This window comes from Bradyrhizobium yuanmingense (assembly GCF_025200905.1).
Lineage (GTDB): Bacteria > Pseudomonadota > Alphaproteobacteria > Rhizobiales > Xanthobacteraceae > Bradyrhizobium > Bradyrhizobium yuanmingense.
Genome location: NZ_CP104173.1, coordinates 57672 through 172030, shown reverse-complemented (window position 1 = coordinate 172030; position 114359 = coordinate 57672). Strand labels below are relative to the sequence as shown.

The window sequence follows — 114359 nt, the reverse complement described above, 5'->3', positions numbered from 1 at the left end:
ACCGAGAAGGAGCACGAGCGCATCCTGGCGAGCTATGGCGGGACCTATGACGATCCCAAGCTCGAGGCGCTCGTCAGCAAGACCGTCGACCGGCTGGTCGCGGCCTCCGAGCGGCCCGACCAGGGCTACAAGGTCACCATCCTCAATTCCGGGGCGGTGAACGCCTTCGCGCTGCCCAACGGCCAGCTCTATGTCACGCGCGGCCTGCTCGCGCTCGCCAGCGACACCTCCGAATTGTCCTCCGTGCTCAGCCACGAGATGGCGCATGTGCTGTCCAAGCACGCGGCGATGCGCGAGGACCAGGCCCGCCAGGCCGCGATCGTCACCCGCGTTGTCACCGACATGAGCAACGATCCCGACCTCACCGCGCTGGCGCTGGCCAAGACCAAGCTCACCATGGCGAGCTTCTCGCGCAAGCAGGAGTTCGAGGCCGACGGCATCGGCGTCGGCATCTCCGCCAAGGCGCATTTCGACCCGTACGGCGCGGCGCGCTTCCTGTCCGCGATGGAGCGAAATGCCGAGCTGAAGGCCGGCAAGAGCTCGCTCGATCCGCGCGCGCAGGATTTCACCTCGTCGCATCCGGCAACTCCGGAACGCGTCCAGAACGCGCAGAACATTGCCCGCCAATACACCGCGCCTGAAGGCGCCGAGCGCGATCGCGAAAGCTATCTCGCCGCGATCGACAACCTCGTCTATGGCGAAGACCCGAGCGAAGGTTTTGTCCGCGGCCGGCGCTTCCTGCATCCGAAGCTCGGCTTCACCTTCCAGGCGCCGGACAATTTCACGCTCGACAACACCGCGCAGGCCGTGATCGGCGTCCGCGAGGGCGGCGCGCAGGCGATGCGCTTCGACGTCGTGCGCGTGCCGGCCGAACAGTCGCTCGGCGACTACCTCAATTCGGGCTGGATGGAAGGCGTCGAGAAGGCTTCGACCGAGGATCTCACCGTCAACGGTTTTCCAGCGGCGTCCGCCACCGCCAAGGGCGACCAATGGCAGTTCAAGGTCTATGCGCTGCGCTTCGGCAGCGACGTCTATCGCTTCATCTTCGCGGCACGGCAGAAATCGACCGAGAGCGAGCGGAATGCGCGCGAGACCGTCAACTCGTTCCGGCGGCTGACGCTGGAGGAAATCCAGGCCGCGCGCCCGCTGCGCATCAAGGTCATCACTGTGCAGCCCGGCGATACCGTGGAGTCGCTCTCCCACCGCATGGCCGGCGTCGACCATCCCGCCGAGCGCTTCCGCGTACTGAACGGCCTCGATCGCACCGCGCAGGTGAAGGTGCGCGACCGCGTCAAGATCGTCGCGGACTAATTTGTTTGAGCATGATCGTATCGGAAAACCGCTACACACTTTTCCGGATCATGCTCTAACGCCGCTCCAAGCGCGTCTCATCCCACTGAAGAGAACTTTGCCCGCGGCTTCCCCCGCACCATGATCAGCGCCGCCGCCATCACCTCCAGCGCGATGCAGAGATAGAAGGGCAGCGTATAGCCGCCGGAGAGATCGCGCAGGAAACCGACCACGCCGGGACCGAACGCGTAGGTCACCTGGTTGATCGCCGTGTTGAGGCTGATCAGCACGCCGAAGGCGGCGGAGTCGAACTCCTGCTGCACGATGAGCGAGGGCAGCGTGATGAGGTTGCCGACCGAAAAGCCGAACACGGCGCAGGCCGCGATCAGCACGTAATCGTTGTGCAGGTTGACGACGACGAGAAGCGCGGCGGCCTGGCTGAGGAACGACAGCGCGGACGCGAGGCGCTGATTGATGCGGTCGATCACCAGCGAGAACAGCACGCGGCCGACCACCGCCATCGCGGTGAGCACCGCGACGGCCACGGCGGCGCGCTCGCGTCCGATCACGGGATCGAGGAACGAGATCAGATGCACGATGAAGCCGACCTGGGCGAACAGCACCAGGGCGAAGGCGATCGTCACCGTGAGGAAGCCGGCGTCCCGCAGCGCCCAGGCGCGGATCTCAGTCGATGATTGCGGCTTCGCCTTCGCCGCCGCCTGCCACCCGTGGCGATCGGGCGGGCGGCCGACGAGAAGGAGGATAACCGGCACGAGCAGGATCAGCATGGCTCCGGCGGCGGCGTACATCGCACCGGCGAAGCCGATATGGCCGATCAATGCTACCAGCAGCGGCACGCCGGCGATGCCGCCGAAGCTGGCGCCGTTGAGCGCGAGACTGATCGCCATGCCGCGCTTCTGGTCGAACCACAGGCTGATCGTGTTGGTGATCATGCCGAGACTGGTGCCGGCCCAGCCGAAGGCGAGCACGGCATTGGCGAGATAGAGCTGCCAGGGCTCGCGCACCGCGCCGATCGCGACCGCGGCGGACGCCATCGCCAGCGTCCCGGCGATCAGGCTGAGCCGTGGACCGTATTTCCGCACGGCCTCGCCGACGAAGACGACCAGCAGCGCGCCGAACAAATAGAAGAACGTGGTGCCGGAGGAGATCAGCGAGGCCGGCCAGCCCCGTGCGCGCTGCAGCTCGGCGACATAGACGCTCTGGCCGTAGAAGCCGAGCCCCCAGCCGAAGGTGGCGAGCAGGAAGCAGACCGCGACGATGCGCCAGCCTTCATAGCGGAGCGAGGATTCGTGGGCCGCTGGGGTCTGAGGATTGTCGAGCATTTCATCTGCCGTTTGTTTTGCTCCGTCATGCCCGGACTTGTTCCGGGGATCCACGTTCTTCTTCCGACCTCGCAAAGACGTGGATGGCCGGGACAAGCCCGGCCATGACGACATCTAAATAACCTTCCTCAGAAAATCACTTCGACCTGGATCGAAGTGTCAACGCTGCTGACAACCTCCCGCCACTCACACGGCGTCGGGGAATTCGCCCATGGCCGCCTCCAGCCGCGCCTTGCGGCGCTTCGCCCAGGAGACCAGCGAGAGCACCGCAAGGCCCAGCACCACCGGCGGGAACACCACGAGGTTCACCGCGGACCAGCCGTAATTGGCGAGCAGCTGGCCCGATGAGAACGAGCCGATCGCCATCATGCCGAACACCAGGAAATCGTTGAAGGCCTGCACCTTGTTGCGCTCCTGCGGGCGATGCGTCTCCAGCACCAGCGCGGAGGCGCCGATGAAGGAGAAATTCCAGCCTACGCCGAGCACGATCAGCGTCGCCCAGAAATGCATCGCCGTGAGGCCGGAGAGACCGATGATGGCGGCGCCCGCTTCCAGCAGCAGGCCGGCGGCGACGATCTTCGGAGCGCCGAAGCGCGCGATCAGCGTGCCCGTGAAGAAGCTCGGCCCGTACATCGCAACGATGTGCCATTGCAGGCCGAAATTGGAATCGGACACGGACAGGCCGCACAGCTTCATCGCAAGCGGCGCCGAGGTCATGACCAGGTTCATCATGGGATAGGAGATGACGCCGCACAGCGCTGCCGCGATGAAGCGCGGCTGGGACACGATCGTGAACAGCGGCCGGCCGCCGTGCAGATCGGCCGGCGCGGGCTTCGGCATATCGACGCCGACGACGATGCCCATCGCGATCAGCGCGACGGCGGCCTGCACCAGGAAGCTGAAGGCGAACAGATAAGGCTGCCAGACATCCATGGTCCATTGCACGAGCTGCGGACCGAGCACGCCGGCGAACACGCCGCCCGCCATCACCCAGGACACGGCCTTCGGCCGGTAGGCCGCACTGGCGCCATCCGCGGCGGCGAAGCGATAGGATTGCGCCACCGCGCCGTAGAGACCGCCGAGGAAGGTAGCAAAGCAGAACAGCGCGAACGAGCCGCGCAGAATTGCGAGCGAGCCGAGCAGGCCGGTGAGCGTGCCGAGACCCGTGCCGATGACGAAGGCGGCGCGGCGGCCGAAGCGGCGCGAGATCGCGCCGGTCGGCAGCGTCCCGGCGGCGAGCCCGACCACATACATCGAGATCGGCACGGTCGCGAACGACATGTCGGGCGCGAGCGTGGCGCCGACGATCGCGCCGGTGGCGAAGATCACCGCCGAATTCGCGCCGGTCAACGCCTGCGCGGCGGCAAGGCGCACGACGTTGGCACGCACGCGGGCATCGTCGGCGATCTCATGGGCTGCAGTCACGTCCAGCATCGGCATTTCCGCCCAAAGGGCTCTGTTGATTCGCGGCACTATGGAGGGGTGAGAGAGGGCCGGCAACCGGCGCAAACGGGCGCGGGCCATGCCCCTGACGCAATCGCTGGAATGATAACGCTGCGCACCCTTGACGGCTTGCGCTCGATCAAATCCTATCCGCCGCGATCTTCCGGGAGTTACCTTCATGTCCGTCGACGACAGGCCCACGCTTCAAGCGCCCGACGACGATCCCTGGCTGTGGCTGGAGGAGATCGAGGGCCGGCAGGCGCTCGATTTTGTCGAGCGGCAGAACAGCCTGACGCTCGCCGCGTTCGGCGGCAAGGCCTTCGAGCACGATCGAGACATCCTCGCGGCGATCTATGACCGACCTGACAACATTCCCTATGTCAGCCGGCGCGGCAACGACCTGCACAATCTCTGGAAAGACGCCGCCAACCCGCGCGGCCTGTGGCGGCGGACTTCGCTTGCGGAATTTCGCAAAGCCGATCCGGCATGGGAGACCATGCTGGACATCGACCAGCTCGCGAGAAGCGAAGACGAGGACTGGTTGCTTAGCGGTATCGCCACGATGCCGGGAAGCTCGCGGGCGATCTTGAGCCTGTCGCGCGGCGGCAGCGATGCCGTCACCTTGCGGGAATTCGACCTCGCCACGAAAAGTTTCGTGGCGAACGGCTTTGCGCTGCCGGAAGCGAAAGGCGGCGTCGACTGGCTCGATGCCGACACGCTGCTGCTGTCAAGCGCGCATGGCGAGGACATGGCGACGAGCTCGGGCTATGCGCGCACCGTCCGCCTGTGGCGGCGCGGCCAACCGGTCGATCAGGCACAGATGGTCATCGAGACCACCGCCGATCACATGGTGATCTATGGCATGGCCGACGACACCGGAGCGGCGCCCCGGGTCTGGATCGTCGACCAGATCGACTTCTTCAACCACGCCATCTGGCTGCGCGATGCGGCCGGCACGACGACGAAGCTCGATCTGCCGACCGGGATTTGGATGCAGGCGCATGGCGACTGGTTCGCGATGAAGCTACGCAAGGACTGGCAGGTCGATGGCCGCACCTATGCCACCGACACCGTGCTCGGCATCTCGCTCTCGGCCTTCCTCGCCGGCAGCCGCGATTTTGTCGTCCTGTTCGAGCCCGCACCGCGGCGCGCGCTGCAAGGGTTGTTCTGGGCGGAAGGAAAGCTGGTGATGTCGATTCTCGACGAGCTCAAACCTCGCTTCGAGATCTGCACACCGTCTGCCACTAGCTGGAGCCGCGAGACACTTGGCGGCCTGCCGCAGATCGGCGTCGTCGATGTCTGGCCGCTCGACCGCCATGCATCGGAGAGCAATGGCGATCTGCTCGCCAATGTGCAGGACCCGCTGACGCCGCCGGCGCTGCTGCTGATCGAGCGCGGCGTCGCAAGCCCGATCGTGCTGAAGCAGGCGCCGAAGACGTTCACCGCCGATGGCCTCGTGGTGACGCAGCACGAGGCGATCTCCGTTGACGGCGAGCGTATCCCCTATGTGCAGACGGGCCCTGCCGGCGAGACCGGCGATGCGCCGGTCTATCTGAGCGCCTATGGCGGCTTTGGTCACTCGGTGAAGCCGTACTACAATTCCTCGCTCGGCAAGTTGTGGCTGGAGCGCGGCGGCACGATTGTGCAGGCGAATCTGCGCGGCGGCGGCGAGTTCGGCACGCGCTGGCACGATGCCGGACGGCTTGCCGGCAAGAAGCTTTCACACGACGATTTCGCCGCGGTCGCGGCCGATCTCGTCCGCCGCGGTGTGACGAGCGCAAAACGCATCGCCGCGCAGGGCGGATCGAACGGCGGCATCCTCATCACCAACATGCTGGTGCGCTATCCCGAGCGTTTCGGCGCATTGTTCTGTACCATCCCGCTGATCGACATGCGCCGCTACACCAAGCTGCTCGCCGGCGCGAGCTGGATCGCGGAATATGGCGATCCCGACAAGCCGGAGGAATGGGAATGGCTGCAGACATACTCGGCCTATCACAATGTGAAAGCCGGCCGGTCCTATCCGCCGATCCTGATTGCAACGACGCGGCGCGACGACCGCGTCCATCCCGGCCATGCCCGCAAGATGGCGGCAAAGCTGCAGGCCATGGGCTATGAGGCCTGGTTCTACGAGCCGCCCGCAGGCGGCCACGGCTACGGCAAGGACAACAAGGAGCGCGCCGGTTTCGAGGTGCTGGGCTATCGGTTCTTGAAGGAGAAGATCGGGTGGCGGGATGAAGGCTAGAGTTGGGTGCGCTGACGTCTCCACATCGTCATGGCCGGGCTTGGCCCCGCCATCCACGCCTTGCCTTACCGCTCGAAGAACGTGGATGCCCGGGACAAGCCCGGGCATGACGACCTCCTAGCCTCTTGCAAACACCAGCGTCAGATTGTTCGCGGGCATCTCGATCGTGTCGACGAGGCCGAGGCCTGCCGCCTTCGCCAGCTTCTCGACGTCGACGACGTCGCGCACGCCCCATTCGGGATTGCCCTCGCGCAAGGAGGTGTCGAACACCGCATTGCTGAGCGCGGTATGCTTGCCGTCGCGCTTGAAGGGGCCGTAGAGGAACAGCTTGCCGTCGCGGCGCAGATAACGGCCCGCGCCGGCGAACAGGCCTTCGGCCACGGCCCAGGGCGCGATGTGAATGACATTGGCGCAGAACACGGCCGCGAGGCTGGTCGGCCCCTGCCCGCTTTTCATTTCCGGGCACCAGTCGGGATCGGTGAGGTCGATGCGCAGGGGTGAACGGATGTTCGGCAGGCCGGCATGCACGCGCCAGGCTTCGATGCTCTTGAGGTGGCGCTGGTTGAGATCGCTCGGCCACCAGATCAGGCCCGGCGTGTGGCGGGCGAAATGCACCACGTGCTGCCCGGTTCCACTGCCGAGTTCCACGACGTTGCCGGTCGCATCCGCGAGATGCTTTTCCAGCGCTGCCCAGATCGGTTCGTGATTGCGATGGAAGGCAGGCGCATCGAGCCGGCCATCCGGCTCGACCCGTCCGCCATCCCTGCCAAATTCGACCACATATTCAGCCAAGTGACGTCCCCAAAAAATGCGAACCAGAAAAGGCGGCCAAACGTCCGAGAATAATCTGCTAGTTCACGCCCATCCGAATGAACGAACTATCTCGTCAGTTGCAATGCGCAGGATATTAACTCCATTTCACCGCGTGCATAGTCTTGATTGTCAGGCGATGGCCTTTGTGCTTTTGAACAATTCCGCAAACGAGATCATCGAGATAACGCCGGGACGATGCCTTGACCGCCTTTCCTCGCAAGCCCGCTCTGCTTGCTGCGCTGGCCCTCCTCGCCGGCGCGGCAATGGCCCCGGCGGGGGCGCAATCCACCGTGACGGAAGGCCAGAAGCTCGCCTTCGACCGCGGCAAGGGCAATTGCCTCACCTGCCACGTCATCAAAGGCGGCGACCTGCCGGGGACGATCGGACCGGAGCTGAAGGACATCAAGGCCAAATACCCCGATCGCAACGAGCTCACCGCGATCATCTTCGACGAGACCAAGCGCAATCCGCAAACCATGATGCCGCCGTTCGGCCGGAACCGGATTTTGACCGAGCAGGAGATCAACGCGATTGTTGATTTCCTGCAGACCCTGTAACCGCCGGCGGCCCCTAGGAGACTTGAGATGACCACGACCCCCAAGCCTCATTGGAGGCCTCATCCGACGCGGCGCCTGATCCTTCAGGGCGCTGCCTCCGTGGCGCTGCTCGGCCTCGGCAATCTGCCGTTCGCGCCCGCGCGCGCCGCGGCGAACGACAAATATCCGGAAGAGGCCTTCAGGCAGAAGAGCGAGGCGGATGCGATCAAGGCGCTCTACGGCAAGGCCGCCGAGCCGTCGGACAAGGTCAAGCTGGATGCGCCGGAGATCGCCGAGAACGGCGGCGTCGTGCCGATCTCGGTGACGACGACGCTGGACAAGGTCACCTCGATCTCGTTCTTCGTGGCGGAGAACCCGAGCGCGCTGGCGGCCAGCTACAGGATTCCCGATGGTACGATCCCTGCCGTCGCCAACCGGCTCAAGATGGCCAGGACCACCAAATTGACCGCGATCGTAGAGGCCGACGGCAAGCTCTACAGCGCGATCAAGGAGGTCAAGGTCACCGTCGGCGGTTGCGGCGGCTAAGCGAGGCAGTTCGACATGGCATCCAGCATTCGCGTGCGCGCAACATCGACCGGCGACATCACCGAGGTGCAGACGCTGATCCAGCACCCCATGGACACCGGCCTCGTCAAGGACTCCAAGGGCGAGTTGATCCCGGCGCATTTCATCCAGCAGCTGAAGTTCGAATGTAACGGCAAGGACGTGTTCGTCGCCGATTGGGGCACAGCGGTCTCCAAGGACCCCTACGTCAAGTTCAGCTTCAAGGGCGCCAAGAAGGGCGACGAGCTCAAGATCTCCTGGACCGACAACAAGGGCGGCTCGGATACGACCACCGCGAAGATCGCGTGATGAAGGCCCGCATCCACCTCCTGCTGGGCTCGCTCAGCGCTGCGCTCGTCGCGTTCGCGCTCGCCGCGCCGCGCGTGATCGCTGCCGACAAGGTCGATCCCGTCGCCGACGCCAAGGCGTTCCAGAACTTCTTCTTCCAGAAATTTCCGAACGTGAAGCACGAGGATTTCGTCAACGGTCCGTATTCCATGAACGAGGACATGAAGCGGCAGTGGCAGGAGAAGGAGGAATTCCCTCCTTACGAGTTCGCGCTCGAGGCCGGCAAGGAGATGTTCTCGACCCCGTTCAAGAACGGCAAGACCTATGCCGACTGCTTTCCGAACGGCGGCATCGGCATCCGCCAGAACTATCCGTACTTCGACAGCGGCGAAGGCAAGGTCATCACGCTGGAGCTCGCGCTCAACCGCTGCCGCGAGGCCAATGGCGAGGCGCCCTATTCCTACGTCAAGGACGAGATGGCCTCGCTCACCGCCTACATGGCCTACACCTCGCGCGGCAAGCTGATGGACATCAAGATCCCCGACGATCCCCGCGCGCTGGCGGCGTACGAGAACGGCAAGCGCTATTTCTACACGCGGCGCGGCCAGATGAATTTCTCCTGCGCGAGCTGCCACGTGCAGAGCCCGGGCGAGCGCATCCGCGCCGAGACCCTCGCCCCAGCGCTCGGCATCCTCAACGCGATGCCGATCTACCGCTCCGAATGGAGCGGCATGGGCACGACCAGCCGCCGCTTCGTTACCTGCAACAGCCAGACCCGCGCGGTTCCACTGGAGCCGCAGTCGGATGAATATCGCGACGTCGAATATTTCCTGTCCTACGTCGCCAACGGCCTGCCGATCTCGGGACCGGGAGCACGGCCATGAAGCTGTCACTTGGCTTGGCCATGCTGCTCGCCTTGAGCCTTGCGCCATCCGCGCGCGCGGCGAGTGAGGCGGACTACAAGGCGGCCTATGCGGCCGCCGAAGCCGCCTCCAAGGAGGCGGCGGGCATGCGCAACCAGTGGACGGTGACCGTATCTGCGCTGGCGGCCGCGAAAAGGGCTGCCGATGGCGGCGATTTCGGCCGTGCGGTGGCCGCGGCCAGGGAAGCCGAAGCGCTGGCGAGGGCGTCGATCTTCCAGGCTGTTTCCGAAAAAGAAGCCTGGAAGGCGATGGAAATCCGCTAGACTGCCCCGCGGTGAACGCAGTCCCTACGAGAGGCGCGGAGAATTCTTGAATGGCGATCCGCCGCCGCGATTTCCTGAAAGGTGCAGGCCTTGCGGCGGCAACGATTGGCCTGCCGCGGCTCGCCCGCGGCGCTGACGCCGCCAGCATCTACGACCTCGAACGGTTCGGCAATGCGCGGATTCTGCACATCACCGACACGCATGCGCAGCTCAATCCGGTCTATTACCGCGAGCCCAGCGTCAATATCGGCATCGGCGAGATGGCGGGACGGCCGCCGCATCTGGTCGGCCGGGCCTTTCTCGAGCGCTTCGGCATCCGCTCCGACAGCGCCGATGCCTATGCCTTCACCTGCTTAGAGTTCGAGAAGTCCGCAGGCCGCTTCGGCAAACTCGGAGGCTTTGCCTATCTGAAGACGCTGGTCGATCACCTGCGCGCCGATGTCGGCGAGAGGCGCTCGCTGCTCGTCGACGGCGGCGATCTCTGGCAGGGCACGGGGCTGGCCAACCTGATGCAGGGCCGCGACATGGTCGAAATCGCCAATCTGCTCGGCATCGAGGCGATGACGGGGCATTGGGAATTCACCTATGGCGAGCAGGTGCTGCGCGACAATCTCGAACGCTTCAAGGGCGAGTTCCTGGCGCAGAACGTGTTCCTGACCGAGGAGGCCGCGTTCAACGACGCGCCCGCCTTCGACAAGACCATTGGACGCGTGTTCAAGCCTTCTGTCATCAAGGAGCTCGGCGGGCATCGCATCGCGATCGTCGGCCAGGCCTTTCCCTACACTCCGATCGCGCATCCCAAGAGGTTCACACCGGACTGGAGCTTCGGCATCCGCGAGGAGGAGTTGCAGAAGCATGTCGACGCCTTGCGCGGCACCGACAAGGTCGACGCCGTCGTGCTGCTGTCGCACAATGGCATGGACGTGGACCTGAAGCTCGCCAGCCGCGTCACCGGAATCGACGTCATTCTCGGCGGCCACACCCATGACGCCGTGCCGCAGCCGCTTGCAGTGAAGAACGCAGGCGGCACGACGCTGGTCACCAATGCCGGCTCGAACGGGAAATTTCTGGGTGTGCTCGATCTCGCGCTCGACAGCGGCAAGGTCAGCGATGCCAGATATCGTCTGCTGCCGGTCTATTCGGAGCTGCTGAAGCCCGATCCGGCGATGGCCGAGCTGATCGGCCGGGTCCGTGCACCGCACGTGGCCGACTGGTCGGAAAAGATCGCGACGCCCGACCGGCTGCTTTATCGCCGCGGCAATTTCTCCGGCCCCATGGACGAGCTGATCTGCACCGCGCTGCGCACCGAGCTCGACGCCGAAATCGCGCTGTCGCCGGGCTTCCGCTGGGGCGTCACCGCGCTGTCCGGCCAGGCCATGACCATGGAGGATCTGCTGGCGGAAACCGCGATCACCTATCCCGAGACCTATGTGCAGGAGATAACGGGGGCCCAGATCAAGGACCTGCTCGAGGACGTCTGCGACAACCTCTTCAACGCCGATCCCTACTACCAGCAGGGCGGCGACATGGTCCGTGCCGGCGGGCTCAGCTACACCTGCACGCCGGACGCTGCGATCGGCAGCCGCATCTCGGAGCTGAAGCTCGGCAGCGGCAAGGCGCTCAACGCCAGCCACCGCTACAAGGTCGCGGGCTGGGCCTCAGTCAACGGCCAGCAGGGCGCGCCGGTGTGGGACGTGGTCGGCAAATATCTGCGCTCGGGCCGGATGATGCCCGAACGGCTCGGCTCCGGCGTGACGCTGAAAGGCGTCGAAGGCAATCCAGGCATTGCAGGACTGGGATGATGTGTTTTGTCCGCGATCATGCGGCCATAATAATAATCTTCTAAATTTTTCTGCTCATGCAGTGAATTACTTCTCTTTCCGACCCGTATTGTAGTAGAATCTTGGAAGTCAGTTCCAAGCCGGGTTCTGCCATGATCTTCCGACAGCTCTTCGACAGCGTTTCGGGCACCTACAGCTACGTCCTCGCCAGCCGCCCCGGCGGCGAGGCGCTGATTCTCGACCCCGTGCTGGAGAAGGTCGACCGCTACTGCCAATTGCTGCGCGAGCTCGACCTCAAGCTGGTCAAGGCGGTGGACACGCATCTGCATGCCGACCACGTCACCGGCCTCGGCGAGCTGCGCGATCGCACCCATTGCATGACCGTGATGGGCGACCAGACCAAGGCCGACGTCGTCGCCATGCGGGTGGCCGACGGCGACAAGGTGACGATCGAGGGCCTGTCGCTCGACGTGATGTACACGCCGGGCCACACCGACGATTCCTATTCTTATTTGATGGGCGACCGCGTCTTCACCGGTGACACGCTGCTGATCCGCGGCACGGGCCGCACCGATTTCCAGAACGGCTCGGCGCGCGCGCAATACGATTCGATCTTCAACCGCCTCTTGAAGCTGCCGGACGAGACGATGGTGTTTCCGGCCCACGACTACAAGGGCGACACCGTCTCCACCATCGGCGAGGAAAAACGCTACAATCCACGGCTCCAGGTGCGCTCGGTCGACGAATATGTCGAGCTGATGGCCAATCTGAAGCTGCCCAATCCGAAGATGATGGACGTGGCGATTCCCGCCAACATGCATGTCGGCCTGCACCAGGAAGAGCTGGAGAAGGAAGGCCGCGCGCTCAGCGCGATCGAGGCGATCCGCAGCCTCGGCCGGCCCGACATCCTGCTGGTGGACTTGCGCGAGACCAATGAGCGGATGAAGCACGGCATGCTCGAAGGCGCGCTGCACACGCCGTATCCCTCCGTCGAGGAGAGCCTCAAGCCCGGCGGCATGCTGCGCGAGGTCGCGGCCGCAACCGGGCGGCGCGTGGTGTTCTTCTGCGCCTTCGGCGAACGCTCGGCGATGGCCGTTGCTGCCGCAAAGGAGGCGGGGCTTCCGAACACCGCGCATATCGCCGGCGGCCTCGATGCCTGGAAGAAGGCAGGCGGGCCGGTGGTGCACTGACGATCTCGTCGCCCCTTGAGATAAATCAGGCGCCGCACATATTTGGCAGGTAGATTCGGATGCAGCATCACCCATCCGGGACCAGCCATGGCCAAGACCGGCAAGTCGAGCGAGCCGCCCAAGATCACCGAGAAGAAGCCCGCGGACGACAAGGCGAAGAGGGCCCCGCGCCGGCGCGAGACCGATGACGACGACTACGAAGACGGCGACATCGCAACGCCGAAGCGCGATCGCTATGGCCCGGACGACGAGCCGTTCTGAGGATGCAGCTCCGCTGTCGTTCCTGCGCTCGCCGGGGACAACGGCGTGAAGCACACCTGACCCCGCACGGCCCCGCCCGCACTACCTGCCATGCGCCTGCGTTCATGGACAAATAACCGCCAGCCCCGATAGTTTGCCGGTCCATCGGGAGTGAAACGGAACTGCAATGGTCGACGTTCTCGCCGCACCGCAACAAGGCAAGACGGACAGTGCGCTGCGCACGCTGACGGGGATCTCGATCGCGCATTGGGTCAGCCATTTCCATCTGCTGGTCCTGCCGATGCTGTTTCCGTTCCTGAAGGAGAAGCTCGGCGTCGGCTATGTCGAGCTCGGCTTCGCCCTCACCGTGTTCGCGGTGGTATCGGGGTTAACCCAGGCGCCGACCGGCTACCTCGTCGACCATTTTGGCGCGCGGCGCATTCTCTTGGCCGGGCTCGCGCTCGGCGGCGCCGCGCTGATCCTGCTCGGTCTGCATCTCAGCTACGCCTCGCTGATCGCCTGCGCAGTGCTGCTGGGTCTTGCCAACAGCGTCTATCATCCCGCCGATTACGCGATTCTTGCGGAGCACATGGACGAGGGGCGGATGGGCCGCGCCTTCTCGATCCATACCTTTGCCGGCTTTCTCGGCGGCGCCGTCGCACCGGCGATCGTGGCCGCGCTCGTAACGCTGTCCGGCGGCACCGGCGCGCTGATCGCCTCGGGCGCGATCGGCATTGCGGTGGCGCTGCTGCTGATCATCATGAACATACCCGATGCCGGTGCGCACAAGAAGAAGCCCGGCAGCGAGAGCGCGCCAAAGCAGGCCATCATCACGCCGGCGCTGATCACGCTGACTGCGCTGTTCATGCTGCTGAGCCTGTCGGTTGCCGGCATCAACAATTTCGGCGTGGTGGCGCTGATGAGCGGCTACGGCACGTCCTATTCGATCGCCAATGTCGCGCTGACTGCGTTTCTCGCCGCAAGCGCCGCGGGCGTACTCGCCGGCGGCTTCCTCGCCGACCGCACCGAGCGCCACGGCTATGTCGCGGCGGCCTGCTTCGCCGCGAATGCGGCCATCGTGCTGCTGATCGCGCTGGTGACGCTGCCGGGCTGGGCCTTGACGGCGACGATGGCGACCGCAGGTTTCCTCTCCGGCGTGATCGCGCCTTCGCGCGACATGCTGGTGCGCAATGCCGCGCCTCCGGGTGCCGCGGGGCGCGCTTTCGGCATCGCCTCTACCGGCTTCAACCTCGGTGGCATCGTCTCACCGCTGCTGTTCGGCTGGATCATGGATCAAAGCGCGCCGCACTGGGTGTTCGGCGCGTCCGTGATCTTCATGGTGGCGACGGTGGTGCTGTCGCCGTTCACGGAGCGCCGGCCGGCGAAAGCAAATTGAGCCGTCGGCATCGACACAAATCCAACTGTCGTTCCTGCGAAGGCTAACGAGGCAGCCGCTTACCCTCCCCTGGAGGGGTCCGGGACGAGCGAAGCTCGCCCGTGGTCGATCGCGCGCAGCGCGAGCGGGGTGGGGTGATCTCTCCTCTCGGGCACTGCCGGATGGGAAACACCGTCACCCCACCCCGCTACGCATTCCGCTTCGCTACATGCGCAGCGAGCCTCCCCCTCCAGGGGAGGGTAAGAGAGAGCCGCGACTTACGTCGGCGACACTGCGCCCTTCAGCGCCGTGCCCTGCGCCGCCGCACCACGTGTCAGCCTGGCTTTCTCCGTGTTCGGCCACAACAGCAGCAGGCCAATGACGCCGGAGCCGATCATGACCACCGCGTTGATAGTGAAGCCCGTCAGGTAGCCGTCGAGCATGCTGCTGGCGCGCTGGATCACGGTGCCCATCACGCTCGGCGCGATGATGCCTGAAAGCGTGTAGAGCGCGCCGTAGATCGCGAGCACTGCACCGCGCTGCGAGGCCGGCGTGAACTCGCCGAGCATCGGCGGGCAGACCACGTAGATCGCGCCGCAGAGTCCGGAGCCGAGGACGAGCAGCGCGATCTGCAGGCCGGCGCCCTCGACATGCGCCATCGCGGTGAGGATCAGGCCGCCGACGATGAGCGGCACCGAGCCGAGCACGCCGCGCGAGACGCGCGTGGTGTAGCCGCGGGCCATCATCACCTGCGAGATCCAGCCGGTGAGGAGAACGATGGTGGCGCCGAACACCCAGGGCAGGATCGAGATGAAGCCGGCCTGGCTCTGCGAGAAGCCGAGCCCCTTGACGATGAACGGCGTGAACCAGGTGAGGCCGAGCGACAGCGCCCAATAAGCGCCGAAGGTCGCGATCACGCAGCCGAGGAAGGTGCGCGAGGTCAGCAGCTGCACGTACGGAATCTTCGGCTCGGTGACGGCCAGGACCTCGGTATCCTCCAGCGGGCCTTCCTTGCCGAGCGCGAGCCAGGCTGCGACCCAGATCAGGCCGACGACCCCGAGCGCGCCGAAGGCGTAGTGCCAGGAATGGTTGACGATGATCCAGTTCAGCGCCGGCACCGCCAAGATGACGCCGAAGGCCGAGCCCTGTGACAGGATCGCGGTCGGCAGCGTGCGCTTCTCGTCGGGAAACCATTTGTAGATGGCGTGCGCGGCGACCGAGAAGGCCGGCCCTTCGCCCGCCCCCAAGACGATTCGGCAGATCAAGAGCGTGGTGAAGGAGACTGTGCCGACCATCGGGAACTGCGACACCGCCCAGATCACCGCCAGCGTCAACAACACCCAGCGCGTCGGCACCTTGTTGACGATGAAGCCGACCACGATGGCCGAGATCGAGAACAGGAAGAAGAACGAGGACCCGAGCAGGCCGAACTGCTCGGCGCTGAGCTTCATGTCGGTCATGATCGGCACGCCGGCGAGACCGACCACGATCTTGTCCGCGAAGTTCACTACCATGAAGAGAAAGAGGAGAAATGTAACAGTCCAGGCGCCCTTTGGCGTTTTGGTCGTCCTAGCCGCCACATTCGGCATTTCCTGAGCGCTCATCATTCTCCCCGTATGTCTTTTCGGTACCTTTTTGATTTGGCCATCCTGGAAGCTAACAGCGGCTTCAGGGCCAACGCAACCCCGGCATTTCCGCATCAGGTGTGCTAGGCAGCAATTCCGTTAATTCCGTCCGGCGCCATCATCGTGCTGAGCATCCGAAACCTCTCAAAGACCTTCTCTTCGGCCGGCGAGCCCGTCCATGTTCTGCGCGGCGTCGACCTCGACCTCGGGGCTGGCGAGCGCGTCGCGCTGACCGGTGAATCCGGCAGCGGCAAGAGCACCCTGCTGCACCTGATCGCCGGCCTCGACGCCGCCGATGGCGGCTCGATCCGGCTGGGTGACGCCGAGGTCACCACCCTATCGGATGCCGGACGCGCCAGCTTGCGGCGGAATCGCGTTGGCCTGGTCTTTCAGCAGTTCAACCTGATCCCGAGCCTCTCCGTCGCGGACAATCTCGCCTTCCAGGCGCGGATCGCCGGCCGGCATGATGCGGCCTGGACGAAAGAGCTTGTCGAGCGCCTCGGACTCGGCAGCCTGCTCAAACGGTATCCAGAGCAAATATCAGGCGGCCAGCAGCAGCGGGTCGCGATCGGCCGGGCGCTGGCGACAAAGCCCGCGCTGCTGCTGGCGGACGAGCCGACCGGCAATCTCGACGAAGCTACCGCCGAGGAGGTGCTGGCGCTGGCGCGCGACCTCGTCGCGCGCACCGGCTGCGGCTTCCTGATGGTGACGCACAGCCTGCATCTCGCCGCCACGCTCGACCGTCATCTCACGTTGCATGCGGGGCGCATTTCATGAAGCGCGCGCTCTGGGTTCTCGCCGTGCTGCTCAGCCATTGGCGGCGCCACAAGATGCAGTTCGCGACGCTCCTGATTGGCCTGATTGCGGCGACCGCGCTGTGGAGCGGGGTGCAGGCCATCAATCAGCAGGCCCGCAATGCCTATGACCGCGCTGCAGCGACGTTCGGCGGCGTGCGCACCGCGATGCTAGTCGCTCCCAACGCGGCGACTTTCCCGCAGGAGCTGTTCATAAAGCTCCGCCGCGCCGGCTGGCCGGTGTCGCCGGTGCTGGAGGGACGCGTCAAGATCAACGGGCATTCGGTGCGGCTGCTCGGCATCGAGCCGGTCACGCTGCCGGTCGATGTCGGCAACGCGCCACGCCTGGGTGCCACGGATCTCAGCAGCTTCGTTGCTCCGCCCGGCCAGACGTTGGTGGCCCGGGAGACGCTGAGGGGCTTGCAGCAAGCAGAGGGCACGGCCCCGGCGATCAGCAGCGGCGCAAGGCTGCCGCCGCTGCGGGTCCAGCCGCAGCTCGCACCCGATGTGCTCGTGGTCGATATCGGCGTGGCACAGCGGCTGCTGAGCAAGCCCGACCAGGTCTCGCGGCTGCTGATCGGCAAGCCGAGGGGCAAGCCCGCACCGCTCGCGAGCGTGGTCGGCGAGCAGTTAGAGCGAGTCGAGCCCAATGCGGAGACGGAGCTCGAGCGTCTCACCGACAGTTTTCATCTCAACCTCACCGCCTTCGGCCTGCTGTCGTTCTTCGTCGGCCTGTTCATCGTCAATTCGGCCGTCGGCCTTGCGTTCGAGCAGCGGCTGCCAATGCTGCGCACTTTGCGGGCCTGTGGCGCCTCGGCGCGGCTAGTCAATACGGTGCTGGTGGTCGAGCTGGTGGCGCTGGCGCTGGTCGCAGGCCTGATCGGGCTCGCGTGCGGCTATTTCATCGCAGCCGCCCTGCTGCCCGATGTCGCGGCCTCGCTGCGCGGACTCTATGGCGCGCAGATCCCTGGGCAGCTCAGCCTGCGGCCCGAATGGTGGCTCGCCGGCATCGGGATCAGCGTGGCGGGTGCGCTTGTGGCGGCGGCGACCAGCCTGATCAAGGCGATCAGGATGCCGGTGCTGGCGACGGCGCAGCCGGGCGCCTGGCAGCAGCGCCAACGCCGCTGGCTGATCCTGCAGAGCTGTGCGGCCTGCGGCGCGTTCGCCGTCGCGCTGCTGCTGCTCCACTACGGGCAATCACTCATCGCAGGGTTCGGCGTGCTGGCCGCGCTGATGTTCGGTGCGGCACTGATCCTGCCGGCCTTCCTCGACATCATCCTGCTCGTAGGCCAGCGCTTCGCGCGAGGCCCGCTCGTGCTGTGGTTCTGGGCGGACAGCCGGCAGCAGCTCTCCGGATTGTCGCTGGCGCTGATGGCGCTTTTGCTCGCGCTTGCCGTCAACGTCGGGGTCTCCACCATGGTGGAGACCTTCAGCCGCACCTTCATCGGCTGGCTCGACGGGCGCCTTGCGGCCGACGTCTACATCAGCGCCTCCGACAATGCGCAAGGTACGGCGATCCGCAACTGGCTGAAGGATCGCAGCGATGTTCAGGCGATCCTCCCCGGCGGGCGCGCGGAGGCGCAGGTTCAGGGCCAGCCGGTCGAGTTGCTCGGTCTGCCCGATCACGCGCTCTATCGCGAACGCTGGCCGCTGCTGGACACGGCGCCGCGGGCCTGGACGCGGCTGGTGCCGGGCAATGCCGCCTTTATCAGCGAGCAGTTGAGCCGGCGGCTGAACGTGCAGATCGGCGACGTCGTCGAGGTGCCGGCGCCGGGCGGGACCTGGGAGCTCGACATCGTCGGCATCTATGCCGATTACGGCAACCCCAAGGGGCAGCTCACTGTGAACGTCGCCGCATTGATCCGGCAGTTTCCGCAGACGCCGCAGACGCGGATCGGCCTGATCGTCGCGAGAGAGAATATCCCCGGCCTGATTGCGGCTTTGCAGAAGCAGTTCGGCCTCGACGACCGCAGAATCGCCGACCAGGCGACGGTGAAGGCGGAATCGATCCGCATCTTCAACCGCACCTTCGCGGTGACGTCGGCGCTGAACGCCTTCACGCTCGGCGTCGCCGGAATCGCATTGCTCACGAGCCTGCTGACCCTGGCGAACTCCCGACTGCCGCAGCTTGCGCCGCTGTGGGCGATCGGCCTGACCCGGCCACGCCTTGCCACAATCGAGCTGACCAAGACGCTCTCGGTCGCGCTGTTCACGGCACTGCTGGCCGTGCCGCTCGGACTGCTGGTCGCGTGGTGCCTGATTGCAATCGTGAACGTGAAAGCTTTCGGCTGGCGGCTGCCGTTCCACGTCTTTCCGTTGCATCTGGTGGAGCTGGTCGCGGTGGCGCTCTTCGCCTCGCTGCTTGCGGCGCTGCTCCCGATGGTGCGGCTGGCGCGGATGCAGCCGGCGAATCTCGTCAAGGTGTTTGCCAATGAGCGCTGAAGCCATCACGCGGCGCGCCTTCGCGGGTGGCATCGTCGCCCTCGCCCTCCCGCGCCGCGCCGGCGCGCAGGGCTATGCCGGACTCGCCGAGACCGCCGATGGGTTTACAAAGGTAACGCCGGGAAAGACATTCACCTTCCCCGAAGATCACGGACCGCATCCGCAGTTTCGTATCGAGTGGTGGTATCTCACGGCAAACCTCGTCGACGCGCGCGGCGCGGCGTGCGGCCTGCAATGGACGCTGTTCCGCCAGGCGGCGCAGCCAGGTCCGCAAGGCGAGGGCTGGGCCAATCAACAGGTGTGGATGGCGCATGCTGCGGTGACGCGCGCCGACACTCACCGCTTCTCTGAAACGTTTTCACGGGGTGGCGTCGGGCAAGCCGGCGTGACGGCAAAACCGTTCGATGCCTGGATTGACGATTGGGAGATGAAGAGTTTTGACCGCACCGATGACCGCGCTTTGGCGCCGCTGTCGCTGAAGGCAGCTGGCGCCGATTTCAGCTACGCACTGACGCTCGAGGCCGACCGGCCGGTCGTGCTGCAGGGCGATCGCGGCTTCAGCCGCAAGTCGGAGCGTGGGCAGGCCTCGTACTACTACAGTCAGCCGTTCTACCGCGCGCGCGGTACGCTCAGCATCGACGACAAGCCGGTCGATGTCTCGGGCCAGGCCTGGATGGACCGGGAATGGAGCAGCCAGCCGCTCGACGCCGACCAGACCGGCTGGGACTGGCTGTCGCTGCATCTGTCATCCGGAGACAAGCTGATGCTGTACCGGCTGCGGCAGAAGGACGGCAGAAATTATCCGTTCGGCAATTGGATCAGCGCGGCCGGCGAGACGCAGATGATTGCAGGCAGCGACATCCAGATGATGCCGAAGGCGACGGCTGAGATTGCGGGACGCAAGTTGCCGGTGCAATGGCAGATCGCGATCCCCGCGCGATCATTCTCGATCCTCTGCAAGCCGCTCAATCCGAACGCCTGGATGGGGACCGGCTTCTCGTACTGGGAAGGGCCGATCAGCTTTGCCGGCACACATGACGGCATTGGCTATCTCGAGCTGACCGGCTATTGAGGCGCGATTTCTATGAAGGAACCGACGATGTATCATCTCACCGCCCTCGTCACGCTGCTGGCGATCGCGTTTTATTTCTTCACCTCCATCAACGTCTCCCGCTCGCGCACCAAGACCGGCGTCAAGGTACCTGCGATGTCGGGGCATCCGGATTTCGAACGGGCCTTCCGCATCCAGATGAACACGTTGGAATGGATGCCGATCGTCCTGCCAGCCCTTTGGCTGTTCGCGATCTATATCAGCGACGCCATCGCGGCGGCGATTGGCGTGATCTGGATCATCGGCCGGATCGTCTATTTCATCGGCTATTCGCAAGCCGTGGCCAAGCGCGGCACCGGCTTTGCGATCCAGGCGCTCGCGGCAATGGCGCTGTGGGTCGGGGCGCTCGGGGCGGTGGTGCTGCGGTTGGTGTGAGGCAATCCGTCGCCACACATTCCGCTGTCGTCCCGGACAAGCGTAAGCGCCGATCCGAGACCCATAACCACAGGAATATGTCGTGATGCGAGCTGATCACTCCGAGTCCCCGTAACCACGCGTGCCTGTGGTTATGGGTCCATGATCGGCGCGCGCTTGAGGCGCGCTTGTCCGGGACGACAGCGAGGGTGTGGCGCTCGCTGTACCACTTCCCTACTTCGTCAGCGGACAGCCGCTCTCCTTGGCGGTGAAGAAGGCCTTGTCGCCGGGGACGGTGGCGAGCAGCTTGTAATAATCCCAGGGCTTCTTCGATTCCGAGGGCTTCTTGACCTCGAACAGATACATGTCGTGGATCATGCGGCCATTCTCGAGCACCTTGCCGCCTTGCGCGAAGTCGTCGTCGACCGGCAGCTCCTTCAGCTTCTTGGCGACGGCATCCGGATCCTTGGTGCCGGCAGCCTTGACGGCCTTGAGATAGCTCAGCGTCGCCGAATAGGTACCGGCGTGGATCATGCTCGGCATCCGCCCGGTGCGCTTGAGGAAGCGCTCGCCGAGATTGCGCGTCCTGTCGTTGAGATCCCAGTAATAACCTTCGGTCAGCACCAGGCCTTGCGCGGCCTGCAAGCCGAGGCCGTTCACCTCGGCAAGCGTCATCAGGAGGCCCGCGAGCTTCTGGCCACTCGCGACGATGCCGAACTCGGACGCCTGCTTGATCGAATTGGTGGTGTCGAGGCCGGCGTTGGCGAGGCCGACGATCTTCGCCTTCGAGCTCTGCGCCTGCAGCAGGAAGGAGGAGAAGTCCGACGAATTGAGCGGAACGCGCACCGAGCCGAGCACCTTGCCGCCATTGGCGGTGACGATCTCGCTGGTGTCCTTCTCCAGCGCGTAGCCGAAGGCGTAGTCCGCGGTGAGGAAGAACCAGGTGTCGCCGCCGGCTTTGGTCAGCGCGCCGCCGGTGCCGACGCCGAGCGCGCGGGTGTCGTAGGCCCAGTGGAAGCCGTAGGGCTGGCAGGCATCGCCGGTGAGGCGCGATGTCGCGGCGCCGACGACGATGTCGATCTTCTTCTTTTCCTTGGAGAGTTCGTGGATCGCGAGCGCGACCGAGGAGGTCGTCAGCTCCGTGATCATGTCGACGTTCTCGACGTCATACCAGCGCCGCGCGATCGAGCTTGCGAGGTCAGGCTTGTTCTGGTGGTCTGCAGTGACGAGCTCGATCTTCTGGCCGAGTACTTCGCCGCCGAAATCCTCGATCGCCATCTTGGCCGCTTCGACCGACCATTTGCCGCCGTAATCGGCATAGACGCCGGACTGGTCGTTGAGGATGCCGATCTTGACGCCTTGCGCGGAGGCGGGAACCGCAATCAAGAGGGCCGAGGCCGCTGCGGCCCAAAGTGCTGATTTCATATGTTAACTCCCGGCATTCTTCTGTGAAATCGCGCGGATAGTAGTGAAGAACCCCGCGCGCGCCCATCCATTTCATGTTGGTCGTTAGTATGGGATTCTGCGTGCCACATTCTCCACCGTCGTCCCGGGGCGTGCGCAGCGCGAGCCCGGGACCCATAACCACAGGATGGTGTTTGGCGAAGACTCGCCGCTGTCGCGCTAAACTCCTCCCTGTGGTTATGGATCCCCGCGTTCGCGAGGATGACAGCGGAGGATGTGGCGGAGTCTTTGGCCATCGAGAGAGACGTCAGGCCATCGCCTCCGGCTTCTTGTCGCGCCGCCCTTCCGCCAGGTTCCGCACCACGACGTAGAAGATCGGTGTGAACAGAAGGCCGAACAGGGTGACGCCGATCATGCCGAAGAACACGGCGACGCCGACGGCCTGGCGCATCTCCGAGCCAGAGCCGGTCGAGATCACCAGCGGCAAGACGCCGAGGATGAACGCGAACGAGGTCATCAGGATCGGCCGCAAGCGCAGGCGGCAGGCATCGATGACGGCCTCCAGCCGCGGCTTGCCTTCGTTCTCGATATCGCGCGCGAATTCGACGATTAGGATCGCGTTCTTCGCCGCCAGTCCCACCAGCACGACGAAGCCAATCTGGGTCAGAATGTTGACGTCCTGGCCCATGACGCGAACGCCGATGGTGGCGGCGAGCAGGCACATCGGCACGATCAGAATCACCGCGAACGGCAGCGTCCAGCTGCCATATTGCGCGGCGAGGACGAGATAGACGAACAGCACGCAGATCGGAAATACGTAGAGACCGGCATTGCCGCCGGTGACCTGCTGATAGGACAGGTCGGTCCATTCGAAGGTGAAGCCGCTCGGTAAAGTATCGTTCGCGAGCTGCTTGATGGCGTTGAGCGCGGTGGTCGAGCTCGTGCCCGGCGCCGGCTCGCCCTGGAGTTCGGACGCCGCATAGAGATTGTAGCGCGCGACGCGGTCGGGTCCCGAGACGTCCTTGAACTCGACCACGCTGCCGAGCATCACCATGTCGCCGGAAGCGTTGCGCGTGCGCAGGCGCGCAAGGTCGCTCGGTTCTTTCCGGAACGGGAAGTCGGCCTGCGCGGTGACGTGGTAGGTGCGGCCGAACAGGTTGAAGTCGTTGACATAGGTCGACCCGAAATAGGTCTGGATCGTCTCGTTGATGTTGGAGATGGGCACGCCCAGCTTCTGCGCCTTGGTGCGGTCGATGTCGACGAAGAGCTGCGGCGTGTTGGCCGTGAACGGCGAGAACACCGAGGGGGCGAGCAGCGACGTCGATTTGCGCGCGGCGGCGACAAGCTCGTCGGTGGCGGCTGCGAGCATTTCAGGCCCGCGGCCCTGGCGGTCCTGGATGCGGATGGCAAAGCCGCCGCCGGTGCCGATGCCGGGCACGGCCGGCGGCGGAATCACGATGATGAAAGCGCCCTGGATCGCGGACAGGCGCTTGCGCAGCTCGGCCGTGATGGCATTCGCGGACAGGCCCTTCTTCAGCCGCGCCTCGGGCTCGTCGAACACCGGGAACAGCGCCGCCGCATTGCCGGCCTGCGTGCGGGTGGCGCCGGAGAAACCGGCAAAGGCGGCGACTCGAACGATGCCCGGCGTATCCAGCGAGATCCGCTCGATCTCGCGCACGACCTCGGTGGTGCGCGCCAGCGACGCCGCGCCCGGCAATTGCACGGATATGATGACGTAGCCGCGATCCTGCGCCGGGATGAAGCCCTGCGGCGTGGTCACGATCAACCAGCCGGCGCCGCCGATCAGCACGACGTAGATCAGCAGCATCACCACCGAATGGCGAATCGCGAAATTGGCGAGGCCGGCATAGCCATGCGCCAGCCGGTCGAACACGCGATTGAACACGCCGGTGAACGCATTCCAGCCGCGCGCGATGATGTTCCAGGCGGCCGGCGGCCGCTTTTCTTCGTGTGGCGTGAGGATCTGCGAGGCCAGCGCGGGCGAGAGCGTCAGCGAGCAGAAGCAGGAGATCGCCGTCGCAACGGCGATGGTGACGGCGAATTGCTGGAAGAACTGCCCGGAGATGCCGCCGAGGAACGCGGTCGGGACGAATACCGCGCATAGCACCAGGGCGATCGAGACCAGTGCGCCGCCGACCTCCTCCATCGTCTTCAGCGCGGCATCGCGACGACTGAGGCCGTGTTCGAGATGGCGCTCGACATTCTCGACCACGACGATGGCGTCGTCGACCACGATGCCGACCGCGAGGACGAGCCCGAACAGGGTGAGATTGTTGATGGAGAAGCCGAGCGCCGCCATCACCGCGAACGTGCCGACCAGCGAGACCGGAATCGCGATGATCGGAATGATCGCGGGCCGCCATCCCTGCAGGAACACCAGCACGACGACGACCACGAGCAGCATGGCCTCGTAGATGGTCTTGATCAGCTCGTGGACCGACTGGGCGATGAACTCGGTCGGGTTGTAGCCGATATTGAAGTCGAGCCCCCTGGGAAAGCTCTCCTTGAGCCTCGTCATGGTGTCGGAGATGTTCTTTGCGGTCGCGAGCGCGTTCGAGCCCGGCCGCTGCGTCACCAGCATCGCGACCGCCGACTTGCGCAGCAGAAAGCTGTTGGTGCTGTAAGCCAGCGCCCCGAGCTCGATGCGGGCGACGTCGCGCAGCCGCACCGTGCGGCCGTCAGGGCCGGCCTTGATCAGGATATCCTCGAACTGCTTCTGGTCCTTCAAACGTCCGGTGAAGGTGAGGTTGGGCTGGAAGGCGCGATCGGCGATCGGCGGCTCGGCGATCTGGCCGCCCGCGATCTGCACGTTCTGGGCGCGGATGGCCGCGAGCACCTCGGCCGAGGTCAGGCCGAGATTGGCGATTCTGTCGGGATCGAGCCACAGCCGCATCGAATAGTCGCGGGCGCCGAAGATCTGGATGTCGCCGACGCCGTCGATGCGCAAGAGCTGGTCGCGGACCTGGAGCAGCGCATAATTGGAGATGTAAAGCTGGTCGAACGTGTCGTCCGGCGACAGCATGAACACGACCATCAGGATGTCGGGCGAGTTCTTGCGGGTGGTGACGCCGTTGCGCTGCACTTCCTCTGGAAGGCGCGGCTGCGCGATGGCGACGCGATTCTGCACCAGCACCTGGGCCTTGTCGAGATCGGTGCCGAGCTTGAAGGTGACGGTGATGGTGAGCTGGCCGTTCGAGGTCGCCTGGCTGTAGAGATACAGCATGTCCTCGACACCGTTGATCTCCTGCTCGATGGGAGCTGCGACCGTGTCGGACACGGTCTGGGCGGAGGCGCCGGGATATTGCGTCGTGACGACGACGGTCGGCGGCACCACTTGCGGATATTCGGAGACCGGCAGCGTGGTGTAGGCGAGTGCACCGACGATCAGGAGCACGATCGACAGCACCATCGCCAAAATGGGCTGGTTGATGGAGAGGCGGCCAAGATTCATGACTTGCCACCGGCCGGCGCTTGCGCGGTCTGGGGAGCGACCTTGGCGCCGACGCGGGCGCGCTGGATGCCGTTGACGATGACGCGATCGTCCGGCTTCAGCCCTTCACGGATCACACGCAGGCCGTCGTCGAGCGGACCGAGCACCACGGGACGTGCCTCGACCGTGTCATCCGCCTTGACCACGAACACGATCTTGCGGGACTGGTCGGTCGCAACAGCAACGTCTGGAATCAGCAGCGCCTCGTAAGGCGCGCTGCCGATCAGGCGGACGCGGCCGAACTGGCCTGGCAGGATCGAGAGATCCGTGTTCTTCACCACCGCGCGGCTGCGCAGCGTGCCGGTCGAGACGTCCAGCCGATTGTCGAGGAAATTGACGGTGCCCTCGCGCGACGGCTTGGTCTCGCCGGCCAGCGTCACTTGCACCGGGTTCGCGGTATCGCGCGAACTTGGCCGCCGTCCTTCGAACCACAATTTGCTGTATTTGATGAACGTCGCCTCATCCATGTCGAAATAGATGTAGATCGGATCGAGCGCGACGATCGAAGTCAGCAGCGTCGAGGTGCCGGTGTCGCTGCCCTGCACGAGATTGCCGGGGCTGACGAGATGGCGGCTGACGCGGCCGGTCAAGGGCGCTGCCACATGCGTGAACTCGATGTTGAGCTTGGCGGCCTTCAGCGCGCCCTCGGCCTGCATCTCGGCGGCGTGCGCAGCCTGCAAGGCCTGGCGGCGCTGATCGACGACCTGTTCGGAGACCGCGCTGGTCTGCACGAGGCTGAGACCACGGTCGAGCTCGCGCTTGGCGAGCTCCACTCGCGCCCGTGCGTCTGACAGCTGGCCCTCCGCCTGAGTGGCCACCGCCTCGAACGGGCGCGGATCGATCACGTAGAGCAGATCACCCTGACGCACGATGGCGCCGTCCTGGAATTCGACCGAGTTGACGAAGCCGCCGACCCGCGGCCGCACCTGGACCTCCTCCACCGCCTCGAAGCGGCCGGTGAACTCGTCCCAATCGGTGACCGTGCGCTTGACCGGCTGGGCGACCGTCACTGCCGGCGCCGGCGGAGCCGCAGCCTGCGATGCCGGCTTGTCGCAGCCGGACAGGGCGAACGCGGCGGCGAGAAGCCCGGCGATTGCGCTGACCTGAACGAAATCGTGCTTTTTGATCAACTGCCTGCTTCCGTCCGGTCCGCTCATCCCCAGGTCCTCGCATCAAAGCCGCAGAAGATGCAGGGTACGCCTCTACCTGCGGGCGCCACAAGATGTGTTGCAAAGATGAACTCTTCAAGACCAATGCGCGCGCAATGCTCCGAACGGCGCCCTGACCGGATGACGGGTTGACAGAGAGAGAGACGGTGCCGGGCAAGGCAGTTGCGGCAAGCCGAACCCTGCCGTGAACGACGGGCACTCGGAATTGCGAGCTTTTCCCGGCGGCTGTCCTTCGAGACGCCCGCTTCAGGCGGGCCCATCCTGACAAAGAGAGCTACTTACGCAGCCTGGCCTTGGCGCCGGCGACGATCTGCATGGCGACGCCGGCCATCCAGCCGACCAAGACGAGCCAGGTCCAGGCCATGTGCGGATCGAGCCGGAGCACGATCACGGCGACCGAGGCAAAGGCGGTGAGCGTGGCGGAGAGCGTGCCGGCGGCGCTCATGAGCTCGGCGGCGTCAATTTGGCTGTGCGCATCGTCGAAAGGCATCTGCGGCGTGTCGATGCCGAGATAGAAGCCGATGCCGCCGAGCAGCATCATCAGCAGCAGGAAGCCCTGCGTGGTGAGGGTGGGGATCGCCGAGCCGACATAGGCGCCGACGAACAATCCGCACGCGGCCCCCGCCATGGCAAGGCCAACGCGCTCGAACACATGGGCAGTTTTACGAAAACGAAAGCGCATGGCCAGCCTCCGCGAGGCGTTGAGTATGGAGAGGTTAGGCCAGTTTTGGGGGGCATGGAAGGTGAGGAGGTTTACGGATGCGTGAGGGGTGGCAGCGCGCGCACCCCACTCGCTCTCACCTCGCCCCGAACGTGGTCTTGCCGAACAGCGCCTTTTGCGTGGACGGCTGCGAGCGCCAGTATTGCGGCGGCGCCTCGACCACGCCGCCGAGCTCGGCGGCGGCGTGCCAACCCCAGCGCGGATCGTAGAGCAGGCCGCGGGCGAGCGCGACCATGTCGGCCTTGCCCGACGCGACGATCTCCTCCGCGTGCTTCGACTCGGTGATCAGGCCGACGGCGATGGTGGGCAGGCCGGTCTCGCGCTTGATCGCCTCTGCAAACTGCACCTGATAGCCGGGGCCGAGCGGGATTTTCTGCAGCGGCGAGACGCCGCCGGAGGATGCATCGATCCAGTCGACGCCACGCGCCTTGAGTGCGTTCGCGAATTCGATGGTCTGTGCCAGATCCCAGCCGCCCTCGACCCAATCGGTCGACGACACCCGCATGCCGACCGGCTTGTCGGCGGGGAACGCGGCGCGCACCGCGTCGAACACCTCCAGCGGAAAGCGCATGCGGTTCGCGAGGCTGCCGCCATATTCGTCGGTGCGCTTGTTGGAGATCGGCGACAGGAATTGATGCAAGAGATAACCATGCGCGCCATGGACCTCGATGGCGTCGATACCGAGCCGCGCGGCGCGCTCGGTCGAATGGACGAAGGCCTCGCGGATGCGCTTCAGGCCTGCCGCATCCAGCGCCAGCGGGGCGGCCTCGCCCTCCTTGTGCGGCACCGCCGACGGCCCGACCGTCTGCCAGCCGCCCTGCCCTTCCGGAATCAATTGGCCGCCGTCCCAGGGGCGCGCGCTCGAGGCCTTGCGGCCGGCATGGGCGAGTTGCATCGCGATCGCGGTGGAGGAATGCTTGCGCACCGAATGCAGGATCGGCTTCAGCGCGGCCTCGCAGGCGTCGCTGTAGAGCCCGAGGCAGCCCGGCGTGATACGGCCGATCGCCTCGACATGCGTCGCCTCGATGCAGAACATCGCCGCGCCCGACAGGCTGAGATTGTTGATGTGGGTGAAGTGCCAGTCGGTGGCGACGCCGTCATCGGCCGAATATTGGCACATCGGCGACACCACGAGGCGGTTCTTCAACGTCAGTCCGCGCAGCTTGATCGGAGAAAACAGGGCGCTCATGCGAGGGTCCGGGGCTGGAGAAATGGAAGCGATTGCATGAAGTTTAGTGGGTGGGAGGCGAATTGCCAGCCGCACGGGCAGCATGGCGACCAGCAGCGGCATGCATTGCGCTGGAGATGCCGCGGCGAACATGTCTCCCTATTGTTGTCCCGGATCCGCGCTTCGCTTGTCCGGGACGATGGAGGAATGCGGGCGTAACCCGCCCCTACGGCTTGATGCCGGCGGCCTTGATCAGCTCCTGATTGGCCGCCAGCTCGCGCTTGACGAGGTCGTCCATCTCGGCGGGCTTCATCGGCCTCGGTTCGAGCCCGAGCTTTGTCAGGCTCACCTGCGTCGCCGGCGTGGCCAGGACTTTCTCGGCGGCCGCGTGCAGCTTGTCGACGACCTCGCGCGGGGTCTTCGCCGGCACGAACACGCCGAACCAGATCTCGCTGTCGGCGTCCTTCAAGCCGATCTCGGCCGGCGTCGGCACATCGGGCAGCTCGGCAACGCGCTTCGGTGTCGAGACCACCAGCGCGCGCACTTGGCCCTCGCGGATCAGCGGCAACGCGGTCGCCAGCGGGCAGAAATACAGATCGATGCGCCCACCGAGAATGTCGGCGATCACTTCCGGGCCGGCGCGATACGGCACATGAATAGCCTCGATGCCGGCGGCGTAGCGGAACTTCTCGCTCGAGATGTGCACGGCGCTGCCGATGCCGACCGAGCCGAACGAGATCGAACCGGGCTTTGCCTTGGCAGCGGCGATGAAGTCCTGGATGGTTCTCCAAGGGCGCTCCTTCGGCACGATCATCACATTGGCACCGGATCCGATCATGAACACCGAGGCGAGATCGCGGCTGGGGTCGAAGCTCGCATTCGGGAACATCAGGGGCGCAATGGTCAGCGCCGACGACTGGGCGAGCAGGCTGTAACCATCGGGATCGGACTTCGCGACCGCCGCCGAACCGACCACACCGCCGCCGCCGGCGCGGTTTTCGATCACGATCGGCTGACCGAGTTCGGCGGAGAGATGCTCGAACACCAGCCGCGGCACCACGTCCGCCGCGCTGCCCGGACCGAACGGAATGGTCGCCTTGATCAGTCGCGCCGGCCAGTCTTGTGCCTGGACTTGTGTTGCAGCGGCGATCCAGAAGGACGCATATAGACAAAACACGCGAAGGAACCTGGTCATCGAAATCTCCGGTCGACTCTCGCGATCGCTGCAAGAACCGTTCCGGCGCGATCTCTACTCCGCCAGCGTGAATTGCAGCAGCAAAGTCCGCTGCAGCATCGAGAAATTGTCGTCGGAGATCAGCGTCAGCACGGTCTCGCCCTCGCTCGTGACGTGAGCGTCGATGGCTTCCATGTTGTCGATCTCGTGGCCGAGATCGGCGGCGAACAAAGCGGGGCCGTCGACCAGCGCCCCAGGGACGATCGATTTCAAGGGGATCGCGCGGATGCGGATGTTGACGCCGGTGAACCAGGAAAATTTACGTTCGAGGATGAGCAGATCGCCCGAGGGCAGCAGCACCGCGTCGCTGATGTCGAAATTCTCCGAGCGCCGCACGCTGAATTGGCCGGGCGTCGAGCCGCCGATCAGGAAAGCGAGGAGGTTGCCGTCGGCATCGAGCCCGCGCTCGGAAAAGGCGATCAGCGTGCCCGCGAGCGGCTGGGCCTGGCTCTTGCCCGGTCCCTGCGCTTTGGGCACGACGACCATCGCCTCCAGCCCCTTGTTGTAGGGCAGCTTGCGCAAGGCCGGCGGGACGGCGATCACTTCGCCGCGGGCGCCGGTAGCACCCTTGGCGAAATCATAGCGCAGGATCTGGTTGACGCGTTCGAGCCCGACATAGACGAGGTTGCCGTCGCGCGCGAGCGACTCGGTATCGTACCAGAGCCGCTTCTCGGTGATCGGCCGCCCGTCGGCGCCCAGCACCGGCGCGGCCTCGACGTCGGCGAGCCCAATCATCTCGCGGCCGGAATAGCGGATGCTGCCGGTGAACCAGCCGCCCTGATCGGAGATCGCGAGAAAGCGCTCGCCCTTGCCGTCGAGGAAGCGGAGGCCCGACAGCCCGCCGAAGCCGCGATAGGGCGAGGTCAGCACCAGGCCGCTGCGAAAATCCAGCGAGCCGAAGCGCGTGCGCGAGCGGTCGCGCGGCTCGAAATTGGCAATGCTACGCGCGTTGACCTCGACGCTGACCGGCGCGGTGACGGCATGCTCGAGCTGGAGGGCGCGCGGCGGCGGCTCGGTCTTGGGCTGCAGCTGCGCCTGCGCCTGCGCCAAGCGCGGCAACGCGAGAGTGGAAAATCCCGCCGCCGCGAGGCTGACGAAGCTGCGGCGGGATGGATGCGTGCTCACGAATGCAATTTGCGTCGCGGGCGACCGGCCGCTTGCGTTGGCGCCGTGTTGGTCTCGCTGAAGAGCTCGGCAAGCTTTTCGGTGATCGCGCCGCCGAGTTCTTCCGCGTCCACGATCGTTACCGCGCGGCGATAATAGCGCGTCACGTCATGGCCGATGCCGATCGCGATCAGCTCGACCGGCGAGCGGGTCTCGATCTCCTCGATGATGTGGCGCAGATGCCGCTCGAGATAATTGCCCGGATTGACCGACAACGTGGAATCGTCGACCGGCGCGCCGTCCGAGATCATCATCAAGATCTTGCGCTGCTCGGGCCGGCCGAGCAGGCGCTTGTGCGCCCAGTCCAGCGCCTCGCCGTCGATGTTCTCCTTCAAGAGGCCCTCGCGCATCATCAGGCCCAGGTTTTTCCGCGCACGACGCCACGGGGCGTCCGCGGACTTGTAGATGATGTGGCGGAGATCGTTGAGGCGGCCAGGATTGGCCGGCTTGCCGGCGGCAAGCCATGCCTCGCGCGATTGCCCGCCCTTCCAGGCCCGCGTGGTGAAGCCGAGAATCTCGACCTTGACGCCGCAACGCTCCAGCGTGCGCGCGAGGATGTCGGCACAGGTCGCGGCGACCGTGATCGGGCGGCCGCGCATGGAGCCGGAATTGTCGAGCAGCAGCGTCACTACGGTGTCGCGGAACGTCGCCTCCTTCTCGTGCATGAAGGACAGCGGGTGATAGGGATCGGTGACGACGCGCGACAGCCGCGCAGGGTCGAGGATGCCCTCCTCGAGATCGAACTCCCAGGCGCGATTCTGCTGCGCCATCAGGCGGCGCTGCAGCCGGTTGGCGAGACGGGCGACGATGCCCTGCAGATGTGCGAGCTGCTTGTCGAGATAGGCGCGCAGCCGCTCCAGCTCGTCATGGTCGCAGAGATCCTCGGCGGCGATGACCTCATCGAACTTGGGCGCGAAGGCGTGATATTCCGGCCCACGCGGCTCGTTCCTGCCGTGCTGGTTCGGGCGCGTCGCCTCGCCCGGCGTCTCGTCATCACCGAGCTCGCCATCGTCGAAGGTGTCGGAGGTGGAGGCCTGCGCGCTTTCCATCGCGCTCTCGCTCATCTCCTCGCTGGTTGCCTGCGCCTGGTCGGCGCTCATTTCCTGCGCGGCGTCGGAATCGGGCGAGCCTTCGGCGCCGGACTGGTCGTTGTCGCCGTCCTGGTTCTCCTCGTTCTCGTCATTGTCTTCGCTGTCGGCGTTGCGCTCGTCGCCGAGCTCGAGTGCCGACAGCAGGTCATGCACGGCATCGCCGAACTTGGTCTGATCCTCGAGCACGCCGTCGAGCCGATCGAGCCGCTTGCCGATCTTGTCTTCGAGGATCGGTCGCCAGAGATCGACCATCTTCTTGGCCGCCGTCGGCGGCGCCATGCCGGTGAGGCGCTCGCGCACCAGCATCGCCAGCGCGTCCGCCAGCGGCGCGTCGGCGCGGTCGGTGATCTCGTCGAACTTGCCGCGGTGGAAATGGTCGTCGAGCATCGCGGTGAGGTTCTTGGCAACGCCCGCCATGCGGCGCGCGCCGATCGCCTCGACGCGGGCCTGCTCCACCGCCTCGAACACGCCGCGCGCCTGCGGATTGCCGGGCATCAGCTTGCGGTGAACCTTGGGATCGTGACAGGCGAGCTTGAGCGCGATGGAATCGGCATGGCCGCGCACGATCGCGGCGTCACGCTTCGTCATCTTGCGCGCGGGCTCAGGCAGCCGCGCCTTGCCGGGCGCAAGGCCCGGGCGCTCGGCTGCGAAGGAGACGTCGAGCTCGGGCGCCTTTGCGATCGCCTTCAGACAGGAGGCGACCGAGCGCTTGAACGGCTCAGTCGGTGCTTCCTTGTTGCTGCGGAATTTGGAGTTGGAGGCGGTCATCTGACCCTATCTGTCGTCCCGGCGAAGGCCGGGACCATAACCACCGGCCGCTCTTGTGTCAGGAAACTATCAGCGTCGCTTCAATCGAGACATCACGCGGTATGGGTCCCGGCCTTCGCCGGGACGACACACCGTGAGAGATCAGCTCAGCGCGACGTTGATTGCCGATTCCGGCAGCTCCGCATTGAAGCAGCGCTGGTAGAACTCGGCGACCAGGGGCCGTTCGAGCTCGTCGCATTTGTTGAGGAAGGTGACGCGGAAGGCGAAGCCGATATCGCCGAAGATGTCGGAGTTTTCCGCCCAGGTGATCACCGTGCGCGGGCTCATCACCGTCGACAGATCGCCATTGGCGAAGGCGTTGCGGGTGAGGTCGGCGAGGCGCACCATTTTGTTGACGATGTCGCGGCCCTCCTGGGTGCGATAGTGCTTGGCCTTGGCCAGCACGATCTCGACTTCCTCGTCGTGGCTGAGATAGTTCAGCGTGGTGACGATCGACCAGCGGTCCATCTGGCCCTGATTGATCTGCTGGGTGCCGTGATAGAGGCCCGAGGTGTCGCCGAGGCCGACGGTGTTGGCGGTGGCGAACAGCCGGAACGCCGGATGCGGCTTGATCACCTTGTTCTGGTCCAAGAGCGTCAGGCGGCCCGAAACCTCCAGCACGCGCTGGATCACGAACATGACGTCCGGGCGGCCGGCGTCGTATTCGTCGAACACCAGCGCGACGTTGTTCTGCAGCGCCCAGGGCAGGATGCCGTCGCGGAATTCGGTGACCTGCTTGCCGTCGCGGACCACGATCGAGTCCTTGCCGACGAGGTCGATACGGCTGATGTGGCTGTCGAGGTTGACGCGCACGCAGGGCCAGTTCAGACGTGCCGCGACCTGCTCGATATGGGTGGATTTGCCGGTGCCGTGATAGCCGGTCACCATCACGCGGCGGTTCCTGGCAAAGCCCGCGAGAATGGCCAGCGTGGTGGCGCGGTCGAAGCGGTAATCGGAATCCACTTCGGGCACATGAGGATCGACTTCGGAATAGGCCGGGACTTCGAGATCACTGTCGATCCCGAACACCTGGCGCACCGACACCTTCATGTCGGGCAGGCCGGAAACTTCCTCAACTTTGGACAGGGCGGCGGTCGTCATCAATCCTCCGAGGTCCCGGGCGGTCCCGAAACCGGTTATTCGCACGTTGGCTGCGGCTGGGTGCTGAAAATCAACCTATCAGAGACAACGAGCCGGCAGAAGCCCGCCCACCAATCAAAGTTCCGTTGTCTTTTCATTTAGATAGGCAAGGAACGCAGTTTTTGGAGGGCTGCCTTGCGAATCACGCCGAAATTCGGGCGGGTCGGCCCCAATCCGTGCGAATGGTACTTTGGCCGTATGCAGTTACTTATGTAGGGTCCGAAGCCCTCATGCTCCAGCCCTTCAAGAGACGACGTGACGTCCTTCCTCGATCCCCTCATCGCCTTCGTTTCCGCCCATGCGTGGCTGGCCTATCTGACCCTGTTCCTGGCGGCGCTGCTCGAAGCCGTTCCGGTGGTGGGATCGGTGATCCCCGGCTCGACCATCATCCTGGCGCTGAGCGCCCTGATCCCCGGCGGCGAATTGCAGCTGCCATGGGTGCTCTTGGCGGCCGCAACTGGTGCCGTACTCGGCGACGGGGCGGCCTATTGGATCGGGCACAGGCGGCAGCGCGAGATCCTCAACACCTGGCCGCTGACCAATTATCCACGCGTGGTCGCGGAGAGCGAAAACTTCTTCAACCGCTTCGGCACCTGGGCCGTGTTCTTCGCCCGCTTCGTGCCGCCGATCCGCGCCTTCGTGCCCGTGACCGCCGGCGCGCTGGGCATGGCGCCCACGAAATTCTATGCCGTGAACATCCCGGCGATCCTGGCCTGGGCGCCCGCCCATGTGCTGCCGGGCGTCTTGGCCGTGTCGGCCCTGCATGAATATGCCGGGCTGCATCATCATGCGCATGTCGGCAAGCACATCTGGATGCTGACCGTTGCAGGGGTTGCGATCGTGCTGGGCGTGGGGATGTGGATCTATCGCCGACGGTATGGCGGCGCGACGGCCAAGCCGCAGGTTTAGGCAGACGCCACATCACAACCGTCGTCCCTGCGTTCGCGGGCACCGAGTTTGTGCGAGAGCATCGCACCCATGACATCCGTGTGATTGACCTGCTCCACCGCTAGCGGCACGTTGGCCCGGATCCTCGCGCCCGCCACCCCATGTTCACCATCGCCAGCCTCTGGATTCCCTTCACCATCATTGCCGCGCTCGGGCAGGTCGCGCGCAATGCGATGCAGCGGTCGTTGACGAAGCCGCTGGGGACCTGGGGCGCGACCAATATCCGCTTCCTGTTCGGCTTTCCGTTCTCGCTGCTGTTCCTGGGGCTGGTGCTGCTCGCGACCGGCGATCATCTCAGCGCGCCGCCAGCCGTGTTCTGGCCATGGCTGCTGCTGGGCGCGCTCAGCCAGATCGTCGCCACCGGCCTGATGCTGCTCGCGATGAACGACCGCTCGTTTGTCGTGACGACGGCCTACCTGAAGACCGAGGCGATCCAGACCGCGATCTTCGGCTTCGTCTTCCTCGGCGATCACCTGACCTGGCTGAAGGTGCTCGCGATCATGATCGCCACCGTCGGCGTCGTCATCACCGCGCTCCGCCCCGGCAGCGACAAGAGCTTTGCCGAGCTGAAGCCGACCATCACCGGCCTCGTTGCCGCGGCGGCCTTCGCGCTGTCAGCGGTCGGCTTTCGCGGCGCCATCATCAATGTGCCCGGCGTGTCCTTCGTGACCGCGGCGTCAATCACGCTGGTGCTCGGCCTGTTCGTGCAGACGTTGATCCTGACGATCTACCTGCTCTGGCGCACGCCGGACGTGCTGCGAGGAATCCTCAGGTTATGGCGACCGTCGATGCTCGCGGGCTTCATCGGCGCCTTCGCCTCGCAATTCTGGTTCCTCGCCTTTGCGCTGACGGCGGCCGCCAACGTCCGCACGCTCGCGCTGATCGAGGTGCTGTTCGCGCAAGCCGTGGCGTATTACTCGTTCAAGCAGCCAATCGCACCGCGCGAGCTTGCGGGCATTGCGCTGATCGTCGTCGGAGTCGCTGTGCTGGTGGGAGCTTAATTCCGGTCTTCCGGCAGGGTCGGCAGCGGTGAGACCTCGATGCCTTCGTCAATCAGCGACTTCGCCTCTTCGGGCGAGGCTTCGCCATAGATCGGACGATGCTCCTTGTCGCCGTAATGCATGGCGCGGGCTTCGTTGGCGAAGCGCTCGCCGACATTGTCGGCATTCTTAACGATGTGGTCGCGCAGCTCTTTCAGCTTGGCGCGCAGCTCGCGCTCCTGCGCCATCAGCAGCGAGGTCGGCCCTGACGGCGCAGCCTCGGGTGTGGTCGCGGCCACGGGCTCCGGCGGCGGCGTGGCGCGGCCGCGCTCCTTCTTGCCGACGATGCGCGGCGCCATGATCGCCTTGTCGACCTTGGCTGAGCCGCAGATCGGGCAGGTCACGAGCTTGCGCTTCACCTGCGAATCATAGGCCGACGAGCTCTGGAACCAACTTTCGAAGGCGTGATTGCCGTCGCAGTGGAGCGCGTAGCGGATCATGCCGAGCCCCGCACGAGGTGCAAATGGTCCGGCCCGGCCTTGGGATCGGAGACGCCGAAGCGGCGGCCGTGCTGGAGCGAGGGAATCGCCCGGCGCGCGGTCTCGACCTTGGCCGGGTCGATCCTGGCCATGATGATGCCCGGCTCGACATCGCCTTCGGCGAGGATCTCTCCCCAAGGATCGACGATCAGCGAATGCCCGTAGGTCTCGCGCTTGTTCTCGTGGGTGCCGGCCTGCGCCGCGGCGAAGACGAAGCAGCCGGTCTCGATCGCACGGGCTCGCAGCAGCACGTGCCAATGCGCTTCACCGGTCTTGCGGGTGAAGGCGGACGGCACGGTGATGAAATAGGCGCCGCTTTCTGCGAGCGCACGGTACAGCGCCGGGAAGCGCACATCGTAGCAGATCGTCAAGCCGATGCGGCCCCAGGGCAGATCCGAGATCACGGCGGTCTCGCCCGGCTGGTAATTGGCGGATTCGCGATAGCTCTCGCCGTCCGGCAGCTCGATGTCGAACATGTGGATCTTGTCGTAGCTCGCGAGCACATTGCCCTCGGGCCCGATCAGGAAGGAGCGGTTGACCGCCTTCTCCGGCGAGAAGCGCAGCGCCAGCGAGCCGACATGGAGGTGAATCTTCAGCTCCGCCGCGAGCGCCCGGTAGGCCTTCAGCGAGACGTCGTCCTCTTCGCTCTGGAGATGCTCGAACAGCGCCTTGCGGTTCAGCTGCATCATGTTGCTGACTTCGGGTGTCTGCACGTAATCGGCGCCATCGGCCGCAGCCTGCCGGATCAGCTTCGTAGCCTGCTCGAGGCTCGGCCCGGGCATCAGGCCGGTGCGCATCTGCACCATGGCGGCCGTGAACGTGCGGTTCTCGCTCATGATACCGCCTTCACGCTTTCGAGCATGCCATCGAGCTTGCCTTCGCGATCGAGCGCATAGAGGTCGTCACAGCCGCCGACATGGGTGCCGCCGATCCAGATCTGCGGGAAGGTCGAGCCCTGGCCGGCGCGGCCGTACATTTCCTGGCGCCAGGACGGGTTCTTGGCGACGTCGAATTCGGTGAAGGTCGCCTTCTTGCGGGTCAGCAGTGACTTGGCGGCGGAACAATAGCCGCAGCCCGGCCGGGTGTAGATCTCGACAGCAGCAGTCATTCGTCTGGCGCTCTCATGTCATGAATTCATTGAATTATATGGGACGGGGCCCGCTCTCGACAACCCGGGCAAAGACCAGCACGTCGACCTGGGCCGCCTTGGCGCGGAGCAGGGCCCGCGCGCAGGTGTCGAGCGTAGCCCCTGACGTCAGGACATCGTCGATCAGGACAACGCGGCGGCCCTGGACCTCGGCCTGACGGTCGGGAGATACCTGAAATGCGCCCTGCACATTGGTGGCGCGCTGGGCCCGCGACAGGCCGATCTGCTGCTCGGTGGCGCGCACCCGCCGCAGCACGTCGCCCCGCACCTTGATCCCGCTCTGCCGCTCGATGACACGCGCGAGCGCGCCCGATTGGTTGTAACGGCGCCGCCAGGCCCGCCGCCAATGCAGGGGCACGGGCACCAGCATGTCGGCGCCGGTCAGCAACTCGCCGCCCGCGCGCGCCATCCAGCGGCCCATGGCCGGCGCCAGATCGGTACGGTCCTGATACTTCAGCGCATGCACCAGCGTGCGCGCGACGTCGTCGTAGCGCACCGCCGCGCGAGCGCGCTGGTAAGCCGGCGGGCTCGCGATCGCCTCCATCGACAGCATCTCGGGGCCGGGGTCATAGACGAAGGGAATGCCGAGCCGCGGGCAATAGGGCCGCTCGATGAACGACAGCCGCGCCCAGCAGGAAGCGCAAACGCCCTCGCCATCAACCGGCTCCCGGCACGATACGCACTGTGTCGGCAGGGCGATGTCGAGCGCGAGCCGCGCCGCCCGCGCCAGCACGTGGCGGCCGGCCGTCCACGCGCTCCGCAGCGGTGCGGCGATGGAACGGATGGGGGGAGCGTCGGCTTCCATGTGGGGAGGCTAACGCTGCACGCAGCGGATTGCCAGAACTGTGGAGATCGGCGTAACCAGCGGCATGGTCCGGACCGCTCAAATCCCGCCCGCCTTGTTTGATCGTGCCTTGCTGCAGAGGCGGCAGCAGCGCGCCCAGGCCCAAGGCGCGGTCACATTCCTGCTCGAGCGGGTCGCCGAGGACATGTCCGACCGCTTGGCAGCGGTGATGCGGGAGTTTCACGCTCCCGCCGACCTCTGGACGCCCGGCGCGGGACACTCGGCGTTGCGCACGCGGCTTCCCTCCATCGTACACATCGCGCTCGACGCGGCCGGCGCGGAGAAGTTGCCCCTCGCGCCTGAGAGCCTCGATCTCGTCGTCTCGGCGCTGGCGCTGCAATACGTCAACGACCTGCCGGGCGTGCTCGCGCAAATCCGCCGGGCACTCAAGCCGGACGGGCTGCTGCTTGCTGCCATGATCGGCGGCGACAGCCTCACCGAGCTGCGGCAGGCCTTTGCCGCGGCGGAAGCCGAATGCGAGGGCGGTGTGTCGCCGCGCGTGGCGCCGTTCGCTGACCTTCGCGACATCGGTGCGCTATTGCAGCGGGCGGGCTTTGCGCTGCCGGTGACCGACGTCGACCGTGTCGTGGTGCGCTATGCCAATGCGTTCGCGTTGATGCAGGATCTCCGCCGCATGGGTGCGGCCAACGTGCTGATCGAGCGGCGGCGGACACCGACGCGCCGCGCGACGCTGCTGCGCATGGCCGAGATCTACGCCGAGCGTTTTGCCGATGCCGACGGCCGCATCCGCGCGACCTTCGACATCGTCTGGCTCTCGGGCTGGGCTCCGCATGCGAGCCAGCAGCAGCCGCTGAAGCCGGGGTCGGCGAAAGCGAGCCTGGCGGAGGCGGTGAAGAAGGCGGGGAAGGAGTGATCTTTCTCTTCCGTCATGGCCGGGCTTGTCCCGGCCATCCACGTCTTTCAGGCTGGCACGAAGGCCGTGGATGCCCGGGACAAGCCCGGGCATGACGCCAGAGAGCGGTACCCTTCGACCTCACATCAACAAATCGATCAGATGCGGGATCAGCGGAATGTCCGCGGGCGGCATCGGGTAATCGCGCAGCTTGTTGGCGCGGACCCAGGCAAGGTTCTGGCCCTCGCGTGCGGTGACCAACCCCTCCCAGCGCCGGCAGATATAGAGCGGCATCAGCAGATGGAAGGTCTCGTAACCGTAGCTGGCGAAGGTCAGCGGCGCGAGGCACGGCTCGGCGACGTTGATGCCGAGCTCCTCATGAAGCTCCCGGATCAGGCTCTGCTCCGGCCGCTCGCCCGGCTCGAGCTTGCCGCCGGGGAATTCCCACAGGCCGGCCAGGGCCTTTCCTTCCGGGCGCTGCGCGATCAGGACGCGTTTGTCGGCGTCGACGAGCGCGCAGGCCACCACCAGTGTCAGTTTGAGATCGGCCATGCGCGTCTGTCGCTCGCTGAGATCGTTTGCAACGGTTTGTTAACCTCGTTGCAGTCTACGTTTCCAAGGTCACCATAAGTCATATTTAATCCGCAGTTCCTAGAGTGGGAACTCTTTAAACCACTCCAGGCCACCTCATGCGCGCTGCGCTTTCGGCTCTCCTCCGCCGGTTCGTTGACGACCGGCGCGGCAATATCGCAGTGATTTTCGCACTCGCCTGCGTTCCCCTGATCAGTGCGGTCGGCTGCGCCATCGACTATTCGCGCGCGACGCTGATCCGGTCCAAGCTTCAGGCCGCGGCGGATGCCGCCAGTGTCGGCTCGATCGCCAAGGCTTCGCCCGCCTTCAAGGCCGCCGGCAACATGACTGCGGACGGCTCGATTTCGGTCGGCGTCACGGACGCCACGAACATCTTCAATGCCAATCGCGCCAGTCAGTCCGGCTACACGCTGACCGGCCTCACACCGACCGTGGTCAAATCCGGCTCGACCGTCACCGCGACGGTTTCGTTCACCGCAACTTTGAACACCATGTTCCTCGGCGTGATCGGCAAGTCGGTGCTGACGTTGAGCGGCACGTCGAAGGCGACGGCCAGCATGCCGCTCTATATCGATTTCTACCTGCTGCTGGACAATTCGCCGTCGATGGGCGTCGGTGCGACCCCGGCCGACGTGCAGAAGATGGTCAACAACACGTCAGACAAGTGCGCTTTCGCCTGCCACGATCTCAAGGACAAGAACAACTATTACGACCTTGCCAAGAAGCTTGGCGTGACCACCCGGATCGACGTGCTTCGGAGCGCCACCGAGTCCTTGATGGATACGGCAAACGCCACCGAGACCTATTCAAACCAGTTCAGAATGGCGATCTATGATTTCGGCGGCTCTGCAAGTTCGCTCGGCCTGCGCAGTCTGTTTTCGTTGTCGGCCTCTCTCTCCAGCGCCAAGGCGGCGGCCGGCAAGATCGACTTGATGTCGGTGAACGGCCAGAACGAGAATCACGATCAAGATACCCCATTCACTGCGGTCTTTCCTGCGATCAACGGCGAGATCAGCTCCCCCGGAAGCGGCACGTCGGCCAGTCCGCTCAAATACCTGTTCTTCGTGTCCGATGGCGTGGCCGATGAGAGCAACACCGGATGCCTGAAACCGCTCTCGGGCAGCACGCGGTGCCAGTCGCCGCTCAACCCTGCGCTTTGCAAGACGATGAAGGATCGCGGCGTCAAGGTCGCGGTGTTGTACACGACGTATCTCGCGCTGCCGACCAACCCCTGGTACATGAAGTGGATCGATCCGTTCAATGCCGGCCCCTATGGCCCGTCGCCGAACAGCCAGATCGCACAGAACATGCAGAGCTGCGCTTCGCCGGGCCTGTATTTCGAGGTCAGCCCGACGCAAGGCATCGCGGACGCCATGAACGCGCTGTTCAAGAAGGCGGTCGCGGACGCGCGGATCTCCGGATGATGGCGCTCACCTCTCCCCGTAAGAACGGGGAGAGGGAGAAGACCTACGACCTGTAGTCCCCGTTGATCGCCACATATTCCTTGGTGAGGTCGCAGGTCATGACGCGGTCGCGGCCTTTGCCGAGGCCGAGCGACACCAGAATCGCAATCTCCGGCGCCTTCATCGCTTCCGACACCTGCGCTTCGTCATAATCGGGATCGCGCGCCCCGCGCTTGGCGACGCGGATGCCGTTGAACGAGATCGACAGCTTGTCGCGATCGGCCGGCTCGCCGGCCTTGCCGACGGCCATCACCACGCGGCCCCAATTGGCATCCTCGCCGGCGATCGCGGTCTTCACCAGCGGCGAGTTCGCGATCGACATCGCGATCTTGCGGGCCGAGGCCTTGGTCTTGGCGCCCTCCACGGTGATCTCGACCAGCTTGCGCGCGCCTTCGCCGTCGCGGGCGACCTGCTCGGCGAGATTGGCGAGCACCTGGTTGAACGCCTTGACGAAGGCCTTCAGGCGCGGGTCGCTGGCGCGGCTGATCTTTGGCGCGCCGTGCTCAGCGGCGGCGCCGGTGGCGAAAGCCAGCAGCGTATCCGATGTCGAGGTATCGCCGTCGATGGTCACGGCGTTGAACGTGTCCTCGACGCCGCTCTTGAGCAGCGCCTGCAGCGCGGCGGGCGCGATCGGCGCGTCAGTGAAGATGAAGGACAGCATCGTCGCCATGTCGGGCGCGATCATGCCGGCGCCCTTGGCCATGCCGTTGATGGTGACCTTGGCCTTGCCGAGCTTGACGGTCGCGGTCGCCACTTTCGGGAAGGTGTCGGTGGTCATGATCGCCTTGGCCGCGGCCAGGTAATCGCCGGGCTCGGCGGCTTCGGCGAGGCGACCGAGCACGCCGTCGAACTTGGTGGCATCCAGCGGCTCGCCGATCACGCCGGTCGAGGCCAGGAAGATTTCGCTCTCGCTGCAGCCGACCGCCTTGGCTGCGATCTTCGCCGTCAGCGCGGTGGAGGCGCGGCCGGTCTTGCCGGTGAAGGCGTTGGCATTGCCGGAATTGACCACGAGCGCGCGCGCCTTGCCGCCCTTCAGCTTGGCGCGGCACCATTCCACCGGGGCCGAGGGACACTTTGACCTAGTGAAGACGCCGGCGACGGCAGTGCCCTTGTCCATCACCGCGAGCAGCACGTCGGTACGGTTCTTGTAGCGGATGCCGGCTTCAGCCGTCGCCAGACGGATGCCCGCGATCACGGGCATATCAGGGACGGTTTTGGGGGCGAGCGGAGAGACGGAGGAGGACATCGCGGGCGCCTTGGTAGGGTCTGGACATGCAGATGGCCGGGGGAGCCCCGGCCATTGCGACGTTAGATATACTTGGCGTCCGCGAAGTGACAGCGAATTCTTACTTCTTCGCCGGCGGCGCCATCTTGCTGTCGGACGGCTTCGCATCCGGCTTGGCGTCCTTCGACGCATCCGCCGCCGGCTGGTCCAGCCGCTCGACCTTGGCTTCGGTACGCAGCTTGGCGACATACTCGGCCTGGGCCTTGCGGGTCACGTACTGCTCGATCTGGGCCTTGACCTGCTCGAAATCGGGCGCCTTGCGGTTGCGCTTTTCCTCGACCTTGATGATGTGCCAGCCGAACTGCGACTTCACGGGGTCGGAGATCTTGCCGGGCTCCAGCGAGAAGGCCACGGCCGAGAATTCCGGCACCATCTGCTCCTTGGTGAAGAAGCCGAGGTCGCCGCCATCGGCGGAGCCGGGGTCCTTGGACTTCTTCTTGGCGAGCTCGGCGAAATCGGCCCCCTTCCCGAGCTCGGCCTTCACCGCCTTGGCCTCGTCCTCGGTTTCGACCAGGATGTGGCGGGCGCGCACCTCCTGCTCGCCGGTGATCTGCTTGGCGGCCTCCTCATAGACCTTCTTCATGGCGTCCGGCGTGGTCGCGGCCTTGCCCTCGTTGGCGAGCAGGCTGTCCATCAGAAGCCGGTTGCGGGCGAATGCCAGGCGCTTCTTGAACTCCTCGCCGTCGGCGATCTTCTTGTCTTCGGCAGCCTTGCTGACGATCTTCATGTCGATCAGGAACGACAGGACGTTCTCGTCCTTGGTCGCCGGGTCCATCTGGGCAAGGCTCGGCCCGAGTTCCTCCTCGGCCATGGTGACGTCGCTCTTCTTGATTTCCGCGCCATTGACCTTCGCCAGCACCGGATCATCGGCGGCCCGGAGCGGGCCCGCAAACGCCAGGGACAGCGCCAGAGCGAGGCTGCCAGCCAGGGCGGACGCGGAGCGGAAGCGCTGGGTTGCCGGGAACGAGGTGGTCATGGAAAATCCTTATGTTGAAGCAGGGGGCTGCTCGAGCGGGGCGGACACTCGCCCAATCAGGGGGGCTTGGCAACGCGAAAAGTCTGTCAAAATGATGAATTAGCCGCACTGCGCCCGCCGTTGACAAGGCCCCGACCGGGCCATATCTCTGCGCGGTCGCGACCATGGCGATGGCGTTTATTTTGCTGCGTTTTTGGCCGTTGAACCCAGACTTGCCCAATTCCCACCCATATGGCGGATGTCCCCCGCAGTCCGGGCTCTGACGCCGCGAAGCGTCACGGTGAGTTGATAGGCGGGCGGGTGACAACTTCTTAGGCCCAACGCGGTTGAATCGCGAACACAGGAACCTGGCATGATCGGCGCGCTCGCCCGCAAGTTTTTCGGCTCCGCCAACGACCGGCGGGTGAAGGGATATCAGTCCCGCGTCAACGCGATCAATGCGCTGGAGCCCGAGGTCTCGAAGCTCTCCGACGAGGCGCTCAAGGCCCGCACCGCGGAATTCAAGCAGCAGCTCGCGAACGGCAAGACGCTGGACGATCTCCTCGTCCCGGCCTTCGCCACCGTGCGCGAGGCCGCCAAGCGCACGCTCGGCCAGCGCCATTTCGACGTCCAGCTGATCGGCGGCATGGTGCTGCACGAGGGCGACATCGCCGAGATGAAGACCGGCGAAGGCAAGACGCTGGTCGCGACGCTTGCGGTGTATCTGAACGCGCTCGCCGGCAAAGGCGTCCACGTCGTCACGGTCAACGACTACCTCGCCCGCCGCGACTCCGGCTGGATGGGCCAGATCTACGGCTTCCTCGGCATGACCACCGGCGTGATCGTGCACGGTCTCGACGATGCCGAGCGCAAGGCGGCCTATGCCTGCGACATCACCTACGGCACCAACAACGAATACGGCTTCGACTATCTCCGCGACAACATGAAGTACCGGCTCGAGGACATGGTCCAGCGGCCGCACTTCTTCGCCATCGTCGACGAGGTCGACTCCATTCTGATCGACGAAGCGCGCACGCCGCTGATCATCTCCGGCCCGCTCGACGACCGCTCCGACTTCTACAACACCATCGACGGCTTCCTGCCGAGGCTCGACAAGACCGACTACGAGGTCGACGAGAAGCAGCGCACGGTGACGCTGACCGAAGGCGGCATGGAGAAGATCGAGACGCTGCTGCGCGATGCCGGCCAGCTCAAGGGCGAGTCGCTCTACGACGTCGAGAACGTCTCCGTCGTGCACCACATCAACCAGGCCCTGCGCGCTCACACGCTGTTCACGCGCGACAAGGACTACATCGTCCGCGACGGCGAAGTCGTCATCATCGACGAGTTCACCGGCCGCATGATGCCGGGCCGCCGCTATTCGGAAGGCCTGCATCAGGCGCTGGAGGCCAAGGAGCACGTCCAGGTCCAGCCCGAGAACCAGACGCTGGCCTCGATCACCTTCCAGAACTACTTCCGCATGTACGAGAAGCTGGCGGGCATGACCGGCACCGCCGCGACCGAAGCGGACGAATTGTTCGACATCTACAAGCTCGAGGTCGTGGAGATCCCGACCAATCTGTCGATCGCGCGCCTCGACGAGGACGACGAGGTCTATCGGACCCAAAAGGAAAAATATCAGGCCATCCTCGCCGAGATCGAGCGCGCCAATGCGCGCCTGCAGCCGGTGCTGGTCGGTACCGCCTCGATCGAGAAGTCGGAGGTGCTCGCCGAATTCCTCAAGAAGAACGGCTACAAGCAGATCGATTTCGGCAAGGAGGGCGCGCTCGACAAGCTCTATGCCGCCGCCCGCGCCGGCAAGCCGGCGAAACTGTTCGCGGTGCTGAACGCGCGCTTCCACGAGCAGGAAGCCTACATCGTCGCCGAAGCCGGCGTGCCGGGCGCGATCACGATCGCCACTAACATGGCCGGCCGCGGCACCGACATCAAGCTCGGCGGCTCGCTGGAGATGCGCATCCAGCAGGAGACTGCTGATATCACCGACGAGGCCGAGAAGGCCAAGAAGATCGAGCAGATCAAGGCCGATATCGAGCACTTCCGCGACATCGTGCTGAAGGCCGAGGAGACCGTCGAGGTCGAGCCGGCCAAGGGAAGCAAGCCTGCCAAGACCGTGAAGAAGCCCGGCGGCCTCTACATCATCGGCTCCGAGCGCCACGAGTCCCGCCGCATCGACAACCAGCTGCGCGGCCGTTCCGGCCGTCAGGGCGATCCCGGCCGCTCGAAGTTCTTCCTGTCGCTGGAAGACGACCTGATGCGCATCTTCGGCTCGGACCGTCTCGACAGCATGCTGCAGCGTCTCGGCCTGCAAGAGGGCGAGGCCATCATCCATCCCTGGATCAACAAGGCGCTGGAGAAGGCGCAGCAGAAGGTCGAGGCGCGCAACTTCGACATCCGCAAGAACCTGCTCAAGTTCGACAACGTCCAGAACGACCAGCGCAAGGTGATCTTCGACCAGCGCGTCGAGCTGATGAAGGACGAGAGCGTCGCCGAGACCGTCGCCGACATGCGCCACGCCTTCATCGACGACCTCGTCGCCAAGCACGTGCCCGAGCATGCCTATGCCGAGCAGTGGGACGTCGCCGGGCTCAAGGACGAATTGAAGCGCGTGCTCGATCTCGACCTGCCGGTCGACGAATGGGCCAAGGAAGAGGGCATCGCCGACGAGGAGCTGCTGACTCGCATCGAGACCAAGGCCGACGAACACATGGCGGCCAAGGTCGCGCAATGGGGTCCCGACGTGATGCGTTACGTCGAGAAGACCATCCTCTTGCAGACGCTCGACCATCTCTGGCGCGAGCACCTGATCATGCTCGACCATCTGCGCCAGGTCATCGGTCTGCGCGGCTACGGCCAGCGCGATCCGTTGCAGGAGTACAAGACCGAAGCCTTCAATCTCTTCCAGGAGATGAGCGCTCACTTGCGCGAGGCCGTCACGGCGCAGCTGATGCGCGTCGAGATCGTCCCGCCGGAGCAGGAGGCCCCCGTCCTGCCGCCGATGGAGGCGCACAAGTTCGATCCGAACACCGGCGAGGACGAGATGGCTCTCGCCAGCGTCACCCTCGGCGCCCAATCCACCGACGCGGCGTTGCGCGACCCGAAGAACCCGACGAGCTGGGGCAAGGTCGGCCGCAACGAGGACTGCCCGTGCGGTAGTGGCAAGAAGTACAAGCACTGCCACGGGCGGTATGCTTGATCGATGACCTCAAAACCCAGCGAACTCGCGGTGTTGTCTTGGCCCACGAGTTCGCCAGGCGTCGAATGCTTTCGATCCATATGATGCCTGCTGGTCTTCCGTTGCATAACGAATGGTAGGCGCACGCCATTGAGGATGGCTGGCGCACAATTGTCAGACGGTCCTTTATCCGTCACGCGCGGCTGAGCACGCTTCAGTCATCTGGCAACCCGCCTCAGCGCCTGTTCCTGTGATCACTCCGGAGTGCTGCTGCTTCTGCAGATGGCCGGCGGCCACTCGCTCGCGCGGCTGCGTCGCTGAAGAACTCTTCACCCGGAGAGCCAATGGTCAAAGCGCGGCATCGAGTCTCGGCGAACGCCCTCGGGTAGACCATCCAATTTTTTACCACTGCTCATTGTGATCTGGATCACCGCTACAGAGCTCAATCCGTGGTTTGATTGAATCACGAGACGTGGCCTGAAAATTGGGAGCCAGACAATGTCCAAACGCGCGCTGCCAACCGCCTTTTGTGTCCTTGCCCTGAGTTTTTACGCCTGCGGTTCCGCCCCTGCGAGCCAAGTGGGCGGATGGTGGGGCGGAACATGGTCGTGCAACATCGACGGCCGCCCGGCCCGGATGAAATGGGCCGCCGTCGATGACAGTCAGACAACCTGCAACGGCAACACTTGCACCAGCACTTCGGGAGCACGCTGGTCAGGCCGCTTCTCAGATAATGGCTCGCGATGGGTGAAGTTGACAAATCCACGCACCGGAACCCAGGGCGGCGTGTACTTCAACCATGCCGACGGCAACAAATGGTATCTAGCCAAGCCGGTCAGCAACAAGGCCGTGGGCTGGACGACATGGAATGGCCAACGCTATCGCCTCTCGTGCTGGCGATGATGCGCGAGTGCTTTCCTCTGGCTATGCATTGAAACGGCAGATGTGTGTGTGCGCTTCGCAAGGCGCCACGCTCCACTTCACGAGGTCTAATTCGAGCTGTCGATCAAGCTCTCCAGCAGCCGCTTGAGCTCGCTCGTCGACTTGTCGCCGTAGCTCTCCAGGATGTGCTCCTCCTGGTCGACCGCGAGCGAGTTGAGCTTCTTGCACAGCACCTTGCCGCGGTCGGAGATGAACATCAGCACCTTGCGGCGGTCGTTCGGGTCCTGCACGCGGTAGACCAGCGTGTCGGAGACCATGCGGTCGATCATCTTCGTGAGCGTCGGATGGTTGAGCAGCACGGCGTCCGCGAGCTCGCCCATCGAATGGCCCTCGCCGTCCGACAGCACTTTCAGGATGCGCCATTGCTCGACCGGCACGCCCTCCTTGCTCAACCTCAGTTCGAGCTGCCGGTTGATTTCCCGGTTGGCTTGCGCGAGCAGGTAAGCGAGGTGTTCGGTGATTGGGGAATTTTGTTTCGGCGGTTTTGCCACGGCTGAGACTTCGCCTTGACCCAAATGAGTGAATGTCTTGCAATCGATGCTGCATCTATATGCACTTCAATTCTTGAATATTCAATATTTTCAAAATAAGATCATTGCCCAACAAAAGGGCGGAAGCCGCGGCCGCCTGCTCAATGTGCTTTCAGGTCTGGCCTCAGACAGGAGTTGGCGTGCGCGCGACGGTGAACTTCCCGGCTCACGGCGGCTCGGCGTTACCGCCGTCCTTGCTGTTCAGGAATCTGTCGTCTTCGGCAGCTGGCGGTGCCTTGTCGCCGCACGGTGACGCCTTGTTCAAGCGCCGCGGCGTCAACAAGCTGCGCGTCGGCGGCTTCATCTGCTGCACCGGCTCGCCTGGCGTGTGGGGCCCGTGTGCCACGAACAGCGCGCAGCTTGCCGTCGCCGAGATCAACAAGCGCGGCGGCATTCTCGGCCGCGAGCTCGAGCTGTCGATCTACGATGCCGGCGGGCCGCTGGATGAGGTTCTGGACCGCGCCGAGCAGGCAATCGCATTCGACGAGGTCGATCTGATCGTCGGATTGCACACCAGCGCGGTTCGCGTGGGCCTCCGCGACGTCACCACACGCCACCGCATTCCCTATATCTACACGCCGGTCTACGAGGGCGGCGAGCGCACGCCCGGCGTGATGGCGATCGGCGAGACGCCGCGCTGGCAGAGCCGCCCCGCCATCCATTGGCTCGCGGACGTCAAGAAGGCCAAACGCTGGTACCTGATCGGCAGCGACTACGTTTGGCCCTGGCAATCGCATCGCGCGGTGAAGAACTACATCAAGGAAACCGGCGGCCGCGTCGTCGGCGAAGAGTTCGTCCCGCTCGGCGAAGACAATCACGGGCCGCATCTGGCGCGGATCCGCGCCGCCAAGCCCGATGTCGTGTTGATCTCGCTGATCGGTACCGACAGCATCACCTTCAACCGGGCCTTCGGCGAATGTGGGCTAGGCGCCACGACGCTGCGGCTCGCGGGCGCGATGGACGATACCGTGCTACTCGGCATCGGCGCCGACAACAGCGAGAACATGTTCTGCGCGTCCGGCTACTTCACCGGCACCGGCGCGCGCGCCAATGACGACTTCCAGAGCCGTTATCACGCGATGTTCGGGCCGAATGCGCCGCCGATCGGCTCGGTGGGGCAATCGAGTTACGAAGGCCTGCGCTTCCTCGAAGCCGTTGCGAACAAGGCTGGTTCGCTGGCGATGCGGCCGCTGCTCGCGGCCGGCCGCAACATCGTCTACAGCGGCGCCCGCGGTCGGGTTACCGTCTGCAACGGGCACGTGCGGATGCCGATGCATCTCGCCGAGGCCGACGGTCTCGATTTCAAGCTGATCAAGCCGCTCTGACCGCCTCGCGGCTAGACCGGCCGGCGCATTTGCAAAATAATACTTGAAAAGGAAAATATTTCCGTTTTGAATGTTTCGGCGAGGCCGCGGGTGCGTGCGTCGCGCCGGGGCGGCCACGCCCAACGTTGCAAAGAACTTCAAGGAGAGCGCCGTGACAGTTGCCCTTCCCACGCCAGCCCAACTTCGCAGTGTCGCCGAGCAATGCGGTCTTTCGCTCACCGATGACGACGTCGCCTCGTTCCGCGGTCTCATGCAGGGCTCGATCGAAGCCTACAATCTCGTTGCCGCGATGCCGGACGAATTGCCCGAAGTGAAATATCCGCGCACGCCGGGCTATCGGCCCTCGGCGGAGGAGAACCCGCGCAATGCCTGGTATCGCAAGTCGACAGTGAAGGGCGCCGCTAGCGGCAAGCTCAAGGGCAAGACCATCGCGCTGAAGGACAACATCATGCTGGCCGGCGTGCCCATGACCAACGGCTCGTCGACCTTGGAAGGCTATGTGCCCGATTTCGACGCCACCATCGTCACGCGCATGCTGGATGCCGGCGCCGAGATCAAGGGCAAGGTGCATTGCGAGCATTTCTGCCTGTCCGGCGGCAGCCACACCGGCTCCTACGGGCCGGTGCATAATCCGCACAAGATGGGCTACTCGGCCGGCGGCTCGTCGTCGGGATCGGGCGTCGTGGTCGCGCTCGGCGAGGTCGACATGGCCATTGGCGGCGACCAGGGCGGCTCGATCCGCATGCCGTCGTCGTTCTGCGGCATCTACGGCATGAAGCCGACCTGGGGCCTCGTCCCCTACACCGGCATCATGCCGATCGAGATCTATGTCGATCACACCGGTCCGATGACGGCAACGGTCGAAGACAATGCGCTGCTGCTCGAGGTGCTCGCCGGGGACGACGGCTACGATCCGCGCATCAAGGCTCCGAAGGTCGAGGAGTACACCAAGGCGCTAGGCCAGGGCGTCAAGGGCATGAAGATCGGCATCGTCAAGGAGGGTTTCGAACAGCCGACCGCCGAGTCTGCGGTGAATGAAAGCGTGCGCGAGGCCGCAAAGCGCTTTAGGGATCTCGGCGCCACGGTCGAGACCGTCTCGATCCCGATGCACCTGATGGGCGGGGCGATCTGGACGCCGATCGGCACGGAAGGCCTGACCCAGACCATGATGTTCGGCGACGGCTACGGCCTCAGCCGCGGCGATCTCTATTCGACCTCGCTGATGGATTTCCATCGCGGCTGGCGTCGGCAGGCCGATTCGCTGTCCGAGACCACGAAGCTGTTCATGATGCTCGGCACCTACATCAACAACAATTTCGGCCCTCGCTTCTACGGCAAGGCCCTCAACATCTCGCGCCGGCTGACCGCGGCCTACGACAAGGCGTTTGGGGATTACGACCTGCTCCTGATGCCGACGACGCCGATGAAGGCGACCAAGCTGCCGGAGCCCAATGCCAGCCGCGAGGAATATGTCGCCCGCGCGCTCGAGATGATCTCCAACACCGCGCCGTTCGACATCACCCACCATCCGGCGATGTCGCTGCCCTGCGGCATGGTCGACGGCCTGCCCGTCGGCCTGATGCTGGTCGGCCGCATGTTCGAGGAATCCACGATCTACCGCGCCGCCCATGCCTTCGAGCAGATCGGCGACTGGAAGAAGATGTGAGGAAACCTTTGCTTCAACTCGGCGGAAACGCAACGCATGGCTAACGCGTTCGTCGCGGCGTTCGAGATCCTGAGCTTCGGCGCGATCATCGTCCTGATCGTGCTGGGGCTCGGGATCATCGCCAGCATGATGGGCATCTTCAACTTCGCGCAGGGCGAGTTCGTCCTGCTCGGCGCCTACATCACCTATCTCGCTTATGCCAAGGGCCTGCCGATCTGGGCGGGCATGGTTGCAGCGCCTTTCGTCGTCGGCGCGCTCGGCTTCGTGCTGGAGGCGCTGATCATCCGGCGATTCTACGCCGCGCCGATCGTTGCCATGCTCGGCACCTATGCGCTCGGACTGATCATCCGCGAAGCCGTTCGCGGGCTGATCGGCGGCTTCTACCTCACCGTGCCGGAGCCGATCGGCGGCTCCATCGATATCGGCGCCATGCACATCTCGGCGTGGCGCTTCACCATCATCGTCATCACGCTGCTGGTGATGGGCCTCTGCTATCTCTTGCTGTCGCGCACCAGCTTCGGCCTGCGCGTGCGGGCGACCCTGGAGAACCCGTCGCTGGCGCGCGCGTCGGGCATTTCTACGCCGCTGATCTACGGCGCCACCTTTGCCTTCGGTGCGGCGCTGGCCGGCCTAGCCGGCGCCCTGATCGTGCCGGTGTTCAGCCTGTTTGCCGATCTCGGCCTGCGCTTCCTGATCCAGGGCTTTGTCGCGGTCATGGTCGGCGGGGTCGGCTCCTTCATCGGCCCGGTCGCGGGCGCCGGCGTCATCGGCACGCTGAGCGCGGCGCTGCCCTGGGTGATGGCACCCGTCGTTGCCGACGTCCTCGTCTTCGTGCTCGCCATCGTCTTCATCAAATTCCGTCCGCAAGGTCTCATCGCTGGAAAAGGGGTTTAATCACATGCTCGATCGTACTCAGCTCACGCGACGTCGTTTCCTGTCCAATTTCGCCTTCGCCTCCGGCGCGGTCGCGACCGGCGTCGGCAGCTGGGTGATCCCGGCGCCCTGGGCCAATGCGGCCGAGGCGCCGATCAAGGTCGGTATCGCCACCGATCTCACCGGCCCGATTGCGTACGCCGGCAACGCCGATGCCAACGTCGCCAAGATGGTCATCAAGGAGATCAACGGAGCCGGCGGCCTGCTCGGCCGTCCGCTCGAGCTCTACATCGAGGATACCGCATCCAACGAATCCGTCGCCGTCGGCAACGTGCGCAAGCTGATCCAGCGCGACAAGGTCGACATGGTCCTCGGCGGCATCACCTCCTCGATGCGCAACGCGATCAAGGACCCGATCGTGGCGCGCGGCAAGACCCTCTACATCTATCCGCAGCTCTACGAGGGCAAGGAGTGCACGCCCTATTTGTTCTGCACCGGCCCGACGCCGGCGCAGCAATGCGACGAGTTCATTCCCTGGCTGATCAAGAACGGCGGCAAGAAGTTCGCGCTGCCCAGCGCCAATTATGTCTGGCCGCACACGCTCAACGTCTACGCCCGCAAGGTGATCGAATCCAATGGCGGCGAGGTCGTGTTCGAGGAATATTACCCGCTCGACCAGGTCGACTTCTCCGCGACCGTCAACCGCATCATCTCCAACAAGGTCGACGTCGTCTTCAACACCGTCATCCCGCCCGGCGTCGGCCCGTTCTTCAAGCAGCTCTATGAAGCAGGCTTCCTCAAGAACGGCGGGCGTCTGGCCTGCGTCTACTACGACGAGAACACGCTCAACATCAACCAGGCCGCCGAGATCGAAGGCCTCGCCAGCTGCCTCGACTATTTCAAGGTGCTGACCAAGGAGAACCCGTTCGACGCCAAGATCCAGGCGGCCTATGAAAAGGATTTCCCGGGCAACTTCCTGTTCGCCGCCGGCAGCGCTGCCACAGGCACCTATCGCGGCCTCAAGCTGTGGGAAGCCGCGGTCAAGGAAGCCGGCAAGATCGACCGCGAGTCCGTGGCCGCCGCGCTCGACCATGCCAAGATCGCCGAAGGTCCGGGCGGACCCGCCGAGATGGTGCCGGGCAAGCGGCATTGCAAGATGAAGATGTACACCGCCGTCGCCAAGAGCGGAAACTACGAGATCGTCGGGCGCAGCAACGGCCTCGTCGATCCCAAGGAATGCTGATTCTTCGCCTCTCCCCTCTTGGGGAGAGGTGGACCCCGCCGTGATTGACACGGCTGCCTCTGACGATGTTGAACTCGGAATGCTGAAGCCGATGAGTGTGGTAAGAGAGGCCATCGTCGCCGACCCGGACGACGAAGTGGACGGTGCGATGGCTGAGGGCGCAGCGGCGAAACGGGCCAATGACGAGGTCAAGGCAAGACGAAAAATCCTGCCTGTCATCGAGGGCCTCGTGCTCCTCGCGGCGCTACTCGCGCCGCTGGTGCTGCAGGACTATCTCACGGTCTTCGCGACGCGCGTGATCATCCTCGCGCTGTTTGCGCTGTCCTTCGACCTGGTCTGGGGCTATGCCGGCATCATGAGCTTCGGCCAGGCGCTGTTCTTCGGCTCGGCCGGTTACGGCGTCGCCCTGCTCGCGCGCGACCTCGACATCACCAACATCTTCCTGGTGTTGCCGGCAGGCACGCTGATCGGCCTCACCTTCGCGCTGCTGCTCGGCGGCTTCCTGCTGCTGGGACGGCATCCCTCCAGCGTGATCTTCGTCTCGCTCGGCACGCTGACCGGCTCCTACGCCGCCGATCGGCTCGCGCGCGGCTGGTACTATCTCGGCGGCCAGAACGGCATCCCCTCGATCGCGCCGATGTCGCTTGGGTCATACGACTTCACGGAAGGCCCAGCGTTCTATTATCTCGTGCTCGGCATCCTCGTCGTGGTCTATCTGCTCTGCCGCTTCCTGGTGCGCTCGCAATTCGGCCTTGCGCTCGCAGGCCTGCGCGAGAACGAGCAGCGCATCGCCTTCTTCGGCTACAAGGCGCAGCATCTCAAAGCCATCATCTTCACCATCGGCGGCGCCGTCGCAGGCCTCGCCGGCAGCCTCTATGCCTTCCACGAAGGCTTCGTCTGGCCCAACATGGTGGGCGTCGTGGTTTCGACCCAGGTCGTGCTCTATGTGCTGTTCGGCGGCTCCGGCACGCTGATCGGTGCCGTCGTCGGCGCTGTCATCGTCGAGGGCGTCAGCTTCTGGCTCTCGGACAATTACCGCGAGATCTGGCCGATCATCCTCGGCCTGCTGCTCCTGCTCGTGATCTTGTTCCGGCCGCTCGGCCTGATCAGTTTTGTGCTCGGCGAGCGCGAACGCGTCGGCAGCTTTGGTGCCAAGCAAAAGGAGAGGCGCAATGCTCCTTGAAGCGGCCGGCATCAAGAAGGTCTTCGGCAAGCTCACCGCGCTCGACGGCGCAGCCCTCACGGTCGGCGAGAATGAGTTTCACGGCCTGATCGGCCCGAACGGCTCGGGCAAGAGCACGCTGATGAAGTGCATCGCCGGCGCCGAAGTGCCGACCCAAGGCAAGGTCTCCTTCGTCAACACCGACATCACCGCGTTCACGCCGACCGAACGTGCGCGCGCCGGCATGAGCCTGAAATTCCAGATCACATCCGTGCTGCCGTCGCTCACGCTCTACGACAACATCCTGCTCGCGCTGCAGGCGCAGTCCTCGCTGTTCGACCTCGTGTTCTCGCGCACGCGCGGTGCGTTGCACGACCAGGTCATGTCCATGCTGACGCAGTTCCGTCTCGCCGACCGCGCCTTCGATGCGGCCGCTGCGCTGTCGCACGGCCAGCAGCAATGGCTGGAGATCGCGATGGCGCTCGCTGGCAAGCCGAAGCTCCTATTGCTCGACGAGCCCACCGGCGGCATGAGCCTGGAAGAGCGCCGCGTCACCGGCGAGCTGCTGCAGCCGATCAAAAAACATTGCTCGCTGGTCATCGTCGAGCACGACCTCGATTTCATTCGCGACATCTGCGATCGCCTCACCGTGCTCGACCAGGGCAAGGTGCTGGCAACAGGCACGGTGTCCGAGATCCAGGCCAACACATCCGTCCAGGAGATCTATCTGCGCCGTGCCTGAATTTTTGGAAATCAAGCATCTCGATGCCGGCTACGGCCGCAGCCAGGTCCTGTTCGACGTCAGCCTCGGCATTCCCTGGCGCGGCGGTGTTGCCGTGCTCGGCCGCAACGGCGCCGGCAAGACCACGCTGATGAAGACCATCGTCGGCGAGCTGCCGGCATGGAAGGGCGAGGTCGCCTTCGACGGCCGCGACATCAGTCGCCGCGCCACCCAGGAGCGCGTCCGCGCCGGCATCGGCTACGTGCCGCAGGAGCATTCGGTGTTCGCGCGCCTGTCGGTGCGCGACAATCTCGCCGTCGGCTCGCTGGCTAAGAAGGATTCCTCCGCCATCGACCGCGTGCTGGCGATCTTCCCAAAGCTCGGCCAGCGCCTCGACCAGCCCGCCGGCACGCTTTCCGGCGGCGAGCGCAAGATGCTCGCGATCGGCCGCGCCATGCTCGGGGATCCAAAACTGCTGCTGCTGGATGAGCCCACCGAGGGCGTCTGGATCGGCGTCATCGAGGAGATCACCGAGCGCCTGATCGAGCTTGCCAAGAGCATCGCCGTCATCATCGTCGAGCAGCACCTCGACCTCGCTTTGCGAGTCGCCGACTACGCCTATGTGCTCGACCGCGGCCGCGTCGCGCTGCAGGGCGACGCCGGCGAGGTGAAAGGCAGTCCGGAGCTGATGCGGTATCTGGCGCCTTAGCGCGCGGCGCCCCTCGCACGGCGAAATATTCGGGTTGTTCAAGAGCTTCGCGGCATTCCATCGATTTTATTTCAGATCGGAACGAATCTGTCGGGCCGCGTTGAATCCCGCATGTGTGCCGTTGCGTTGCGTCAGTCGGGACTATCGCGCCTAGCCGGCGCGCGGAAGATTCCGATTCCATCATACATCGTGCCATGCGATCCCACGCTACGCGAGAACCCGCCGCAAGGCAGCGGCTGGGTGTTCGAGATAAAAGCCGACGGCTATCGCGCGCAACTTCACCTGCAGGCGGGCGCGGCGACGGTCTATTCGCGCGCCGGATACGATTGGACCGAGCAGTTCTCGTCAATTGCAGCCGGCGCGCGAATGCTCAGAGCCGGGAGTGCGATCATTGATGGCGAGGCCGTTGTCTACGGCAGTAATGGCCGGCCGGACTTCCAGCAGCTGCGGCGCGAGCTCGGCGCCAAGCAGAGCCGCCGCATTCGCTATCACGCGTTCGATCTATTGTATCTTGACGGATACGATTTGCGCGGCGTCGGCTTTGTCGAGCGCAAGCAGCTGCTGCAGCGGCTCCTGAAAGAAGCGCCCGAGACTTTCATCTACGTCGAGCACGTCGAAGCCGACGGCGAGCAAATCCTTCGCCATGCTTGCAGGCTTGGCCTCGAAGGGCTGCTCGCCAAGCGCGCGGACGCTCCTTATCGCTCCGGACGGCAGGAAGCCTGGCTCAAGCTGAAATGCAAGAAGAGCGAGACGTTTCCGATCGTCGCATTCGTCGAAAAGCTGGGCGCGTACCCGCGCAAGGTGGCTTCGCTTTACGTCGGGCATCACGAGGATGGGCGCCTGCTTTATGCCGGCAAGGTCCGCACCGGATACACCGAGGCGACCGCGCGTGAATTGCGTGAACGGCTTGACCCACTGATCCGGCGCGATTCTCCGCTCGATCTGCCGGTAAAGAAGCCCAAGGCTACATGGGTTGAGCCCGTGGTGAATGCCGAGGTGGAATATGGCGCCCTGACCGACGATGGCCTGCTGCGTGAAGCCGTATTCAAGGGCCTGCGCGACGATCTTGCGCCGCGGAAGGTCAGGGCGCCCCGGTTGGTGCCTTCATCGGTCAGACGGCCGAAGCTCGGCGTTCCCAAAGAGAATATCCTGCAGCTGCTGCCCGATGCGATCGTGCCGTCCAAGGAAGAGCTCGCGCGTTACTGGAAGCGCGTCTGGAAGAAGGCGCTGCTGCATCTAGGACATCGACCGCTCAAGCTGGTGCGGCACGTGCACGGCACGACGTTCTATCACAAGGGGCCGCTGCCGAAGGACATTCCGCAAGCGGTGCACCAGCTACGCATCCGAAAGCGCGAAGGCGGCGAAGGCACGCGGCTTTGGGTGGACAGCCTTGACGGTTTCCTGGGACTCGTCGAGATCGGCGCAGTCGAATTGCATCCCTGGAATTCGACTGTTGAGGATTTCGAGCACGCCGATCGCATCGTGATCGACCTTGATCCCGGCGAGGGCGTCGAATGGGATGCTGTGATCGAGACCGCCCTGGAACTTCGCGCGCTAATGAGCCGTGAGGGGTTTGCGACTTGGCCCAAGTTGACCGGTGGCCAGGGCATTCATCTGACGGCGCCGCTTGAGGTGGCAATGCTGCACGATCAGGCGCATCGCGTGGCGCGCAGTCTCGTGGCCGATTTCGCATTGCGTCGGCCCGACCGCTACGTCCTCGCGGCCCAGGCCAGGCGCAGCGGCCGCATTTTTCTCGACTATTTGCGCAACGGCCGCGGTACCACCGCGATCGGCACCTTCTCGCCGCGGGCACGCGAGAACTTTCCCATTGCTGCACAGGTGACATGGAAGCGGATCGAAAGCGGCATAGTGCCCGACGCGTTCACGATTCACAGTCCCTACCGTGCGGTGCGGAGGAAAGAGCGATAATTGCGCGCTCGGGCGCTAGCCTACTTCACCGCCGAGAAGCGGCTGTCGAACGAGTTCGACTGCACCACCGGCGCGGCGCCTGATATCATCGGGGTGCTATCGCCCGCGCCGTCGCTCACCGATGGCTTCAGCGCCGGACGCGTTGCGGCAAGGCGGGTATCGGGCTTCGGCGGCTCGGCCGGCTTGGCGGCTGCTACGGCCGGCTTCGGCGTATCCTTCGCCGCCTCCTTGACTGAATCCTTGGACTTGTCATGTCCCGGCACGAAGCGGGTCACGGCGGCCTTGAGTCGCGAGGCGGCCGTGGCCGGCGTCGTGGACGTCTGGGCGGCCGAGGCCACGGACGCGGTGGCTTGCGGCGCAGGCGTCGCGGTCGCGGTGGTGTCGGCGGTGCCGAGCCCCATCTTGCGGCCGAGATTGGAGAAGAAGCCGCCGCTTTCAGATTTCGCAGCGGGCGACGCCGCGGCAACGCGGGTGCTCGCGGCAGGCGCGCTGACGGCGACCACCGGCTCTTCCCGCGGCGCCGGCGCACTTGCCACCGCATCGAGGTTCGGCTTGGGCGGGTTGACGTGGCCGGGGATCGTGCCCGGCGCCTTCGCCATGGCCAGCATCTGCAGCGTGGTGCCTTCGGCACTCTCGGACAGGCCGGTCGAGCCTTCCGGAATTTTGGCGGCGAACACCTTGTGCATGCCGCCGTCAATGCCGGTGTTCATCCGCGCCACCGGCGTGCCCTTGGCGACGAGCCTTGCATATTCCGTCTCGTCCTTGGCCTGCTTCTCGCGGACCGCGCTGGCGATCTCTTCGGGGATCACATAGGCCGGACATCTGGCGGAGGCGTCGAACACCAGATCGCGCTTGGCGTCCGCCGGCTTGGCGGCGTCGAACACGTATCTCTTCTCGCAGAAATCGACCTTCGGCTCCTGCCGCGTCACCTCGAAATGATCATAGCCTTCTTTGATCATCTTCCAGAACGGCATGTTCGGATTGTTCCGGTGCCTGGCCATGTTCACCGGCGTCATCTTGAACGGATAGGCCTGCAGCTGGAACGCCTTCTGGCCGCCGAAGAAGGACTCGCGGCCGAGCGAATAAATCTCCGCGATCTGCTCGTCCGTCATCGCGTAGCAGCCGCGCGAGGAACAATCGCCGTGCACCATCAGCTGCGAGCCGGTGCGGCCCAGCGCCTTGTCGAACGCGTTCGGGTAGCCGGTGTTGAACGAGAGGTAATAGGACGATTGCGGATTCATCTGGCTCGGATTGATCGAGTAGAATCCCTCCGGCGCCTGGCGGTCGCCTTCGCGCACCTTGGGGCCGAGATCGCCCGACCAGCGGCAGATCGGATAGGTCTTGAGCAGCGCGAACTGGCCCGAGCGGGTCTGCTTCCAGACCTCGAGCTCGGCCTCCTGCTTGAACAGGCGGACCAGGATCGGCGATTGCAGGTCCATGTCCTTCTCGGCCATCGCGGCGATCAGCTTCGGCGGCACCGGCTGATTGGCCTTGGCGTTGGTCGCAAGCGAGACCTGATCGGTGTTGCAGCCGGCGAGCAGACCGCCGGCCGTCATCAGCGCAACCGAAACCAAGAGCGCGCGAGCAAGCGAACGAGAAATCAAGATGGACCCCACACCGTGCCGGGCATTGAAGCGCGAACCCCAATTATTCCGAAGCGCAATCCGACCGGTAAACCGACCCGCCGAGACGGGCCCGGTCAGACCCCGCTCCAGCGCTTATGCCCTGAAGCCATTGATTAAAATTCTAACCTCTGGGTCATGTGGTCGCAACCCGAGCGGGGATCACGAGGGCGTTGGCCCAGTGGCATGGTCAACGAAGACTAAATGGACGCGACTTGGGACGGAACTTGGGCTTTCGGGCCGAGGGGACTCAGATCGCCGATTTGGGCAAAAAAAGGGTTAAGGCGGGGTTACCGGGGGCTGCTCGAAAGGCCTGGTAGGGTGGGCAAAGGCGCGAAGCGCCGTGCCCACGAGCCGTTCGTACAGCCGGGATTGGTGGGCACGCTTCGCTTTGCCCACCCTACGAGAGCGGAATCGAGGCGAATCAGCCCAGTTTGCGGCCGATATCGAGGAATTTCTGCCGCCGCTGCTTGCGGATGGCATCCCCATCAAAGTTCCGGAGCTCGTCGAACGCCTTGGCGATGGCCTCGCCCGTGGTGGCGATCATGGCGGCGGGGTCGCGGTGGGCGCCGCCGACCGGCTCCTTCAGGATGGCGTCGATGACGCCGAAGCGGAGCATGTCCTGGGCGGTGATCTTCATGTTGTTGGCGGCTTCCTGCGCCTTGGTGCCGTCGCGCCAGAGAATGGAGGACGCCGCCTCCGGCGAGATCACGCTGTAGATCGCGTGCTCGAGCATCAAGACCTTGTTGGCGGTGGTGATTGCGATGGCGCCGCCCGACATGCCCTCGCCAGTGATGATCGCGACGTTGGGCACGGTCAGCGCCAGGCACGCATCGGTCGAGCGCGCGATGGCTTCCGCCTGGCCGCGCTCCTCGGCGCCGATGCCGGGATAGGCGCCGGCCGAATCGGCGAGCGACAGCACCGGCAGGCCGAACCGCTCGGCCATCTCCATCAGCCGCACGCATTTGCGATACCCTTCCGGCCGCGCCATGCCGAAATTGTGCCGGATGCGGCTCTCGGTGGAATCGCCCTTTTCCTGGCCCATCACGCAGATCGGCTCACCGCGGAAGCGGCCGAAGCCGGCGACCAGCGCCTCGTCCTCGCCGAACTTGCGGTCGCCGGCGAGCGGGGTGAATTCGGTGATCAGGCCCTTGATGAAGTCGTTGAAATGCGGCCGCTGCGGATGCCGCGCCACAAGCGTCTTCTGCCACGGCGTCAGGTTCGCATAGAGGTCGGCCAGCGCCTGCGCCGCCTTGTCCTCGATCCGCCCGACCTCGTCGCTGATGTCGGTGCCGGTGGCGGCGAGCGCGCGCAATTCGTCGACCTTGGAGTCGAGCTCGGCGACGGGCTTTTCGAAGTCGAGATAGCTGCGCATCTGGTCTAGCATCAACTCAATATAGGGGGACGGGGCGCGAGAAGCGAAGCAAGTTGGGGCGGCGGAAAGAAGTGTAGCGTCTTCAATGGTTTGGCTTGTGTGCTGGTGCAGTCGGCCAAATCAGCCGTGAGGCCCCGGCTCTTTCCGCGGAGATGTGGCCGAAGTCAAGGCGGTTTCACCCTTTACCCGTAGCCCGGATGGAGCGCAGCGCAATCCGGGAAGGTCTGGCCGCGAGGAGGCGGCCCCGGATTACGCGTCGCTCCATCCGGGCTACCAGCAGCAACTACTTCTCCGCCAGCGGGTGCAGGTCGCGCACCAAGCTCTTCAGCCGCTCCTCGACCACATGGGTATAGATCTGGGTGGTCGAGATGTCGGTGTGACCGAGCAGGGTCTGCACGATGCGCAGGTCCGCGCCGTTGTGCAGCAGATGGCTGGCAAAGGCGTGGCGCAGCACGTGCGGGGAGACCAGGCGGGCCTGCAAGCCGGACGCAACCGCGAGCTCCTTGAGGTCGCGGGCAAAATGCTGGCGCGTCAGATGTCCGCTCTCGCCGAACGAGGGGAACAGCCATTTCGACGCGGCCACGCTGTTCTTCCTGTCGGCCTTTGCCGCTTCCGTGGCGGCGAGATAGTCCGCCATCGCCTGCCGCGAGGCGTCGTTGAGCGGTACCAGCCGTTCCTTGTTGCCCTTGCCGCGCACCACGATCATGCGGGCGTCGCGCTTGGCCGCCGAGCGCGGCAGCGCCACCAGCTCGGAGACGCGCAGGCCCGTGGCGTAGAGCACCTCGAGCAGGCAATAGAGCCGCAAGGCACGCAGCCGTTTCGACCGCGAGGCATCTTCCGCCTCGCTCAATTCCCGGGCGCGGCGGAGCATGCGGTCGACGTCGGCGATCGACAACACTTTCGGCAGGCCGCGGCCGCGCTTCGGACCTGACAGGATCGCGGCGGGATCGTCACCGCGGATGCGCTCGTTCAGCAGGAAACGGTAGAGGTGCCGCATCGCGGACAGCCGGCGGGCCACACTGGTGGATTTGAAGCCGCGGGTGTCGAGATCGACGAGATAGTCGCGCAGCGTCTGGGTCTCGGCATCCACGAATGTATGGCCGACGCGGCCCAGAAATTCCGAGAAATCGCTGAGGTCGCGGCGGTAGGCATCGAGCGTGTTGGGGCCGGCGCCCTGTTCCGCGGCGAGCATGTCGAGGAACAGGCCGATGAGCCTGGTGTCTGAGGGTTTGGCGGGCATGCCCGGGAGGCTAGCTCCTATTTCTTGAGAAACTTGTCCGGCGGGATCGTCACCGTCATTTCCCGCGGCTTCGGGTTGACGAAGTTCGCCAGCGCGAAGACCACGCCATAGACGATACCGCCGATCACGGCGACGACCGTCAGGAAGCGGAACAGGCTCGGCATCGTTCTGGGGTCTCGGGTCGGGGCGCGGCAGCCAAATTAACCAATGAAATCATCCAACATGTTCGCCGTTTCGTGGCAAGAGTCCTCTGGCGAGGGCCCCCATGGGGTCGTATAGGTGGCCAAAGCCATGCCGCATCTGGCGGCAGTTCGAGCGAGATCCAGTCGAGCGAGACGATGTCCGACGCCGCGTTGCCGCTTCCTGCTTCGCCCGAGGCCGACATCCTGTCGGCGCTCGGGGCGCGCTCGATCGTGCTCGTCGGCATGATGGGGGTGGGCAAATCCACCATCGGCCGCCGCCTCGCGGCCCGGCTCAGGCTGCCCTTCATCGATGCCGACACCGAAATCGAGGTGGCCCATGCCGGCATGACCATCCCGGAGATCTTTGCGGCCCATGGCGAGCCCTATTTCCGCGACGGCGAGGCCCGTGTGATCGCGCGGCTGCTCGAGGGCGGGCCGATCGTGCTGGCGACCGGTGGCGGCGCTTTCATGCGCGAGGAGACGCGCGCACGCATCGCGGCGAAGGCCATCTCGATCTGGCTGAGGGCGGACCATGACGTCATCATGCGCCGCGTGCGGCGCCGTGCCGACCGTCCGCTGCTTCAGACCGCCGATCCCGAAGGAACCGTGACGCGCCTTCTCGCCCAGCGCGAGCCGATCTATGCCAATGCCGACCTCACCATCGCCTCGCGCGACGTGCCGCACGACAGAATCGTCGAGGAATGCATCGAGGCGCTGCACGCCCGTCTCTGCGGCGGAGAGCCAGCCCAACCGCCTGCCGACATTGCGAGTGCGTCAAGATGACTGCGCCGTTGAAACATTCCGATCCCATCAAGGTCGACGTCGCACTCGGTGACCGCGCCTATGACATCGTCATCGGCCGCGGCGTGCTGGCCTCGCTCGGCGAGCGTGTCGCCGCTCTGCGTCCCGGCGTGCGCACGGCCATCGTGACCGACCGCACCGTCGCGAAATACTGGCTCGAGCCCACTGAGGCGTCGCTCGCAGCCAGCGGTATTCCGACCTCGCGCATCGTCGTCGAGGAAGGCGAGATCTCGAAAACCTATGCCGGGCTCGAAAAGGTCAGCGAGGCCCTGATCGCAGCGAAGATCGAGCGCAACGATCTCGTCATCGCGCTCGGCGGCGGCGTGGTCGGCGATCTCGCCGGCTTTGCCGCGGCGATCCTGCGCCGCGGCGTCGATTTCGTGCAGGTGCCGACCTCGCTTCTCGCGCAGGTCGATTCCAGCGTCGGCGGCAAGACCGGCATCAACTCGCCGCAGGGCAAGAATCTGCTCGGGGCCTTCCACCAGCCGGTGCTCGTCATCGCCGACACCGCCGTGCTCGACACGCTGTCGCCGCGCCAGTTCCGGGCCGGCTATGCCGAGGTCGCCAAATACGGCGTGCTGGGCGACGAGGCCTTCTTCAGCTGGCTGGAGAAGAACCATGCCGACATCTCGAGGGGCGGATCGGCCCGCGAGCATGCGATCGCGACCTCCTGCCGGGCTAAGGCCGCAATCGTCGCGCGCGACGAGCGCGAGACCGGCGAGCGCGCGCTGCTCAATCTCGGCCACACCTTCGGCCACGCGCTGGAGGCTGTGACCGGCTTCTCCGACCGCCTGTTCCACGGCGAGGGCGTCGCCATCGGCATGACGCTGGCAGCGCAGTTCTCCGCGAAGCTCGGCATGATCGGCGAGCGTGAGGCGGCGCGCATCGAGCGCCACCTGATCGAGGCAGGCCTGCCGACGCGCCTGCAGGACATCGCCGGCTTTGCGCAGGAAGGGCTCGCCGATGCCGACGCGCTGATGGCGCTGATGGCGCAGGACAAGAAGGTCAAGCGCGGCAAGCTCACCTTCATCCTACTGGAGGCCGTGGGCCGCGCGGTGATCGCAAAGGACGTCGAGCCGGCGCCGGTGCGCGACTTCCTGAAAGAGAAGCTCGCGCAGTGATAACGGGACCGTTCAGATCGGCCGCCCGCGAAACGGCGGGGAACGCCGGGGCGGTCGCGAGGCAAACATGAGTTCGATCTCGATCAATCTGCTGCTTGCGGCCCTCCTGCTCGCCGCCAACGCGTTTTACGTGGCGGCGGAATTTGCGCTGGTGAAGAGCCGCGGCTTCCGCGTCAAGGCCATGGTCGAGCAGAACCGCTTCGGCGCGCGCCTGCTGCAGACGATGATGGGGAACATCGAATCCTATCTCGCCTGCTGCCAGCTCGGCATCACCATGGCCTCGCTCGGTCTCGGCTGGATCGGTGAGCCGACGGTGTCTGCGCTGCTGAGCCCCGTCCTCAGCCCGCTCGGAATGTCGGAGGCCACGCTGCACTTCACCTCGTTCGTGGCGGGTTTTCTGGTCTTCTCTTCGCTGCACATCGTCATCGGCGAGCAGGTGCCGAAGACGCTTGCGATCAGGGAGCCGATGCCAGTGTCGCAGTGGATTGCCTATCCGCTGCATTTTTCCTACCTCCTGTTCTACCCGCTGAGCTGGTGCCTCAACACGGCGTCGAGCGCGATCCTCCGTCTGATGGGTGTGCAGGAGTTCTCGCAACACGAAATCCTGACGGATTCGGAGATCGAGGGCCTGGTCGAGGAATCGGCCGTGCACGGCAAGATCGAGAGCGGCGAGGCCGAGTACATTCACAACGTCTTCCGTCTCGGCGAGCTGACGGTGTCTGACGTGATGGTCCACCGCACGGCCATGGTGATGATCAACGCCGACCTGCCGCCGGAGGAGCTGGTGCGGGAGGTGCTGGCCACCGAATACACCCGCATTCCGCTGTGGCGGGACAAGTCGGAGAACATCATCGGCATTCTGCACGCCAAGGATCTGTTGCGCGCGATCCGCGCATCGGAGGGCGACACGTCGCGCATCGACGTCACCACCATCATGCTGCCGCCCTGGTTCGTGCCGGAGATGCGGCCGATATCCCAGCAGCTCAAGGCGTTCCGCCGCCGCAAGACCCATTTCGCACTCGTCGTCGACGAGTATGGTGAGGTCGAAGGCCTCGTGACGCTGGAAGACATTCTGGAGGAGATCGTCGGCGACATCTCCGACGAGCATGACGTGGTGGTCGCCGGCGTGCGCCGTCAGCCGGACGGCTCCGTCGTGGTCGACGGGTCGGTGCCGATCCGCGACCTCAACCGCGCCATGGACTGGCATCTGCCCGATGAAGAGGCAACCACGGTCGCCGGTCTCGTCATTCACGAGGCGCGCTCGATCCCCGACCGCGGCCAGAGCTTCACCTTCCACGGTTTCCGCTTCCGCGTCCTCCGCCGCGAGCGCAACCGCATCACCGCGCTCCGTATTTCACCGGTGACGCGCGAGGCCGAGCTCGAAGAGGCAAAGCCGAGACGGGCCGGGACGTCGTTCTAATTTTTCCCTTACCCTCCCCTGGAGGGGTCCGGGACGAGCGTAGCTCGCCCGTGGGTCGCTACGCATGAAGAGCAGCGCAATGCGTAGCGGGGGGGGTGACGGTCTTCCCACATCCAACAGTACCCGAGTGGAGAGATCACCCCACCCCGCTCGCGCTGCGCGCGATCGACCCTCCCCCTCCAGGGCAGGGTCAGAGAATTCAACCTTCCCCCGGCGCCTGCGCATTGATCGCCAGCGCGTGCACGCTGCCGGCGAGTTCCGCGGCGAGCGCTGAATTTATCATGCGATGACGGTCGATCCGGCTCTTCCCTTTGAAGGCGGCAGACACGATATACACACGGAAGTGCGTCTCGCCGCCTGCTCGGTGGCCGGCGTGGCCCTCATGCAAATGTGACTCGTCGACGACTTGCAGGCTTTCCGGCGTGAAAGCTTCCTGCAACTTGTTGCTGATAGTGTCTTTCATAGCCATGTGTGCCATTAAGGTGCGCGCTCGCATCCCGTCAATACCCGGACGTCCAAGCTCGTCGCGACCGGGTGCTCAGCGAATTGCAATGTCAAGACTTGAAGGTTTTTGCATTGCGTAGTCAAAGTCAGCCATGCCGATCGATTCATCAAAATTCTTCGACTCCATCCGCGTGAAGCCGCGGGGCAAGCAGCCGGAAGTGAAGCCGCGCGACACCGCGGTCAATTGCGAATGGGCGGGCTGCGCCAACAAGGGCTCGCACCGGGCGCCGAAGGGCCGCGAGAACCAGCGCGAGTACTGGCACTTCTGCCTCGACCACGTGCGCGAGTACAACCAGAACTACAATTTCTTTTCCGGCATGAATGCCGAAGCCGTCGCGCGCTATCAGAAGGATGCGCTGACCGGTCACCGTCCGACCTGGAAGATGGGCGCCAATGGCGGCAAGAAGGGCGCGGAAGAGATCGACATGGCGGCCGATCCTTTCAGCATGTTCAGCGAGATCAACGACCGCGCCAGCTGGCGCAAGGGCCCCGAAGCGGAGCCCAAGGCCGAGACGCGCAAAGTGATGAACGCCGAGCGCAAGGCGCTTCAGGTCATGGGCCTCGGCCCCAGCGCGACGCTTGCCGACGTCAAGACCAAGTACAAGGCGCTGGTGAAGCAGCACCACCCCGACGCCAATGGCGGCGACCGCTCGACCGAGGACCGCCTGATCGAGATCATCAAGGCGTATAATTATCTGAAGACGGTCGTGCGCGAGGCGTAGGGGCCTCCCCGCTTTCGTAGCCCGGATGGAGCGCAAGCGTAATCCGGGACCTTTCTCTCACAATGACGACTTTCCCCGGATTACGCTTCGCTCCATCCGGGCTACGCATTCCCTACGCCTGCGGCATCGCCCCGACATATGACGAGCTCGGCCTGATCAACCGCCCCGTCCGCTGCTGCTCGCGGGCATGCGCGGTCCAGCCCGCGCTGCGCGCGATCGCGAAGATCGGCGTGAACGCCTGCCGCGGAATCGCCAGCGCATCGAGCAGGATCGCGGTGAAGAACTCGACGTTCGTCTCCAGCGGCCGCTCCGGATTCTTCTTGCGCAAGGCGCTGCGGATATAAGCCTCGACCTCGCCGGCAAACGGCAAATCGGTGCCATTGGACGCAAGCGCCTCGACCGCGGTCTTGAGCACGTCGGCGCGCGGATCGCGGACGCGATAGACGCGGTGACCGAAACCCATCATGCGCTCGCCGCGCGCCAGCGCCGCGTCGACCCAGGACTGAATGCGCTCGCGCGAGCCGATCGCGTCCAGCATTTCCAGCACCGGCTCCGGCGCGCCGCCATGCAGCGGACCGGTCAGCGCGCAATAGCCGGCGGTGACGGCCGCGAACAGGTCGGCCTGCGTCGAGGCCACCACGCGCGCGGCGAAGGTCGATGCGTTCATGCCGTGGTCGCTGGCGGTGACGAGATAGGCGTCGAGCGCCGTGACCTCGCGCGTTGCAGGCGAACGGCCGTGCAACATGCGCAGCGTGTCGGCGGCATGGCTCACGGTGGGATCGGGCGCGACCGGCTCGAGCCCCTTGGCGCGCCGGACCAGCGCGCCCGCGATCACCGGAAACGCGCCGACGATCGTCGCCTCGTGCTCCAGCCCGTGCTCGGCGCGAAGTCCGGCGACGGCGGCACGAAACCCGTCGATGATGCCCATGCCGCGCGTCGCCGGCAGCAGGTCCGGCAGCCGCGCGAAGGCGCGCTCGCGCGCCACGCCCAGGTTTGAGCGCACATTGGCTTCGGTGAGGGTGGTCTTGCTGGCGCCATTCCAGAGCCGGGCGGTAACGCCTTCGAAGCTCGAGATGGCGGCGAGCCGCCCGACGTGCTCCCCGGCGATGATGAGCTCGCCGCGCTCGCCGTCGACATGGCTCAGCACGGTCTCGGCCGCGGGAACGCCGTCCAGCCCGATCTGGCTTTTGGTGAGGTGGATGTTCATGACCCAAATCTCCTGTTCACGGAGAACAAGGTCAGGCCTCTCGACACATTGATCAATCTTGATTACATAAATCAATATGAAAAATTCTGATGAGCTGTACCTCTCCGCTCGGGAAGCCGCCGCCGAGCTCGCGATCTCTCCGGCCACCCTCTACGCCTATGTCAGCCGCGGCCTGATCCGCTCCGAGCCGACGCCGGACTCGCGAAAGAACCGCTATCGCGCCGAGGACGTTCGGGCGCTGAAGGAGCGCCGTGTGCCGTCGCCGGAGCCACGCGGCCTGCGCAGCTTCGATGCCGATCTGCCGGTGATGGACACGGAGATCTCGACCATCACCGAGGAGGGCGCCATCTATCGCGGCGTCAATTGCGTCGATCTTTCCGAGAGTGACACGCTGGAGCACGCCGCGACGCTGCTGTGGGATGTCGCCGACGTCGATCCGTTTGCCCCCGACAATCAACCGGAACTCTCCGAGGAAATGCGCGTGATCGCGAAGGCCGCGCGCCGGGCCGCACCGATCGACCGCGCCATCGCCGTGCTCGCACTGGCCGCCAGCGTCGATCCCCGCGCCTTCACCCGGGCACCCGATGGCCGCGCTATGGTCGGCGCGCGCATCGTCCGCCTGCTGGTTGCGACCATGCTCAATGCGGACGCCTCGGCCGAGCCGCTGCATCAGCAGGTCGCGCGCGCCTGGGCGGCGGACAACAAGCACGCGCCCGACCTGATCCGCCGCGCGCTGGTACTGCTCGCCGATCACGAGCTGAACGCGTCGACCTTCACCGCGCGCTGCGCTGCCTCGACCGGCCTCAACCTTTATGACTCCGTCATCGCCGGGCTCGCCGCGTTGAAAGGGCCGAAGCATGGCGGCGCCGGCGTCCTGGCCTCACAGCTCGTCAAGACGCTGGTCGACCGCGACGTCGAGCCTGTCGTGCGCGAGCGTGTCGCCCTCGGTGAACGCTTTGCCGGCTTTGGCCACGGCGTCTACAAGCACGGCGACCCCCGCGCGCAGTCGCTGCTGAACGCGCTGTCGCGCTCCGGTGCGCCGCGCAAATTCACCAGGGAAGTGCCAGAGCGGATCGCGGAGGCCACCGGCGAGTTCGTCAATATCGACTACGCGCTCGCCGTGCTGGTCCACGCACTGCGCCTGCCCGCCGGCAGCGAGCTGGCGCTGTTCGCGATGGCCCGTAGCGTCGGCTGGATCGCGCATGCCAGCGAGCAATTGCAGTTCGGCAAGCTGATCCGGCCGAGGGCAAGATATGTGGGTCCTGCACCGGGACGCAGGGCGGGTTCTGCCGGTTAGAACCTCCGGGAGTGCGGCACTCTCCGCATTCGTCCCTACGAACGCAGAAGGACAGCGTTCTTGGAGTGACGGCTCGCACTGACCCGGGGCAGTTCACACCATCGCTTCCGCGACGACCATGTAGTTCACGTCCATATCGGACGACAGCGACCATTTGTCGGCGAAAGGAGAGTAGACGACGCCGGTCTGCTCGGTGATGACAAGACGGTTGTCGAGCAGGTATTTCGTCAGTTCGTCGGGCGTGACGAACTTGTTCCACTCATGCGTGCCGCGCGGTAGCCAGCGCAGGACGTATTCGGCACCGACGATGGCGAGGGCAAAGCTCTTCCAGTTGCGGTTCAGCGTCGAGACCACCATCAGGCCGTTCGGCTTCAGCATCGCGGCGCAGCGCTTCAGGAACATGCCGACGTCGGTGACGTGCTCGACCACCTCCATCGCCAGCACGATGTCGAAGCGCTCGCGCGGGTCGATCTCCTCCACCGTGGTGCAGCGATAGTCGATCGCCAGATGGCTCTTGTCGGCGTGCAGCTTCGCCGCCGCGATGTTGCTCGCGGAGGGATCGATGCCGATGACCTGCGCTCCGAGGCGCGACAGCGGCTCGCAGAGCAGGCCGGCGCCGCAGCCGATGTCGAGCACGCGCAAGGACCCAAGACAATTGAGGCTGCGCACGTTGCGCTCGAACTTGCGGCAGGCGGCGTCGCGGATATAGCCGAGCCGCAACGAGTTGATCCGGTGCAGCGGCGCCATCTTGCCCTTGGGATCCCACCATTCCGCCGAGAGTTTCGAGAATTTCGCGATCTCGGCGGCGTCGACGCTCGAGCCGAGCTGGGCGGAAAGAGAAGTATTTTGCTGCATGCTCATGGTTGGGCGCGGTCCTACCGCGTGGTGATCGAACTACGGAAGGCGAGCGGCGAGGCGATGGTCTTGATCGTCTCGATACCCTCGCCGACGCCGCGAATCGTCACGTCGCCGTAGTTGAGAATACGTCCAAGAATGGTCTGGTCGACATCGACGCTCTCGACCTTGTCCAGCGCCATCTCGAAGGTTCGGCGCTTGATGAAGCCGGTCTTGTGCACGACCCTGAGGTTGGTGACGTCGGTCTCGGTGGTGAAACGATGGAACCAGCCCTTCACGGTCCAATACAGGGCCGCCAGAGCCGCGAGACCCGCGGCCCCGAGGCAAAGCAGAACGAGCCAGTCGACGGTCGCCTGCCGCGACAGGATGAGCAGGGCCAGCGCCGCGATCCAGGCCACGATGGCCGGAAAGTAGAAGATCCAGTGCGCATTGGTCGAATACAGCACGCGCTCGCCGGGCTGCAGGATCTCGTCGATGTAACGCGCCATGATCTAGCTTAACCCACTACCCCACCCTGCCCCCGCAGGAACCCGCTTGCCCCCGGCCCCGCCGCTCTGTATACGCGCGGTCGGTGTCCCCGAGGCACCCGTCCAGTGCGGGCCACCATACTGATCCTTATGAAGGAATGCACGCGTCGTCATGAGCCGCCTCGTGATGAAATTCGGCGGCACGTCCGTCGCCAACATCGAACGTATCCGCAACGTCGCACGCCATGTGAAGCGTGAGGTCGATGCCGGCCACGAAGTGGCCGTGGTCGTCTCGGCGATGGCCGGCAAGACCAACGAGCTGGTCGCCTGGTGCACCGAGGCCTCGCCGATGCACGACGCGCGCGAATATGACGCCGTGGTCGCCTCGGGCGAACAGGTGACGTCCGGCCTTCTTGCCATCGTGCTCCAGGGCATGGGCATCCAAGCCCGCTCGTGGCAGGGCTGGCAGATCCCGATCAAGACCAGCGACGCCCATGCCTCGGCCCGGATCGAGGACATCGACGGCAGCGAGATCATCAAGCGCTTCAAGGACCGAAAGGAGGTCGCGGTCATCGCCGGCTTCCAGGGCATCAACCCCGAGACGGGTCGCATCACCACGCTCGGCCGTGGCGGCTCCGACACCTCGGCCGTGGCGATCGCCGCCGCCGTCAAGGCCGACCGCTGCGACATCTACACCGACGTCGACGGCGTCTACACCACCGATCCGCGAATCGTGCCGAAGGCCAAGAGGCTCGACAAGATCGCATTCGAAGACATGCTGGAACTGGCCTCGCAGGGCGCCAAGGTGCTCCAGGTCCGCTCGGTGGAACTCGGCATGGTCCACAACATGCCGATCTTCGTCCGCTCGAGCTTCGATAAGCCCGAGGATATCGACCCGCATGCCAACCAGCCGCCCGGCACGCTGATCTGCAGCGAGGAGGAGATCATGGAAAGCCACGTCGTCACCGGTATCGCCTTCTCCAAGGACGAGGCTCAGATCTCGGTGCGCCAGATCGAGGACAAGCCCGGCGTTGCGGCCTCGATCTTCGGCCCGCTGGCTGATGCCAATATCAACGTCGACATGATCGTGCAGAATGTGTCCGAGGACGGCAAGACCACCGACCTCACCTTCACCGTGCCGGCCGCCGACTTCACCCGAGCCAAGGATACGATTACCGCAGCCAAGGCCAAGATCGGCTATGCGCGGCTCGATACCGCCACCGATGTCGCCAAGATCTCGGTGATCGGCAGCGGCATGCGCAGCCATGCCGGCGTCGCCGCCCAGGCGTTCTCGGCGCTCGCCCGGCGGAACATCAACATTCGGGCCATTACAACCTCCGAGATCAAATTTTCGGTCTTGATCGATACCGCCTATACCGAACTTGCGGTGCGCACCTTGCATACGCTCTACGGTCTCGATCAGACCTGACGGTCTTTCCGGAAAACCGCTTCGCACTTTTCCGGACAGTGCCAAAAGGCTAATTTTCTCTTAGCGGTCGCAGCAAACGCGAAGGTGTACACACCTTCGCGTTTGGCAGGCGTTTTGCTTGGCAAAACAAGCCTCAATTCGCTATACGGCGGACAGGGTGGGCTGCCGCAGACTGTGTCCCAGTTCAGGCGGCGCTGATTCGGTACGAGCACTCAATCTCCCGTGGATTTGGGCTTGTGCCTGCGCCGGACAAACAATTTGATTGTTTTTCTGGAATTTTGGTCCAGCCGCCGGCCGATATCGCCGGGCCCGGCCGATGGAGGAGATTGACGGTTCATGCGGAGCGCGTCGGGAGGTCCCCGCGTCTTGTTGAGACGGCTCCGCGAGACCATGGCGGAGCAGGTCTCGGCCCAGGAGCGGCTGGACAAGATCGTGGTGCTGATCGCCGCCAACATGGTGGCCGAGGTGTGCTCGGTCTATGTGCTGCGCATCGACAATACGCTCGAGCTCTACGCCACCGAAGGTCTCAACCGCGAGGCGGTGCACCACACCGTGCTCAGCGCCCATGAGGGCCTGGTCGGCCTCGTCGCCAGCGAGGCGACGCCGCTCAATTTGAGCGACGCGCAGAGCCACCCGGCGTTCTCGTTCCGGCCCGAGACCGGCGAAGAAATCTACCATTCCTTCCTCGGCGTGCCGATCCTGCGCGCCGGCAACACGCTCGGCGTGCTGGTGGTGCAGAATCGCGCCAAGCGCAATTATGTCGAGGAGGAGCTCGAGGCGCTCCAGACCACCGCGATGGTGCTGGCCGAGCTGATCGCCTCCGGCGAACTCTCCGCCCTGGCGCAGCCGGGCCAGGAGCCGGCGGCGCGCCATTCGGCGCAGAAAGTCGGTGCCATCCTGTCGGAGGGCATCGCGCTCGGCCATGTCGTGCTGCACGAGCCGCGCGTCGTCATCAAGGACTACATCGCCGAAGACCTGCCGAAGGAGATCAAGCGGCTCGATACTGCGCTCGCCAAGCTGCGTGCCGATCTCGACCGCATGCTGGAGCGCGGCGACGTCGCCGAAGGCGGCGAGCACCGTGAGGTGCTTGAAGCCTATCGCATGTTCGCCAACGACCAGGGCTGGTCGCACAAGCTGCACGAGGCGGTCGCGACCGGCCTCACCGCGGAAGCCGCGGTCGAGCGCGTCCAGTCGGACACCCGCGCGCGCATGCTGCGCTCGACCGACCCCTATTTGCGCGACCGGCTGCACGATCTGGAAGACCTCGGCTACCGCCTGATGCGGCAGCTGGTCGGCCAGGATCATGCGCCCTCGCGCGAGCAGCTGCCCGACAACGCCATCGTCATCGCCCGCGCGATGGGCCCGGCGGCGCTGCTCGACTACGACCGCAAGCGCCTGCGCGGCATCGTGCTGGAGGAAGGCACCGCGAACTCGCACGTCTCGATCGTGGCGCGGGCGCTGGGCATCCCTGCGGTCGGCGAGGTGCCGAACGCGCCTGGAATCGCCGATCCCGGCGACGCCATCATCGTCGACGGCACCTCGGGCTCGATCTATGTGCGCCCGTCGCAGGAGATCGAGGCGGCCTTCGCCGAGCGCGTGCGCTTCCGCGCCCGCCGCCAGGCGCAGTACCTGGCGCTGCGCGACCGGCCCTGCGTCACCAGGGACGGCCAGAAGGTCGAGCTGATGATCAACGCAGGTCTTGCAATCGACCTGCCGCATATCGAGGACACCGGCAGTGCCGGCATCGGCCTGTTCCGCACCGAGCTGCAATTCATGGTCGGTCAGAGCCTGCCGCGCACCAGCGACCAGCTCGCGCTCTATCGCACCGTGCTCGATGCCGCCGGACCTAAGCCCGTCACCTTCCGCACGCTCGATATCGGCGGCGACAAGGCGCTGCCCTATATGGAAGCGGTGATCGAGGAAAACCCCGCGCTCGGCTGGCGCGCGATCCGGCTCGGGCTCGATCGTCCCGGCCTGTTGCGCGGCCAAATCCGCGCGCTGCTGCGCGCCGGCGGCGGCCGCGCGCTGCGCATCATGTTCCCGATGATCTCGGAGGTCGCCGAATTCGACTCGGCCAAGGCGCTGGTCGAGCGCGAGCTCACATACCTCCGCCAGCACGGCCACACGCTGCCTGAACGAATCGACATCGGCACCATGGTCGAGGTGCCCGCCCTGCTCTACCAGCTCGACGAGCTATTGAAGAAGGTCGATTTCATCTCGGTCGGCTCCAACGATCTGTTCCAGTTCCTGTTCGCGGTCGACCGCGGCAACGCCAAGGTCTCCGAGCGCTTCGACACCATGTCGGCGCCGATCATGCGCGCCTTGCGTGACATCGCGCGCAAGGCGCACGCGGCGCAGAAGTCGCTCTCGCTGTGCGGCGAGATGGCCTCCAAGCCGATCGGCGCACTGGCGCTGATTGCGCTGGGCTACCGCTCGCTCTCGCTCTCGGCGACCGCGCTCGGCCCGGTCAAGGCGATGGTGCTCGACCTCGACGCCAAGAAGGCCGAAGCGATGCTGGGCCCTCTGCTGGATGCGCCTGCGGGCAGCGTCTCGATCCGGCAGAAGCTGACGGAATTTGCCGAGGCCGAGGGCCTTGCGTTGTAGCGGGCCTGTCGCCAGCTTCCCGCCGCCCTCGCCTCCTTCCGCACTTTGAGACAGAACCGATGTCGTCACTTCCCGAAGCCAAACTGGACGTCCTGCTCGCGCATCACGCTTCGCTCGAGGCCGAATCGCTCGGACAGCTCGCCTCCGAGCGTTACGTGCAGATCACGCGCGAGCTCGCCGAGCTCACGCCCCTGATCGAGGCGGTGAAGTCCTATCGCGCCGCCGTCAAGGAGCTCGCCGACACCGACGCGTTGATCGCCGATGCCGCCACCGATGCCGAGATGCGCGGCATGGCGGAAGCCGAACGCGACGAGCTCGCGCCGAAAATCGAGGAACTGGTCCAGAAGATCCGCGTCGCGCTCCTGCCCAAGGACGCCATGGACGACCGCAACGTCATGCTGGAAATCCGCGCCGGCACCGGCGGCGACGAGGCTTCGCTGTTCGCCGGCGACCTGTTCCGGATGTACGAGCGCTTCGCCAGCTTGCAGGGCTGGAAGGTCGAGGTGATCTCCGCCAGTGAAGGCACCGTCGGCGGCTACAAGGAAATCATCGCCGAGATCCAGGGCCGCGGCGCATTCTCCAAGCTGAAATTCGAATCCGGCGTTCACCGCGTGCAGCGCGTGCCCGACACCGAGACGCAGGGGCGCATCCACACCTCCGCCGCGACGGTCGCCGTGCTGCCCGAGGTCGAGGACGTCGACGTGGACATCAAGAACGACGACCTGCGCATCGAAACCATGCGCGCAGGGGGCGCCGGTGGCCAGCACGTCAACAAGACGGAATCGGCGATCCGCATCACCCACATCCCGACCGGCATCGTGGTGATGATGCAGGACAGCCGCTCGCAGCACAAGAATCGCGCCTCCGCCATGAACATCCTGCGCTCGCGCATCTATGACGCCGAGCGGCAACGCGTCGAGGCGGCGCGCTCGGCCGAGCGCAAGGAGAAGGTCGGCTCCGGCGACCGCTCCGAGCGCATCCGCACCTACAATTTTCCGCAAGGACGCGTCACCGATCATCGCATCAACCTCACGCTCTACAAGCTGCCGCAGGTGATCGCGGGTGAAGCGCTCGGCGAACTGATCGACGCACTGACGACGGAGCACCAGGCCGCACAGCTCGCTGCGCAAGGCGCGGCGGCCTGAGGCGTGAGCAACCCCTTCACCGGACAATCCATCGAGAGCGCGCGGCGGGCGCTGGCTGCGCAACTGAGATCGGCACGGCTCGACGAAGCCGAGCTCGACGCGCGCATCCTGATCAGTGCGGCACTCGGCCTCGACCTCACCGGCCTGGTCACGCAGGCGGCCCGTCTCCTGACCGCGGCCGAAGCATCGCGGCTCACGCAACATGCACAGCGCCGCATCGCCGGCGAGCCGGTGTCGCGCATTCTCGGGACGCGCGAATTCTGGGGCTTGCCGTTCCGCCTGTCGGAAGCAACCCTGGTGCCGCGCCCCGATACCGAGACCGTGGTCGAGCTTGCGCTCGAGATTCTCCGGGAGCGGCAGGCATCTGACCCGCCGCGGATCGCCGACATCGGCACCGGATCGGGCGCGATCCTGCTCGCGCTGCTGCACGAAGTTCCGGATGCGTTCGGCGTCGGCACCGATCTCAGCCAGAACGCGCTCATGACCGCCAGGGACAATGCCGCGGCGCTGGGACTCGCCGACCGCGCCGCCTTCGTCGCCTGCTCCTACGCCGCGGCGCTCGGTGGCCCGTTCGACCTCATCGTGTCGAATCCGCCCTATATTCCCTCGGCTGAAATTCCGAAATTGAGCATCGAGGTGCGCGAGCACGACCCTCATCTGGCGCTCGACGGCGGCAATGACGGATACGACGCCTATCGCGCCCTGATCCCGCAGGCGAGCGAGCGGCTCGCCCCCGGCGGCGCCCTGGTCGTCGAGGCCGGACAGGGCCAGGCCCAAAATATTGAAACCTTGATGAGGGCCGCCGCGTTATCGCTGGACAGGTCACCCAAGGCCGACTTGGCGGGCATTCCGCGGGCCGTTTCGGCCCGAAAAATGCCCCCATAAAAGCCGGATTGGCCTGCAAAAACCACTTGGAATATCCCGTGGGAACGACTACGTTCCGGTCAACACATCGGTGCCGGCCCCGTAGACCTACGGGCGAAAGCCGGGCTCTCGGGCGAGAGCTTTACTGATTGAAGGTTCCAAGCCGCAGGTCCTGTTGAGCGCGATGGCCCGTGGAGCTGCGCTGCTCTCTCCGACCGCAAGTGAACGAAAGCCTGATATTGCGCTTGAACACTTACGCAAGAAAGCTGGGCTTGTTTCGGCAGGCGAAATGAATGGGTTCGCTGGCAATAGATGCTGGCGGGTGGGGAACGCGTCTTTGTTGAACGCGACGGTCGACGAACATCGGCAGGGTTGGATCCGCTTTTGCGCGGTGCGCGCAAGACATGTGAGCCACTGTCACCAGGTCACTCCTAGCAATCAGTAATGCGTGCAACCTTTAGGGCTGGAATTAAAGGCAGGACATGAGAAACGGTCAGAACAAGCAGCGGATGCGCAACCGCAACAACAATAACAACAACAACCGGCGCGGCCAGAACCCGATGACCCGGGTCTACGAATCCAACGGACCCGACATCAAGATTCGCGGCACTGCTTCGCACATCGCCGAAAAGTATCTCCAGCTTGCACGTGACGCGCGCTCCTCCGGCGATCCCGTTGCAGCCGAGAACTACTACCAGCACGCCGAGCATTATTTCCGCCTGATCGCGGCGGCTCAGGAGCAGTTCCGTCAGAACCAGCAGCCGCGCGGCGATGAGCCCATCGCCAGCAGCGACGAGGGCGAGGACGACGGTGAGAATTTCTCGGCCTTCGGCCAGGAGCCCGGCTTCGTCCCGCAGCCCCAGCCGCAGCCCTTCATGCGCGACCGCGACGGCCAACGCGATCATCACCAGCGTGATCACCAGCCGCGCGACAACCAGCCGCCCTATCAGCGCGACAATCAGCAGCCGCGCGAGCACCGCGAACGCGATCACCGTCCGCAGCCGCAATATCAGCCGCAACCCGCCAACCAGCCGCAGCCTGTCATCGCCGATGGCGGCGTCGACCGCCTACCCTCCTTCATCACCGGCGCGCAGCCGCAGGTGAACGGCAATCAGGGCGGCTTCGAGGGCGGCGGTGGCGGCGAGCGCTATCCGCGTCGGCGGCGCCGGCCGCATGGCCCGCGCCCGGAGCGTGAAGCCGCTCCGGTTGCTTCCAGCGACGAAGTCGCCCCCGGCGAGTAAGCTCTTCTGACTTTCCGACTCGAATCGTCCCGGCCTCGCCGGGACGATTTGCTTTTGACGCTGTGCGTTGGCCGGACACAGACCCACCTCTCCGGAAGGGAGAGGTGAAGCTAACTGCGCGTCACCGTCGTCGAGGATGGCACCAGCACGGGCTTGGCGAGCGAGGGAATCAGCCGCGCCCGCTCGCGCTTGGCGGGGATCGCGCGGTAGACCTGCTTGGTCGCCTCCACGATGTGGACGCCGGCAAAGGGCAGTGACAGCGCGGCACCGGCACGTTCCCACATCTGGGCCGATTTCAACACCCAGCCGCCGGCGTAAGGCGGCATGAACAGCGCCTCGCCCCAGGCGGTCGGCGTGAACCAGGTCTGGCGCAACAGCTCGGTGATCTGCGAGCGCGAATAGGGCCGGCCATGGCCGAACGGCGTGCTGTCGGTGCGGGTCCACACCCCACGCCGGTTCGGGATCACGGCGATGACGCGCCCGGAGGGCGACAGCACGCGCCACACCTCGCGCAGCAACGCGGCCGGATCGTCCGACATCTCCAGCGCGTGCACCAGGAGAATGCGGTCGACCGCGGCGTCGGGAAGCGGCAGCGAGAACTCATCCACCAGCGACGCCAGCGCGGGCCGTCCCGTCGGCCATTTCAGGACACCCTGCGCCGCCGGCATGAAGGCGAGGCAGCGCTCGGCGTCCTCGCGGAACAATCCCAGATAGGGTGTGGGATAGCCGACGCCGAGCACGCGCTGGCCCTCGGCGCTGGGCCAGCGCTCCCTGATGCCGCGATTGATCATTTGCCGCGCCACGATGCCGAGGCGGCGGGAGTAGAACTCGCGAAGGTCGACGACGTCGATGGTCATGACCGCAATGTAACATGCGCGAGGGCGCCGCTGCGCGCGGAATATTGCATTGCCTGCGCAACGTTAACGCCATATTTGTCTGGCGGGGCTGAGCGCGATGGAGATGACATGGCCGCCGAAATTCGTACTTTCAACTGTTTAAACGACAATTTCGGTTATCTGATCCACGATGTGGAAACCAAAGCGACGGCCTCGATCGACGCGCCGGAGGCCGGCCCGATCCTCAAGGCCCTGGAGCGCGAGGGCTGGCAGCTCACCGACATCCTGATCACCCATCATCATGGCGATCATGTCGGCGGGGTCGCCGAGCTCAAGCAGAAATACAATTGCCGCGTCGTCGCGCCGCACGACAAGACCACGAAAATCGCCAACGTCGACCAACGCGTCGCCAATGCCGACGTGGTCAAGATCGGCAATCTGCTGGCGCGTGTCGTGGAGACGCCCGGCCACACGCTCGACCACATCTCCTACGTGTTCGACAATGAGAAGACGGTGTTCGCCGCCGACACGCTGTTCTCGATCGGCTGCGGCCGCGTGTTCGAGGGCACCTATCCGATGATGTGGGATTCCCTGCTGAAGCTGCGCGCCCTGCCCGACGACTTCAAGCTCTATTGCGGCCACGAATACACCGCGTCCAACGTCAAGTTCGCGCTCACCATCGAGCCGGACAACGCGGCGCTGCAGGCGCGCGCCGCGGAGGTGACAAAGCTGCGCGCCGAGAACAAGCCGACCATTCCCTCGCTGCTCGGCGAGGAGAAGCGCGCCAACGTGTTCCTGCGCGCCGATGAGCCGGCGGTCGCGGCCAAGCTGCATATGAAGGGCGCGGATCCCGCTGCGGTGTTCGGCGAACTGCGCGAGCGCAAGAATAAATCCTGACGCAAAAGTCCTGAAGCACACATCCCGACGAGGATCGATGCCGACCGCAGCCGAGATCATCGCACGCCTCGAGCTCCGCCCGCATCCGGAAGGCGGACATTATCGCGAGACGTTTCGCGACCAGAGCACGGACGCCAACGGGCGTTCGCGCTCGACGCTGATCTACTTCCTGCTCGCGCGCGGCGAGCGTTCGCACTGGCATCGCGTCGATGCGGTGGAGACGTGGCACTATTACGCCGGCAGCCCCTTGACGCTGCGCATCGCCCATGACGGCTGCTCGCAGCACGAGGTGCGGCTCGGCGCCGACCTCGGCGGCGGTGAGCGGCCGCAGGCGATCGTGCCTGCGCTGGCCTGGCAGATGGCGGAAACCACCGGCGAGTGGACGCTGGTCGGCTGCACCGTGGCGCCCGCATTCGAGTTCGCAGGCTTCGAGCTCGCGCCGTCCGGCTGGGAGCCGTAGCTCCGCTCCAATCATCGCTTCCGCAGCACCATGTCCTTGGCCGCGATCAGGCCGCCCCCGGCAATGAGGATCGCAGCAAGGGCGATGTTGGCGCTGGCCTTGGCGAAACCGGCAGCGATGAGGAATCCCGTCGAGAGCAATGGCGTCGCGTAGGAGGCGGCGCCGAGCACACGGATGTCGCCGCGCTTCATGCCGATGTCCCAGGCGTAGAACGCGGCACCGACCGGGCCGATGCCGAGTGCGATGACCGAGAGCCATTGCACCGTGGTCTCCGGCCAGACCGTGGCTTCAAGCAGGCCATGCATCAGCGCGGCCAATATTGCCGTGGCAAGACAGAAGCCCGCGACCGCATCGGTCGGCACCGCTTTCAACCGGCGCGACAGCACCGAATAGGTCGCCCAGACGAACGCCGCGATGAAGGCCGCGATGAGACCCGGCACAGCTCCAGGCGCAAAACCGCTGGTGTTGCCGGCGAACAGCAGCACCGTGCCGACGAGGCCGAGCACGGCGCCGATGATGTGGTGCGCCGCCAGCCGCTCGCCTGGCAGGAAGGACGAGAACAGCACGATCAAGAGCGGCCACAGGTAATTCAGAAGGCCGGCTTCGGCCGGCGGGGCGAAGCGCAGCGCGAGGAAATACAGCGCGTGATAGCCAAACAGGCCGCCGACGCCGACGATCCAGACGGCGAGCGGTTGCCGCAAGCTTCTCGCCGCCTCGCTCCGCCCGATCCAGGTGAGCAGGCCGACGACACCGCCGATCGCGAAGGTCATCGCAGCGAGCTGAAACGCCGGGATCTTTCCGGTCGCCACCGTCATCACCGACAGCAGCGACCACATCAGGATCGCGGTCAGACCGATCAGCGTGGCAGTGCGGGGAGTCATTGGCCCAATGTTTCCGTCATGGCGGGGCTTGTCCCGGCCATCCACGTTCTTCCGTGGCGACGGCTGTTGTAAGGCCGTGGATGCCCGGGACAAGCCCGGGCATGACGATGTGGACAATATCAGCCTGCGTGATGCGATCGCATCACACCATGTACTGGCCGCCGTTGACCGACAGCGTCGAGCCGGTGATGGCGCCGGCCTCATCCGCGGCGAGGAACACGACGGCACGCGCGATCTCTTCGGGCTCGCCGAGACGGCCGATCGGAATCAGCGGCAGGATCGCCTTCTCCAGCACGTCCTTCGGCACTGCCTGCACCATCTCGGTATTGATGTAGCCGGGACAGATCGCATTCACGGTGATGCCGCCCTTGGCGTTCTCCAGCGCCAGGGCCTTGGTGAAACCGATCTCGCCGGCTTTCGCTGCGGAGTAGTTGACCTGTCCGAACTGCCCCTTCTGGCCGTTGATCGAGGAAATGTTGATGATGCGACCGAACTTGCGCCCGCGCATGCCTTCGATCACCTGGCGCGTCATGTTGAACAGCGAGCCCAGATTGGTGTTGATGACGGCGTTCCACTGCTCAAGCGTCATCTTGTGGAAGGCACCGTCCCTGGTGATGCCGGCATTGTTGACCAGCACGTCGACCGGACCGACCTCGGCCTCGACCTTCTTCACGCCCTCGGCGCAGGCCTCGAAACTGCTGACGTCCCACTTGTAGACGGCGATGCCGGTCTCGGCCTTGAATTTCTCCGCGGCAGCGTCGTTGCCGGCATAGCTCGCCGCAACCTTGTAGCCGGCGGCCTTCAGCGCCTTGCTGATCGCAGCACCGATGCCCCGCGTACCACCCGTCACCAATGCAACACGTGCCATGTCGTATTCCTTCCCTCTTCCTTGGACGCTTCGGACTTTTCTGACGTGATCGCTTTTTAGCTACGGATTATGCGGTTGGTTTGACGGACATCAAGAACAAAACGCCCGGCATCGAGCCGGGCGTTTTTCTTTAGTCGAGGCTTGTCGGGTTGCGAAGAATATTTGATTTGCAACCGCTGCCTTTTTAGTCGCGTGCAACGCACGCGCTGACGTGTGCGGCGCACCCGTCAGCTGCGCGTAAGATCAGTCGCGCGCCACACACATGGCGATGCCCATGCCGCCGCCGATGCACAGCGTGGCCAAGCCCTTCTTCGAATCGCGCTTCTGCATTTCGTGCAGCAGCGTCACCAGCACGCGTGCGCCGGACGCGCCGACCGGATGGCCGATCGCGATCGCACCGCCGTTGACGTTGACCTTGGAGGTATCCCAGCCGAGGTCCTTGTTGACCGCGCAGGCCTGTGCCGCGAAGGCTTCGTTGGCCTCGATCAAATCGAGATCGCCGACGCTCCAGCCGGCCTTCTTCAGCGCGGCGCGCGAGGCCGGGATCGGGCCCGAGCCCATGATCTTCGGATCGACGCCGGCCTGCGCCCAGGACACGATCCGCGCCAGCGGCTTCTTGCCTTCCTTGGCGGCCTGCTTGGCGGTCATCAGCACCACGGCGGCAGCGCCGTCGTTGATGCCCGAGGCCGAGCCCGCGGTCACCGTGCCATCCTTCTCGAAGGCGGGCTTGAGCTTGGCCATCGCGTCGAGCGTGGCGCCATGGCGCGGATATTCGTCGGCGCTGACGACGACGTCGCCCTTGCGGGTCTTGATGGTGACGGGGACGATCTCGTCGTTGAACTTGCCGGCCTTCTGCGCCGCCTCGGCCTTCTGCTGCGAGGCCACGGCGAACTCGTCCTGCTGGGCACGGGTGATCTGCCATTGCCGCGCGACGTTCTCGGCGGTGTTGCCCATGTGGTAGCCGTTGAAGGCATCCCACAGGCCGTCCTTGATCATGGTGTCGACCAGCTCCAGGCCGCCCATCTTCACGCCGCCGCGCAGATGCTGGGCGTGCGGGGCCATGCTCATCGATTCCTGCCCGCCGGCGACCACGATCTCGGAATCGCCGTTGAGCAGCGCCTGGTAGCCGAGCGCAACCGTGCGCAGGCCCGAGCCGCACAGCTGATTGACGCCCCAAGCCGGGCTCTCCACCGGAATGCCGGCGCCGATCGACGCCTGGCGGGCCGGGTTCTGGCCTTGGGCGGCGGTCAGGATCTGACCCATGATCACTTCGGAGACCCGGCCGGGCTCGATGCCGGCGCGCTCCAGCGCGGCCTTGATGGCGACGGCGCCAAGGTCATGGGCGGGTAGGGTCGCGAACGCTCCGTTGAAGCTTCCGACCGGGGTGCGGGCGGCGCTGACGATGACGACATCGTCTGACATGGGCATCTCCTGGGGCTTGAGTTCTTGTGAAGGGGGCAGGCGGGCTGGAAAGCGAACGCCAGTCTCGTCAGCCATCCTGTTAACGTCGTTGAGGCATGTCAATCGGCGGGGCACCGAATTCATACCGCAGCGCATTCAAAATAGCGTTCTGGGCGTTTTCGCAAGCAGGATTTTGCTCTGCAATTAACCGTGCCGCACAAAACGGTAGCGTGAGCCCTTTGAAAATGCTTATTTTGTTGCGTTGCGTACTCTTCCCGCCCTGCGGCATTGCCCGACAGGTTCCCGTTCTCCGCGTTTGCAAGTGAGAGCCCATGGCGAAATCAGACCAACCCACCACAATCAAGAAATACGCGAACCGCCGGCTCTATAACACCGGAACGAGCACCTATGTGACGCTCGAAGACCTCGCCGCGATGGTCAAGGACGGCGAAGACTTCCTGGTCTATGACGCCAAGACCGGCGACGACATCACCCGCTCCGTGCTCGCCCAGATCATCTTCGAGCAGGAGAACAAGGCCGGCCAGAACCTGTTGCCGACCACCTTCCTTCGCCAGCTGATCCGCTTCTATGGCGACAGCATGCAGATGGTGGTGCCGAAATATCTGGAGCAGTCGATCGCAACCCTGACCCAGGAGCAGGAGAAGTTCCGCAAGCAGATCGCCAATACGCTGTCCGGCACTCCTTTTGCTCCGTTGGAAGAGCAAGTCCGCCGCAACATGGAGCTGTTCCAGCAGACCTTCTCGATGTTCAAGCCGTTCGCTGCGCCCCGTCCGGCGGCAAGCCCTGAGCCGGAGCCCGATGCGAATGCCGAGGCGCCGAAGGACAGCAACATCGACGAGCTGCGCCAGCAGATGAAGGAAATGCAGGAGCGCCTCGAGCGGATGTCGAAGAAGGACGAATAGTCTTTCGTTCGCGCCGGCCCCTGTACGCGGGAGGGCGAGCCACGTCTGACCGAAGCAACCATTGGGACCATGTCTACGCCACCAAGGGCGAGGCCGAGGTCAGCTGGTATCAGGATAGCCCCGCGATCTCGCTCGCGATGATTCGCGCAGCCGGCTCCGATCGCGACACGACCATCATCGATGTCGGCGGCGGCGCATCGCGCCTGGTCGATGCGCTGTTGCAGGACGGCTATCGCGACATCGCCGTGCTGGATCTTTCTGCCAATGCGCTCGCGGCGGCGAAGAAGCGCATCGGTCCGGCCGCTTCGACGGTCGACTGGATCGTTGCCGATGCCACGATGTGGCGTCCGACCAGGACCTACGATGTCTGGCACGATCGCGCAGCGTTTCACTTCCTGACTGACCCGCGCGACAGGGTCGCTTACGTGGAGCGCCTGCGGTCGGCGGTCAGACCTGGCGGCCACGTCATCATTGCGACGTTTGCACCCGATGGTCCCGAGAAATGCAGCGGCCTGCCGGTGCAGCGCCACGACAGCGCGAGCCTTGCGGCGGAGCTCGGGCCGGAATTTAAACTGGTCGAGACGCGCAGCGAGACGCACCACACGCCGTGGCATTCGACGCAGGCGTTTCAGTTCAGCCGGTTTCGGCGGCAGAAATAGTTCTCGTTATGGCCGGGCTTGACCCGGCCATCCACGTCTTGACGCGCGACGCGAAGAACGTGGATCCCCGGGACAAGCCCGGGCATGACGACAGAGACTCCGGATCAAGCCGCCATCTTCACGGCATGCGCAAAGTCCCAGTAGAGCTTGCGCGCCTTGGCGTAGAACGGGCCCGGCTTCAGCTCGCGCTCGTCGATGCGGATCACGGGCGCGACCTTGGCGAAATTGCCGGTCGAAAAGATCTCGTCGGCGGTCAGGAAATCGGCGTAGCGCAGCGTCTTCTCGACCACGGTGACGCCGTCGGCGCGAAGCAGGCTGATGACGCGCTGGCGCGTGATGCCGTTGAGGAAGGTGCCGTTCGGCACCGGCGTGAACACCACGCCATCCCTGGCCATGAACACGTTGGAATTGCCGAACTCGGCGACGTTGCCGAGCATGTCGAGCATCAGCGCGTTCTGGAAGCCGCGCGACGCAGCTTCGGCGAGTGCGCGCGAATTGTTCGGGTAGAGGCAGGCGGCCTTGGCTTCGACCGGCGCGCATTCGGCCGTCGGCCTACGAAACGGCGACAAGGTGATCGCGTTGCCGACGGGCTTTGGCATCGGCGCTTCGTAGATGCACAGGCACCAATTGGTGGTCTCGGGGTCGAACAGCACGCCGCCGCCGCTTCCGTTCTGCGCCCAGTACATCGGACGGATATAGAGCTCGGCATTTCCGGCAAAGCGCGCGATGCCTTCGTTCGCGAGCGTCAGCCAGGTGTCGGTATCGACCACCGGCTTCAGGCCGAAACTGATCGCGGATTGATTGGCGCGGGCCACGTGACGATCGAGATCCGGTGCGACGCCCTCGAAAGCGCGAGCGCCGTCGAACACGATCGAGCCGAGCCAGGCCGCATGCGTGCGCGGCCCCATGATCGGCACGTTGCCCTCGTGCCATTTGCCCTCGAAGAAGGTCCAGCTCGGCGAGTAGTCGATGGGCTTCTTGATCTCGGCCATGACCGGCCTCCTTTTCGAACGATCCGGCACTATTGTCCCAATTTCTAAACGATTTGCTGCGAGGAAATGGTGAGTTACCCTCTCCCCTTGTGGGAGAGGGTGGCTCGCCGCGTAGCGGCGAGACGGGTGAGGGGTATCCATCCGCGAACTCACCTGCGGAGAAAACCCCTCATCCGGCGCTGCGCGCCACCTTCTCCCACAAGGGGAGAAGGAAGAATCCATGCCGCTCGATCCGCTCGCAAAGCGTTTGTTGACCATGATGGCTGCGGCTGCGCCGCGGGCGCGGAGCCGCCCGAGTGTGGAGGTGCGGCGGCAATCGCTGGCAAAGCTGATGCAGTTCGCCCGGGCCGAGGCGCCGGATGTGACGACCTCCGACGGCAGGCTGCCCGGTCCCGGCGGCGAGCTGCCCTATCGCCTCTACACGCCGGCAGGCACTGAAGCGCCCGCACCGGGCTTCGTGTTCTTTCATGGCGGCGGGCTCGTCGCCGGCAGCATTGCCACGCACGAGCGCATCGCCGCGGCGCTGGCGCATGCCACCGGCTGCCGCCTCGTGTCGGTCGATTACCGGCTCGCGCCGGAGCACAGATTCCCTGCCGCGGTCGACGACGCGATCGCGGCCACCGAATGGGTGGCGCGCGAGGCGGCATCGCTCGGCATCGACGCTGACCGCCTGGTGATCGGCGGCGATTCCGCCGGCGCCACACTCGCGGCGATCGTGTGCCAGAATGCGGCGCAGACCGCCGGCCTCTCCATCGCCGCGCAGTGCCTGATCTGCCCGGTGCTGGATTTCGAGGAAACCTCGCCTTCGCGCGAGGCCTTTGCCGAGGGCCATCTGATCGATCGCGCCACGATCGAAGCCGATCTTTCCGATTATCTGCCCGATGGCATCGATCCTGCCGATCCCCGCGTCTCTCCGTTGCGCGCGACGCGCCTCTCGGGCCTGCCGACCGCGATCATCCACACCGCCGAGTACGACCCGATGCGTGACGAGGGCAATGCCTATGCCCGCAAGCTGCTCGCCGCGGGGGTCGCGGTCGAGCATGTCTGCCACGATGGCATGGTTCACAATTTCCACGCCATGGGCGCAATCCTGCCGCAGGCACAGCTCGTGCTGTCGCAAATCGGCGAACAGGTGCGGCGCGCGGTGAAGACCTGACAGCGTCAATCATACGCGCGCGCCGATCACCGCGCGCGCCGCCGCGACATATTCCGGCCAGTGCGCTTCCGCATAATGCTCCGCCTGCCATGCGCAGGTGCTGTCGGGCGCATGCGCCGCCGCAATCGTGCGCGCGAAACGTTCCTCCGCAACCGTCGCCTTGCCGGGCTCGGCTGTGGGTGCAGCAGCCACCGCAGCACCGGGAGTAACGGCAAGCCCCGCCAGACCGGTGAGCAGGATGCGGCGTGACGTGTTCATGGCTGTCTCCTCCATTCTTCGGCCTGCACTGTGGCGGGCGAGTGTGTCAGTGCGATCACGCCAGGGTAACCGCGCACATCCGCGCCGTCCATCGCTTGCGGATAGCGCTTGACCAAGCGCGCGATCACGTTCCATCTAACAACGGTTCCACCCTCAAATCGCCACGCGTCGGATCGTCACGTGCCTCTTCGCAGCCAATCCCGTCGTGCGTTGCGCGCTGCCGCGGCGGGACTGCTGTGTCTGGCGGTCCCGGCAGGCGGTGCCCTCGCCGCCGACGATGAGGAGGACGAGCCCGCAAAGCCGATCGTCCCGAACATCTATCTCGATCTCCGCACCATCTATGCGACGATCCCCGCAGGCACGCTCGCGCTCGGCTTCGGCAACACCTCGCTGTCAGCCGCATTCCAAGCCCTGGCGGCGCAACGAGGCACGTCGCTGCGGAATGGACTGCCGGCCGCGAAATCGATTGCGATCGACCTGCCGCTGACCGTCGACGTCAGCGACCGCGTTTCGCTCTACGGCGGCGTATCCGGCACGACGACGGATATCGGCGGCGGCTGGTCGTCCTTCGACATCACGAGCTGGAACATCGGCGTGCAGGCCGATCTCTACCAGCAGAATGGCGGGAAGATCCCGACCATCACGGTGCAATCGACCCTGACGCAGTCGGTGCCCAACGAGCAGGGCATGACGAATTCCTTCAACAACATCGTGGAATTCGACTACGCGGTCGACGAGGACGAGACACGGGGCTGGCTCGCCGGCCTGCAATACACCACCGTCACCATCGCCAGCCCGTTCGCCACGATCCGGCCGAACACGATCCTCTATGCCGGCGGCTACTATCAATGGCCGAGCAACTGGAAGTTCACCGGGCGCCTCGGCATGCAGTCGTTCGGCGGCGCGCAGCTCGCGGGCCGGACGCTCGCGGAATCCTTCACCCAGCCGGTCATGCGGCTCGACCTCGATCGCATGGACGACAACGACAACCGCCTGTTCGGCATCACCGCGCAGATCGCCTGGATGCCGAAGCCGTCCTATCAGGTCACGTTGCGCACACCGCTCTACGCCGTGCGCAACTAGTCAGGCACCGGCACGTCGAAGGTGTTGAGCGTGACCGAGACCATGCAGTAGACGCCGACGAGATAGGACAGCTCGGCCGCGCCGTGCTCGCCGAATTCCTTCACCGCCGCACGCCAAGTCAGCTCCGGCAGCACGCCGCCGCTGACCAGTGCCGAAGCCATGTCGTAGGCGACGGCTTCCTGCTTGGTGAGGTCCACCGGCCGCTGGCCGGCAACGATGGTCGCGAGCTTCTCGTCGGAGAGGCCACGCTGCTCGGCCACCAGCACATGAGCGTAGAGCTCGTAACCGGAGCGGAAATGCGAGCCGGTGACGAGGATCGCGACCTCGCGTACGGCCGCGGGCAGCAGCGGGTTCGACGCAATCGCCTTGACCAGCTCCCACACCGGCTTGCCGAAGCGCGGCTCGCGGATCCAGGGATTCCAGGGCCCGAGCAGCGCGCCGTCCTCGCGCATGTTCACAAAACCCTTGAAGTGGTCCTTCATGCCGGCCCGCATGTCGTCATAGAGCGGCTTCTGTTCGTCGGTTAGCTCTTTCGGATCGAGAATGGGAAGGCGCACGGTAGGGTCTCCTCGTTGAGAAGACGCAACCGTCACCTGCATGCCTGCGCAAGGCAAGTGAAGTTGCCGTGACGACCGTGCGATTTCGCAAATGCCAGGCAGATCTCGCTATGACGCCGTGGGGTTTTGCAGGCTTTGAGGATTGACCACGTCGTCGACGTCCAGCGCCAGTGGCTCACCTGTGGCGAGGAACGACGACAGCGCCGCCTCGAACGGCGCCGGATCGAGGCCGCGCGCGGCGAGCCAAGCGGGCTCGTAATAGGTCTGCCGGTAGCGCTCGCCGGAATCGCAGATCAGCGTCACCAACGATCCCGTGACGCTCGCCTGGCGCATCTCCGAGGCGAGCCGGCACAGCGCCAGGAAGTTGGTGCCGGTGGAGCCGCCGACCGCACGGCGCAGCCGTCGCGACAGCACGTTCATCGCCGCGACCGTTGCCGCATCCGGGATCTTCATCATGCGATCGACCACGCCGGGCACGAAGGACGGCTCGCAGCGGGGGCGACCGACGCCCTCGATCAGCGACGGGCGGTCGCAAACACGGGAGCGGTCCAGCGTGCGGAAGCAATCGAAGAACGCGGAATGCTCGACATCGGCGACGCACAGCCGGGTCGGATATTGCCGATACCGCAGATAACGTCCGATGGTGGCCGACGTGCCGCCGGTGCCGGCGCCCATCACGATCCAGTCCGGAATCGGCCGCGGCTCGCCCTGCAACTGCGTGAAGATGGACTCGGCGATGTTGTTGTTGCCGCGCCAGTCGGTGGCCCGCTCGGCGAAGGTGAACTGATCCATGTAGTGGCCGTCCAGCCGGGCGGCGAGTGCCGCGGCTTCCGCATAGAGCGCGCGGCCGTCGTCGATCAAATGGCAATTGCCGCCATAATGCTCGATCGCGGCGATCTTCTCCGCCGAGGTCGTGCGCGGCATCACGGCGTAGAAGGGCACGCCGATCATCTCAGCGAAATAGGCCTCCGACACCGCGGTTGATCCCGACGAGGCCTCGACCACGGGCGTGCCTTCGCGGATGTGGCCGTTGCAGAGCGCATAGAGGAACAGCGAGCGCGCGAGGCGATGCTTCAGGCTGCCGGTCGGATGCGTGGACTCATCCTTCAGATAGATGTCGATGCCCGATAGCGCCGGCACGATCAGCCGGATCAGATGCGTGTCGGCGGTGCGGCACTGGTCGGCCTCGATGGCGGCCACGGCCTCGTCGACCCAGCCGCGCCGATAGGCCGGCCCGGCCGGATTGTGCTGGCGGAAGGGGAATGTCTGCATCGGGCGAATCTCTCATGATGCGGATAGCGCATCAATAGCTGCGCCTAAAATTCCAGCGGCGCGTTGTCGACGACTTCCTTCATCACGAAGAAGGTCCGGGTCTGGCGCACGCCGGGGAGCGCGATCAGCTGCTCGCCGTGGATGCGGTTGAAATCCTCCATGTCGCCGACGCGGATCTTGAGGAAGTAATCGAAATCGCCGGCGACGAGATGGCAGTCGAGCACGAATTTCAGCTTTGCAACGGCCTGCTCGAAGGTGGCAAAGCTTTCCGGCGTCGAGCGGTCGAGCACGACCCCGACCATCACCAGCGTGCCCTTTGCCACCTTCTTCGGCGCGACCATGGCGCGGACATTGGCGATGAAGCCGTCCTCGAACAGGCGCTGGGTGCGACGATGGCAGGTGGCGGGGCTGATCGCGACCGTTTCGGCCAGCTCGGCGTTGCTGAGCCGACCGTTATTCTGAAGCAATCTCAAGATCTTGAGGTCGGTGCGGTCGAGCCGGGCAGCCATGAAAGAAACTTCCGAAAATAGGTGCTGTTCTGGAAGGAATGTTAGCAATTATCACGACTTTCGCAAGAAGCCGTGCAACATGGCCGCAATATTCGAGAGCACATTTTCCCGACGTGATGCTAGGGAGCCGCCAACACCAACGCCAATCGAGATGACCCATGAAGCTGGACAAATTTCCGCGCTATCCTTTGACCTTCGGCCCGACGCCCATCGAGAAGCTGGAGCGGCTCTCAAAACATCTCGGCGGCCATGTCGAGGTCTATGCCAAGCGCGAGGACTGCAATTCCGGCCTTGCCTATGGCGGCAACAAGCTGCGCAAGCTCGAATACATCATCCCCGATGCGATCGCCTCCAACGCTGATACGCTGGTCTCGATCGGCGGCGTGCAATCGAACCACACACGCATGATCGCGGCGGTCGCGGCCAAGCTCGGCATGAAATGCCGCCTGGTGCAGGAAGCCTGGGTGCCGCACGAGGACGCGGTGTATGACCGTGTCGGCAACATCATGCTCTCGCGCATCATGGGCGCCGACGTGCGCCTGGTCGACGACGGCTTCGATATCGGCATCCGCAAGAGCTGGGAGCAGGCGATCGAGGAAGTGAAGGCGGCGGGCGGCAAGCCTTACGCCATTCCCGCCGGTGCCTCCGTGCATAAGTTTGGCGGCCTCGGCTATGTCGGCTTTGCCGAGGAGGTGCGCAAGCAGGAAGCCGAGCTCGGCTTCAAGTTCGACTACATCGTCGTCTGCACCGTCACCGGCTCCACCCATGCCGGCATGCTGGTCGGGTTTGCGGCGGACGGCCGTGCGCGAAAAGTCATCGGTATTGATGCGTCGTTCACGCCGGCACAGACCAAGGCCCAGGTGCTCGAGATCGCGCAGAACACGGCAAAGCTCGTCGAGCTCGGCAAGGACCTCGTCACTGACGACGTCGTGCTGATCGAGGACTACGCCTATCCCGCCTATGGTGTGCCATCGGAGGAGACCAAGGAGGCGATCCGCCTCACCGCGCGCCTCGAAGGCATGATCACCGACCCCGTCTATGAGGGCAAGTCGATGCAGGGCCTGATCGATCTCGCCCAGAAGGGCTATTTCGAGAAGGGCGCGAAGATCCTCTACGCCCATCTCGGCGGCGCGCCGGCGCTGAACGGGTATGCGTATGCGTTCAGGAATGGGTGAGTGAGAGCGTAGCGCACTCGCACGTCATACACTGCTGTCGTCCCGGGGCGCGACGAAGTCGCGAGCCCGGGACCCATACGCCACAGCAATCGTTTTGCGAGGACTGGCAGTTGCCAGCCTGCCGTCATCACACCGGCCTGTGGTTATGGATCCCGGATTGCATGTTGTTGGCGCCTTCCTGATGGAAGGTCAGACGCCGGCGGGACCTCGCGGTCCCGGAAGATCGTAACGATCGTGCAGATCTTGAGGCCCGCCGGCGCTTCTGGGTCCGGGCACGAACGGTAGAGAGGGCTATTCGCCCGTTTGCAATCCAGTGCTCGCTCCGGACCCATCGAGGATGATGGAGGTCGGTATGAACGGCAAGCGGGTAATTGGTGTCGACGTTGGCAAATCCTGGCTCGATGCGGCGGTTGAAGGTTGTCACCGCGTGCGACGGTACGACAACGATGCGGCCGGCATCGCGGCTCTGATCGAACATTTTGACCCGGCGCGGGATGTCGTGGTGTTCGAGCGCACCGGCGGTTGGGAACGGAACCTGGAGGCGGCGCTGGCGGAGAGGGCCATCACGTGGTCCGTCGTTCACTCGCAAGGCGTGAGGGCCTTCCGCCAGGCACAAGGGATCAAGGCAAAAACGGATCGGATCGACGCGCAGCTGCTGCGTGGCTATGGCCGCGACCGGCTCGATGCCGGCAAGCTGCGGCCTGGGCACAGGGAGGACGTGACGCTGGATTGCTTGATGGCGCGACAGCGGCAGCTCAAGGCCATGCGGCACGCGGAGAGTTGCCGCCTAGCCACCGCGGCACTGGAAGCAGTCCGCAGTTCTATTGAGCGTATGATTGCCGCTCTTGACGCGGCACTCGCCGCAATCGCGGCCGAGCTTGCCCGACACGAGAAAGAGCACACGGATTTGGTCTTCAAAGAGGAGATTCTGTGTGGCCAAACTGGTGTTGCCGAACAGACCGCCCGCGGCATCCTGGCGGAGTTGCCCGAACTCGGCAGGCTCGACCGCAAGGCAGTTACCGCGCTCGGCGGGTTGGCTCCGCGCGTCCATGAGAGCGGGAGCATTCGCAAGCGCCGCGGGCTGGCGCCCGGGCGTACGTCCATCAAGGTGATCCTGTTCAACCCGGCGCGTACGGCGATGCGGTTCGACCCACAGATTAAGGAGTTTTGCGGTCGGCTGCGGGCACGGGGCAAGCCCGGCAAGGTGATTATGGTGGCGGTAATGCGCAAGATGCTGGTGCGGCTGAATGCCCAAATGCGGGACGCAATGGCCCAGGCTTCAACCGGAGCTGCGGTTCAGTGAGGCGTCGATCATGGCAGCTCCTTGCGGCAGCGAGCGCAGGCCGTCAAGGCTGGCCGCAGGCCACCGCCGCAAGGCGGGGCGAAGCCGCCTTGACTGCCGAGCACGATGCCGCACACTGATCGCCGGTCAGCCACCTTGACAGCCACCACGGTAGATCTGCGCTTCGCTTGTCCGGGATGACAGGGGAGTTTTTGGCTCGCCCTACCTCGTCCTCACGATCTGCAGCAGCTCGTCGCCGTAGTGCTCGAGCTTCTTGTCGCCGATCCCCGGCACGTTGCGCAGCTCGTCCAGCGTGGTCGGCCAGGCCCGGACGATGCCGTCGATGGTGGCATCGTGCAACACCACATAGGCCGGCACGCCGCGTTCGCGCGCGACCTCTGACCGCCAGGCGCGCAGGCGCGCGCGCAATTCGGGATCGACGTCGCCTTGCGGCGCGCTCGCCGCGGGCGCGAGGTCACCGCGGCGTGACGTGGCCCGGCTGGCGCGAACCCGCGTGCCGGGCGCCTCCTCGCGCAGCCAGACCTCGGTCTCGCCGCGCAGCACGCCGCGCGAAGACTCCGTCAGCTTGAGCGCGCCGTAGGCTTCGCTGTCGCTGCGCAAATGGCCCGTCGCCACCAATTGCCGCAGCACCGTGCGCCACTGCTTCTCGTTGAGCTCGCGGCCAATGCCGAACACCGACAGCTTGTCGTGACCGAACTGTGTGACCTTCTCGGTCAGGCGTCCGACCAGCACGTCGATCAAATGCATGGCGCCGAAACGCTGCCCGGTGCGATAGACGCAGGACAGCAGCTTCTGCGCCAGCACCTTGCCGTCGCGCATCTTCGGCGGCGTCAGGCAATTGTCGCAATTGCCGCAGCTCTCGCCCATCACGATCTCGCCGAAATAGGCGAGCAGGCGCCGGCGTCGGCAATGCGGCGTCTCGGCGAGGCCGACCAGCGCGTCGAGCTTGCCGATCGAGACCCGCTTGAAATCCTCCGATCCGGCCGATTCGTCGATCATGCGGCGCTGCTGCACGATGTCGGAGAGGCCGTAGGTCATCCACGCCGCCGACGGCTTGCCGTCACGACCGGCGCGTCCGGTCTCCTGGTAATAGGCCTCGATGCTCTTGGGCAGGTCGAGATGGGCGACGAAGCGCACGTCGGGCTTGTCGATGCCCATGCCGAAGGCGATGGTCGCGACGATGACGATGCCGTCCTCGTTGAGGAAGCGATCCTGGTTGCGCGAGCGCACCGCCCCGTCGAGCCCGGCGTGGTAGGGCAGCGCCGCAATGCCGGCCTCGGCAAGCGCTGCGGCGACCTCCTCGACGCGGTTGCGCGACAGGCAATAGACCACGCCGGCATCGCCCATGTGGCGCTCGCGGATGAATTCCTTCAGCTGCGACACCGCATTGCGCTTGTCGACGATCTCATAGCGGATGTTGGGCCGGTCGAAGCTGGAGACGAACTGCGGCGCGCCCGTCAGCTGCAGCCGCTCGACGATCTCCTTGCGCGTCAGCTCGTCGGCGGTCGCGGTCAGCGCGATGCGCGGCACGTCGGGAAAGCGCTCGGCGATGACGGAAAGGCCGACATATTCGGGCCGGAAATCGTGGCCCCATTGCGAGACGCAATGCGCCTCGTCGATCGCGAACAGCGCCACTTTCGCCTGCGCCAGCAGCGATAGGCAGCGCGGCGTGACCAGCCGTTCCGGCGCGACATAGAGCAGATCGAGATCGCCGGCGAGCAGGCGGCGTTCGATGTCGGAGGCCTCCTGCGGCGTCAGCGACGAGTTCAGCGCGGCGGCATTGACACCGGCCTCGATCAGGCCGGCGACCTGGTCGCGCATCAAGGCGATCAACGGCGAGACCACGATGCCGCAGCCTTCGCGCAGCAAGGATGGAAGCTGATAGCACAGCGACTTGCCGCCGCCGGTCGGCATCAAGACCAGGCAATTGCCGCCGTCCGTGACGTGGCGGACGATCTCGCCCTGCGCGCCGCGAAATCCCGGCAGGCCGAACACCGAATGCAGCACCGACAGCGCATCGCCGCCGTTGGCCGGCGCAGGCAGTGGGGCGTTGGAGGGAGCGGACATGGGCGGAGCAGATCAGGCCGTGGGATTCGTCACAAGGCCAGTCGCATGCTGGTGTGGCTGTGGCAAGACTGTTTGGAGGCGAGGCACGACTCTTCCCTCTCCCCTTGTGGGAGAGGGTGCCTCGCGAAGCGAGGTGGGTGAGGGGTTCTATCCGCGAACGCAGATATGAGCTTGTGGAGACATACCCCTCATCCGGCGCTTCGCGCCACCTTCTCCCACAAGGGGAGAAGGGAAGAAGAGGCTACGCCCCGATCCGTCGGAGCGCTTCTGCGACCGTCACGATCGGCATGTTGCGCTTGGCGGCGGCTTCAAGCGCATGACGCATCAGATGCGGCGTGCAGCCATAGGGGCTCGGCCTGTCGCTGACGTCGTGGCCGTAGAAGATCAGCCAGCCGCCGCTCGCGACCGCCTCGTCGAAATAGCGATCGACGCCCGCCTCGTCGATCTCGCAATCGACCAAGGGGGAGGCGCGCAGGAATTGGAGGTCGATGACGCCGCTGTTGACGCCGGGAAGAATGCCGCGCGCGGAACGGAAGGCCTTTGTCAGCTGCGGCTTGCGCCACACCGAGGCGATGCCATAGGGATAGGCGAAATTCTCCAGCGTGATCGAGCCATCGATGCCGCGGAGATGGCTGCGGTTTCGTTCGATCTCGCGCGCCATGGCGGCTTCGTCGAGCGTCGCCGAGCTCTGATGCGAGAAGGTGTGGCAGGCGATCTCGTGCCCGGCGCGGTGAAGCCGGACGATCGCATCATCCGAGAGGCCGTGCCAATGCTCCGACGGCCGACCGATCAGGCTGCCGGCGAGGTAATAGGTGCCGCGGCCGCCATGCCGCTCCAGTAGCTCGGCGCCCTCGCCCGCGGCGCTATCGGGGGCATCGTCGAACGTGAAGCTCACCATCGCCGCATGCGCGGCCAGCCGGTGCGGCGCGGCGCGGAAATGCCGGGCCAACCGATTGCTCACGCGTCCCTGGAGTGCCGACCACACGACTGCGTTTCCTGTGATGCCTTCTTGCTCTACTGAAACATTCGTGCGCAGGTCGAGGCAAGCCTAACGCCCGGGTAATCCTAACGCCGAACCAAGAGCGCTTCGGCTAGCGCACCGACATCGACGCGTCGGCGTCCGCGCCGAGATAACGCAGCCAATTGCGGAAGAGCACCGCCGCCGCGTCGCCAGCGCCGATATCGGCGCGCAGGTTCAGCGCGGGCAGCTCGTTGCTGAGCGCCGGATGGCGCTGGTGCGCCGCCTTCTTCTCGAACCGAGCCAGCTTCTCTTCAGTCGCTGCGTCAAAATAACTCACCGGCAGGCGCGGATAGGTCTCCCGCTCCCGCGCGAGATAGCGGCCGATGTCACGCAGATATTCGCGCTGCAGCGACAGCGCGTCATATTCGGGGTGACCCTGGAAGAACACGAAGCGGCTGGCATATTGGCGAACGAAGACGTCGACGCCAGCCTCCTGTGAGCGTGTCAGCACCTGATAACCGGCGTGCACGAGGTCGCTCTCGGCGATCTCGTTCAAACGTGAATGCGACACCTTGAGCGGTGCGGGCGCAGAGCGGGTCAGCAAATCGTCCGTCACGACGCCGCAATCGAAAATGCCGTGACATTTGGCCGGCAGCCGCCGCCGTTCAATATTGTCGAGATGCAGCACCGCGGCATGCGCGGCAAGGCACGACCAGATCGTCGAACGCGTGTTGGTCTTGGCCCAGTCGATCAGGTTCGTGAGGTCGCGCCAGTACGGCTCCCCGTCGAGCTCGGGCGCGATCGGCTCTGCGCCCGTCACGATCAGCCCATCGAACTTGCCGCGCTCGAGATCGGAAAGGTTGGAATACTCGCTCTCGACATGCCATTTCGCTTCCGGCGACCGCTTCACGCTGGGAAGCGAGAAGCAGTGGAAGCGGATACGGCGCGAGCTCGCCGCGGCCAGAAGCAGCTTCATGAACTGCCGCTCGGTCGCCTTCAACGCGGCATCCGGCATGTTGTTGACGAGGCCGATGGTGAGTTCGGCGCCGGCATTGCGCGCGAGATCGTGCGCGGCCGGCACCAGCGTCGGGCCCGCGATGACCTGATCCTTGTCGATCAAGATCGTCATGGCCGGCGCCGCCTACTCCGCAGCCTCGCGGCGCGCCGACGGGCAGGCCTTTTCCAGCGCCTGGTCGATGTCCTCGATGATATCAGAGACATGCTCGATGCCGATCGACAGACGGATCGTCTCCGGCAGCACGCCGGCGGCGCGCTGCTGCTCCGCCGACATCTGGCGATGGGTGGTCGATGCCGGATGGCAGGCGAGCGACTTGGCATCGCCGATATTGACGAGGCGCGTGATCAGCTTCAGCGCATCGTAAAACGCCTTGCCGGCCTCCATGCCGCCCTTGATGCCGAAGGTGAATAGCGAGGAGGCGTTGCCGTTCAGGTACTTCTGCACGAGGGGATAATAGGGGCTGGCCGGGAAGCCGGTGTAATTGACCCAGGCCACGCGCGGATCGCCGCGCAGGAATTCGGCGACCTTGCGGGCGTTCTCGACATGGCGCTCCATGCGCAGCGCCACGGTCTCGATGCCCTGAAGCAGCAGGAAGGCGTTGAACGGCGACAGCACCGAGCCCATTGTGCGCTGATAGACGCTGCGCGCGCGCTCGATATAGGCGGTCTTGCCGAAGCGCTCGGCATAGACGAGGCCGTGATAGGAGGCGTCGGGCTTGTTGTAAGCCGGGAAGCGATCGGCGTGCTCGGCCCAGGGAAAGTTTCCGGAATCGACGATGGCGCCGCCGAGCGTGGTGCCGTGACCGCCCAAGAACTTGGTCAGCGAATGCACCGCGATATCGGCCCCATAGTCGAACGGCTTGAAGAGGATCGGGGTGGCGACGGTGTTGTCGACGATCAGCGGCACGCCATGCGCGTGCGCGACCTTCGCCAGCGCCTCGATGTCGCAGACATTGCCGGCGGGATTGCCGATGGTCTCGGCGAACACCGCACGGGTGTTCTCGTCGATTAGCTTCTCGACCGCCTCGGGCTTGTCGCTCTCGGCGAAACGGCCGGTAATGCCTTGGCGCGGCAGGATGTGGGAGAGCAGCGTATGCGTGGTGCCGTAGAGTTGCGGCACGGAGACGATGTTGCCGCCGTGATCGGCGACGTTGACGAAGGCGAAATGCAGCGCTGCCTGCCCGGTCGCGACCGCGAGCGCGCCGACGCCGCCTTCGAGCTGGGCGATGCGTTTCTCCAGCACTGCGCTGGTCGGATTGGCGATGCGGCTGTAACGAAAGCCTTCGGTCTCCAGATTGAACAGGGCGGCGCCATGATCGGCGCTGTCGAAGGCGTAGGCCGCGGTCTGGTAGATCGGCACGGCCACTGCGTGCGTGGTGGCTTCAGGCTCGTAGCCGGCGTGAATAGCGATCGTCTCGTTGCGCATCGTGCCACCTCCGCGTGGAGCGGGCCGCACTTATTGGCCTAGAATGAGGCATGTGCGTTGTCCGCCGCTCCTCTGTTAGAGGCGGGTGGTAAAGCGGACAATAATTCGCTTAGAGATCGAGGAAGTAACCCTAATGCTTGCTCGCGGATTGGCTGAAATCCGGGTTAAAGCGGATTAACGAACGCGCTCTCGCCGTGGCGCTCCTACTCCCCTTGTGGGAGAAGGTGGCGCGAAGCGCCGGATGTGGGGTGTCTATCCACACGCGAACTCGTGGAGGGATACCCCTCACCCGTCTCGCCGCTCTGCGGCGAGCCACCCTCTCCCACAAGGGGAGAGGGTGAAATTACCCGCCGCTACGCCATTCTTTCCCACAGCCGGTGCGCGAGCACGCCGACGCGTTTCTCGATGGCGGCTGCGGCATCGAGGGCGAGATCCTCGCGATAGCGGCCGGCAATCAATTGCACGCCGATCGGCTTGCCGTCATGCAGCGCCACCGGCACCACCGCGCCGGGCAGGCCCAGCACGTTGATGGCGGAGATGAAGCGGATCTCGCCCCAGAAGATCTCGCGCACGCGCTCGGAGCTGATGGTGTCCTCGCGCGGGCCCGGCGTCGGCTTCACCGTGGTCGGCGCCAGCACCACCGGATACTCCTCGAAGAACAATTGCCAGGCGCGGATGTGGCCGTTGCGCGCGGCGGTCGCCTGCATCCAGCCCTTGAGATCGAGCACGTTGGCCTTGGCCTTCATGCCGCCCCAGGACTTGTGAAAATCCTCGGATGTGACCTTCAGCATGGCGGCCTCCTGCATCATCACGGTCTCGTTGGTGATGATGTCGCACCAGGTCTGCCAGACCCCGTTGATGTCGGGCACCTCGACCTCGCTGACGCGATAGCCGGACCGCTCGAGATGATCGGCAGCCTGGCGCAGCGCCGCGGCGACAGAGGGATCGACGTCCATGTCCTCGGGGATCTTCGCCAGTGCAACCTTGATCGGCCGCTTCGGCCGCTCGCCGACCAGCGGCGCGGGCACCCACCAGGGATCGCGCGGATCGCGCTGGCTCATCACCTCCAAAGCCAGGCGCACGTCGGCGACATGGCGCGCGAGCGGCCCCTGCGCCGACATCAGATGCGCCAGCATCGGCCGCTCCGACGTTGCGCTTCCGTTGAAGGCGGGGATGCGGCCCTGCGTCGGCTTGATGGTGGCAACGCCGTTGCAATGCGCCGGCCAGCGCAGCGAGCCGCCGATGTCGTTGCCGTGGGCGATGGTGCCGATGCCCGCAGCAACCGCCGAGCCTGCGCCCCCGGAGGAGCCGCCGCAGGTGATGTCGGGATCCCAGGGGTTGAGCGTCAGCCCATGCAGGGGATTGTCGGTGAAGCCGCGAAAGGAGAATTCGGGCGTGTTGGTGAGACCGATGACGATCGCGCCTGATTTCTTCAGGTTGCGCACCACGGGCGCATCCGATGGTGCAATGAGGTCCTTGTTGGCGGGCACGCCGTTGAAATTCGGCCGGCCCTCGTAGTCGACATTTTCCTTGATCGTAATCGGCACACCGTGCAGGAGACCGAGCTCGCCGCCTTTGGCGCGCTGCTTGTCGGCCGCGTGCGCCGCTTTGAGTGCTTCCTCCGAGAGATCGACGACGACCGCATTCAGCTTCGGATTGACGGTGCGCATCCGTTCGAGATGCGCTTCCACCGCCTCGACCGCGGAGATGGCGCCGGAGCGGATCGCAGCCGCGGTCTCGACCGCCGACCATTGCCAGGCCGGCCCGTTCGGGCGCCGCGGCTTCGCCGATTTGCCGGCAGCGGCCTTTCCGGCCGGCTTGGCCACGGCGCTCTTGCGGCCGGAGCCCTTCTTCGAAGCCTTCGCCGTCTTCTTCAACACACTTTTCTTCTTGGTCGCCGTCTTCTTCGCCACGCCGCATCTCCTAAAATTGCGCGGCGGAGGTTAGGGACGACATGGGACCCTGTACAGGCGCGATTCTGCATGGCGCATTGTCGCGACGCTCTGTCGCAATCGCAGCCTTCCATGAGCAAGCTCCTACACCAACGGTGGATTGAGCCGCGCAAAGCCCTCCTGGACGCGATAGGGATAGTACGGATAAGGCGGCATCACCCCGCTGACCTCATCGAGCCGCTTGATCTGGTCCGCGCTCAGCGACCAGCCGACGGCACCGAGATTGTCGCGCAGCTGCGCTTCGTCGCGCGCCCCGATGATCACGGAGGAGACCGTGGGACGCGACAGCAGCCAGGCAATCGCGACCTGGGGCACGGTCCGAGCGGCCTCCACAGCAATCGCATCGAGCACGTCAACGACGGCGTAGAGGCGCGCATCGTCCACGGGCGGACCGAACTGTGCGGTGGCATGCAGGCGGCTTCCTTGCGGCAGCGACTGGCCGCGCCGGATCTTTCCGGTGAGCCTGCCCCAGCCCAGTGGGCTCCAGACCAGAGCGCCGACGCCCTGATCGCGCGCGAGCGGCATCAGTTCCCATTCATAGTCGCGCCCCAGCAGGGAGTAATAGACCTGGTGCGCGACATAGCGCGGCCAGCCATGCCGGTCCGCGATCGCGAGCGACTTCATCAGCTGCCAGCCGGCGAAGTTCGAGACGCCGACATAGCGCAGCTTACCGGCGCGCACGAGCATATCGAGCGTGGACAGCACCTCCCCGTTCGGCGTGAACGCGTCGAAGGCGTGGAGCTGAAGCAGATCGATATGGTCAGTGCCGAGCCGTCCTAGCGCCGCATCGACCGAGGCAAGCAGCCGCTGCCGCGACGAGCCGGCATCGAGCGGACCGTCGCCCATCGGCAGGCTCATCTTGGTCGAGATCAGCACCTTGTCGCGGCGCCCCTTGATCGCGGCACCGAGGATCTCCTCGGAGGCGCCGTTCGAATAGACATCGGCGCTGTCGAACAGATTGACGCCAGCATCGAGGCAGATATCGACGAGCCTGCGGGCTTCATCGATGCCGCTGCGGCCCCAGGCGGAAAACAACGGACCCTGGCCGCCGAACGTGCCGGTGCCGAAGCTGAGGACGGGGACTTTGAGCCCGGAAGCGCCGAGATTGCGGTATTCCATGATCGCTCTCCTATTCCGCCGGGCACGCCGCGACGGTTGCCGGCGCGGGATCGAGCCGGAGACTCCACAGCGCCAGAACGAGGCCAATGGCGGTGATGCCGGCCGCGACCAGCGGCAGCGCCGAAAGGCCGAGCCCGCGGTCGATGGTGACGCCGCCTACCCAGGCGCCGAGCGCGTTGCCGAGATTGAACGCGGCGATGTTGAGGCTGGAGGCGAGCGTCCGGCCGCTGGGACCTGCGGCTTCCAGCACGCGAAGCTGAAGCGGCGCGACGGTCGCGAAGGCGGCGGTGCCGAGTAGCAGGATCAGCGCGACGGACAGGATCTTGATCGACAGCACGGCCGCCAGGCCGAGCAGCACGATCGCAAGCGCGGCAAGCGTGCCGGTCAAGGCCCGTGCGAGGCCGCGGTCCGCAAGCTTGCCGCCGGCGATATTGCCGATCCCAAGGCCGACGCCGAACACCAGCAGGATCGGCGAGACGGCAGCCTCCGAAAAGCCGGTGAAGCGCGTCAGGATCGGCTGGATATAGGTGAAGACGACGAACAGTCCGGCGAAGCCGAACACGGTCATGGCAAGACCGAGCAGCACCTGCGGACGGCCGAGCACGGCCACTTCCTCGGCAAGCGAGATCGGCTTGTCGCCATCGCCGACATGGCCGGGGACGAGCGCGGCGACGACCGCAAACGCGATCACGCCGATGACAGTCACCGCCCAGAACGCCGCGCGCCAGCCGAGCATCAGGCCGAGCCAGGCACCGAAGGGCACGCCCAGGAGCGTCGCGACCGTCAGGCCGATGAACATGGTGGCGATCGCAGACGCACGCTTGTCCTCGGCGACGAGGCTGGTGGCCACCACCGAGCCGACGCCGAAGAACGTGCCGTGGGCGAGGGAGGTCAGCACCCGCGCGGCCATCAGCAATTCGTAGGTGGGTGCGAGCGCGCAAGCCGCATTGCCGAGCGTGAAGATCGCCATCAACGCCAGCAGCACGGTTTTCCGCGGCATCCGCCGCGTCGCCAGCGTCAGCACCGGCGCGCCGACGAACACGCCGAGCGCATAGCCTGATATCAGCAGGCCCGCGACCGGCACCGAGACGTGCATGTCGGCGGCGACCTGCAGCAGCAAGCCCATGATGATGAATTCGGTGGTGCCGATGCCGAAGGCACCGGCGGTGAGCGCGAGGACGGCAGGAGGCATGCGTTGCTCCAAGGGATGAGACGAGCCACGCAGATAGCTGCGCTGCCGCCAAACCATTAGAATGTCCGCAATCCAATCATTTGTGACGTGAATTCATGGCCCGTTTCGACACCAACCGCTCGGCCGAGATGGAGGTCTTCGTCCGCGTCGTGGACCTCGGCGGCTTCACCCAGGCCGCGCGAAAGCTGCGCCTGACGCCATCGGGCGTCAGCAAGCTGATCTCGCGTCTGGAGGCGCGCCTCGGCGCGCGGCTCGTCAACCGCACCACGCGCAAGCTGACGCTGACGGCGGAAGGCCAGGCCTTCTACGAGCGATCGTTGCGCATCCTCGCCGAGATGGAGGAGGCCGAGCGCGAGGCGGCCTCGGGCGCGGCGCCGCGCGGCCGCCTCACGGTCAATTGCAACATCCCCTTCGGCATGCTGCATGTGATGCCGTTGATCCCGCGGTTTCTGGCCCAGCATCCCGACGTCACGCTCGATCTCGTGCTGACCGATACGGTGATCGACCTGATGCAGGAGCGCGCGGACGTCGCCATCCGCGTCGGTCCGCTGCGCGCCTCGCGGCTGGTCGCGCGAAAGCTCGGCACCAGCCGCATGGTCGTGGTCGGGGCGCCGGATTATCTCGCCCGCTGCGGCATGCCCAAGATTCCGGCCGATCTCGCCGACCACCGCGGCATCGGCTGGACCTTTCCACGCAGCATCCGCGGCTGGCCGTTCAGGCGTGGCGACCACGCCGAGGAGGCCCTGCCCCCGCCGGTCGCGCGCGCCAGCGACGGCGAAGCCGCCCGCCGCCTCTGCCTCGGCAGTGTCGGTCTCGCGCGCCTCGCGCTCTTCCACATCGGCCCCGACATCGAATCCGGCCGCCTCGTCCCGGTGCTGCAAGGCTACAATCCCGGCGACCGCGAAGACATCCACGCCGTCTATGTCGGCCACACCGCCCCGCTCCCGGCACGCGTGCGCGCGTTCATCGATTTCCTCGCCGAGCACGTGCGGGTGAGCGACCCCGCGTTGAAGCGGACCGGGGATGGGAAGTGGAAGCTGGTGGGGTGAAGCGGCGGCGGAGGGCGCAGGAGAAGCTTGCCCCCGGCAGGCTTGCCGAGCCGAAGCAAACGGCACCGAGTCCGCCTTCGGCCTGCGGGCTTCGGCGCGCCAGCCTTGCGCAAACGTCGTTTGCGAAGGCTGGCGAGGAGAGTGTCAGTCCAGGGATGCCGGGCGAGCCAACGCCGGCGAAATAAATTGCTTCTGCATTGCGGCCGCGCTTCCTAGGGTCGGCCTGTGCTTGGCCAATTCCAGCGTCCTCACGAGCACGGTCAAGTGTGCGATTCCGAAAAAGAGGCGACCACGATCATGAGCAATGCCATCACTGCCACCGGAGAGAAGCCGCTGACTCCAGCCATGCTGCGCGAATTGTCGGTGCGGTCCGATTGGCAGGGTCTGATCCGCGCGGCCAGCCACTACGGCGTGATCGTCGTTGTCGGCGCGCTGATCTGGCTGGTCTCATCGCAATACGGAATCGTCTGGGCGTTGCCGCTGGTGGTCGTCCAAGGCTACTTTGTCGCATTCCTGTTCATGGTGGTCCACGAGACCGCCCACAAGACGGCATTTCGCAGCCGGGCGCTTAATCTCGTCTTCGGTCATCTCTCCTCGTTCGCGGTCGGCTTGCCTTACGAATATTACTGTTTATTCCACTGGGATCATCATCGGTATACGCAGGATCCAAAGAGGGATCCGGAACTGCTGTCGGTTCCGATCCCGACCTCGGACGCGCAATTGGTGATCGTCTACAGCGGCTTGCGGCAGGTTGCCTTCCGGGTGGGGCTGATGCTTCGCCATGCGTTGACCGGCAACGCCACGTCACCCTGGATTCCCGAAGGCAAACGCCACATCGTCGTGACAGAGGCGCGTCTCCATCTGGCAGGCTACGTCGCGCTGTTGCTGGCATCGATCGCGTTGCACACCTTGATCCTGTTGTGGGTCTGGGTCGTCCCCGTGATCGTCGGTCAATTGTTTCTGCGTCCGTATCTGCTTGCCGAACACACCGGCTGCGATCGCACGCGCAGCGCCTTCCAGAACACCCGCACCACCTATACCGCCAGGTTCGTGCGCTGGTTCGCATGGAACATGCCCTATCATGTCGAACACCATGCCTATCCTTCGATTCCTTTCCATGCGCTGCCGAAACTGAACCGGATCGTCGCCGATCGGATCGTCTATCGGGGCCCGGGCTACATCGCAGTGACGCGGCAGACGTGGGCCTGGTTTCGCCGCGCACGCAACGGTACCGAAATCCCGATCGGTTCTGATTGAATTCGGCGTCGGGCTTGGCGAAAGCCAGCAGAGCGCCGCTGCCGCAGGCCATGCTGCGCCCAAGGTGTGAGCAGCTTGATGAATTTATTGCCCCGATCACGGTCGGAAGCTGTTTTGCTTGCGCAAAAAGTGGACAGCAGGGCCTTGTCGATTAATTGCTTCATGATCTTCGATCTTCAGACGATCCTGTCGTCAAGGTCGATCACCTCCGATCGCCGGCATCACAGGGGTTTGGCATGCGATCAACAACTGCTCTTCGCTTCGCCGTGTTCGTGCTATCTGCGTCCTTCCTGTTTGCGCCGTCCGAGCGCGCGACGGCCGAGGAATTGCTGAAGGCGCGGCTCGCCCAGAATCTTGGGCCGATCTCGGGACTGGCGATCGTTGCCAATGCGAAGGGCCTTTTCGCCAAGCACGGGCTCGACATCTCGGTCTCCAACTTCACCAGCGGGAAGCAGTGCCTCGATACGGTGCTTGGGGGAGGGGCGGATTTCGCGACAACAGCCGAGGCGCCGGTCACGGCGGCCGCGATGGCGCAACAGCCCATCGCCTTCGTGGCGGGGATGGAATATTCGGATCTCAAGACCATGACCGCAGCTTCTGCCGGAATCAAGACGAAGGCCGATCTGCGTGGAAAGCGAATCGCCTTCACGGCCGGAACCGGCAGCGAGGTCTACACCTCGGTTCTGTTGAAAGCGGCGGGCCTGACGTCGAAGGACGTGACGCTCGTCAACCTGCGACCGCAGGAGATGCTCCCTGCGATGGCGGCCGGCAGCATCGACGCATTCGACACCTGGGAGCCACACGTCGCGAATGCGAAGAAGGCTCTCGGCGAAGGCGCGATCCCGCTTGATACCAAAGGTCTCTACTCGGAGACCTTCAATATCGTCGTGACGCAGTCTTACCTCGCCGCCAACCCGGCGATCGTCAGCAAGTTCCTGGCGTCCCTCATCGAAGCCGAGGGCTGGCTCAAGGCGAATCCGGGTGAAGCAATCGACGTCATCGCAGCGGCGACTGGGATGAAACGCGATGAATTGGCGTCGATCTGGACGGACTACGTCTACCATGTGCGCCTCGACGACAGGATTCTCACGACTCTGAAAACCCATGCCGCCTGGCGGCTCGAGACCGGCAATCATCCCCCTGGAGCGAGCATGCCCGATTTCACGAAAGTCCTGGTGACGGCGCCGCTGAAGGCGCTCGATTCAGCTCGCGTCACGCTGGGGGCACGCCCGTGAGCGTCGGCAGACGCAGCAGCGCGACCGAACGGCTGAGCGTACTGGTCGCCGTCCTCTCCGTGCCCGCCTTCACAGGCATGTGGGAACTGGTTGCGCGCTCCGGCATCGTGAACACCGTGCTGTTTCCGCCGCCATCGACCGTCGCCGTTGCCGTTCTCGAATGGATTCGCAGCGGACAATTCTTCGCCGACCTGATGGCGAGCCTCGCGCGCGTGGCCGCGGGATTTGCCATCGGGGCCGCGGGCGGAATCGTGCTCGGCATCCTGACCGGCCGGTTTCGGCTGGTGTCCAGCCTGCTTTCGCCCTTGTTTCACATCCTTCGCCCAATTCCTCCCATAGCCTTCGTGCCGATCGTCATCCTTTGGTTTGGCCTCTCGGAGACAGGCAAGCTTTTCCTGGTCGTTTGGGGCGTGTTCTTCACGGTATGGCTGGCGACCCACATCGGGGTGCAGAAAGTCGACCACGGACTTATCCGAGCCGCCCAGATGCTCGGCACGCCGCAACCGCAGATGCTGTGGGAGATCGTCCTTCTTGGCGCGCTGCCCTATATCACGGTCGGTCTTCGAACCGCGGTGAGCATCTCCTTCTACACGCTGGTCGCCGCCGAGTTGGCGGGAGCGTTCGCCGGTATCGTTTATCGTATCGAAATTGCGCAACAGAACATGCAAACGGGTCAGGTCATGGGCGGGCTGGCGGCTCTCGGGCTGCTTTCCTTCATCGCCGACCGTTCCTTCGCAATTCTTGCCGAACGTGCTGTGTGGTGGCGATGATCCCGAGCCTGCTTCGTCCAGACCAGCCGCTCAGGCTCGTGGATACGTACCCGCCGTCCGCCGCGGCGCGTCAGGCGATCATCCGGGTCGAGGATTTGAGCATCGTCTTCGATGCGCCGAGCGGGCAGGTCATCGCAGTCGACCGCGTATCCCTGGCAGTAGCCCAGGGGGAATTCGTCTCGATCGTCGGTCCATCCGGCTGCGGCAAGTCCACGCTGCTGAATGCAATGGCCGGCCTCGAGCGGCCGTTCGGAGGCCAGGTGCTCATGGCCGGCGAAGCAATGCGCAAGCCACGACCCGAGATCGGAATGGTCTTCCAGCAGCCACATCTGTTTCCGTGGAAATCGGTGCGCCGGAATATCGCGCACGGGCCCCGCGCTCTCGGCAAGCCGAAAGCGGAGGCGCTGCGGATTGCCGACGGTCTCATCGAGATGATCGGCCTGACCAGATTTGCGTCGGCATATCCGCACACGCTATCCGGGGGCATGCAGCAGCGGGTTGCGATTGCCCGTGCCCTCGCCAATCAACCGCGTGTCCTGTTGATGGACGAGCCGTTCGGAGCGCTGGATGCGCAGACCCGGGCGGTCATGCAGGACAATCTGCTCGAGCTCCGCGAGCGGATCAATGCAACAATCGTCTTCGTCACACACGACATCGATGAAGCGATCCTTCTCTCTGACCGTGTGCTGATCATGAGCGCCGGACCTGGCCGCATCCTCAGGGATCTTCAGGTGAGCCTGCCGCGGCCGCGCTCCAGCGCCATTGTCGCGGAGGCCGCCTATCTCGCCCTCAAGCGGGATTGCCTTGACCTGATCCGCTCGGAAGGCCGCAGGGCCTTCGAGCAGATGGAAATCAAGACGTAGGCGCCTGACGATATGTTCTGGCATGGCTCTTGAATAGCTTTCCCCTGCGGCGGCAGGGGAGCGAGCAGATGTCAGCGGCAAGTCTCAGGAATGCGACCGGCATCATGCTGGCGGGATCGGATGCTCTGGTCGGGTCGCTGCCGAGCTTGTTGGATCCGTTGTGTGAGGCTGACCGGCGCCGTGTCCTCGCCATCGGCCGCGAGGAGGTCCTGCCGGCAGGCAAGCATGTCTGGCGTCAGGGCGATCTGCAGAACGGCATTTATCTGATCGAAGAGGGGCGTATTCGCAGCTACTACGCGGCGCCTTCCGGACGCGAGGTGACGCTGGCCTACTGGTTCGCCGGCAATTTCGTCGGCGGCCCCGATCTGTTCGGTACTGGTGCCCACGTATGGTCTTCGGTTGCAGTGGAACGAAGCCGAGTGACGTTCTTGCCCGGCCCAGCCCTGCGCGCTGGCGCTTCAATCGGCAAGTATCGCAGTCGCGCTGCTGGATGCGCTCGCCTTCAAGGCACGGTGCTACTCGGCCATGGCGCAAATGCTGGGGACCCGCTCGGTGACCGAGCGGCTGCATCGTCTGTTGGTCTTCCTCTCGAAGATCTACGGTTCGCAGCAGGGCCGCGAGATCGTGATCGGGATCCCGTTCACGCATGGTGATCTCGCCAATCTGATCGGCTCAACCCGCCAATGGGTGACGGTGCAGCTTTCCCGCATGCAGGCAAGAGGCGTCATCCGTTATCACCGGGGCCTGATTGTGATCCTCAATCTGCGCGCCCTCGATCTCGAAGTGGTCTAGGAGGCGGCCTTCGGATATTCCTTTAGATCGAACAGTCTGGCCTTCGCATCGGGCAGCCATCGTTCGGCAAGGTCGAGAACAACATGGTCGCGCCACGCAGGTGCCAGCAAAGTGATACCCATCGGCATGCCGTTGCCGAGCGTTGCATTGGGAACCGACACCGCGCACAAGTCCACGAGATTGGCAAAATAGGAGTAGTAACCGAGGCGGTTGTTGAGCGTGATGGGATCTTCCATCATCTCCGCAATCGTGAAGGGGCGTGGCGCGGTCGGTACCACCAGAACATCGATCTCCTCGAAAAGCGTTTGGATCTGGCGTCGCAGCTTCCAAAGTCGATGTTGCGCGGCGAATGCATCTGTTGCGGAAAACCGGGCAGCTCCGCTCAGCACGTTGCGGATGACGTCAAGCAGGTCTCCATGATCGATGTTCATGAGCTTGCTGATCGCCGCATGACGTTCGGCAATCCAAGGCCCTGAAAAGAGCATTTCACCGGCTTCGGCGAAAGGCGCGAAGTCAATGTTCCTGGCTTGACCTCCCAATCCCGAAAGCCTCGTGCAGGCCTGCCTGTAAAGGTCATCGCATTCCGGCATGCCGAATGAATTGAGATGACCGACAGGGACCTGGCCGAACCGGAATTTGCGAGGAGATGGGAAGGACGAGGCAATCCGTTGGCGGCTAAAGGGATCACTGTCGTCGAATCCTTCGATCAACCCGAGCAGAATTCGACCTTCGGCAATGGAATTGCAGAAGATCGAGGGACAATCGAGCGTCGGACAGTTCGGCACAAGTCCCCGAGACGAGACGAGGCCGACGGTTGGCTTGATCCCGATGATTCCGTTGAAACCCGCGGGAATCCGGCCTGAGCCGCCGGTATCTGTGCCGAGAGCGAAGGCAACATGGCCGGATGCTACGGCAGCAGCCGAGCCGGAGCTCGAACCACCGGAGACATACAGATCGTCCGCCGCACTGGAACAGGCGCCGTAAGGGGAGCGGGCGCCGGACAGTCCGGTTGCGAACTGATCCAGGTTGGTTTTGCCAAGACAGATCGCACCCGCGGCCGCCAATTTCTCGACGCATCTAGCCGATTGCGCAGCCCTATATTCGAATGACGGGCAGGCTGCTGTCGTTGGCATGGCCTCAACGTCAATATTGTCCTTGACGCCGAATGGCACGCCAAGGAGCGGCAGGACTTCACCCTCTTCCGCTCGTTGCACAAGTGCATCAACCTCAGCCAGCGCTTCTTCCATGGGCCGCACATAGATCCAGCAATTGCGGTGCCGGTCCCGCTCGATGCGCTCATAGGCGCTTATGATGATGGAGGCTAACTCGGCACGGGAACGGAGGGGTCGGCTCTGCGCGGATAGGATCGCTTGCGGCACGGAATAAGCTCCTGAGGGCATGACCTCACGAATATGAAGCCGCTGCCCAGCAATGAAAGCAACTAAGCGCCTCAACCGCACCGGCGGGACTCGAGCCTGCAACCAAACCGTTATGAGCGGCAGCAAATGGCGGAGAGAGTGTCAGTCAATCCTGATTGACGTATAAGCTGTTTTCATTCCGAAGGGCGGCAATCAACGGTCCTGGCTACTGGGCGCTTAGACACGCCTCGTAACATGACGAGGTAATGAAGATGGCGACGAAACGGCTCTTTGACGACTTCGACTTCGAAGGCTTCTGGAATGACTGTCCGTATTCCCTGGAGAACTATGTCGAGCCTCCGCCGACCGACGAGCTGATCGCCTCCATTGAGCATGAAATCGGAGGGTATCGGCTGCCGGCGGCCTATGTCGACCTCGCACGGCGCCACAATGGCGGAATGGTCAAGCGCAACTGCCATCCAATGAAGGAGCGTACAGGCTGGGCGGAGGACCACGTGGCTATCGAGGGGCTCTTCGCTCTTGGCCGTACGTCCACCTATTCACTCGCCGGGAAGTTTGGCGCCAAGTTCATGATCGAGGAATGGGGCTACCCGCCGATTGGCGTCGGAATCGCCGACACGCCGGCCGGCGGCCACGAACTGATCATGCTGGACTACCGGAGCTGCGGAAAGCGGGGCGAGCCGCAGGTCGTGTACGTCGACCAGGAGGATGACTGCCGTATCGTCGTCGTCGCGCCGGACTTCGAGACCTTCATTCGCGGCTTGGTCGAGGAGTCCGAGTACGACACTGCTGAGGAGGATCGGGCCGCTGCGATCGCGACCGTCGAGCGGGGAACGTTATCGCCAATCGTGGTGCGAGCCTTGGCCGCCGTCGGCGACCGTCTGCCGCACGGCGAGCGAATGTTGCGCACCTTGGCCCGGCAGATCGTGGACGAGAAAGGCTTCTTTGCCCTGCACGACGACGAGCGCTCACATCTGATGTATGGACTGATGTTCTGGCTTTATTCGAGCCTCCGTACGGCCAGATCCTTCGAAGCTTTCGTAGGCCGTCCCGAGACCGGCGCCTCCTACGACTCGCCTTGTTACGAGCTGATGATCGCTTTCGACCTTGTCACCGAACCTTACGGCTTCAACACGCGCGGGTACGCCGAGGGCTTCGTGAGGGACTGGTGGGACGCGTGCGTCGCCCGCGGCGACATGGCCGAGATGGCGGAAGGCTACCGTCTGACTTCCAGGGCCGAGGCGGCCCTGCTCGGACGCTTGGCGACGATTGCTGGCCCCGAAGGCAAATAAGCCGGCGCCATTGATTTGAGCGGGTGGCGGAGAGAGTGTCCTTATCGTTATCGTCCATGAGTGTCCGACGGCGTCCAAATAGACCCATTATTTCAATTGTATAACTCTGCCCTACGTCCAGGAAGGTTCAATCAAAACCTGCCCAATCCAGAAATTTTTGTGGTATGGATTGTGGTATGGAAGCCCGCCGCAAGCACCCTCAGAAGGCCCTCACCCCCGTTCGAATCAACAGCCTTTCCCAACCCGGCCGATATGCCGACGGGAACGGCCTTTACCTCGTCGTCGACAAGTCCGGCGCAAAACGTTGGGTGCTGCGGACCGTCGTCCAGGGGAAACGAAGGGACATGGGACTCGGCAGTCTGCGCCTTGTCTCGCTAGCCGAGGCTCGGGGCAAAGCGATCGAGTATCGAAAGCTTGCAAGGGAGGGCGGCGATCCCATTGCCGCCAAGCGTTCAGGCCTTGCGATAGTTCCCACATTTGCAGAGGCCGCGCGCACCACGCTGGACCAGCGGCGAGCTGGTTGGAAGGATGGAAAGAGCGCTTCGCAGTGGTTGAAGAGCTTGTCAGCATACGCTTTTCCCGTTATGGGCGACAAGCGGGTGGACCGGATTGAAACGTCCGACGTGCTCCGCGCCCTTTCACCAATATGGCTCTCGAAGCCTGAGACTGCCCGCCGCGTCCGCCAGCGGATATCCGTGGTCTTGGATTGGGCCAAGGCGGCCGGCTATCGAAGCGGTGACAACCCTGTGGAGGGTGTTGCGAAGGGCCTACCCCGTCAGAATGGGAAGCGCGGTCACTTCAGCGCCATCGCCTACGCGGAAGTACCGCAGTTCGTTCGACGGCTGCCGGAGGTCCCCACAAACTATTTCGCTCGGCTCGCTTTCGAGTTCTTGATCTTGACGGCGGCGCGAACAAACGAAGTTTTGCGCGCAGGATGGTCCGAGATTGATTCGGAGGCATCGGTATGGACGATACCAGAAGAAAGGATGAAGGCAGGCAGGGAACATCGCGTGCCACTAGGGCCGCGAGCTGTGTCGCTGCTTCGATCCGCCCGGGAAAGAAGCGACGGTTCGCCGTTGATCTTTCCGGGGCGCACCGTCGGCATGCCCATGTCGAATATGGTGTTCTTGATGATTCTCCGTAGAATGGAGGCGAACTTCACCGCTCACGGCTTTCGCTCGGCGTTTCGAGATTGGGCGGCCGAGTGCACAAACTTCCCTAGAGAAGTATGCGAAATGGCTTTGGCCCATTCTATTAGGGACAAGACAGAAGCAGCTTATCGAAGGGGCGATTTATTTGATAAGCGCGCAGAGTTGATGCGTGCGTGGGATCACTACATCAGCAGCGAGAGCACCGGTGGCTAAGCGACTAAGTTGTGATTTCTGGATGTATGAAGAAATCGCCGAGGGACGGTTTATCAAGATCGAGCGGCAATCCTTGTATGAAGCAGACCTCCGACATGAACGGTATGACTTGGACCTCGCTAGGTGGTCTAGGGAGTGGTATTGGGATGCTCACCAAGCAGCTTCCATTTCCTTTTTTCGAGATCCTGCAATTAGCAGTGCTTACGATGACGACCTTTACCCCGTTCCTGAAGAAGACGCCGCGTATGAGGCGCATCTCGCGCTTGAAACAGCGATCGACAACTTGAGAGAGGAAATCATTGAGGTCCAGCGGCGCGGCCAATTGCCTGATTTTTTCCCACCAAGCATGTACCTCGAATGGGCCAAGCGAACCGGCGTGGACTTCCCCGGAAGCGTCTGGCACCAAGTTAAGAGTTTTGAGGCTGAGATTGCAGACCGCGGCAAAGAAGATGAGCCGTCGCAAGAGGACGTATCCCAAAATGCAGCTGACGCCGGTAATACGAAAGCGCTGGGTGCAAAAGGAAGGGAGCAAGTAAGTCTGACGAAGGTTATTCTGGCTTTGTTCATCAGATCAGTCGTCAAATGGGATGGGGACGACCTGGAATTAGTGAGGAGGCGAGTTGGCAACACCAACCTGAAAAGTCTCGCCAAGCAGCTCTTCGATATTCTCGAGGCGCTTGACCAACGCCTGGATCAGCGCACGATTGAAAAGCATCTAATGAGTGCAGCCGCACTGCTGAAATAATTTTGCAATTGCAGCTGCAATTGCAAAGATCGGGCAAGAAATCGCCGATGCTCCGCTTGCGATCGCCATTCCGGCGGTCGGAGGAGACACCGCGATGCAATCGCTTTATCCTGCCCCTCGACTGCTGCGCCTGAAGGACATTTTGCACCCGGGCGGCCCGCTGCCTCTGTCGAAGTCTAGCTTCTATAGCGCGATCAAAGAAGGCCGCGTGCCTGCCCCCATTAAGCTCGGGCGCGCCTCCGCGTGGCGCGCTGAGGACGTCCGCAAGCTTATCGAGGAAGGAATACCCCGGGCCGGCCTGGCCACCAGGACCGGGGACAAATCATGAGCCTCGCGGCAAATGATGGAGAGGACCGGGCCGAGCGAATGGCTGATCGCCTCCTTTCTGGCATCAGCGACAACGCTTTGTCACCTGACGCCCAGTGTCCGGCTGCAGTAGCGGCAGAAGCCGCTGCTGATAAAGTCGCTCAGCATTGGGTTAATGCCGCCGAATCCCTTGTACTCGCCTGCTTCCATTTGGTTGCCGGACTGGAGACCTTTGCTGAACAGCCCGAATTGTTTGATGCGTTTTTAGGTCGGCTCGTCGCCAAACGGGTGCTCTCGGAAAACGATGTGCTAGCTCGGCT

106 protein-coding genes (2 of these 106 cut by a window edge) are annotated in these 114359 nt (G+C 64.7%); 60 read left to right on the top strand and 46 right to left on the bottom strand.

The window, feature by feature from the left end; translation table 11 throughout:
* Window positions 1-1311 carry the 3' portion of a M48 family metalloprotease gene (locus tag N2605_RS00760; protein ID WP_036014583.1) on the top strand. The gene continues 180 nt to the left of window position 1, outside the view, so the window shows 1311 of its 1491 coding nt (coding positions 181-1491); its start codon lies off the left edge, out of view; the stop codon is at window positions 1309-1311.
* Between the two features lie 77 nt (window positions 1312-1388).
* Here the strand turns inward: N2605_RS00760 and N2605_RS00755 are convergent, their stop codons facing one another.
* Entirely contained in the window at window positions 1389-2633 is a 1245-nt protein-coding gene (locus N2605_RS00755; protein WP_225113657.1) for an MFS transporter, read from the bottom strand.
* Between the two features lie 186 nt (window positions 2634-2819).
* Window positions 2820-4067 (bottom strand): MFS transporter, encoded by a 1248-nt coding sequence (locus tag N2605_RS00750; protein ID WP_260345553.1) that lies wholly within the window; start codon window positions 4065-4067, stop codon window positions 2820-2822.
* A 187-nt stretch (window positions 4068-4254) separates the two neighbouring features.
* On the opposite strand from N2605_RS00750, the gene N2605_RS00745 reads away from it, so the two are divergent.
* Window positions 4255-6321, top strand: coding sequence for a prolyl oligopeptidase family serine peptidase (locus tag N2605_RS00745; RefSeq protein WP_036014588.1), 2067 nt, complete (start codon window positions 4255-4257; stop codon window positions 6319-6321).
* Window positions 6322-6438: 117 nt separating this feature from the next.
* On the opposite strand, the gene N2605_RS00740 is transcribed toward N2605_RS00745, so the two are convergent.
* Window positions 6439-7113, bottom strand: coding sequence for a DUF938 domain-containing protein (locus tag N2605_RS00740; protein ID WP_036014591.1), 675 nt, complete (start codon window positions 7111-7113; stop codon window positions 6439-6441).
* Between the two features lie 221 nt (window positions 7114-7334).
* Here N2605_RS00740 and soxX point away from each other — a divergent pair, with 221 nt between their 5' ends.
* The 9 genes from soxX (at window position 7335) to N2605_RS00695 (ending at window position 14315) form a co-directional block, all read left to right on the top strand.
* On the top strand, window positions 7335-7691 hold the full coding sequence (gene soxX / locus N2605_RS00735) for a sulfur oxidation c-type cytochrome SoxX (RefSeq protein ID WP_036014593.1): 357 nt from the start codon (window positions 7335-7337) through the stop codon (window positions 7689-7691).
* Between the two features lie 27 nt (window positions 7692-7718).
* Window positions 7719-8216: a thiosulfate oxidation carrier protein SoxY gene (soxY, locus tag N2605_RS00730; RefSeq protein ID WP_260345552.1), complete on the top strand. Its 498-nt coding sequence runs from the start codon at window positions 7719-7721 to the stop codon at window positions 8214-8216.
* Window positions 8217-8231: 15 nt separating this feature from the next.
* Entirely contained in the window at window positions 8232-8543 is a 312-nt protein-coding gene (soxZ, locus tag N2605_RS00725) for a thiosulfate oxidation carrier complex protein SoxZ (protein WP_036014600.1), read from the top strand.
* Window positions 8543-9406, top strand: a complete 864-nt coding sequence (gene soxA / locus N2605_RS00720) for a sulfur oxidation c-type cytochrome SoxA (RefSeq protein WP_036014603.1) — start codon at window positions 8543-8545, stop codon at window positions 9404-9406. Before soxZ ends, soxA begins: the two co-directional genes overlap by 1 nt.
* Window positions 9403-9708 carry a hypothetical protein gene (locus N2605_RS00715; protein ID WP_036014604.1) on the top strand — a complete coding sequence of 102 codons (306 nt, stop codon included), beginning with the start codon at window positions 9403-9405 and terminating at the stop codon, window positions 9706-9708. Before soxA ends, N2605_RS00715 begins: the two co-directional genes overlap by 4 nt.
* A 50-nt stretch (window positions 9709-9758) precedes the next feature.
* Window positions 9759-11510 carry a thiosulfohydrolase SoxB gene (gene soxB / locus N2605_RS00710; RefSeq protein WP_260345551.1) on the top strand — a complete coding sequence of 584 codons (1752 nt, stop codon included), beginning with the start codon at window positions 9759-9761 and terminating at the stop codon, window positions 11508-11510.
* Window positions 11511-11641: 131 nt separating this feature from the next.
* Window positions 11642-12679, top strand: a complete 1038-nt coding sequence (locus tag N2605_RS00705; RefSeq protein WP_036042512.1) for an MBL fold metallo-hydrolase — start codon at window positions 11642-11644, stop codon at window positions 12677-12679.
* An 87-nt stretch (window positions 12680-12766) separates the two neighbouring features.
* On the top strand, window positions 12767-12940 hold the full coding sequence (locus tag N2605_RS00700) for a hypothetical protein (RefSeq protein ID WP_036014608.1): 174 nt from the start codon (window positions 12767-12769) through the stop codon (window positions 12938-12940).
* Window positions 12941-13106: 166 nt separating this feature from the next.
* Window positions 13107-14315 carry an MFS transporter gene (locus N2605_RS00695; protein ID WP_036026276.1) on the top strand — a complete coding sequence of 403 codons (1209 nt, stop codon included), beginning with the start codon at window positions 13107-13109 and terminating at the stop codon, window positions 14313-14315.
* A 257-nt stretch (window positions 14316-14572) separates the two neighbouring features.
* Here N2605_RS00695 and N2605_RS00690 read toward each other — a convergent pair whose 3' ends face one another.
* Window positions 14573-15898: an MFS transporter gene (locus N2605_RS00690; protein ID WP_260345550.1), complete on the bottom strand. Its 1326-nt coding sequence runs from the start codon at window positions 15896-15898 to the stop codon at window positions 14573-14575.
* Window positions 15899-16042: 144 nt separating this feature from the next.
* Here N2605_RS00690 and N2605_RS00685 point away from each other — a divergent pair, with 144 nt between their 5' ends.
* The 4 genes from N2605_RS00685 to N2605_RS00670 are packed head-to-tail and all read left to right on the top strand — an operon-like array spanning window position 16043 to window position 20641.
* Window positions 16043-16696: an ABC transporter ATP-binding protein gene (locus tag N2605_RS00685; RefSeq protein WP_036014611.1), complete on the top strand. Its 654-nt coding sequence runs from the start codon at window positions 16043-16045 to the stop codon at window positions 16694-16696.
* Window positions 16693-19155 carry an FtsX-like permease family protein gene (locus tag N2605_RS00680; RefSeq protein WP_260345549.1) on the top strand — a complete coding sequence of 821 codons (2463 nt, stop codon included), beginning with the start codon at window positions 16693-16695 and terminating at the stop codon, window positions 19153-19155. Before N2605_RS00685 ends, N2605_RS00680 begins: the two co-directional genes overlap by 4 nt.
* On the top strand, window positions 19145-20227 hold the full coding sequence (locus tag N2605_RS00675) for a lipocalin-like domain-containing protein (protein WP_260345548.1): 1083 nt from the start codon (window positions 19145-19147) through the stop codon (window positions 20225-20227). Before N2605_RS00680 ends, N2605_RS00675 begins: the two co-directional genes overlap by 11 nt.
* 27 nt (window positions 20228-20254) lie before the next feature.
* On the top strand, window positions 20255-20641 hold the full coding sequence (locus N2605_RS00670) for an MAPEG family protein (protein WP_057027794.1): 387 nt from the start codon (window positions 20255-20257) through the stop codon (window positions 20639-20641).
* Between the two features lie 213 nt (window positions 20642-20854).
* On the opposite strand, the gene N2605_RS00665 is transcribed toward N2605_RS00670, so the two are convergent.
* From N2605_RS00665 to cobS, 9 genes are all read right to left on the bottom strand, one after another.
* The gene (locus N2605_RS00665) at window positions 20855-22045 is read right to left on the bottom strand and encodes an ABC transporter substrate-binding protein (RefSeq protein ID WP_225148483.1); all 1191 of its coding nucleotides are present in this window, start codon (window positions 22043-22045) and stop codon (window positions 20855-20857) included.
* A gap of 286 nt (window positions 22046-22331) precedes the next feature.
* Complete coding sequence (locus N2605_RS00660; protein WP_260345547.1) at window positions 22332-25496, bottom strand: efflux RND transporter permease subunit; 3165 nt, start codon at window positions 25494-25496, stop codon at window positions 22332-22334.
* Window positions 25493-26692 (bottom strand): efflux RND transporter periplasmic adaptor subunit, encoded by a 1200-nt coding sequence (locus N2605_RS00655; RefSeq protein WP_036014630.1) that lies wholly within the window; start codon window positions 26690-26692, stop codon window positions 25493-25495. Before N2605_RS00655 ends, N2605_RS00660 begins: the two co-directional genes overlap by 4 nt.
* Window positions 26693-26978: 286 nt before the next feature.
* On the bottom strand, window positions 26979-27386 hold the full coding sequence (locus tag N2605_RS00650; protein ID WP_036014633.1) for a hypothetical protein: 408 nt from the start codon (window positions 27384-27386) through the stop codon (window positions 26979-26981).
* 115 nt (window positions 27387-27501) lie between these two features.
* Complete coding sequence (locus N2605_RS00645) at window positions 27502-28614, bottom strand: NADH:flavin oxidoreductase/NADH oxidase (RefSeq protein ID WP_225189836.1); 1113 nt, start codon at window positions 28612-28614, stop codon at window positions 27502-27504.
* A gap of 205 nt (window positions 28615-28819) precedes the next feature.
* Window positions 28820-29788 carry a Bug family tripartite tricarboxylate transporter substrate binding protein gene (locus tag N2605_RS00640; protein ID WP_225145200.1) on the bottom strand — a complete coding sequence of 323 codons (969 nt, stop codon included), beginning with the start codon at window positions 29786-29788 and terminating at the stop codon, window positions 28820-28822.
* A 54-nt stretch (window positions 29789-29842) separates the two neighbouring features.
* A complete protein-coding gene (locus N2605_RS00635; RefSeq protein WP_260345546.1) occupies window positions 29843-30952 on the bottom strand; it encodes an esterase-like activity of phytase family protein in 1110 nt (369 codons plus the stop codon).
* Window positions 30949-32850, bottom strand: a complete 1902-nt coding sequence (gene cobT / locus N2605_RS00630) for a cobaltochelatase subunit CobT (protein WP_036014640.1) — start codon at window positions 32848-32850, stop codon at window positions 30949-30951. The genes N2605_RS00635 and cobT overlap by 4 nt, the downstream gene beginning before the upstream one ends.
* 141 nt (window positions 32851-32991) lie before the next feature.
* On the bottom strand, window positions 32992-33990 hold the full coding sequence (gene cobS, locus N2605_RS00625; protein ID WP_036014642.1) for a cobaltochelatase subunit CobS: 999 nt from the start codon (window positions 33988-33990) through the stop codon (window positions 32992-32994).
* 294 nt (window positions 33991-34284) lie between these two features.
* Between cobS and N2605_RS00620 the strand changes: the two genes are divergently transcribed.
* Both N2605_RS00620 and N2605_RS00615 read left to right on the top strand, forming a co-directional pair.
* Window positions 34285-34938, top strand: coding sequence for a DedA family protein (locus tag N2605_RS00620; protein WP_036026250.1), 654 nt, complete (start codon window positions 34285-34287; stop codon window positions 34936-34938).
* 140 nt (window positions 34939-35078) lie between these two features.
* Complete coding sequence (locus tag N2605_RS00615; protein WP_260345544.1) at window positions 35079-35978, top strand: EamA family transporter; 900 nt, start codon at window positions 35079-35081, stop codon at window positions 35976-35978.
* Here N2605_RS00615 and N2605_RS00610 read toward each other — a convergent pair.
* From N2605_RS00610 to N2605_RS00595, 4 genes are read right to left on the bottom strand one after another with little or no spacing between them, the layout of a single operon-like run.
* Window positions 35975-36457, bottom strand: a complete 483-nt coding sequence (locus tag N2605_RS00610) for a DUF1178 family protein (RefSeq protein WP_260345543.1) — start codon at window positions 36455-36457, stop codon at window positions 35975-35977. The genes N2605_RS00615 and N2605_RS00610 overlap by 4 nt on opposite strands.
* Window positions 36454-37332 carry a carbon-nitrogen hydrolase family protein gene (locus tag N2605_RS00605; RefSeq protein WP_260345542.1) on the bottom strand — a complete coding sequence of 293 codons (879 nt, stop codon included), beginning with the start codon at window positions 37330-37332 and terminating at the stop codon, window positions 36454-36456. The genes N2605_RS00610 and N2605_RS00605 overlap by 4 nt, the downstream gene beginning before the upstream one ends.
* Window positions 37329-37604, bottom strand: a complete 276-nt coding sequence (grxC, locus tag N2605_RS00600; RefSeq protein ID WP_036026245.1) for a glutaredoxin 3 — start codon at window positions 37602-37604, stop codon at window positions 37329-37331. Before grxC ends, N2605_RS00605 begins: the two co-directional genes overlap by 4 nt.
* Before the next feature lie 34 nt (window positions 37605-37638).
* Window positions 37639-38448 (bottom strand): ComF family protein, encoded by an 810-nt coding sequence (locus tag N2605_RS00595; RefSeq protein WP_260345541.1) that lies wholly within the window; start codon window positions 38446-38448, stop codon window positions 37639-37641.
* A 64-nt stretch (window positions 38449-38512) separates the two neighbouring features.
* Here N2605_RS00595 and N2605_RS00590 point away from each other — a divergent pair, with 64 nt between their 5' ends.
* A complete protein-coding gene (locus N2605_RS00590) occupies window positions 38513-39361 on the top strand; it encodes a methyltransferase domain-containing protein (protein WP_260345540.1) in 849 nt (282 codons plus the stop codon).
* A gap of 120 nt (window positions 39362-39481) precedes the next feature.
* Here N2605_RS00590 and N2605_RS00585 read toward each other — a convergent pair whose 3' ends face one another.
* A complete protein-coding gene (locus N2605_RS00585; RefSeq protein WP_036014656.1) occupies window positions 39482-39892 on the bottom strand; it encodes a (deoxy)nucleoside triphosphate pyrophosphohydrolase in 411 nt (136 codons plus the stop codon).
* Between the two features lie 137 nt (window positions 39893-40029).
* Here N2605_RS00585 and N2605_RS00580 point away from each other — a divergent pair, with 137 nt between their 5' ends.
* Window positions 40030-41355 carry a TadE/TadG family type IV pilus assembly protein gene (locus tag N2605_RS00580; RefSeq protein WP_225145191.1) on the top strand — a complete coding sequence of 442 codons (1326 nt, stop codon included), beginning with the start codon at window positions 40030-40032 and terminating at the stop codon, window positions 41353-41355.
* Window positions 41356-41398: 43 nt separating this feature from the next.
* Here the strand turns inward: N2605_RS00580 and argJ are convergent, their stop codons facing one another.
* Both argJ and N2605_RS00570 read right to left on the bottom strand, forming a co-directional pair.
* Window positions 41399-42640, bottom strand: coding sequence for a bifunctional glutamate N-acetyltransferase/amino-acid acetyltransferase ArgJ (gene argJ, locus N2605_RS00575; protein ID WP_036014660.1), 1242 nt, complete (start codon window positions 42638-42640; stop codon window positions 41399-41401).
* Between the two features lie 100 nt (window positions 42641-42740).
* Window positions 42741-43655 (bottom strand): peptidylprolyl isomerase, encoded by a 915-nt coding sequence (locus N2605_RS00570; RefSeq protein WP_260345539.1) that lies wholly within the window; start codon window positions 43653-43655, stop codon window positions 42741-42743.
* Window positions 43656-44007: 352 nt separating this feature from the next.
* Here N2605_RS00570 and secA point away from each other — a divergent pair, with 352 nt between their 5' ends.
* Together secA and N2605_RS00560 are read left to right on the top strand one after the other, a co-directional pair.
* Window positions 44008-46848: a preprotein translocase subunit SecA gene (gene secA, locus N2605_RS00565; RefSeq protein ID WP_109141738.1), complete on the top strand. Its 2841-nt coding sequence runs from the start codon at window positions 44008-44010 to the stop codon at window positions 46846-46848.
* A gap of 477 nt (window positions 46849-47325) precedes the next feature.
* Entirely contained in the window at window positions 47326-47730 is a 405-nt protein-coding gene (locus N2605_RS00560; RefSeq protein WP_074448072.1) for a DUF6006 family protein, read from the top strand.
* 86 nt (window positions 47731-47816) lie between these two features.
* Here N2605_RS00560 and N2605_RS00555 read toward each other — a convergent pair whose 3' ends face one another.
* Window positions 47817-48260, bottom strand: coding sequence for a MarR family winged helix-turn-helix transcriptional regulator (locus tag N2605_RS00555; protein ID WP_025032676.1), 444 nt, complete (start codon window positions 48258-48260; stop codon window positions 47817-47819).
* Between the two features lie 37 nt (window positions 48261-48297).
* Between N2605_RS00555 and N2605_RS00550 the strand changes: the two genes are divergently transcribed.
* The 9 genes from N2605_RS00550 to ligD all read left to right on the top strand — a co-directional run bounded on the left by N2605_RS00550 (window position 48298) and on the right by ligD (window position 57927).
* Window positions 48298-48552, top strand: a complete 255-nt coding sequence (locus N2605_RS00550) for a hypothetical protein (RefSeq protein WP_162131185.1) — start codon at window positions 48298-48300, stop codon at window positions 48550-48552.
* On the top strand, window positions 48440-49624 hold the full coding sequence (locus N2605_RS00545) for a substrate-binding domain-containing protein (protein WP_036026234.1): 1185 nt from the start codon (window positions 48440-48442) through the stop codon (window positions 49622-49624). The genes N2605_RS00550 and N2605_RS00545 overlap by 113 nt, the downstream gene beginning before the upstream one ends.
* 151 nt (window positions 49625-49775) lie before the next feature.
* Window positions 49776-51290, top strand: a complete 1515-nt coding sequence (locus N2605_RS00540) for an amidase (protein WP_036014727.1) — start codon at window positions 49776-49778, stop codon at window positions 51288-51290.
* Window positions 51291-51326: 36 nt separating this feature from the next.
* The gene (locus tag N2605_RS00535; RefSeq protein WP_025032673.1) at window positions 51327-52184 is read left to right on the top strand and encodes a branched-chain amino acid ABC transporter permease; all 858 of its coding nucleotides are present in this window, start codon (window positions 51327-51329) and stop codon (window positions 52182-52184) included.
* Between the two features lie 4 nt (window positions 52185-52188).
* Window positions 52189-53406, top strand: a complete 1218-nt coding sequence (locus N2605_RS00530) for a substrate-binding protein (protein WP_225145187.1) — start codon at window positions 52189-52191, stop codon at window positions 53404-53406.
* Window positions 53407-53485: 79 nt separating this feature from the next.
* Window positions 53486-54589 carry a branched-chain amino acid ABC transporter permease gene (locus N2605_RS00525; protein ID WP_225186800.1) on the top strand — a complete coding sequence of 368 codons (1104 nt, stop codon included), beginning with the start codon at window positions 53486-53488 and terminating at the stop codon, window positions 54587-54589.
* Window positions 54579-55310 carry an ABC transporter ATP-binding protein gene (locus tag N2605_RS00520; RefSeq protein WP_036014683.1) on the top strand — a complete coding sequence of 244 codons (732 nt, stop codon included), beginning with the start codon at window positions 54579-54581 and terminating at the stop codon, window positions 55308-55310. Before N2605_RS00525 ends, N2605_RS00520 begins: the two co-directional genes overlap by 11 nt.
* A complete protein-coding gene (locus N2605_RS00515; protein ID WP_225186801.1) occupies window positions 55303-55998 on the top strand; it encodes a branched-chain amino acid ABC transporter ATP-binding protein in 696 nt (231 codons plus the stop codon). Before N2605_RS00520 ends, N2605_RS00515 begins: the two co-directional genes overlap by 8 nt.
* Window positions 55999-56109: 111 nt before the next feature.
* Window positions 56110-57927, top strand: a complete 1818-nt coding sequence (gene ligD, locus N2605_RS00510; RefSeq protein WP_225186802.1) for a DNA ligase D — start codon at window positions 56110-56112, stop codon at window positions 57925-57927.
* Between the two features lie 20 nt (window positions 57928-57947).
* Here the strand turns inward: ligD and N2605_RS00505 are convergent, their stop codons facing one another.
* The 4 genes from N2605_RS00505 to N2605_RS00490 all read right to left on the bottom strand — a co-directional run bounded on the left by N2605_RS00505 (window position 57948) and on the right by N2605_RS00490 (window position 62328).
* The gene (locus tag N2605_RS00505) at window positions 57948-59483 is read right to left on the bottom strand and encodes a L,D-transpeptidase family protein (protein WP_260345538.1); all 1536 of its coding nucleotides are present in this window, start codon (window positions 59481-59483) and stop codon (window positions 57948-57950) included.
* A gap of 490 nt (window positions 59484-59973) precedes the next feature.
* Window positions 59974-60936, bottom strand: a complete 963-nt coding sequence (locus N2605_RS00500) for an acetyl-CoA carboxylase carboxyltransferase subunit alpha (protein ID WP_036014693.1) — start codon at window positions 60934-60936, stop codon at window positions 59974-59976.
* A gap of 271 nt (window positions 60937-61207) precedes the next feature.
* On the bottom strand, window positions 61208-62164 hold the full coding sequence (gene xerD, locus N2605_RS00495) for a site-specific tyrosine recombinase XerD (RefSeq protein ID WP_260345537.1): 957 nt from the start codon (window positions 62162-62164) through the stop codon (window positions 61208-61210).
* Between the two features lie 17 nt (window positions 62165-62181).
* Entirely contained in the window at window positions 62182-62328 is a 147-nt protein-coding gene (locus N2605_RS00490; RefSeq protein WP_036026218.1) for a hypothetical protein, read from the bottom strand.
* A gap of 174 nt (window positions 62329-62502) precedes the next feature.
* Between N2605_RS00490 and N2605_RS00485 the strand changes: the two genes are divergently transcribed.
* From N2605_RS00485 to N2605_RS00475, 3 genes are all read left to right on the top strand, one after another.
* Window positions 62503-63129 carry a shikimate kinase gene (locus N2605_RS00485; protein ID WP_036042618.1) on the top strand — a complete coding sequence of 209 codons (627 nt, stop codon included), beginning with the start codon at window positions 62503-62505 and terminating at the stop codon, window positions 63127-63129.
* Window positions 63126-64268 (top strand): 3-dehydroquinate synthase, encoded by a 1143-nt coding sequence (gene aroB / locus N2605_RS00480; protein ID WP_036014703.1) that lies wholly within the window; start codon window positions 63126-63128, stop codon window positions 64266-64268. The genes N2605_RS00485 and aroB overlap by 4 nt, the downstream gene beginning before the upstream one ends.
* Before the next feature lie 67 nt (window positions 64269-64335).
* Window positions 64336-65688: a hemolysin family protein gene (locus tag N2605_RS00475; protein WP_036014704.1), complete on the top strand. Its 1353-nt coding sequence runs from the start codon at window positions 64336-64338 to the stop codon at window positions 65686-65688.
* Window positions 65689-65887: 199 nt separating this feature from the next.
* On the opposite strand, the gene N2605_RS00470 is transcribed toward N2605_RS00475, so the two are convergent.
* A complete protein-coding gene (locus N2605_RS00470) occupies window positions 65888-66157 on the bottom strand; it encodes a BolA family protein (protein WP_050995968.1) in 270 nt (89 codons plus the stop codon).
* A gap of 127 nt (window positions 66158-66284) precedes the next feature.
* Here N2605_RS00470 and N2605_RS00465 point away from each other — a divergent pair, with 127 nt between their 5' ends.
* Window positions 66285-66914 carry a J domain-containing protein gene (locus N2605_RS00465; protein WP_260345535.1) on the top strand — a complete coding sequence of 210 codons (630 nt, stop codon included), beginning with the start codon at window positions 66285-66287 and terminating at the stop codon, window positions 66912-66914.
* A gap of 112 nt (window positions 66915-67026) precedes the next feature.
* On the opposite strand, the gene N2605_RS00460 is transcribed toward N2605_RS00465, so the two are convergent.
* Window positions 67027-68121 carry a citrate synthase/methylcitrate synthase gene (locus N2605_RS00460; protein ID WP_036014712.1) on the bottom strand — a complete coding sequence of 365 codons (1095 nt, stop codon included), beginning with the start codon at window positions 68119-68121 and terminating at the stop codon, window positions 67027-67029.
* A gap of 76 nt (window positions 68122-68197) precedes the next feature.
* Between N2605_RS00460 and N2605_RS00455 the strand changes: the two genes are divergently transcribed.
* Window positions 68198-69418 (top strand): citrate synthase family protein, encoded by a 1221-nt coding sequence (locus tag N2605_RS00455; protein WP_260345534.1) that lies wholly within the window; start codon window positions 68198-68200, stop codon window positions 69416-69418.
* A gap of 93 nt (window positions 69419-69511) precedes the next feature.
* On the opposite strand, the gene ubiG is transcribed toward N2605_RS00455, so the two are convergent.
* Window positions 69512-70279, bottom strand: coding sequence for a bifunctional 2-polyprenyl-6-hydroxyphenol methylase/3-demethylubiquinol 3-O-methyltransferase UbiG (gene ubiG / locus N2605_RS00450; protein WP_260345533.1), 768 nt, complete (start codon window positions 70277-70279; stop codon window positions 69512-69514).
* A gap of 14 nt (window positions 70280-70293) precedes the next feature.
* Window positions 70294-70761, bottom strand: coding sequence for a PH domain-containing protein (locus N2605_RS00445; RefSeq protein ID WP_036014717.1), 468 nt, complete (start codon window positions 70759-70761; stop codon window positions 70294-70296).
* A 151-nt stretch (window positions 70762-70912) separates the two neighbouring features.
* Between N2605_RS00445 and N2605_RS00440 the strand changes: the two genes are divergently transcribed.
* The 5 genes from N2605_RS00440 (at window position 70913) to N2605_RS00420 (ending at window position 78023) form a co-directional block, all read left to right on the top strand.
* On the top strand, window positions 70913-72169 hold the full coding sequence (locus tag N2605_RS00440) for an aspartate kinase (protein WP_260345531.1): 1257 nt from the start codon (window positions 70913-70915) through the stop codon (window positions 72167-72169).
* Between the two features lie 336 nt (window positions 72170-72505).
* Entirely contained in the window at window positions 72506-74773 is a 2268-nt protein-coding gene (ptsP, locus tag N2605_RS00435) for a phosphoenolpyruvate--protein phosphotransferase (protein WP_036014720.1), read from the top strand.
* Between the two features lie 59 nt (window positions 74774-74832).
* The gene (prfA, locus tag N2605_RS00430) at window positions 74833-75918 is read left to right on the top strand and encodes a peptide chain release factor 1 (RefSeq protein ID WP_225113766.1); all 1086 of its coding nucleotides are present in this window, start codon (window positions 74833-74835) and stop codon (window positions 75916-75918) included.
* Between the two features lie 3 nt (window positions 75919-75921).
* Window positions 75922-76803: a peptide chain release factor N(5)-glutamine methyltransferase gene (gene prmC / locus N2605_RS00425; protein ID WP_225172729.1), complete on the top strand. Its 882-nt coding sequence runs from the start codon at window positions 75922-75924 to the stop codon at window positions 76801-76803.
* A 461-nt stretch (window positions 76804-77264) separates the two neighbouring features.
* Window positions 77265-78023 (top strand): DUF4167 domain-containing protein, encoded by a 759-nt coding sequence (locus N2605_RS00420; protein ID WP_036042629.1) that lies wholly within the window; start codon window positions 77265-77267, stop codon window positions 78021-78023.
* Between the two features lie 110 nt (window positions 78024-78133).
* Here N2605_RS00420 and N2605_RS00415 read toward each other — a convergent pair whose 3' ends face one another.
* Window positions 78134-78880, bottom strand: a complete 747-nt coding sequence (locus tag N2605_RS00415) for a methyltransferase domain-containing protein (RefSeq protein ID WP_036014737.1) — start codon at window positions 78878-78880, stop codon at window positions 78134-78136.
* Between the two features lie 108 nt (window positions 78881-78988).
* On the opposite strand from N2605_RS00415, the gene gloB reads away from it, so the two are divergent.
* Both gloB and N2605_RS00405 read left to right on the top strand, forming a co-directional pair.
* Complete coding sequence (gene gloB / locus N2605_RS00410; protein WP_036042630.1) at window positions 78989-79756, top strand: hydroxyacylglutathione hydrolase; 768 nt, start codon at window positions 78989-78991, stop codon at window positions 79754-79756.
* A gap of 37 nt (window positions 79757-79793) precedes the next feature.
* Window positions 79794-80216: a cupin domain-containing protein gene (locus tag N2605_RS00405; RefSeq protein ID WP_057030161.1), complete on the top strand. Its 423-nt coding sequence runs from the start codon at window positions 79794-79796 to the stop codon at window positions 80214-80216.
* A gap of 11 nt (window positions 80217-80227) precedes the next feature.
* On the opposite strand, the gene yddG is transcribed toward N2605_RS00405, so the two are convergent.
* From yddG to N2605_RS00390, 3 genes are all read right to left on the bottom strand, one after another.
* The gene (gene yddG, locus N2605_RS00400) at window positions 80228-81097 is read right to left on the bottom strand and encodes an aromatic amino acid exporter YddG (protein WP_057030162.1); all 870 of its coding nucleotides are present in this window, start codon (window positions 81095-81097) and stop codon (window positions 80228-80230) included.
* 142 nt (window positions 81098-81239) lie between these two features.
* Window positions 81240-81965: an acetoacetyl-CoA reductase gene (gene phbB, locus N2605_RS00395; RefSeq protein WP_225145419.1), complete on the bottom strand. Its 726-nt coding sequence runs from the start codon at window positions 81963-81965 to the stop codon at window positions 81240-81242.
* 243 nt (window positions 81966-82208) lie between these two features.
* Window positions 82209-83387 carry an acetyl-CoA C-acetyltransferase gene (locus N2605_RS00390; protein ID WP_036026194.1) on the bottom strand — a complete coding sequence of 393 codons (1179 nt, stop codon included), beginning with the start codon at window positions 83385-83387 and terminating at the stop codon, window positions 82209-82211.
* Window positions 83388-83698: 311 nt separating this feature from the next.
* Here N2605_RS00390 and phaR point away from each other — a divergent pair, with 311 nt between their 5' ends.
* Both phaR and N2605_RS00380 read left to right on the top strand, forming a co-directional pair.
* Window positions 83699-84289, top strand: a complete 591-nt coding sequence (gene phaR / locus N2605_RS00385; protein ID WP_036014750.1) for a polyhydroxyalkanoate synthesis repressor PhaR — start codon at window positions 83699-83701, stop codon at window positions 84287-84289.
* A 137-nt stretch (window positions 84290-84426) separates the two neighbouring features.
* On the top strand, window positions 84427-84948 hold the full coding sequence (locus tag N2605_RS00380) for a class I SAM-dependent methyltransferase (RefSeq protein WP_225145421.1): 522 nt from the start codon (window positions 84427-84429) through the stop codon (window positions 84946-84948).
* Window positions 84949-85052: 104 nt separating this feature from the next.
* Here the strand turns inward: N2605_RS00380 and N2605_RS00375 are convergent, their stop codons facing one another.
* Window positions 85053-85940: a branched-chain amino acid aminotransferase gene (locus N2605_RS00375; RefSeq protein ID WP_036026190.1), complete on the bottom strand. Its 888-nt coding sequence runs from the start codon at window positions 85938-85940 to the stop codon at window positions 85053-85055.
* 220 nt (window positions 85941-86160) lie between these two features.
* On the opposite strand from N2605_RS00375, the gene N2605_RS00370 reads away from it, so the two are divergent.
* Window positions 86161-87096, top strand: coding sequence for an alpha/beta hydrolase (locus N2605_RS00370; RefSeq protein WP_260345527.1), 936 nt, complete (start codon window positions 86161-86163; stop codon window positions 87094-87096).
* Window positions 87097-87105: 9 nt separating this feature from the next.
* On the opposite strand, the gene N2605_RS00365 is transcribed toward N2605_RS00370, so the two are convergent.
* Entirely contained in the window at window positions 87106-87354 is a 249-nt protein-coding gene (locus N2605_RS00365; RefSeq protein WP_036026186.1) for a hypothetical protein, read from the bottom strand.
* A 210-nt stretch (window positions 87355-87564) separates the two neighbouring features.
* Here N2605_RS00365 and N2605_RS00360 point away from each other — a divergent pair, with 210 nt between their 5' ends.
* Entirely contained in the window at window positions 87565-88437 is an 873-nt protein-coding gene (locus N2605_RS00360) for a hypothetical protein (protein ID WP_225186630.1), read from the top strand.
* Here the strand turns inward: N2605_RS00360 and N2605_RS00355 are convergent.
* The 3 genes from N2605_RS00355 to N2605_RS00345 all read right to left on the bottom strand — a co-directional run bounded on the left by N2605_RS00355 (window position 88434) and on the right by N2605_RS00345 (window position 90775).
* Entirely contained in the window at window positions 88434-88994 is a 561-nt protein-coding gene (locus tag N2605_RS00355; RefSeq protein WP_036014759.1) for a carboxymuconolactone decarboxylase family protein, read from the bottom strand. The genes N2605_RS00360 and N2605_RS00355 overlap by 4 nt on opposite strands.
* A gap of 108 nt (window positions 88995-89102) precedes the next feature.
* Complete coding sequence (locus N2605_RS00350; RefSeq protein WP_109141754.1) at window positions 89103-90266, bottom strand: PLP-dependent cysteine synthase family protein; 1164 nt, start codon at window positions 90264-90266, stop codon at window positions 89103-89105.
* Window positions 90267-90310: 44 nt separating this feature from the next.
* Complete coding sequence (locus N2605_RS00345; RefSeq protein WP_057030169.1) at window positions 90311-90775, bottom strand: Lrp/AsnC family transcriptional regulator; 465 nt, start codon at window positions 90773-90775, stop codon at window positions 90311-90313.
* A 158-nt stretch (window positions 90776-90933) separates the two neighbouring features.
* Between N2605_RS00345 and N2605_RS00340 the strand changes: the two genes are divergently transcribed.
* Window positions 90934-91950 carry a 1-aminocyclopropane-1-carboxylate deaminase gene (locus N2605_RS00340; RefSeq protein ID WP_225148657.1) on the top strand — a complete coding sequence of 339 codons (1017 nt, stop codon included), beginning with the start codon at window positions 90934-90936 and terminating at the stop codon, window positions 91948-91950.
* A 352-nt stretch (window positions 91951-92302) separates the two neighbouring features.
* Window positions 92303-93253 (top strand): IS110 family transposase, encoded by a 951-nt coding sequence (locus N2605_RS00335; RefSeq protein ID WP_260345524.1) that lies wholly within the window; start codon window positions 92303-92305, stop codon window positions 93251-93253.
* A 201-nt stretch (window positions 93254-93454) separates the two neighbouring features.
* On the opposite strand, the gene recQ is transcribed toward N2605_RS00335, so the two are convergent.
* The 7 genes from recQ to N2605_RS00300 form a co-directional block, all read right to left on the bottom strand.
* Window positions 93455-95320, bottom strand: coding sequence for a DNA helicase RecQ (gene recQ / locus N2605_RS00330; protein ID WP_225148656.1), 1866 nt, complete (start codon window positions 95318-95320; stop codon window positions 93455-93457).
* 241 nt (window positions 95321-95561) lie between these two features.
* Window positions 95562-96305 (bottom strand): polysaccharide deacetylase family protein, encoded by a 744-nt coding sequence (locus N2605_RS00325; protein ID WP_311735350.1) that lies wholly within the window; start codon window positions 96303-96305, stop codon window positions 95562-95564.
* 106 nt (window positions 96306-96411) lie between these two features.
* On the bottom strand, window positions 96412-97410 hold the full coding sequence (gene metA, locus N2605_RS00320; RefSeq protein ID WP_260345522.1) for a homoserine O-succinyltransferase MetA: 999 nt from the start codon (window positions 97408-97410) through the stop codon (window positions 96412-96414).
* Between the two features lie 12 nt (window positions 97411-97422).
* Complete coding sequence (locus tag N2605_RS00315; protein WP_225148653.1) at window positions 97423-98724, bottom strand: O-acetylhomoserine aminocarboxypropyltransferase/cysteine synthase family protein; 1302 nt, start codon at window positions 98722-98724, stop codon at window positions 97423-97425.
* A gap of 353 nt (window positions 98725-99077) precedes the next feature.
* A complete protein-coding gene (locus N2605_RS00310; RefSeq protein WP_260345521.1) occupies window positions 99078-100637 on the bottom strand; it encodes an amidase family protein in 1560 nt (519 codons plus the stop codon).
* A 123-nt stretch (window positions 100638-100760) separates the two neighbouring features.
* Window positions 100761-101795 (bottom strand): aldo/keto reductase, encoded by a 1035-nt coding sequence (locus tag N2605_RS00305; protein WP_260345520.1) that lies wholly within the window; start codon window positions 101793-101795, stop codon window positions 100761-100763.
* Between the two features lie 10 nt (window positions 101796-101805).
* Window positions 101806-102987 carry an MFS transporter gene (locus N2605_RS00300; protein ID WP_260345519.1) on the bottom strand — a complete coding sequence of 394 codons (1182 nt, stop codon included), beginning with the start codon at window positions 102985-102987 and terminating at the stop codon, window positions 101806-101808.
* A 95-nt stretch (window positions 102988-103082) separates the two neighbouring features.
* Between N2605_RS00300 and N2605_RS00295 the strand changes: the two genes are divergently transcribed.
* The 7 genes from N2605_RS00295 (at window position 103083) to N2605_RS00260 (ending at window position 108953) form a co-directional block, all read left to right on the top strand.
* Window positions 103083-104036, top strand: a complete 954-nt coding sequence (locus tag N2605_RS00295; RefSeq protein WP_109141763.1) for a LysR family transcriptional regulator — start codon at window positions 103083-103085, stop codon at window positions 104034-104036.
* Between the two features lie 297 nt (window positions 104037-104333).
* Complete coding sequence (locus tag N2605_RS00290; protein ID WP_225148648.1) at window positions 104334-105293, top strand: fatty acid desaturase; 960 nt, start codon at window positions 104334-104336, stop codon at window positions 105291-105293.
* Between the two features lie 236 nt (window positions 105294-105529).
* The gene (locus N2605_RS00285) at window positions 105530-106528 is read left to right on the top strand and encodes an ABC transporter substrate-binding protein (protein WP_225148647.1); all 999 of its coding nucleotides are present in this window, start codon (window positions 105530-105532) and stop codon (window positions 106526-106528) included.
* On the top strand, window positions 106525-107298 hold the full coding sequence (locus tag N2605_RS00280) for an ABC transporter permease (protein ID WP_225172740.1): 774 nt from the start codon (window positions 106525-106527) through the stop codon (window positions 107296-107298). Before N2605_RS00285 ends, N2605_RS00280 begins: the two co-directional genes overlap by 4 nt.
* Window positions 107286-108161: an ABC transporter ATP-binding protein gene (locus N2605_RS00275; protein WP_225148645.1), complete on the top strand. Its 876-nt coding sequence runs from the start codon at window positions 107286-107288 to the stop codon at window positions 108159-108161. The genes N2605_RS00280 and N2605_RS00275 overlap by 13 nt, the downstream gene beginning before the upstream one ends.
* A 68-nt stretch (window positions 108162-108229) precedes the next feature.
* Window positions 108230-108814, top strand: a complete 585-nt coding sequence (locus tag N2605_RS00265; RefSeq protein ID WP_341850357.1) for a Crp/Fnr family transcriptional regulator — start codon at window positions 108230-108232, stop codon at window positions 108812-108814.
* Window positions 108714-108953 carry a Crp/Fnr family transcriptional regulator gene (locus N2605_RS00260; RefSeq protein ID WP_260345518.1) on the top strand — a complete coding sequence of 80 codons (240 nt, stop codon included), beginning with the start codon at window positions 108714-108716 and terminating at the stop codon, window positions 108951-108953. The genes N2605_RS00265 and N2605_RS00260 overlap by 101 nt, the downstream gene beginning before the upstream one ends.
* Here the strand turns inward: N2605_RS00260 and atzF are convergent.
* A complete protein-coding gene (atzF, locus tag N2605_RS00255; RefSeq protein ID WP_225137202.1) occupies window positions 108950-110332 on the bottom strand; it encodes an allophanate hydrolase in 1383 nt (460 codons plus the stop codon). The two genes, N2605_RS00260 and atzF, sit on opposite strands and share 4 nt — an antisense overlap.
* A gap of 245 nt (window positions 110333-110577) precedes the next feature.
* Between atzF and N2605_RS00250 the strand changes: the two genes are divergently transcribed.
* From N2605_RS00250 to N2605_RS00230, 5 genes are all read left to right on the top strand, one after another.
* The gene (locus N2605_RS00250) at window positions 110578-111624 is read left to right on the top strand and encodes an SMI1/KNR4 family protein (RefSeq protein WP_051057219.1); all 1047 of its coding nucleotides are present in this window, start codon (window positions 110578-110580) and stop codon (window positions 111622-111624) included.
* 176 nt (window positions 111625-111800) lie between these two features.
* A complete protein-coding gene (locus tag N2605_RS00245) occupies window positions 111801-112988 on the top strand; it encodes a tyrosine-type recombinase/integrase (protein ID WP_260345517.1) in 1188 nt (395 codons plus the stop codon).
* A gap of 22 nt (window positions 112989-113010) precedes the next feature.
* The gene (locus N2605_RS00240; protein WP_260345516.1) at window positions 113011-113733 is read left to right on the top strand and encodes a hypothetical protein; all 723 of its coding nucleotides are present in this window, start codon (window positions 113011-113013) and stop codon (window positions 113731-113733) included.
* 94 nt (window positions 113734-113827) lie between these two features.
* Entirely contained in the window at window positions 113828-114061 is a 234-nt protein-coding gene (locus N2605_RS00235; protein WP_260345515.1) for a helix-turn-helix transcriptional regulator, read from the top strand.
* Window positions 114058-114359: the start of a hypothetical protein gene (locus N2605_RS00230; protein ID WP_260345514.1), read on the top strand. Its footprint extends 727 nt past the window's final position; the window shows 302 of its 1029 coding nt (coding positions 1-302); its start codon is at window positions 114058-114060; its stop codon lies off the right edge, out of view. The genes N2605_RS00235 and N2605_RS00230 overlap by 4 nt, the downstream gene beginning before the upstream one ends.

Bases quoted from the DNA above. Each gene is read 5' to 3' on its own strand.
- N2605_RS00520 (WP_036014683.1), top strand. From the start codon at position 54,579: ATGCTCCTTGAAGCGGCCGGCATCAAGAAGGTCTTCGGCAAGCTCACC.
- recQ (WP_225148656.1), bottom strand. From the start codon at position 95,320: ATGTCCGCTCCCTCCAACGCCCCACTGCCTGCGCCGGCCAACGGCGGC.
- N2605_RS00745 (WP_036014588.1), top strand. From the start codon at position 4,255: ATGTCCGTCGACGACAGGCCCACGCTTCAAGCGCCCGACGACGATCCC.
- N2605_RS00645 (WP_225189836.1), bottom strand. From the start codon at position 28,614: ATGAGCGCCCTGTTTTCTCCGATCAAGCTGCGCGGACTGACGTTGAAG.
- N2605_RS00465 (WP_260345535.1), top strand. From the start codon at position 66,285: ATGCCGATCGATTCATCAAAATTCTTCGACTCCATCCGCGTGAAGCCG.
- N2605_RS00455 (WP_260345534.1), top strand. From the start codon at position 68,198: ATGAAAAATTCTGATGAGCTGTACCTCTCCGCTCGGGAAGCCGCCGCC.
- N2605_RS00345 (WP_057030169.1), bottom strand. From the start codon at position 90,775: ATGGCTGCCCGGCTCGACCGCACCGACCTCAAGATCTTGAGATTGCTT.
- N2605_RS00295 (WP_109141763.1), top strand. From the start codon at position 103,083: ATGGCCCGTTTCGACACCAACCGCTCGGCCGAGATGGAGGTCTTCGTC.
- argJ (WP_036014660.1), bottom strand. From the start codon at position 42,640: ATGTCCTCCTCCGTCTCTCCGCTCGCCCCCAAAACCGTCCCTGATATG.
- N2605_RS00640 (WP_225145200.1), bottom strand. From the start codon at position 29,788: ATGACCAGGTTCCTTCGCGTGTTTTGTCTATATGCGTCCTTCTGGATC.
- ligD (WP_225186802.1), top strand. From the start codon at position 56,110: ATGTGTGCCGTTGCGTTGCGTCAGTCGGGACTATCGCGCCTAGCCGGC.
- N2605_RS00650 (WP_036014633.1), bottom strand. From the start codon at position 27,386: ATGCGCTTTCGTTTTCGTAAAACTGCCCATGTGTTCGAGCGCGTTGGC.
- N2605_RS00605 (WP_260345542.1), bottom strand. From the start codon at position 37,332: ATGAGCGAGAACCGCACGTTCACGGCCGCCATGGTGCAGATGCGCACC.
- xerD (WP_260345537.1), bottom strand. From the start codon at position 62,164: ATGCCCGCCAAACCCTCAGACACCAGGCTCATCGGCCTGTTCCTCGAC.
- N2605_RS00475 (WP_036014704.1), top strand. From the start codon at position 64,336: ATGAGTTCGATCTCGATCAATCTGCTGCTTGCGGCCCTCCTGCTCGCC.
- prfA (WP_225113766.1), top strand. From the start codon at position 74,833: ATGTCGTCACTTCCCGAAGCCAAACTGGACGTCCTGCTCGCGCATCAC.
- N2605_RS00315 (WP_225148653.1), bottom strand. From the start codon at position 98,724: ATGCGCAACGAGACGATCGCTATTCACGCCGGCTACGAGCCTGAAGCC.
- N2605_RS00690 (WP_260345550.1), bottom strand. From the start codon at position 15,898: ATGAGCGCTCAGGAAATGCCGAATGTGGCGGCTAGGACGACCAAAACG.
- N2605_RS00660 (WP_260345547.1), bottom strand. From the start codon at position 25,496: ATGAATCTTGGCCGCCTCTCCATCAACCAGCCCATTTTGGCGATGGTG.
- N2605_RS00375 (WP_036026190.1), bottom strand. From the start codon at position 85,940: ATGGCCGAGATCAAGAAGCCCATCGACTACTCGCCGAGCTGGACCTTC.
- N2605_RS00300 (WP_260345519.1), bottom strand. From the start codon at position 102,987: ATGCCTCCTGCCGTCCTCGCGCTCACCGCCGGTGCCTTCGGCATCGGC.
- N2605_RS00700 (WP_036014608.1), top strand. From the start codon at position 12,767: ATGGCCAAGACCGGCAAGTCGAGCGAGCCGCCCAAGATCACCGAGAAG.
- gloB (WP_036042630.1), top strand. From the start codon at position 78,989: ATGGCCGCCGAAATTCGTACTTTCAACTGTTTAAACGACAATTTCGGT.
- N2605_RS00680 (WP_260345549.1), top strand. From the start codon at position 16,693: ATGAAGCGCGCGCTCTGGGTTCTCGCCGTGCTGCTCAGCCATTGGCGG.
- N2605_RS00445 (WP_036014717.1), bottom strand. From the start codon at position 70,761: ATGGCGCGTTACATCGACGAGATCCTGCAGCCCGGCGAGCGCGTGCTG.
- phaR (WP_036014750.1), top strand. From the start codon at position 83,699: ATGGCGAAATCAGACCAACCCACCACAATCAAGAAATACGCGAACCGC.
- soxA (WP_036014603.1), top strand. From the start codon at position 8,543: ATGAAGGCCCGCATCCACCTCCTGCTGGGCTCGCTCAGCGCTGCGCTC.
- soxB (WP_260345551.1), top strand. From the start codon at position 9,759: ATGGCGATCCGCCGCCGCGATTTCCTGAAAGGTGCAGGCCTTGCGGCG.
- N2605_RS00615 (WP_260345544.1), top strand. From the start codon at position 35,079: ATGTTCACCATCGCCAGCCTCTGGATTCCCTTCACCATCATTGCCGCG.
- N2605_RS00420 (WP_036042629.1), top strand. From the start codon at position 77,265: ATGAGAAACGGTCAGAACAAGCAGCGGATGCGCAACCGCAACAACAAT.
- N2605_RS00705 (WP_036042512.1), top strand. From the start codon at position 11,642: ATGATCTTCCGACAGCTCTTCGACAGCGTTTCGGGCACCTACAGCTAC.
- N2605_RS00485 (WP_036042618.1), top strand. From the start codon at position 62,503: ATGTCCGACGCCGCGTTGCCGCTTCCTGCTTCGCCCGAGGCCGACATC.
- N2605_RS00365 (WP_036026186.1), bottom strand. From the start codon at position 87,354: ATGAACACGTCACGCCGCATCCTGCTCACCGGTCTGGCGGGGCTTGCC.
- N2605_RS00610 (WP_260345543.1), bottom strand. From the start codon at position 36,457: ATGATCCGCTACGCGCTCCACTGCGACGGCAATCACGCCTTCGAAAGT.
- N2605_RS00265 (WP_341850357.1), top strand. From the start codon at position 108,230: ATGTCAGCGGCAAGTCTCAGGAATGCGACCGGCATCATGCTGGCGGGA.
- N2605_RS00665 (WP_225148483.1), bottom strand. From the start codon at position 22,045: ATGAAATCAGCACTTTGGGCCGCAGCGGCCTCGGCCCTCTTGATTGCG.
- N2605_RS00580 (WP_225145191.1), top strand. From the start codon at position 40,030: ATGCGCGCTGCGCTTTCGGCTCTCCTCCGCCGGTTCGTTGACGACCGG.
- N2605_RS00305 (WP_260345520.1), bottom strand. From the start codon at position 101,795: ATGGAATACCGCAATCTCGGCGCTTCCGGGCTCAAAGTCCCCGTCCTC.
- N2605_RS00470 (WP_050995968.1), bottom strand. From the start codon at position 66,157: ATGGCTATGAAAGACACTATCAGCAACAAGTTGCAGGAAGCTTTCACG.
- N2605_RS00370 (WP_260345527.1), top strand. From the start codon at position 86,161: ATGCCGCTCGATCCGCTCGCAAAGCGTTTGTTGACCATGATGGCTGCG.
- N2605_RS00240 (WP_260345516.1), top strand. From the start codon at position 113,011: ATGTATGAAGAAATCGCCGAGGGACGGTTTATCAAGATCGAGCGGCAA.
- ptsP (WP_036014720.1), top strand. From the start codon at position 72,506: ATGCGGAGCGCGTCGGGAGGTCCCCGCGTCTTGTTGAGACGGCTCCGC.
- N2605_RS00755 (WP_225113657.1), bottom strand. From the start codon at position 2,633: ATGCTCGACAATCCTCAGACCCCAGCGGCCCACGAATCCTCGCTCCGC.
- N2605_RS00415 (WP_036014737.1), bottom strand. From the start codon at position 78,880: ATGACCATCGACGTCGTCGACCTTCGCGAGTTCTACTCCCGCCGCCTC.
- N2605_RS00750 (WP_260345553.1), bottom strand. From the start codon at position 4,067: ATGCTGGACGTGACTGCAGCCCATGAGATCGCCGACGATGCCCGCGTG.
- N2605_RS00535 (WP_025032673.1), top strand. From the start codon at position 51,327: ATGGCTAACGCGTTCGTCGCGGCGTTCGAGATCCTGAGCTTCGGCGCG.
- N2605_RS00390 (WP_036026194.1), bottom strand. From the start codon at position 83,387: ATGTCAGACGATGTCGTCATCGTCAGCGCCGCCCGCACCCCGGTCGGA.
- N2605_RS00250 (WP_051057219.1), top strand. From the start codon at position 110,578: ATGAAGATGGCGACGAAACGGCTCTTTGACGACTTCGACTTCGAAGGC.
- N2605_RS00530 (WP_225145187.1), top strand. From the start codon at position 52,189: ATGCTCGATCGTACTCAGCTCACGCGACGTCGTTTCCTGTCCAATTTC.
- N2605_RS00490 (WP_036026218.1), bottom strand. From the start codon at position 62,328: ATGCCGAGCCTGTTCCGCTTCCTGACGGTCGTCGCCGTGATCGGCGGT.
- soxZ (WP_036014600.1), top strand. From the start codon at position 8,232: ATGGCATCCAGCATTCGCGTGCGCGCAACATCGACCGGCGACATCACC.
- soxY (WP_260345552.1), top strand. From the start codon at position 7,719: ATGACCACGACCCCCAAGCCTCATTGGAGGCCTCATCCGACGCGGCGC.
- N2605_RS00350 (WP_109141754.1), bottom strand. From the start codon at position 90,266: ATGCAGACATTCCCCTTCCGCCAGCACAATCCGGCCGGGCCGGCCTAT.
- N2605_RS00585 (WP_036014656.1), bottom strand. From the start codon at position 39,892: ATGGCCGATCTCAAACTGACACTGGTGGTGGCCTGCGCGCTCGTCGAC.
- N2605_RS00440 (WP_260345531.1), top strand. From the start codon at position 70,913: ATGAGCCGCCTCGTGATGAAATTCGGCGGCACGTCCGTCGCCAACATC.
- grxC (WP_036026245.1), bottom strand. From the start codon at position 37,604: ATGACTGCTGCTGTCGAGATCTACACCCGGCCGGGCTGCGGCTATTGT.
- N2605_RS00285 (WP_225148647.1), top strand. From the start codon at position 105,530: ATGCGATCAACAACTGCTCTTCGCTTCGCCGTGTTCGTGCTATCTGCG.
- N2605_RS00235 (WP_260345515.1), top strand. From the start codon at position 113,828: ATGCAATCGCTTTATCCTGCCCCTCGACTGCTGCGCCTGAAGGACATT.
- N2605_RS00290 (WP_225148648.1), top strand. From the start codon at position 104,334: ATGAGCAATGCCATCACTGCCACCGGAGAGAAGCCGCTGACTCCAGCC.
- cobS (WP_036014642.1), bottom strand. From the start codon at position 33,990: ATGACGACCGCCGCCCTGTCCAAAGTTGAGGAAGTTTCCGGCCTGCCC.
- N2605_RS00595 (WP_260345541.1), bottom strand. From the start codon at position 38,448: ATGGAAGCCGACGCTCCCCCCATCCGTTCCATCGCCGCACCGCTGCGG.
- N2605_RS00380 (WP_225145421.1), top strand. From the start codon at position 84,427: ATGATTCGCGCAGCCGGCTCCGATCGCGACACGACCATCATCGATGTC.
- N2605_RS00570 (WP_260345539.1), bottom strand. From the start codon at position 43,655: ATGACCACCTCGTTCCCGGCAACCCAGCGCTTCCGCTCCGCGTCCGCC.
- N2605_RS00670 (WP_057027794.1), top strand. From the start codon at position 20,255: ATGTATCATCTCACCGCCCTCGTCACGCTGCTGGCGATCGCGTTTTAT.
- ubiG (WP_260345533.1), bottom strand. From the start codon at position 70,279: ATGAGCATGCAGCAAAATACTTCTCTTTCCGCCCAGCTCGGCTCGAGC.
- N2605_RS00560 (WP_074448072.1), top strand. From the start codon at position 47,326: ATGTCCAAACGCGCGCTGCCAACCGCCTTTTGTGTCCTTGCCCTGAGT.
- N2605_RS00675 (WP_260345548.1), top strand. From the start codon at position 19,145: ATGAGCGCTGAAGCCATCACGCGGCGCGCCTTCGCGGGTGGCATCGTC.
- N2605_RS00245 (WP_260345517.1), top strand. From the start codon at position 111,801: ATGGAAGCCCGCCGCAAGCACCCTCAGAAGGCCCTCACCCCCGTTCGA.
- N2605_RS00405 (WP_057030161.1), top strand. From the start codon at position 79,794: ATGCCGACCGCAGCCGAGATCATCGCACGCCTCGAGCTCCGCCCGCAT.
- N2605_RS00715 (WP_036014604.1), top strand. From the start codon at position 9,403: ATGAAGCTGTCACTTGGCTTGGCCATGCTGCTCGCCTTGAGCCTTGCG.
- yddG (WP_057030162.1), bottom strand. From the start codon at position 81,097: ATGACTCCCCGCACTGCCACGCTGATCGGTCTGACCGCGATCCTGATG.
- N2605_RS00655 (WP_036014630.1), bottom strand. From the start codon at position 26,692: ATGAGCGGACCGGACGGAAGCAGGCAGTTGATCAAAAAGCACGATTTC.
- N2605_RS00525 (WP_225186800.1), top strand. From the start codon at position 53,486: ATGCTGAAGCCGATGAGTGTGGTAAGAGAGGCCATCGTCGCCGACCCG.
- N2605_RS00335 (WP_260345524.1), top strand. From the start codon at position 92,303: ATGAACGGCAAGCGGGTAATTGGTGTCGACGTTGGCAAATCCTGGCTC.
- aroB (WP_036014703.1), top strand. From the start codon at position 63,126: ATGACTGCGCCGTTGAAACATTCCGATCCCATCAAGGTCGACGTCGCA.
- N2605_RS00505 (WP_260345538.1), bottom strand. From the start codon at position 59,483: ATGACGGCCGGCGGTCTGCTCGCCGGCTGCAACACCGATCAGGTCTCG.
- metA (WP_260345522.1), bottom strand. From the start codon at position 97,410: ATGACGATCTTGATCGACAAGGATCAGGTCATCGCGGGCCCGACGCTG.
- N2605_RS00340 (WP_225148657.1), top strand. From the start codon at position 90,934: ATGAAGCTGGACAAATTTCCGCGCTATCCTTTGACCTTCGGCCCGACG.
- cobT (WP_036014640.1), bottom strand. From the start codon at position 32,850: ATGACCGCCTCCAACTCCAAATTCCGCAGCAACAAGGAAGCACCGACT.
- secA (WP_109141738.1), top strand. From the start codon at position 44,008: ATGATCGGCGCGCTCGCCCGCAAGTTTTTCGGCTCCGCCAACGACCGG.
- N2605_RS00695 (WP_036026276.1), top strand. From the start codon at position 13,107: ATGGTCGACGTTCTCGCCGCACCGCAACAAGGCAAGACGGACAGTGCG.
- phbB (WP_225145419.1), bottom strand. From the start codon at position 81,965: ATGGCACGTGTTGCATTGGTGACGGGTGGTACGCGGGGCATCGGTGCT.
- N2605_RS00460 (WP_036014712.1), bottom strand. From the start codon at position 68,121: ATGAACATCCACCTCACCAAAAGCCAGATCGGGCTGGACGGCGTTCCC.
- N2605_RS00590 (WP_260345540.1), top strand. From the start codon at position 38,513: ATGGTCCGGACCGCTCAAATCCCGCCCGCCTTGTTTGATCGTGCCTTG.
- N2605_RS00500 (WP_036014693.1), bottom strand. From the start codon at position 60,936: ATGCTAGACCAGATGCGCAGCTATCTCGACTTCGAAAAGCCCGTCGCC.